Origin of the sequence: Wukongibacter baidiensis, assembly GCF_050888315.1 — a bacterium.
Classification (GTDB): Bacteria; Bacillota; Clostridia; order Peptostreptococcales; family Caminicellaceae; genus Wukongibacter; species Wukongibacter baidiensis.
Map to the genome: position 1 here is coordinate 634,386 of NZ_CP138202.1, position 115,343 is coordinate 749,728.

General features: G+C 33.8%; 122 protein-coding genes, 2 pseudogenes and 1 other annotated feature (2 of these 125 cut by a window edge). Of the genes and pseudogenes, 28 read left to right on the plus strand and 96 right to left on the minus strand.

What is annotated here, in order from left to right; genetic code table 11:
• The 3 genes from R9X47_RS03130 to R9X47_RS03140 form a co-directional block, all read left to right on the plus strand.
• Positions 1 to 122, plus strand: partial view of a hypothetical protein gene (locus R9X47_RS03130; protein ID WP_432665243.1) — the 3' portion only. 37 nt of this gene lie to the left of the window's left edge; 122 of the gene's 159 nt are visible here — the last part of the coding sequence; the start codon falls outside the window, past its left edge; the stop codon is at positions 120 to 122.
• Positions 123 to 444: 322 nt separating this feature from the next.
• The gene (locus R9X47_RS03135; protein ID WP_432665244.1) at positions 445 to 2,121 is read left to right on the plus strand and encodes a multicopper oxidase domain-containing protein; all 1,677 of its coding nucleotides are present in this window, start codon (positions 445 to 447) and stop codon (positions 2,119 to 2,121) included.
• A 291-nt stretch (positions 2,122 to 2,412) separates the two neighbouring features.
• Positions 2,413 to 2,583: a hypothetical protein gene (locus tag R9X47_RS03140; protein WP_432665245.1), complete on the plus strand. Its 171-nt coding sequence runs from the start codon at positions 2,413 to 2,415 to the stop codon at positions 2,581 to 2,583.
• Between the two features lie 271 nt (positions 2,584 to 2,854).
• On the opposite strand, the gene R9X47_RS03145 is transcribed toward R9X47_RS03140, so the two are convergent.
• The 5 genes and pseudogenes from R9X47_RS03145 to R9X47_RS03165 form a co-directional block, all read right to left on the minus strand.
• Positions 2,855 to 3,943, minus strand: a complete 1,089-nt coding sequence (locus R9X47_RS03145) for a GerAB/ArcD/ProY family transporter (RefSeq protein ID WP_432665246.1) — start codon at positions 3,941 to 3,943, stop codon at positions 2,855 to 2,857.
• A gap of 21 nt (positions 3,944 to 3,964) precedes the next feature.
• Complete coding sequence (locus R9X47_RS03150; RefSeq protein ID WP_432665247.1) at positions 3,965 to 4,654, minus strand: YetF domain-containing protein; 690 nt, start codon at positions 4,652 to 4,654, stop codon at positions 3,965 to 3,967.
• Positions 4,655 to 4,972: 318 nt separating this feature from the next.
• Positions 4,973 to 5,269, minus strand: a pseudogene (locus R9X47_RS03155) (sigma-70 family RNA polymerase sigma factor); the annotation flags it as partial.
• A 31-nt stretch (positions 5,270 to 5,300) separates the two neighbouring features.
• Positions 5,301 to 6,128, minus strand: coding sequence for a GNAT family N-acetyltransferase (locus R9X47_RS03160; RefSeq protein ID WP_432665248.1), 828 nt, complete (start codon positions 6,126 to 6,128; stop codon positions 5,301 to 5,303).
• A gap of 1,178 nt (positions 6,129 to 7,306) precedes the next feature.
• The gene (locus R9X47_RS03165; RefSeq protein WP_432665249.1) at positions 7,307 to 7,471 is read right to left on the minus strand and encodes a hypothetical protein; all 165 of its coding nucleotides are present in this window, start codon (positions 7,469 to 7,471) and stop codon (positions 7,307 to 7,309) included.
• Positions 7,472 to 8,064: 593 nt separating this feature from the next.
• Between R9X47_RS03165 and R9X47_RS03170 the strand changes: the two genes are divergently transcribed.
• Positions 8,065 to 8,562, plus strand: a complete 498-nt coding sequence (locus R9X47_RS03170) for a DUF2569 family protein (RefSeq protein ID WP_432665250.1) — start codon at positions 8,065 to 8,067, stop codon at positions 8,560 to 8,562.
• Positions 8,563 to 8,949: 387 nt separating this feature from the next.
• On the opposite strand, the gene R9X47_RS03175 is transcribed toward R9X47_RS03170, so the two are convergent.
• From R9X47_RS03175 to R9X47_RS03195, 5 genes are all read right to left on the minus strand, one after another.
• Positions 8,950 to 9,213, minus strand: a complete 264-nt coding sequence (locus R9X47_RS03175) for a hypothetical protein (RefSeq protein WP_432665252.1) — start codon at positions 9,211 to 9,213, stop codon at positions 8,950 to 8,952.
• 292 nt (positions 9,214 to 9,505) lie between these two features.
• On the minus strand, positions 9,506 to 9,691 hold the full coding sequence (locus R9X47_RS03180; RefSeq protein ID WP_432665253.1) for a hypothetical protein: 186 nt from the start codon (positions 9,689 to 9,691) through the stop codon (positions 9,506 to 9,508).
• 161 nt (positions 9,692 to 9,852) lie between these two features.
• Positions 9,853 to 12,936: an efflux RND transporter permease subunit gene (locus tag R9X47_RS03185; protein ID WP_432665254.1), complete on the minus strand. Its 3,084-nt coding sequence runs from the start codon at positions 12,934 to 12,936 to the stop codon at positions 9,853 to 9,855.
• A gap of 17 nt (positions 12,937 to 12,953) precedes the next feature.
• Complete coding sequence (locus tag R9X47_RS03190; protein ID WP_432665255.1) at positions 12,954 to 14,039, minus strand: efflux RND transporter periplasmic adaptor subunit; 1,086 nt, start codon at positions 14,037 to 14,039, stop codon at positions 12,954 to 12,956.
• 191 nt (positions 14,040 to 14,230) lie between these two features.
• Complete coding sequence (locus tag R9X47_RS03195) at positions 14,231 to 14,659, minus strand: MarR family winged helix-turn-helix transcriptional regulator (protein WP_432665256.1); 429 nt, start codon at positions 14,657 to 14,659, stop codon at positions 14,231 to 14,233.
• A 198-nt stretch (positions 14,660 to 14,857) separates the two neighbouring features.
• Between R9X47_RS03195 and R9X47_RS03200 the strand changes: the two genes are divergently transcribed.
• Positions 14,858 to 15,517 carry an HAD family hydrolase gene (locus R9X47_RS03200; RefSeq protein WP_432665257.1) on the plus strand — a complete coding sequence of 220 codons (660 nt, stop codon included), beginning with the start codon at positions 14,858 to 14,860 and terminating at the stop codon, positions 15,515 to 15,517.
• A 121-nt stretch (positions 15,518 to 15,638) separates the two neighbouring features.
• Here the strand turns inward: R9X47_RS03200 and R9X47_RS03205 are convergent, their stop codons facing one another.
• Positions 15,639 to 16,583 carry a stalk domain-containing protein gene (locus R9X47_RS03205; protein ID WP_432665258.1) on the minus strand — a complete coding sequence of 315 codons (945 nt, stop codon included), beginning with the start codon at positions 16,581 to 16,583 and terminating at the stop codon, positions 15,639 to 15,641.
• 157 nt (positions 16,584 to 16,740) lie between these two features.
• Positions 16,741 to 18,078, minus strand: coding sequence for a PLP-dependent aminotransferase family protein (locus R9X47_RS03210; RefSeq protein WP_432665259.1), 1,338 nt, complete (start codon positions 18,076 to 18,078; stop codon positions 16,741 to 16,743).
• 270 nt (positions 18,079 to 18,348) lie between these two features.
• Here R9X47_RS03210 and R9X47_RS03215 point away from each other — a divergent pair, with 270 nt between their 5' ends.
• Positions 18,349 to 18,720: a pyridoxamine 5'-phosphate oxidase family protein gene (locus tag R9X47_RS03215; protein WP_432665260.1), complete on the plus strand. Its 372-nt coding sequence runs from the start codon at positions 18,349 to 18,351 to the stop codon at positions 18,718 to 18,720.
• Between the two features lie 99 nt (positions 18,721 to 18,819).
• Here the strand turns inward: R9X47_RS03215 and R9X47_RS03220 are convergent, their stop codons facing one another.
• Both R9X47_RS03220 and R9X47_RS03225 read right to left on the minus strand, forming a co-directional pair.
• Positions 18,820 to 20,058 (minus strand): glycoside hydrolase family 10 protein, encoded by a 1,239-nt coding sequence (locus R9X47_RS03220; RefSeq protein WP_432667581.1) that lies wholly within the window; start codon positions 20,056 to 20,058, stop codon positions 18,820 to 18,822.
• A gap of 85 nt (positions 20,059 to 20,143) precedes the next feature.
• Complete coding sequence (locus R9X47_RS03225; RefSeq protein ID WP_432665261.1) at positions 20,144 to 21,016, minus strand: LysR family transcriptional regulator; 873 nt, start codon at positions 21,014 to 21,016, stop codon at positions 20,144 to 20,146.
• 102 nt (positions 21,017 to 21,118) lie between these two features.
• Here R9X47_RS03225 and R9X47_RS03230 point away from each other — a divergent pair, with 102 nt between their 5' ends.
• Positions 21,119 to 22,357, plus strand: coding sequence for an APC family permease (locus R9X47_RS03230; protein ID WP_432665262.1), 1,239 nt, complete (start codon positions 21,119 to 21,121; stop codon positions 22,355 to 22,357).
• Between the two features lie 71 nt (positions 22,358 to 22,428).
• Here R9X47_RS03230 and R9X47_RS03235 read toward each other — a convergent pair whose 3' ends face one another.
• Positions 22,429 to 23,607, minus strand: a complete 1,179-nt coding sequence (locus R9X47_RS03235; protein WP_432665263.1) for an MFS transporter — start codon at positions 23,605 to 23,607, stop codon at positions 22,429 to 22,431.
• Between the two features lie 372 nt (positions 23,608 to 23,979).
• On the opposite strand from R9X47_RS03235, the gene R9X47_RS03240 reads away from it, so the two are divergent.
• The 3 genes from R9X47_RS03240 to R9X47_RS03250 all read left to right on the plus strand — a co-directional run bounded on the left by R9X47_RS03240 (position 23,980) and on the right by R9X47_RS03250 (position 26,969).
• Positions 23,980 to 25,578 (plus strand): peptide chain release factor 3, encoded by a 1,599-nt coding sequence (locus tag R9X47_RS03240; protein ID WP_432665264.1) that lies wholly within the window; start codon positions 23,980 to 23,982, stop codon positions 25,576 to 25,578.
• A 253-nt stretch (positions 25,579 to 25,831) separates the two neighbouring features.
• The gene (locus R9X47_RS03245; RefSeq protein WP_432665265.1) at positions 25,832 to 26,440 is read left to right on the plus strand and encodes a hypothetical protein; all 609 of its coding nucleotides are present in this window, start codon (positions 25,832 to 25,834) and stop codon (positions 26,438 to 26,440) included.
• Positions 26,441 to 26,705: 265 nt separating this feature from the next.
• A complete protein-coding gene (locus R9X47_RS03250; protein ID WP_432665266.1) occupies positions 26,706 to 26,969 on the plus strand; it encodes an AbrB/MazE/SpoVT family DNA-binding domain-containing protein in 264 nt (87 codons plus the stop codon).
• Here the strand turns inward: R9X47_RS03250 and R9X47_RS03255 are convergent.
• Positions 26,966 to 27,535: a hypothetical protein gene (locus R9X47_RS03255; RefSeq protein ID WP_432665267.1), complete on the minus strand. Its 570-nt coding sequence runs from the start codon at positions 27,533 to 27,535 to the stop codon at positions 26,966 to 26,968. The genes R9X47_RS03250 and R9X47_RS03255 overlap by 4 nt on opposite strands.
• 222 nt (positions 27,536 to 27,757) lie before the next feature.
• Here R9X47_RS03255 and R9X47_RS03260 point away from each other — a divergent pair, with 222 nt between their 5' ends.
• The gene (locus tag R9X47_RS03260) at positions 27,758 to 29,311 is read left to right on the plus strand and encodes a recombinase family protein (RefSeq protein ID WP_432665268.1); all 1,554 of its coding nucleotides are present in this window, start codon (positions 27,758 to 27,760) and stop codon (positions 29,309 to 29,311) included.
• Here R9X47_RS03260 and R9X47_RS03265 read toward each other — a convergent pair.
• Positions 29,283 to 29,417, minus strand: a pseudogene (locus tag R9X47_RS03265) (sigma-70 family RNA polymerase sigma factor); the annotation flags it as partial. The gene R9X47_RS03260 and the pseudogene R9X47_RS03265 overlap by 29 nt on opposite strands.
• A 152-nt stretch (positions 29,418 to 29,569) precedes the next feature.
• Between R9X47_RS03265 and R9X47_RS03270 the strand changes: the two are divergent.
• Entirely contained in the window at positions 29,570 to 29,920 is a 351-nt protein-coding gene (locus tag R9X47_RS03270; protein WP_432665269.1) for a hypothetical protein, read from the plus strand.
• A 146-nt stretch (positions 29,921 to 30,066) separates the two neighbouring features.
• Here R9X47_RS03270 and R9X47_RS03275 read toward each other — a convergent pair whose 3' ends face one another.
• On the minus strand, positions 30,067 to 30,267 hold the full coding sequence (locus R9X47_RS03275; protein WP_432665270.1) for a hypothetical protein: 201 nt from the start codon (positions 30,265 to 30,267) through the stop codon (positions 30,067 to 30,069).
• A 188-nt stretch (positions 30,268 to 30,455) separates the two neighbouring features.
• Here R9X47_RS03275 and R9X47_RS03280 point away from each other — a divergent pair, with 188 nt between their 5' ends.
• Positions 30,456 to 32,105: a recombinase family protein gene (locus tag R9X47_RS03280; protein ID WP_432665273.1), complete on the plus strand. Its 1,650-nt coding sequence runs from the start codon at positions 30,456 to 30,458 to the stop codon at positions 32,103 to 32,105.
• Here R9X47_RS03280 and R9X47_RS03285 read toward each other — a convergent pair.
• The 3 genes from R9X47_RS03285 to R9X47_RS03295 form a co-directional block, all read right to left on the minus strand.
• Positions 32,080 to 32,436: a sigma factor gene (locus tag R9X47_RS03285; protein ID WP_432665274.1), complete on the minus strand. Its 357-nt coding sequence runs from the start codon at positions 32,434 to 32,436 to the stop codon at positions 32,080 to 32,082. The genes R9X47_RS03280 and R9X47_RS03285 overlap by 26 nt on opposite strands.
• Before the next feature lie 147 nt (positions 32,437 to 32,583).
• Complete coding sequence (locus R9X47_RS03290; protein WP_432665275.1) at positions 32,584 to 32,835, minus strand: hypothetical protein; 252 nt, start codon at positions 32,833 to 32,835, stop codon at positions 32,584 to 32,586.
• Positions 32,836 to 32,848: 13 nt separating this feature from the next.
• Positions 32,849 to 33,109 (minus strand): hypothetical protein, encoded by a 261-nt coding sequence (locus tag R9X47_RS03295; protein ID WP_432665276.1) that lies wholly within the window; start codon positions 33,107 to 33,109, stop codon positions 32,849 to 32,851.
• A gap of 135 nt (positions 33,110 to 33,244) precedes the next feature.
• On the opposite strand from R9X47_RS03295, the gene R9X47_RS03300 reads away from it, so the two are divergent.
• A complete protein-coding gene (locus tag R9X47_RS03300) occupies positions 33,245 to 33,478 on the plus strand; it encodes an AbrB/MazE/SpoVT family DNA-binding domain-containing protein (protein ID WP_432665277.1) in 234 nt (77 codons plus the stop codon).
• Between the two features lie 76 nt (positions 33,479 to 33,554).
• On the opposite strand, the gene R9X47_RS03305 is transcribed toward R9X47_RS03300, so the two are convergent.
• Positions 33,555 to 33,713 (minus strand): DUF1737 domain-containing protein, encoded by a 159-nt coding sequence (locus R9X47_RS03305; protein WP_432665278.1) that lies wholly within the window; start codon positions 33,711 to 33,713, stop codon positions 33,555 to 33,557.
• Between the two features lie 189 nt (positions 33,714 to 33,902).
• Between R9X47_RS03305 and R9X47_RS03310 the strand changes: the two genes are divergently transcribed.
• Positions 33,903 to 34,232: a hypothetical protein gene (locus R9X47_RS03310; RefSeq protein WP_432665279.1), complete on the plus strand. Its 330-nt coding sequence runs from the start codon at positions 33,903 to 33,905 to the stop codon at positions 34,230 to 34,232.
• Between the two features lie 69 nt (positions 34,233 to 34,301).
• On the opposite strand, the gene R9X47_RS03315 is transcribed toward R9X47_RS03310, so the two are convergent.
• Together R9X47_RS03315 and R9X47_RS03320 are read right to left on the minus strand one after the other, a co-directional pair.
• On the minus strand, positions 34,302 to 34,802 hold the full coding sequence (locus tag R9X47_RS03315; protein ID WP_432665281.1) for a hypothetical protein: 501 nt from the start codon (positions 34,800 to 34,802) through the stop codon (positions 34,302 to 34,304).
• A gap of 70 nt (positions 34,803 to 34,872) precedes the next feature.
• On the minus strand, positions 34,873 to 35,316 hold the full coding sequence (locus R9X47_RS03320) for a GNAT family N-acetyltransferase (protein ID WP_432665282.1): 444 nt from the start codon (positions 35,314 to 35,316) through the stop codon (positions 34,873 to 34,875).
• Between the two features lie 251 nt (positions 35,317 to 35,567).
• Here R9X47_RS03320 and R9X47_RS03325 point away from each other — a divergent pair, with 251 nt between their 5' ends.
• Both R9X47_RS03325 and R9X47_RS03330 read left to right on the plus strand, forming a co-directional pair.
• Positions 35,568 to 35,885 carry a hypothetical protein gene (locus R9X47_RS03325; RefSeq protein WP_432665283.1) on the plus strand — a complete coding sequence of 106 codons (318 nt, stop codon included), beginning with the start codon at positions 35,568 to 35,570 and terminating at the stop codon, positions 35,883 to 35,885.
• A 155-nt stretch (positions 35,886 to 36,040) separates the two neighbouring features.
• Positions 36,041 to 36,286, plus strand: a complete 246-nt coding sequence (locus R9X47_RS03330) for an AbrB/MazE/SpoVT family DNA-binding domain-containing protein (RefSeq protein WP_432665284.1) — start codon at positions 36,041 to 36,043, stop codon at positions 36,284 to 36,286.
• Between the two features lie 66 nt (positions 36,287 to 36,352).
• Here the strand turns inward: R9X47_RS03330 and R9X47_RS03335 are convergent, their stop codons facing one another.
• The 29 genes from R9X47_RS03335 to R9X47_RS03475 form a co-directional block, all read right to left on the minus strand.
• The gene (locus R9X47_RS03335; protein ID WP_432665285.1) at positions 36,353 to 36,712 is read right to left on the minus strand and encodes a hypothetical protein; all 360 of its coding nucleotides are present in this window, start codon (positions 36,710 to 36,712) and stop codon (positions 36,353 to 36,355) included.
• Between the two features lie 45 nt (positions 36,713 to 36,757).
• Positions 36,758 to 37,006 carry a TIGR04076 family protein gene (locus R9X47_RS03340; protein ID WP_432665286.1) on the minus strand — a complete coding sequence of 83 codons (249 nt, stop codon included), beginning with the start codon at positions 37,004 to 37,006 and terminating at the stop codon, positions 36,758 to 36,760.
• Between the two features lie 33 nt (positions 37,007 to 37,039).
• A complete protein-coding gene (locus R9X47_RS03345; RefSeq protein WP_432665287.1) occupies positions 37,040 to 37,957 on the minus strand; it encodes a CPBP family intramembrane glutamic endopeptidase in 918 nt (305 codons plus the stop codon).
• Between the two features lie 15 nt (positions 37,958 to 37,972).
• Positions 37,973 to 38,506, minus strand: coding sequence for a GrpB family protein (locus R9X47_RS03350; RefSeq protein WP_432665288.1), 534 nt, complete (start codon positions 38,504 to 38,506; stop codon positions 37,973 to 37,975).
• 78 nt (positions 38,507 to 38,584) lie between these two features.
• Entirely contained in the window at positions 38,585 to 40,285 is a 1,701-nt protein-coding gene (locus tag R9X47_RS03355) for a peptidoglycan D,D-transpeptidase FtsI family protein (RefSeq protein WP_432665289.1), read from the minus strand.
• 159 nt (positions 40,286 to 40,444) lie between these two features.
• The gene (gene udk / locus R9X47_RS03360; protein WP_432665290.1) at positions 40,445 to 41,095 is read right to left on the minus strand and encodes a uridine kinase; all 651 of its coding nucleotides are present in this window, start codon (positions 41,093 to 41,095) and stop codon (positions 40,445 to 40,447) included.
• Position 41,096: 1 nt separating this feature from the next.
• Positions 41,097 to 42,332: a peptidase U32 family protein gene (locus R9X47_RS03365; protein WP_432665291.1), complete on the minus strand. Its 1,236-nt coding sequence runs from the start codon at positions 42,330 to 42,332 to the stop codon at positions 41,097 to 41,099.
• The gene (locus R9X47_RS03370; RefSeq protein WP_432665292.1) at positions 42,325 to 42,990 is read right to left on the minus strand and encodes an O-methyltransferase; all 666 of its coding nucleotides are present in this window, start codon (positions 42,988 to 42,990) and stop codon (positions 42,325 to 42,327) included. The genes R9X47_RS03365 and R9X47_RS03370 overlap by 8 nt, the downstream gene beginning before the upstream one ends.
• Positions 42,991 to 43,170: 180 nt before the next feature.
• Complete coding sequence (gene mltG / locus R9X47_RS03375) at positions 43,171 to 44,211, minus strand: endolytic transglycosylase MltG (protein WP_432665293.1); 1,041 nt, start codon at positions 44,209 to 44,211, stop codon at positions 43,171 to 43,173.
• A gap of 302 nt (positions 44,212 to 44,513) precedes the next feature.
• Entirely contained in the window at positions 44,514 to 45,110 is a 597-nt protein-coding gene (locus R9X47_RS03380; RefSeq protein WP_432665294.1) for a lysine exporter LysO family protein, read from the minus strand.
• 2 nt (positions 45,111 to 45,112) lie between these two features.
• Positions 45,113 to 45,400, minus strand: a complete 288-nt coding sequence (locus tag R9X47_RS03385) for a LysO family transporter (RefSeq protein ID WP_432665295.1) — start codon at positions 45,398 to 45,400, stop codon at positions 45,113 to 45,115.
• A 340-nt stretch (positions 45,401 to 45,740) separates the two neighbouring features.
• Positions 45,741 to 47,408 carry a ribonuclease J gene (locus R9X47_RS03390; RefSeq protein ID WP_432665296.1) on the minus strand — a complete coding sequence of 556 codons (1,668 nt, stop codon included), beginning with the start codon at positions 47,406 to 47,408 and terminating at the stop codon, positions 45,741 to 45,743.
• 684 nt (positions 47,409 to 48,092) lie between these two features.
• Positions 48,093 to 48,527 carry a Fur family transcriptional regulator gene (locus R9X47_RS03395; protein ID WP_432665297.1) on the minus strand — a complete coding sequence of 145 codons (435 nt, stop codon included), beginning with the start codon at positions 48,525 to 48,527 and terminating at the stop codon, positions 48,093 to 48,095.
• A gap of 108 nt (positions 48,528 to 48,635) precedes the next feature.
• Entirely contained in the window at positions 48,636 to 48,800 is a 165-nt protein-coding gene (locus R9X47_RS03400) for a hypothetical protein (RefSeq protein ID WP_432665298.1), read from the minus strand.
• A gap of 92 nt (positions 48,801 to 48,892) precedes the next feature.
• A complete protein-coding gene (gene sfsA, locus R9X47_RS03405) occupies positions 48,893 to 49,594 on the minus strand; it encodes a DNA/RNA nuclease SfsA (RefSeq protein WP_432665299.1) in 702 nt (233 codons plus the stop codon).
• Between the two features lie 148 nt (positions 49,595 to 49,742).
• Positions 49,743 to 49,991, minus strand: a complete 249-nt coding sequence (locus R9X47_RS03410) for a DUF1292 domain-containing protein (RefSeq protein ID WP_432665300.1) — start codon at positions 49,989 to 49,991, stop codon at positions 49,743 to 49,745.
• Between the two features lie 33 nt (positions 49,992 to 50,024).
• A complete protein-coding gene (gene ruvX / locus R9X47_RS03415) occupies positions 50,025 to 50,435 on the minus strand; it encodes a Holliday junction resolvase RuvX (RefSeq protein WP_432665301.1) in 411 nt (136 codons plus the stop codon).
• A gap of 21 nt (positions 50,436 to 50,456) precedes the next feature.
• Positions 50,457 to 51,407: an aldo/keto reductase gene (locus R9X47_RS03420; protein WP_432665302.1), complete on the minus strand. Its 951-nt coding sequence runs from the start codon at positions 51,405 to 51,407 to the stop codon at positions 50,457 to 50,459.
• 110 nt (positions 51,408 to 51,517) lie between these two features.
• A complete protein-coding gene (locus R9X47_RS03425) occupies positions 51,518 to 53,671 on the minus strand; it encodes a hypothetical protein (RefSeq protein WP_432665303.1) in 2,154 nt (717 codons plus the stop codon).
• 250 nt (positions 53,672 to 53,921) lie between these two features.
• On the minus strand, positions 53,922 to 54,194 hold the full coding sequence (locus R9X47_RS03430; RefSeq protein ID WP_432665304.1) for an IreB family regulatory phosphoprotein: 273 nt from the start codon (positions 54,192 to 54,194) through the stop codon (positions 53,922 to 53,924).
• A gap of 169 nt (positions 54,195 to 54,363) precedes the next feature.
• Positions 54,364 to 57,000, minus strand: a complete 2,637-nt coding sequence (gene alaS, locus R9X47_RS03435) for an alanine--tRNA ligase (RefSeq protein WP_432665305.1) — start codon at positions 56,998 to 57,000, stop codon at positions 54,364 to 54,366.
• Positions 57,001 to 57,084: 84 nt separating this feature from the next.
• Positions 57,085 to 57,368: a binding site (T-box leader), on the minus strand.
• A gap of 260 nt (positions 57,369 to 57,628) precedes the next feature.
• A complete protein-coding gene (locus R9X47_RS03440; protein WP_432665306.1) occupies positions 57,629 to 58,855 on the minus strand; it encodes an AI-2E family transporter in 1,227 nt (408 codons plus the stop codon).
• Between the two features lie 139 nt (positions 58,856 to 58,994).
• On the minus strand, positions 58,995 to 59,171 hold the full coding sequence (locus R9X47_RS03445) for a YtxH domain-containing protein (RefSeq protein WP_432665307.1): 177 nt from the start codon (positions 59,169 to 59,171) through the stop codon (positions 58,995 to 58,997).
• 185 nt (positions 59,172 to 59,356) lie between these two features.
• Complete coding sequence (locus tag R9X47_RS03450; RefSeq protein ID WP_432665309.1) at positions 59,357 to 59,896, minus strand: PRC-barrel domain-containing protein; 540 nt, start codon at positions 59,894 to 59,896, stop codon at positions 59,357 to 59,359.
• Positions 59,897 to 60,166: 270 nt separating this feature from the next.
• Positions 60,167 to 61,264, minus strand: coding sequence for a tRNA 2-thiouridine(34) synthase MnmA (gene mnmA / locus R9X47_RS03455; protein ID WP_432665310.1), 1,098 nt, complete (start codon positions 61,262 to 61,264; stop codon positions 60,167 to 60,169).
• A gap of 298 nt (positions 61,265 to 61,562) precedes the next feature.
• Positions 61,563 to 62,015: a Fe-S cluster assembly scaffold protein NifU gene (gene nifU / locus R9X47_RS03460; RefSeq protein WP_432665311.1), complete on the minus strand. Its 453-nt coding sequence runs from the start codon at positions 62,013 to 62,015 to the stop codon at positions 61,563 to 61,565.
• A 2-nt stretch (positions 62,016 to 62,017) separates the two neighbouring features.
• The gene (gene nifS, locus R9X47_RS03465) at positions 62,018 to 63,196 is read right to left on the minus strand and encodes a cysteine desulfurase NifS (RefSeq protein WP_432665312.1); all 1,179 of its coding nucleotides are present in this window, start codon (positions 63,194 to 63,196) and stop codon (positions 62,018 to 62,020) included.
• A gap of 23 nt (positions 63,197 to 63,219) precedes the next feature.
• Positions 63,220 to 63,669 carry an RrF2 family transcriptional regulator gene (locus tag R9X47_RS03470; RefSeq protein ID WP_432665313.1) on the minus strand — a complete coding sequence of 150 codons (450 nt, stop codon included), beginning with the start codon at positions 63,667 to 63,669 and terminating at the stop codon, positions 63,220 to 63,222.
• 357 nt (positions 63,670 to 64,026) lie between these two features.
• The gene (locus R9X47_RS03475; RefSeq protein WP_432665314.1) at positions 64,027 to 64,350 is read right to left on the minus strand and encodes a hypothetical protein; all 324 of its coding nucleotides are present in this window, start codon (positions 64,348 to 64,350) and stop codon (positions 64,027 to 64,029) included.
• Between the two features lie 371 nt (positions 64,351 to 64,721).
• Here R9X47_RS03475 and R9X47_RS03480 point away from each other — a divergent pair, with 371 nt between their 5' ends.
• Complete coding sequence (locus tag R9X47_RS03480) at positions 64,722 to 66,863, plus strand: SBBP repeat-containing protein (RefSeq protein ID WP_432665315.1); 2,142 nt, start codon at positions 64,722 to 64,724, stop codon at positions 66,861 to 66,863.
• A gap of 86 nt (positions 66,864 to 66,949) precedes the next feature.
• On the opposite strand, the gene R9X47_RS03485 is transcribed toward R9X47_RS03480, so the two are convergent.
• The 9 genes from R9X47_RS03485 to rfbG all read right to left on the minus strand — a co-directional run bounded on the left by R9X47_RS03485 (position 66,950) and on the right by rfbG (position 79,329).
• Positions 66,950 to 67,651: a DUF4489 domain-containing protein gene (locus tag R9X47_RS03485; protein ID WP_432665316.1), complete on the minus strand. Its 702-nt coding sequence runs from the start codon at positions 67,649 to 67,651 to the stop codon at positions 66,950 to 66,952.
• 66 nt (positions 67,652 to 67,717) lie between these two features.
• Positions 67,718 to 68,284, minus strand: a complete 567-nt coding sequence (locus R9X47_RS03490; RefSeq protein WP_432665317.1) for a DUF4489 domain-containing protein — start codon at positions 68,282 to 68,284, stop codon at positions 67,718 to 67,720.
• Between the two features lie 115 nt (positions 68,285 to 68,399).
• The gene (locus R9X47_RS03495) at positions 68,400 to 68,975 is read right to left on the minus strand and encodes a DUF4489 domain-containing protein (RefSeq protein ID WP_432665319.1); all 576 of its coding nucleotides are present in this window, start codon (positions 68,973 to 68,975) and stop codon (positions 68,400 to 68,402) included.
• Between the two features lie 195 nt (positions 68,976 to 69,170).
• On the minus strand, positions 69,171 to 73,967 hold the full coding sequence (locus R9X47_RS03500) for a beta strand repeat-containing protein (protein WP_432665320.1): 4,797 nt from the start codon (positions 73,965 to 73,967) through the stop codon (positions 69,171 to 69,173).
• A 293-nt stretch (positions 73,968 to 74,260) separates the two neighbouring features.
• Positions 74,261 to 75,037: a glucose-1-phosphate cytidylyltransferase gene (gene rfbF / locus R9X47_RS03505; RefSeq protein ID WP_432665321.1), complete on the minus strand. Its 777-nt coding sequence runs from the start codon at positions 75,035 to 75,037 to the stop codon at positions 74,261 to 74,263.
• 225 nt (positions 75,038 to 75,262) lie between these two features.
• A complete protein-coding gene (locus R9X47_RS03510; RefSeq protein ID WP_432665323.1) occupies positions 75,263 to 76,015 on the minus strand; it encodes a glycosyltransferase in 753 nt (250 codons plus the stop codon).
• A 5-nt stretch (positions 76,016 to 76,020) separates the two neighbouring features.
• Positions 76,021 to 77,379: a lipopolysaccharide biosynthesis protein RfbH gene (rfbH, locus tag R9X47_RS03515; RefSeq protein ID WP_432665324.1), complete on the minus strand. Its 1,359-nt coding sequence runs from the start codon at positions 77,377 to 77,379 to the stop codon at positions 76,021 to 76,023.
• Entirely contained in the window at positions 77,372 to 78,256 is an 885-nt protein-coding gene (locus tag R9X47_RS03520; protein WP_432665326.1) for an NAD-dependent epimerase/dehydratase family protein, read from the minus strand. Before R9X47_RS03520 ends, rfbH begins: the two co-directional genes overlap by 8 nt.
• Entirely contained in the window at positions 78,253 to 79,329 is a 1,077-nt protein-coding gene (gene rfbG / locus R9X47_RS03525; protein WP_432665327.1) for a CDP-glucose 4,6-dehydratase, read from the minus strand. The genes R9X47_RS03520 and rfbG overlap by 4 nt, the downstream gene beginning before the upstream one ends.
• 404 nt (positions 79,330 to 79,733) lie before the next feature.
• On the opposite strand from rfbG, the gene R9X47_RS03530 reads away from it, so the two are divergent.
• The 6 genes from R9X47_RS03530 to R9X47_RS03555 are packed head-to-tail and all read left to right on the plus strand — an operon-like array spanning position 79,734 to position 86,106.
• Positions 79,734 to 80,489, plus strand: coding sequence for a sugar phosphate nucleotidyltransferase (locus R9X47_RS03530; RefSeq protein ID WP_432665328.1), 756 nt, complete (start codon positions 79,734 to 79,736; stop codon positions 80,487 to 80,489).
• A gap of 29 nt (positions 80,490 to 80,518) precedes the next feature.
• On the plus strand, positions 80,519 to 81,400 hold the full coding sequence (gene rfbD, locus R9X47_RS03535; protein WP_432665329.1) for a dTDP-4-dehydrorhamnose reductase: 882 nt from the start codon (positions 80,519 to 80,521) through the stop codon (positions 81,398 to 81,400).
• Between the two features lie 9 nt (positions 81,401 to 81,409).
• Complete coding sequence (gene rfbB / locus R9X47_RS03540) at positions 81,410 to 82,465, plus strand: dTDP-glucose 4,6-dehydratase (protein WP_432665330.1); 1,056 nt, start codon at positions 81,410 to 81,412, stop codon at positions 82,463 to 82,465.
• A gap of 9 nt (positions 82,466 to 82,474) precedes the next feature.
• Positions 82,475 to 83,029 carry a dTDP-4-dehydrorhamnose 3,5-epimerase gene (gene rfbC, locus R9X47_RS03545; RefSeq protein WP_432665331.1) on the plus strand — a complete coding sequence of 185 codons (555 nt, stop codon included), beginning with the start codon at positions 82,475 to 82,477 and terminating at the stop codon, positions 83,027 to 83,029.
• A 10-nt stretch (positions 83,030 to 83,039) separates the two neighbouring features.
• A complete protein-coding gene (locus tag R9X47_RS03550; RefSeq protein ID WP_432665332.1) occupies positions 83,040 to 85,349 on the plus strand; it encodes a glycosyltransferase in 2,310 nt (769 codons plus the stop codon).
• 43 nt (positions 85,350 to 85,392) lie between these two features.
• A complete protein-coding gene (locus tag R9X47_RS03555; protein ID WP_432665333.1) occupies positions 85,393 to 86,106 on the plus strand; it encodes a GT-D fold domain-containing glycosyltransferase in 714 nt (237 codons plus the stop codon).
• A gap of 99 nt (positions 86,107 to 86,205) precedes the next feature.
• On the opposite strand, the gene R9X47_RS03560 is transcribed toward R9X47_RS03555, so the two are convergent.
• The 4 genes from R9X47_RS03560 to R9X47_RS03575 all read right to left on the minus strand — a co-directional run bounded on the left by R9X47_RS03560 (position 86,206) and on the right by R9X47_RS03575 (position 91,551).
• Complete coding sequence (locus tag R9X47_RS03560; RefSeq protein WP_432665334.1) at positions 86,206 to 88,446, minus strand: glycosyltransferase; 2,241 nt, start codon at positions 88,444 to 88,446, stop codon at positions 86,206 to 86,208.
• A gap of 31 nt (positions 88,447 to 88,477) precedes the next feature.
• Positions 88,478 to 89,968, minus strand: a complete 1,491-nt coding sequence (locus tag R9X47_RS03565; protein ID WP_432665335.1) for a glycosyltransferase — start codon at positions 89,966 to 89,968, stop codon at positions 88,478 to 88,480.
• A 4-nt stretch (positions 89,969 to 89,972) separates the two neighbouring features.
• Positions 89,973 to 91,052, minus strand: coding sequence for a glycosyltransferase (locus tag R9X47_RS03570; protein ID WP_432665336.1), 1,080 nt, complete (start codon positions 91,050 to 91,052; stop codon positions 89,973 to 89,975).
• 283 nt (positions 91,053 to 91,335) lie between these two features.
• A complete protein-coding gene (locus tag R9X47_RS03575) occupies positions 91,336 to 91,551 on the minus strand; it encodes a helix-turn-helix domain-containing protein (RefSeq protein ID WP_432665337.1) in 216 nt (71 codons plus the stop codon).
• Positions 91,552 to 91,716: 165 nt separating this feature from the next.
• On the opposite strand from R9X47_RS03575, the gene R9X47_RS03580 reads away from it, so the two are divergent.
• Positions 91,717 to 91,998 carry a hypothetical protein gene (locus R9X47_RS03580; protein ID WP_432665338.1) on the plus strand — a complete coding sequence of 94 codons (282 nt, stop codon included), beginning with the start codon at positions 91,717 to 91,719 and terminating at the stop codon, positions 91,996 to 91,998.
• A 426-nt stretch (positions 91,999 to 92,424) separates the two neighbouring features.
• On the opposite strand, the gene R9X47_RS03585 is transcribed toward R9X47_RS03580, so the two are convergent.
• From R9X47_RS03585 to R9X47_RS03655, 15 genes are all read right to left on the minus strand, one after another.
• Positions 92,425 to 93,045: a DUF4489 domain-containing protein gene (locus tag R9X47_RS03585; protein ID WP_432665339.1), complete on the minus strand. Its 621-nt coding sequence runs from the start codon at positions 93,043 to 93,045 to the stop codon at positions 92,425 to 92,427.
• Positions 93,046 to 93,143: 98 nt separating this feature from the next.
• The gene (locus R9X47_RS03590) at positions 93,144 to 93,764 is read right to left on the minus strand and encodes a DUF4489 domain-containing protein (RefSeq protein WP_432665340.1); all 621 of its coding nucleotides are present in this window, start codon (positions 93,762 to 93,764) and stop codon (positions 93,144 to 93,146) included.
• A 146-nt stretch (positions 93,765 to 93,910) separates the two neighbouring features.
• On the minus strand, positions 93,911 to 94,528 hold the full coding sequence (locus tag R9X47_RS03595) for a DUF4489 domain-containing protein (RefSeq protein WP_432665341.1): 618 nt from the start codon (positions 94,526 to 94,528) through the stop codon (positions 93,911 to 93,913).
• A 357-nt stretch (positions 94,529 to 94,885) separates the two neighbouring features.
• Complete coding sequence (locus tag R9X47_RS03600) at positions 94,886 to 95,047, minus strand: hypothetical protein (RefSeq protein ID WP_432665343.1); 162 nt, start codon at positions 95,045 to 95,047, stop codon at positions 94,886 to 94,888.
• Between the two features lie 281 nt (positions 95,048 to 95,328).
• Positions 95,329 to 95,874: a DUF4489 domain-containing protein gene (locus R9X47_RS03605; protein WP_432665344.1), complete on the minus strand. Its 546-nt coding sequence runs from the start codon at positions 95,872 to 95,874 to the stop codon at positions 95,329 to 95,331.
• A 45-nt stretch (positions 95,875 to 95,919) separates the two neighbouring features.
• On the minus strand, positions 95,920 to 96,480 hold the full coding sequence (locus tag R9X47_RS03610) for a DUF4489 domain-containing protein (protein ID WP_432665345.1): 561 nt from the start codon (positions 96,478 to 96,480) through the stop codon (positions 95,920 to 95,922).
• Between the two features lie 155 nt (positions 96,481 to 96,635).
• The gene (locus tag R9X47_RS03615) at positions 96,636 to 97,172 is read right to left on the minus strand and encodes a DUF4489 domain-containing protein (RefSeq protein ID WP_432665346.1); all 537 of its coding nucleotides are present in this window, start codon (positions 97,170 to 97,172) and stop codon (positions 96,636 to 96,638) included.
• Positions 97,173 to 97,395: 223 nt separating this feature from the next.
• Positions 97,396 to 98,451 carry a DUF4489 domain-containing protein gene (locus tag R9X47_RS03620; RefSeq protein ID WP_432665347.1) on the minus strand — a complete coding sequence of 352 codons (1,056 nt, stop codon included), beginning with the start codon at positions 98,449 to 98,451 and terminating at the stop codon, positions 97,396 to 97,398.
• A 97-nt stretch (positions 98,452 to 98,548) separates the two neighbouring features.
• A complete protein-coding gene (locus R9X47_RS03625) occupies positions 98,549 to 99,052 on the minus strand; it encodes a DUF4489 domain-containing protein (protein WP_432665348.1) in 504 nt (167 codons plus the stop codon).
• Between the two features lie 57 nt (positions 99,053 to 99,109).
• The gene (locus R9X47_RS03630) at positions 99,110 to 99,616 is read right to left on the minus strand and encodes a DUF4489 domain-containing protein (protein WP_432665350.1); all 507 of its coding nucleotides are present in this window, start codon (positions 99,614 to 99,616) and stop codon (positions 99,110 to 99,112) included.
• A gap of 116 nt (positions 99,617 to 99,732) precedes the next feature.
• Positions 99,733 to 100,251: a DUF4489 domain-containing protein gene (locus R9X47_RS03635; RefSeq protein ID WP_432665351.1), complete on the minus strand. Its 519-nt coding sequence runs from the start codon at positions 100,249 to 100,251 to the stop codon at positions 99,733 to 99,735.
• A gap of 69 nt (positions 100,252 to 100,320) precedes the next feature.
• Entirely contained in the window at positions 100,321 to 100,854 is a 534-nt protein-coding gene (locus R9X47_RS03640) for a DUF4489 domain-containing protein (RefSeq protein WP_432665352.1), read from the minus strand.
• 297 nt (positions 100,855 to 101,151) lie between these two features.
• On the minus strand, positions 101,152 to 101,730 hold the full coding sequence (locus R9X47_RS03645; RefSeq protein WP_432665353.1) for a DUF4489 domain-containing protein: 579 nt from the start codon (positions 101,728 to 101,730) through the stop codon (positions 101,152 to 101,154).
• Between the two features lie 110 nt (positions 101,731 to 101,840).
• Complete coding sequence (locus R9X47_RS03650) at positions 101,841 to 102,431, minus strand: DUF4489 domain-containing protein (RefSeq protein WP_432665354.1); 591 nt, start codon at positions 102,429 to 102,431, stop codon at positions 101,841 to 101,843.
• Between the two features lie 232 nt (positions 102,432 to 102,663).
• A complete protein-coding gene (locus tag R9X47_RS03655) occupies positions 102,664 to 103,365 on the minus strand; it encodes a DUF4489 domain-containing protein (RefSeq protein WP_432665355.1) in 702 nt (233 codons plus the stop codon).
• Positions 103,366 to 103,612: 247 nt separating this feature from the next.
• Here R9X47_RS03655 and R9X47_RS03660 point away from each other — a divergent pair, with 247 nt between their 5' ends.
• Both R9X47_RS03660 and R9X47_RS03665 read left to right on the plus strand, forming a co-directional pair.
• On the plus strand, positions 103,613 to 105,034 hold the full coding sequence (locus R9X47_RS03660; RefSeq protein WP_432665356.1) for a hypothetical protein: 1,422 nt from the start codon (positions 103,613 to 103,615) through the stop codon (positions 105,032 to 105,034).
• A 115-nt stretch (positions 105,035 to 105,149) separates the two neighbouring features.
• Complete coding sequence (locus R9X47_RS03665; protein WP_432665357.1) at positions 105,150 to 106,709, plus strand: hypothetical protein; 1,560 nt, start codon at positions 105,150 to 105,152, stop codon at positions 106,707 to 106,709.
• Between the two features lie 241 nt (positions 106,710 to 106,950).
• Here R9X47_RS03665 and R9X47_RS03670 read toward each other — a convergent pair whose 3' ends face one another.
• Positions 106,951 to 107,898, minus strand: a complete 948-nt coding sequence (locus R9X47_RS03670; protein WP_432665358.1) for a hypothetical protein — start codon at positions 107,896 to 107,898, stop codon at positions 106,951 to 106,953.
• A gap of 338 nt (positions 107,899 to 108,236) precedes the next feature.
• Between R9X47_RS03670 and R9X47_RS03675 the strand changes: the two genes are divergently transcribed.
• Positions 108,237 to 109,265, plus strand: coding sequence for a hypothetical protein (locus R9X47_RS03675; RefSeq protein WP_432665359.1), 1,029 nt, complete (start codon positions 108,237 to 108,239; stop codon positions 109,263 to 109,265).
• A 138-nt stretch (positions 109,266 to 109,403) separates the two neighbouring features.
• On the opposite strand, the gene R9X47_RS03680 is transcribed toward R9X47_RS03675, so the two are convergent.
• The 14 genes from R9X47_RS03680 to R9X47_RS03745 form a co-directional block, all read right to left on the minus strand.
• On the minus strand, positions 109,404 to 109,913 hold the full coding sequence (locus R9X47_RS03680) for a hypothetical protein (protein ID WP_432665360.1): 510 nt from the start codon (positions 109,911 to 109,913) through the stop codon (positions 109,404 to 109,406).
• A 158-nt stretch (positions 109,914 to 110,071) separates the two neighbouring features.
• Complete coding sequence (locus R9X47_RS03685) at positions 110,072 to 110,347, minus strand: DUF3343 domain-containing protein (protein WP_432665361.1); 276 nt, start codon at positions 110,345 to 110,347, stop codon at positions 110,072 to 110,074.
• Positions 110,348 to 110,403: 56 nt separating this feature from the next.
• Positions 110,404 to 111,003, minus strand: a complete 600-nt coding sequence (locus R9X47_RS03690; protein ID WP_432665363.1) for a DUF3343 domain-containing protein — start codon at positions 111,001 to 111,003, stop codon at positions 110,404 to 110,406.
• 137 nt (positions 111,004 to 111,140) lie between these two features.
• Positions 111,141 to 111,491, minus strand: a complete 351-nt coding sequence (locus R9X47_RS03695; RefSeq protein WP_432665364.1) for a hypothetical protein — start codon at positions 111,489 to 111,491, stop codon at positions 111,141 to 111,143.
• 14 nt (positions 111,492 to 111,505) lie between these two features.
• On the minus strand, positions 111,506 to 111,790 hold the full coding sequence (locus R9X47_RS03700; RefSeq protein ID WP_432665365.1) for a hypothetical protein: 285 nt from the start codon (positions 111,788 to 111,790) through the stop codon (positions 111,506 to 111,508).
• Between the two features lie 24 nt (positions 111,791 to 111,814).
• The gene (locus R9X47_RS03705) at positions 111,815 to 112,090 is read right to left on the minus strand and encodes a hypothetical protein (RefSeq protein ID WP_432665366.1); all 276 of its coding nucleotides are present in this window, start codon (positions 112,088 to 112,090) and stop codon (positions 111,815 to 111,817) included.
• A gap of 5 nt (positions 112,091 to 112,095) precedes the next feature.
• Complete coding sequence (locus tag R9X47_RS03710) at positions 112,096 to 112,311, minus strand: hypothetical protein (RefSeq protein WP_432665367.1); 216 nt, start codon at positions 112,309 to 112,311, stop codon at positions 112,096 to 112,098.
• An 87-nt stretch (positions 112,312 to 112,398) separates the two neighbouring features.
• Positions 112,399 to 112,689: a hypothetical protein gene (locus R9X47_RS03715; RefSeq protein ID WP_432665368.1), complete on the minus strand. Its 291-nt coding sequence runs from the start codon at positions 112,687 to 112,689 to the stop codon at positions 112,399 to 112,401.
• A complete protein-coding gene (locus R9X47_RS03720; protein WP_432665369.1) occupies positions 112,682 to 112,885 on the minus strand; it encodes a hypothetical protein in 204 nt (67 codons plus the stop codon). The genes R9X47_RS03715 and R9X47_RS03720 overlap by 8 nt, the downstream gene beginning before the upstream one ends.
• A 337-nt stretch (positions 112,886 to 113,222) precedes the next feature.
• Complete coding sequence (locus R9X47_RS03725; protein WP_432665370.1) at positions 113,223 to 113,378, minus strand: hypothetical protein; 156 nt, start codon at positions 113,376 to 113,378, stop codon at positions 113,223 to 113,225.
• Between the two features lie 24 nt (positions 113,379 to 113,402).
• On the minus strand, positions 113,403 to 113,627 hold the full coding sequence (locus R9X47_RS03730; RefSeq protein WP_432665371.1) for a hypothetical protein: 225 nt from the start codon (positions 113,625 to 113,627) through the stop codon (positions 113,403 to 113,405).
• A 21-nt stretch (positions 113,628 to 113,648) separates the two neighbouring features.
• Entirely contained in the window at positions 113,649 to 113,828 is a 180-nt protein-coding gene (locus tag R9X47_RS03735; RefSeq protein ID WP_432665372.1) for a hypothetical protein, read from the minus strand.
• Positions 113,829 to 113,982: 154 nt separating this feature from the next.
• Positions 113,983 to 115,050: an ornithine racemase Orr gene (orr, locus tag R9X47_RS03740; protein ID WP_432665373.1), complete on the minus strand. Its 1,068-nt coding sequence runs from the start codon at positions 115,048 to 115,050 to the stop codon at positions 113,983 to 113,985.
• Positions 115,051 to 115,257: 207 nt separating this feature from the next.
• Positions 115,258 to 115,343, minus strand: partial view of a GlmL-related ornithine degradation protein gene (locus tag R9X47_RS03745; RefSeq protein WP_432665374.1) — the 3' end only. The gene runs 1,288 nt beyond the window's last position; only the last 86 of its 1,374 coding nucleotides appear in the window; its start codon lies beyond the right edge, outside the window — the gene reads right to left on this strand; it ends in the stop codon at positions 115,258 to 115,260.

Below are 115,343 nucleotides of genomic sequence, written 5' to 3' on the forward strand. Positions count from 1 at the left end.
TGGGTAAAGACAATAATTTGTTACTTTTACTAGTAATACTCTTTCTATTCGGTGGCGGTGGCAATCTATTTGGAGATCTTGGAAATCTTGGAAACTTTGGTGGACCAACGGGTGGTGGTTGAGCTTAAAGCCATTTAAACTTGGTAAGTTTAAAAAATTGATATATATATATCTTTAAGTCAGGAGTCAAATACTTAATTCTAACGAGGCTAATCTATTCATGTTAATATAAATTAAGAAATAAAGATAGAGACCTGAGGCTTTTCTCAGTTCTCTATCTTTATATTCTTGTCGAAAATTTATTTTTTCTAGTAATTAAACTTAAAAATCGTCACACATTCTGCAATTGTCCATATATATGTATTGAAATAGGATAGGTAGTATAAGTATCCAATTTTATGCCTATGCCGATTTACAATTATATATAAAGGAGGATTTTTTTCAATGGCTGTTCGACATTATGTCTTATTAGCTACTGATGGTTTCATTGATGTTCCAAAGGATGCCGAAGTATGTACTACTAATAGAGAATCGATCTACGCTTGGGGATTTATTGGTGGTCTTTTAGAAGTAGATGGTAACATAGTAAAGGAGAATGAATACCTCGACTGGAGAAAACCTAAAAACTGGAAAAAACTTATGGATTTGAGGGGTACTGCAACAATTCCTTCTCCAATAATTTGGGCTGATGTTGGAGATAGACTTTATATTACCCTTATAAATCTAGGTATGAAGTACCGTCCTGATCTTCCAGACTTCCATACCGTTCATTTACACGGTGCCCATGTTGCTACTCAACTAGATGGATTTCCTGAAACTTCTTGGGGCGTTCCTATGTGGATGGGAGCTGACGATGGAGGCAAACTTGAAAAGCCGCCTGCAGCGACATATTATTTTAATCCAGAGCATCCTGGAACTCTAATGTATCACTGCCATATAGAAGCTTCAGAGCATGTTCAGATGGGTATGTATGGTGCACTCATTATATATCCATCCGTTAAAAGTTTGAAAAAAGCTGGTATTACTCAACACTGGGATGGTCGCTGGTTCTTAGGTGATAGATACTTGCGTAATATCCCGAAAACTGCTACCCATAGAAATTTTGCCTACAACAACATACACACATACTTTGATGAAGAAAACATTATGCTTTTATCAGATATCGATTCAGTATGGCATAGCAGTGTTCTAAAAAACCAAGACTTTAATGCGGTAAACTTTAAACCTGATTACTGGCTTGTTAACGGAAGGGCTTTCCCAGATACATTGTTACCTCATCCTTTGACACCTAGTATGGATAGTGATCCTAATCTTACACAGATTAATTATGAATCCTATGTTCATGTAAAAACTAACGATAAATTTCTTTTAAGGATGATTAACTTGGGTTACCAAGTTGTTCCATGGCATATCCATGGATGGCATTTTACTCAAATAGGAAAAGATCAACATTTAAGTCCATTCATAGCTCAAGCTGCAAAGAGAATTCGATTAAATAATAAATTTGTAACTAGAGGCTTTACTGCTACTATAGGCTCGGGAGAGACTTATGATTTACTTTTGACAGCAGATAGCAAACTACCTCAATATAGAAACTATATAGTTAATGGTCAAGATGGTTTTCAGTCTCTATGTAAGCAGATGAGAGAATTACAAAAAATCGACAGTGAGGCTATATTCAATATACCTACTGACCCAGTGAAGTGTCCTGACCCTGACACTGTAAACTATGTTGATATCTGTATGCAGTGTCAAAGCTGTGGAGATAATGATAAGTTCTTCCCACAATTTTATCCAATGCATAACCACGATGATTACAAAGTAACAAACAATGGAGTGTATCCAGGAGGCCAATTAACCTATATTCAAACAGACGCCCCTTCGTCATGTGATCATCATGAAGATTTTGATGTAGATGAATATGATGAGGAAATTTATCAAGACGAATACGATGAAAATACTCAAGACTATAATGTTCAAATTCAGCAAACTCAGAATGAACTATCACAGATTTCTCAGAAAAAAATTGATATAGATATAGATGAACTAGATACTCTTTTAGAAGATTCAATTGAATCTGTAATATCCGATTCTTTTCTAAAGGATTTAGAAAATCTTTAAGCAACTCAAAACTTTTTCTTAAAAATTTAACCTCTAGAAAATAGTTTTATCTCATAAAAGTTTTTTATAGTTCCAGTCTCAAGGTGTTTCAAAATGAACGAAATTCCAATTTTTAAAATTCGTCATTGTGGAGCACCTTATTCCTATTTAGATGTTTTTTATGTTGCTATTGTTCTTTATTATTTTTTATATTATTTTAATTTTTTTAGCGTTATACTTTAACAAATTACTATGCTCCGGAATATTATACTAATGAGCCAAAATGATTTTTTAATTCTTGGAGGTGAACATATGTCTGATAATTTTTTGAATGGATTACTTGGTGGTTTAGGAGGAAAAGATGGTAATAATCTTTTGCTACTAGTCCTCCTCCTTTTCTTGTTTAGTAATGGTAACATATTAGGTGACCTCTTTGGTGGTCAAACTGAACCCGAACCTCCAGGCCGACGCCGACCATATTAGTTGAATGCGGAGTGAGATATTAGATATCTCTTTTACTATTTCCATAGTATACTCAAAAAAGGACAGTCTTTGATGTAAGTACATTACGTAAGCTGTCCATTTTTTGCATTAAAATCATCTCATTCATTGAAAGTTCAAAAATAATTCCGGATTATACATGAAAAGTTTGAAAGGGTACAAGTAATTTAGAATTTCTCATGAATAATCCGGAATAATTATATGTTTTTAGTTTTCTTATGAGCAATCTTACTTTGAACCTTTACATGCAATATTATAACAATAACTTAATTTTCTTTTTCCTCAATATAGATGTTATCCATATTAAAATCGGAAAGACTATTTGAAATACAAATGAAAAGTATAGTAATGATGTGTCACCATATTCATATAATTCCATAACACTTCCAAATTCAAAATAGGTTAGATTAATTGCCAATAAAGTAATCACAGTTACAGCAAACTTATAATCATTACACTCAAATATTTTTGCAATCCCCTTACATGCTGCCATTAAGAAAATACTTATTTTGATAAATGCTCCCAGTGTTAGTATTATTCCAGCCACTATTTCTATTCTTTGTATTACTTTTCCTACACTTATCCTTGAAATGGTTATATATGTTGGATAGTATGCACTTGCACTTGCTCCTACCCCTAATACTAGGAGATTAGTTAATGAGATAACAAATAATATTACACTACCTATCAAGAAACCTTTTATATAAACTATAGAATTTTTTTTCTTTAGTACATTTGGAAAAATCATCATAAAAACTATTAGCTGACCGAAAGGAAATCCAATAGACTTAAATATTCCCTCTATAACTGGTTTTATTCCCTTCTCTAATACAGGAAGAATATTTACTATACTCATATTTGGAAGTTCGAGACAAATCGATATTGTCATTAATATTATAAACATAACTGTCCAAAGTCGAGCACACCTCCCCGTGACTTCAATTCCCTTTTTTACTATCCATCCACATAAAATCAAAATTCCTATCTCAATTACTATCACCTTTGTCTCAGCTAATGACACTGTCACAACGAAACTACTATAGTTTCTTGTTACTAAGGCTACTTCATCAAAAAAGTACCATGTATACAAAATCATTATTATTTTTCCCAGAAATTTACCAAAGCACATCATTATTATGTCGTACAAGTCCTTGTTTGGAAAATTCCGATGAAAATATTCGTACATCAACATAATAGGAATCATCAAAATTACTGCTGTTATTATGGCTATCCACGTATCCTTCCCCGCAGCCATTCCTGTTATTTCAATTGAAGATGTGCCTATTATAAACATGATAAGAAGTGCTATCCCTTGTTTCTCCGAAACAACTTCTTTGTTCACTATTACTTCCTCCTAGGGTTTTCAAGATTGCATCATTTCATTTACATAAAGGCTACCATCACTTTGGAGCTCTGCATAGATAACATTCTCTACGGAGTCTATCCCAAGTACCCGCAACTGACATTGTAACCATTCTTCGCTAAGCTCAAATTCCTTCATGTTCTTTTCTACTATTTTGCCATCGAGAATAACAGAAAGAGGCACAAACTTACGTATGTTTACTGGTATTTTCATATCTCTTTTATTTACTAGCTCTTCTTCGGGCTTTTTTAAAACACTTAGTTGTCCATTGGGCTCTAAGATTGCATAGTCTACTTCTCTGATAGAGAAAACATTCTTATTTCGTAGAAGCATCTTTAAATCACCTATATTTAGTTTTAAAGAATCTAGGGACTCCTCTATAATTCTCCCTTTCTTTATAACAATAGTAGGTTCCCCATCAACTATTGCTCTAACCTTTGATGATTTCAGACTTATATATTCAAATATAAATACAAAAAGCGACCAAGACACTAGACCAACAACTGCATCCATAACTTTAACATTTCGATAAACAACCATATCTCCTGCCATGTTCCCAATGGAGATTCCTGTAATATATGTAAGATAGGTCAGCTGGCCTAATTGTTTCTTTCCCACAAATCTCGTTATAAGTAGCAGTATTGAAAAACCTAGCAGTGCTTTTAGGGGCACTAATATAGTCGAGTTCATATGTCCCTCCAATAATTAGTATTACAACTATTAAAAGTCATAAAAAAACCTTGTTACACAGATTTTTTCATTTAAAACTAGTATTTGATTTAGGAGAAAAAATATTACAGTTCTATTGATACTAAACATAATGGAGTTTTTTTTTACTATTAATATGTCAATATAAGTAAATATGTTTTGCTTTTTGTACATTATTCCCCTTAAATAATTCTTAATTTTCTGATATAATAATATAGATTAAACTTTCTCTATATTGCTGACCTTCTTAGAGTGCCATCTAAGAGGGTCCTTTTTTTATGAAAATTAATAAGACCCTAATTACTTAGGATCTTCCTTTAAATTGTTGAATGCTTTTTTAAGCTTACTTAAAGCTTTTTTTTCTATTCTTGAAACGTAAGAACGAGATATGCCTAACAGCTTTGCAATCTCTCTTTGAGTTTTACAGCCTCCATTGGCCAAGCCATATCTTAACTCAATAACTGTTTTCTCACGATTTTTCAAGACATTTGTCATTTTTCTGTATAAGTTTTTAACCTGCATTTTTAATTCTACTTCATCAATTACAGAATCACAATCGGTACCTAAAATATCTATAAGTGATATTTCATTCCCATCAACAGTTTATCGACAATATATCTGTATCTTCCTATTTAAAGGGAAATGAGTATAATGAATAAATGTGAGTCCTAGTAAAGCCTAATTTTTCTGCTAGAGATCTAGATGCCAGATTACTTTCCATACACTCCCAATATGGTTTCAAATTGTTCCTTATACAATTCTCTACAAAGGCTTCAGTAGTAGCTTGAGATAAACCTTTCCTTCGAAAATCTTTTTGAGTCTCAATTCCCATGGTATGGGTATCTTCATGTACGAAATTGCATAAACAATAGTTAACAACCTTATCCTCAGCAATAATGCAATATCCAAATGACTTCTCTAAATAATCTTCATATGAATCCCACCATCGTTCAATCTCGGAAGAAAGAAACTCCAAGTTCTTTATATTTGGATCATTAAACATTTCTTCATTAAATTCTCTGAGAATAAAGCCCTCATCTAGCTTCCTTCTATCATCAAAATCCCACACTGCAGATTCAAGCTTATATATATACTGCCTCGACTTACTTAATTCTCTGTTTTTAAACATCTCTTCAAGGACAGGATCCCACTTCCCAGTTTCTCCACTAAATTCAAATCTATTTAGACCTTCCTTAATAGCCCTTGGTTCAATTTCTTTATCTATAAAGTCATTAATATAATTGTTAAATTGTGTATTATTACTTTCTCCAACAAAATAAAAACCCTGAATTCCCCTGGACCAAATCATAGCATTCCGTGGTGATTCTACCCGATCTACAAAAATCCATCCTGGGTTTATCCCATCGATGACTGCTTTTATTTCAATATTGTCCATGGTATTGTCTAACAAACTATGTATAGAATAATACCTATCTTTACTTAACTCATATATCATATTCTCCATCCCCCATCAGTCTAAAACTCTACCTTGTCAAAAGTCACATATCCAACCTCCATATACTATTATATAACATAATACTATTTCTTCATCATTAATTTTTTAGCACTAAAAAGCACTTTTTTCAAATGCCTCAAATGAATTGAACTTAATACATTTACTTTTTTTACAGTTATTTTTAATTGTCATCTCACGCACAGGTAACTTTGATACAAGCAGCCCTCATAGTCCAACGTTATAAATAACGTTACTCGTAATATATATATATAAAGCACATTTTTTTCAATTTCAGTATTAAACCCAAATTATTCATGATTAATTTGGGTTTAAGAAGTAAATGTACTCAATTCCTTAAATTAATTTGTTTGTATCTATTAGTTTAATTAGGAAAAAGGGAGTGATTCATATTAAAAAGCATTTAACCTTCATAATAATTTTATTAACCTTTCCACTTTGGTATATACTACTTGAGTATTTTCATTTAGACAATTTTCAGCGTACAACTGTTTCTATTTCTCTTATCATTATTATTGCACTAAGACGAATTAGAGAAAAGGTCTTTGGATTATTTGATATAGTAATTATTTCCTTAGTAGTCATTACTCAGGTCTGCATTATTATCTGGCCATACATTGTAAATAATTTTTTCTAAATGTTTTCAACCTATAAGTTTAAACATTACTTCCTTATGCAACTACAAAGTTCTTCATTGCTTTGTAATATAGAAAGTGTGATAGAGGGACTAAGACATACTATGGGAAACCTAGCTTCAAGCATGTCTGTCCCCCGTATTATTTTTGTCAAGTCATATATAGAGAGTTCTAAGTAAATCTTAATTTATACATATTAAAATAGCCGATGGTTCTAGGGATTTTTGATGTGTATAAATTAAAGCCTTGACTGTAATCTCTATAGATAGATTTACATTCTAATAGTTTAGGAGATTAGTCCTTTTTACAAATATCTATTTATTAATACTTTTCAAGACAAATTTCACGGCAAAGCCGTTGAAAATTCCCGATTTCCTGGGCAATACATTCAAATATTTCCGCTTTGAAAAATCTGCCCATTAATAGGTTCTTGAATAGCTAATGAGTCAAAAATTTCTCAGTGACTATTTGAGTAAGCTAAGCTTCTCAATCATACATCTATATATCATAACCTTAACGATATCTCTAGTTGTCATGATTTATCATGCCTAAATATATACTTTCTAGTTTATTTGCAAACTTATTTTCCATATCAGGTATTTCCATATTCTTTTCTTTACATAAGTCTTCTATCTTCCTACTCCAGTATCTTCTCGTATCATACTCAGCTTCCCAAATATTGTCGCTCACCTTTAAAGATCCTCCTTTCTTATATGGTTTATCACTTTAAGCCATTTAACGTTCCTTATTAATTCACTAATAGTATGTCCATTGAAAATTCTTTTAACAAAGTCTTTAATAAAGATTCTCACGGAAATTATAAAGTTATCCTAGGCTTCAAAAGTTTATAATTTCCTATGTGTTAAAAATCAAATTTAGTTTCCTAACCCCTATCTACCTCGGTTTTCTCAATATGTCATATATGTTTAAAAAATTATAATAAAATCTGAATACTTTTCCTTATATCTGTTAATACTCTTAATGAAACATCAAAGAGAATAAAAAAGATGTAATTTTAGTCCCCCTTTAATGCATCTTGATTATTCTCTTTTTTCATTTCAAATTTTTCTTTACTTTTTTCAGCTATTTGTTAAACATCTTGTTACGTCCTATCTTCCCATTTCTATAAATCGCATCAAATCCTAGGTTATTATCGGTAAATACTTTTTACACCTATACTGGATTTTTATTCCATATACATATATAATATAATAAAACTTACAGTATTTAATCTCGATAAATATATTTTTCATTTTTCCTATCAATATCTAGGAGGATTTTTCATGACTAATAGTAATATTGAATATAGAAGCGATGAATTATACAATTCTATCGGCGGCTGGTTAATACCTTTTGGTATAATCCTTACACTATCTGTTTTTCTTAATATATTCTCACTTGTTACCTACTTTAAAAACTGGTATGTTCCTGAGTTTTGGAATATGTTATCTGAAATACTACCGAATGATTCTTCATATTTTAGAAATTCTTTTTTCATTGTATTCTCACTAAAATCCTTAATTTTTCTGTTTCAAGTATCTGCTTTGATAGCTTTTTTTATAAAGTCAAAAAAAACACCTATGTTAATTATCAGTTTACAAATCGTCTCTATAGCTGCAGTAGCTATATTCTATTTTCATAATTTCCTAAGTGATGTAGATTTACCATACCAAGGAACCATCTTAGTTTGGCTATACCCTCTACTCAAGATTATTGTTATCTCTTCAGTCATAGCATATTTTTCTATGTCAAAACGTGTTAAAGGGACCTTTGTTCGTTAACATTCTAAAATAATGTAAAGGTATTATCTTCTTAAGATGCCTCTAAAAAGCTCTTATTAAAGATAATACCTTTTCTATTTAACACGTATTCTATATAAAGTTGCTCTAGAATTTAAATTGATTTTTTTTATAAACGACAACAACTTTTTACATAATTCTCAATAATTGTTTAGTATACTTATAGCATTATCTTAAAATTTCTATTTCTTATACATTCAGAGAATCAAAGGAGGGAAAAAACATGAGAAAAAATACTTTATACAAAGAAAACATCGCTCGATACAGTCCTTTGATTGGTATTTTAAGTTTTCTTATCATTTATATACTCAAAATCGTGTCCAGATAATACATGGCACGATTTTTGTTTTTCTATCCTTTCACTAGGTCCTATTTTAAATCTAGCTCAAATTCGTAGTCTAGTTTCCTAAGTATAGATTTAATATTATTCAATTGTTTTTCTAAATCTTCCTTGATTTTTCGTCTTGTACAGCTTATTTCCCTATCATCTGATTCAATCTTTTCATCCAGTTCATCTTCAGAATAATCCATATAATATTTTAAACGTTTTTCTTTCCTTATAAGTTCCTTCTTTAAACTAACAATCAAAGTCTTCTTTTCATTATTAGATATTTCTATTGTTAGTTTGATCATACCCTTAGTCCTCCATTCTGCTAAATATCATAACTTAAAAAGCTACTTTCTTTTACGTTTAATTAATATTTTATTAATACCCAGTTAACATTTGTTCGTTACAATATAATTAACCTCAAACTGCTCATGAATAATCTGGGTTAACGTTGCCCCTCGATAAAATTTATATATATGGCTTCTGCTTTTTAGCAGGAGCCAGTTGTGATTTTTGCCAGGTTTCAAAGTCTTACTGCGCTACTTACGTTTTAGCTTGTCCTATGCCAAAGGACTGCTTCGTCCTTCATCCCTTGCCCTATTGATTTCCTTCTTTCTTCATTATATCCTTCCATATCTCCCAACCGACTCTGTGGTGCTCCTCAAGTATCTTATCAATTTCTTCCGGGGTCTTTGGCCCAGGAGCAACTACATGAACTATAGTATTCTCAAAATAGTATGTAGCATCATAGACCTCATTTCTATTAGTTAACTTAGTTTTCATATTGTCTACCCCCTTTGTGTAATCCTATGAAACATCTAGTTTGTACTATTCATAGGTATATAACAATTTTAAAACCGGCATAAAATAGTTGCCACTTCAAACAACTATTTTTAGTGCCGGTTTTCTAGAGTAAACTTTAACAACTAGAAACTCAAATCTACCTAAATATTTTTACCTTCTGTTTCTACAGATTTGTACTCTTTTCTTTCTGATCTTCCCTCAACCATATTGTAGATTGTCGGAACAACAACTAAGGTTAATATAGTCGATATGGATAATCCACCAATCAGTGCAGTTGCCATTGGTCTAAACATATCACCACCAGATATCAATAGTGGTATAAGTCCAATTACCGTAGTGACTGTACTAAGCATTATAGGATTGAATCTTCTATCAACTGCCTTTTTACAAGCCTCTATGACACTGCTTCCCATCTCCCTTGAGTTGTTTATATAGTCAATCAATACGATAGCATTATTTATAACTATACCAACTAAGCTGACTATTCCAAGCATTGCTGTAAAGGACAATGGTTGCTTTAATATAAATAGACCACCTATAGATCCTATTAAAGCTAATGGGATAGTAGACAATATAACAAATGGCTGCATATATGAATTAAATTGATATACTAAAACTCCTACTATTAACACTAGAGAGAAAGCAGCAAGAATTCCTAAATCAGAGAAACTGTCTTGTATATCTCCCATTTCACCATCAAAATCAACCTTTACATCTTCAAGATCTAATAATCCCAAGTCTCTTACCTGATTCTTAATTTGCTTTTCAACATCTTGGGCAGTATATTCATTTAATATCTCAGATGTAACGACAGCACTTCTTTCTTTATTGTATCTAGCTATAATTGGATACTGAGACTCCATATCAATACTTGCAATTTCCTTTAGCAATACTTTATTCCCTGTAATCGCCGATTTTATAGCTATATTTTCCAATTTTTCTTTACTCTCTATATCACTTTTAACAATAATATTATATTCATTTCCATTTTTTCTAAAGGAAGAGGAGTTTTTACCTCTTAGTGCTATACTTACTTCCTTCTGAACATCATACTTAGATATTCCATAGGCACTTGCCTTATTTTCATCTACATTTACACTAAATTGATAGTTTTTAGCTATAAAATCATTATCTACATTCATCGTTCCTTCTACGGCTCGCAATTCATTAGTGATTAAATCTGTAACTTCTTCTAGTCTTTCCATCTTTTCCGCGCTGACTCTTATTTGAATTGGACTCCCTCCACCAGTACCAGCATCTAGTAAGTTTACAACGGCACTTCCTCCTACTATTGCCTTATCAAGTTCTTTTTGCATATGGTTTAAAAGTTCGTCCTTTGATTCAAATCTCCCATCTTTTTTTAGACGTATTTTCAAGAGAACTTGAGCAAAATCCTTTGATGGTGAACCAGTCTTAACGGTCATATAAAATTTAGGCAGCCCATCTCCTATTGCTTCTGAGTAACTTATAACTTCAGGATATTCCTTTACTACCTTTACAACATCGCTAGAAAGCTTTTCAGTCACACCTAGATCAGACACGTTCTCAGCTTGAATATTTATATACATAAGCTCCTTATCTGCCTTAGGAAACATACTGACTTCCAGCTGCGTTGCGAGTAGTCCCGTTGCCAGGAATGCTATTATAGCTACACTAATCATAGCAAGCTTTCTCTTCATGGCTAATTTAAGTAGTTTATCAAAAATGTTTCGTATTATCGAAGGCTTATCCTTCTTTTTAGAATCTCTTTTTCTAAAAAATATATATGCTAGGGTTGGCGTTGTAATTATGGCACAGATGTATGAACATATCAGCGCAATTATTACGACTGAAGGAACACCAAAGATAAACTGTCCTACTGCTGACCCTATAAGAAGTAATGGCACAAATGCGAGAACAGTTGTAAGGGTGGAAGTTAGCATTGACATGGCAACATCTTTAGTTCCCTTTACGCAGGCCTCAAACTGCTCCATTCCTTCGTTGATATAACTTTGTATTGAATCACTCACAACAATGGCATTGTCAACTAACATACCCAAGGCAATAATCAGAGCCGAAATCGACATCTGCTCTAATTTAATCCCAAATCCATACATGATTATAAATGTCATGCATATTGACAAGGGGATGGCTGTAGATACAATAATTGCATTTCTAGCCCCCATCCCAAAGAACACAACGGCAATAACGAAGAATACCGCCTCTAAAAGATTTATTACAAAATCATTTATTGATTTTGCCACATCCTTTGGCTGGAATATTACTTGATTAAAATCAATATCCTTCGGAAGATTGCTGCTTAGCTCCTCAACCTTCTTCTCAACCTCTTTTCCAGTAAGTACCACATTCTGACCATCTGCAAAATACCCTGTAAGAAGTACTGCTTTTGTATCCATTTCTTTATATCTTGGTGATGAGCTATCTACTTCATAGTATATATTCGCAATATCCTTAAGGCGTAAAACCGTGCCGTTTTCTGATGAAACCATAATAATAGTATTCTCTATTTCCTTCATAGATGCATAAGTTCCATTTGATTTTACAGCTATTTTAGTTTTACCATCATCAACATCACCCGATGGTATATTTATATTTTGACTTTGTATTATACTCGATATATCGTCTAAAGATAGAGCATAATAGTTAAGCTTATCAATATCTACTTCAACGGTAATCTGCTTTTCTAAATCTCCATCTATTTCAAATTTCGTTACACCATCGATTTTGCTAAGCTCTTTTTTAAATACTTGTGCATAATCAGCAAGCTCTTCATATGTATAGTTGTCTCCCGACATACTTATAATCATTCCTGCTGTGTCCGTCAAGCTTGTATTGATATCTATAGGTAGGATCTCACTAGGAAGTTCTCCTTCTAGGGCCTGAAGTTTTTCCCTTAGATCGTCCCAGCCCTCATCGGTATCGGCGCCATCCTTTAAATACAGAAGAACAATTGATACCCCATTTTTTGATGTTGAGTTGCTATAATCGTATCCCTTAACCTCTGAAATCTCATCCTCAATTTTTTTTGTTACAAGCTCTTCTACATCCTCCGGTGAAGCTCCTGGATAAACCGTAGTTATCAATGCAATTGGAGCACTAACATCAGGAGATTCTTGCCTTGGCAAAATGTAATAGCTATAAAGTCCAATAACCATGGACAGTACTATCAAAAGTATTGTCAATTTCCTATTCTTTATAGCTGAATAGGTTATTCCCTTCTTCACTAAATCACCTTCTTCCTTTAATCAATAATACTTACTAAGGAGCCATTTCTAATTGATTTCATTCCATTAATAACTAGCTTAGTTCCCGGTTCGAGCCCTTTAACCTTTACAAGACTTCCCTTTGTATCTTCAATCGTTATAGTTTTCTTAACAACCCTATTGTCCTCAACAACATAAACGTAGTCTATCGTTGAAGATAAAATTGAATTAATAGGAATCCAGATTCCACTTTCCTCACCAATTTCAAATTTAACCCCTACAATAGTTTCCAAATAGTAATCCCCTTCATCTAGTGAAATCTCTACATTATACGTTCTCGTTGATTTATCAGCAAGTTGAGATATATTAGTTATACTTCCCTTAGTTTCTTCCCCATTGTATTCTATTTTAGCTTCCTGACCTATGCTGATTTTCCCTAAATCCTTCTGTGTAATACCTGTTTCTACTATCTTCATATCATTTCTTAAAACCACGATGGGGCTTCCTGATGAAATCATTTCACCTACCTCATACTTGATATCTAGTACATAACCTTCAATATCTGCAACAAGGGTAGTATCATTTACCATACTTAGCTTGTAATCATAATCTGTTTTAGCTGCCTCATAGTTTGACTTAGCTTGATCATATGCATCCTCTGATGAGTCAATCTTCAATTTTGCTTGGTCATATTCATACTGTGATATGCTTTTACTTTCATGCAGCTCTTCAACTTTTACAAATAATTCTTTTGCATAATCGTATGAATCCTTTGCTTTATTAATATCAATCTGAACAGCATCTAGCTTCGACTTTGATGCATTTACTTGAAACATTAAATCTTCTTTATCAAGTTCCGCAAGCTTCGTACCCTTTTTTATATAATCTCCTTTTTCTACATATATCTTAGATATCTTTCCTGATGATTTAAATCCAATTTCCTTTGTCTCATCGGACTTAACTACACCAATATATTCAAGCTCTACTGGCATAGTCTCTTCATTTAAAGTCATCACCTCAACTGGTTTCGCTACTTCTTCAACAGATGCTACCTCTGTCTCTCCACAAGCAGTTATCATCATTAACATGCTCAGGCTCAATAGTATCAAACTTATCTTTTTCATTAATTATCCTCCTTTTATTGTTCCTTTCTTCTCTTTATAATTTTTCTATGTATTTATAAGGTTTTTATATAATGCACTCATGAATAATCTTTCTATACTCACTTTAAAATATATGCGTGCACACGCATATATTTTGTCGTAGTTTTATTGTTCCATTGTACTAAGCTATTTCATTTTTCCATGAGCTGACACTATAGTAAACCATCTTTTATATTTTCATAGATTTTTTTAGTTATAGCCTTAATCATTTCTTGTTCTTTCTCACTAACTCCTTTAAGGCCTATTCTTCCAAACTCATCTTTTGTTTCTTTAATTTTTTCATAAACCGGTAATCCTTTTTCCGTTTTATGCAATCTGAATGCTCTTCTATCCTTGTCATCCCTTACCTTTTTGATGTATCCCAAGGTTTCAAGCCTTTTTATTCTTCTGCTAATTGTTGTTCTGTCGATAATCATCATAGACGATAGCTTTTCCTGTGAAATCCCATCTTCATTGTACACGTGTTCAATTATGTAGATATCAGCACCATTAATATCATAACTATAAAGCTTTTTATCCATATTATTTTGGAAGCTTCTAATTATACTTCTCGTGTAATATCCTATATCATCCTTGTTCATGATTTTCCCTCCCAATTTGCAAATTATATCACAGATTTATGTGCGTGTACACGCATTTTTTCCAGCCTATATATTACGTTTTGTTAATTTTTTTCCTTAGCCCGAATTATTCATAAATAATTCGGGCTAAGTACATAACCTTGTCTTATTATGTTACAATACAAATATAGTTATAATTACCTTTAAGGAGTGAATTACATGGGAGTACTTATTTTTTTTGATATAAACGGTACTATAATCAAAAGAGATCACAGAACCGATATCCCCTATCAGAAAGCAATCGACCTTTTCCTCAATACTCAAAATGGCATGAATGGTGTAGATACTTCCGCCCGTTCTGATAAGGATGTTTTTATGGAAGTTTTAGAGAAACACAATACTTGCTTTGATGAAGAAAAATGGTCTGCGTTTCTAAAATTGTATGAAGAGCAGCTAGAAGCTTTTAAAGTTACCGATGTTTGGAGAGCTAATGTTGATGCAGTAGATATTATACAAAAACTATCTAAAACTGATCATAAGCTTTCTTTAATTACTGGAGAACTTAGTATTGGCGCACGCTATAAGCTTGAAAAATTAGGAGTTTGGAAACATTTTGCTACAGGTGGCTTTGGTGAAGACGGCCTTAGAAGGTTTGACATTGCAGAGTCGGCCCTTGAGAAGGCAAAAGCTCTCTATGGCGATAACTACGAAGGTATATATGTTATAGGTGATACTCTTTTAGATATTAAAACTGCTAGGCATCTTGGTGCCAAGATTATCTCAATCACCACAGGATCTAATACTAGAGATGAGTTAGAAAGGGAAAATCCAGATTATATTATAGATTGTTTTGAGGAAATTGAATATCTTTTCCTTTAATTGCTTTCTTCTTTAAATTAAATTTTACTTTACTACAGGGCTGAATTCATAAGAACTTCTTATGAATTCAGCCCCAATGTGTTTTAGAGTAAATTTCTACATATTGCAAGATACCCACAGCCTATTTTAAGATTTCGATTACCATACAGTCTTTTTTAGAATCAAAATATATTTTATATTTATATTCAAGATATTCTAATATCTCACCTATATCTATAAATTTTCTTGTATCGTCTTCAAATTTTACTATACTTTTAGGAAACTTATCTAAGCTATATTCTTTATTTCTAGTCGGATCATGTGAATAGTTTAGGTTTCTATATTTATCTGTAATCTCACCGTTTAAAAATGTAAGATTGTAAGATTTACTTTTATCTTCATTGAGGAAAATATAATGTTTTAAAGGAATGGTCTTTACACTTTGAAATTCATAACCACCTCGTGTTGCAGGTATATCGCTCCATTGTTCTTTATCTTCTTCCCCATATCCACTATATTGCCAAGGTGATGTATTTTTATTTAAAAGTATTATATTCCCATCGACATTAGGGTTACGCGGCTCATTTATATTATAGTCGTTATTATAAATACGTATAAGTGCAGTTAAAGCCAAAACACTATTTTGATTAAGAGAGTAGAGACCACCATCTTTGTCAGTATATAGTTGTTCTATAGCATACTCGAATGTTGGTTGAGTGTATCCAAGATTATAATATTTATTATCCATTTTTATTGCAGTTATCCCTAGTTTTTCAATATTTTTATTTTCAGTATTAATATCTGAATCATTTTTAATATTTTCCTTGTCATTAATCATTGCAGTTCTAGTATCATTATCCCAACCGACTTCCTTATCTAAAATCGTAGCTACTTCTCTTACAGGCGCATAGGTAACACCCTTGTAGAGTAACGTATCAGTTTCAACTTCATCTCCATTTACCTTAAGATTAACGTAGTCAAACCGAACTTCCACATTTTCCTTCATCCCCTGTGCCCCAACAATAGGACTCATAATTAATGTAGCAATTACGGTCCCCATAATTAAACCCTTTATCTTGTCTTTCATATCTTTCTCCTCCTATTATATTAAGTATAAGTTTATCAAATAGGAAGTTAAAGATGTAAATATTAGCAATATAGTCTTCAATCTTGTCATTGTCTAGCTGTTTCAATTCGATTTTTCTTCTTACTACTCCCCTAAAAGGAGGAAAAACCATCCCATTTCATATAGAATATCTATTAATTTCATTAATAATTATTTGTACGCCCTTCTTAATTTCTTCCTTTGTAACCCTAGATATACTTAAAACAATGGATTTGTGAGTTATGAAACCATTGAAAAAAGATTCCCTACCTGGCATAACTAGTACTCCCATATCTTTAAGTCTTTCAATTAATCTCATATCATTTATATGATTCGGTAATATTAAGTACATATAAAAGCCTGCGCTTTCTTTAGAATATTGTATATTCTTTGTATCGTACTTTTGCAGCTCTTTTTTCAGACACTCCATTCTATCAATATAAATGCTTTTTATTTGATCTTTATGATGATCAAACATGCCGTTTTTTAAATATATTTCTAAAGTAGCTTGAGTAATAGGTGATGTATCAAAATCAGTGTAGTGCTTATACAATCTAAATTTTTCAATTAGGTTATCTGGAAGAACTGCCACACCAACCCGAAGACCAGGAATTAATATTTTTGAGAATGTTTTTAAATATACTACATGTGAGTAGTTTCCTAGCGTAAATATAGGATCGTACCTATTATCTATTTCCATATCCGCCATATAGTCATCTTCAACTACATACACGTCATATTTCAACGCTAAGCTTGCAATAGCCTTTCGCTCATCTAAGGAGAATGAAGTCCCTAATGGAAAATGGAACCTTGGCATAGTATAAAAGAATTTTATATCTTGAGTTCTAAATATGCGTTCCAATTCTTCTAAGTCAATACCATTAAAATTTCTTTCAATAGTAATAACCTCAAAATTTTCTAATTCTAAAAGTCTAAGGTATATACAATAGCTTGGCTGCTCAATAAGTATTTTTTTCTTACCATTTGGAAAGGCCATTCTTGATAGGAGACTTAAAGCTTGTTGACTTCCCGAGGTTATAACCATATTATCGGCCTTTGTAAAAATTTGATAGTTCATAAAATGCTTTACTAGTATTTCTTTTAATGGTTGAAATCCATATGGACCTTGATAAGTAAATAGTTGTTTTTTATATAAATCTATAGATTTGTCAACACAATGCTTAAAATCTAAATAAGGTAAACCATCCAGATCAGGTGAAGGCGAAGAAAAATCTAAATATTTACTTTCTAAGTCCAAATCACTTTTCTTACTATCCACAACATAGTATCCACTTTGACCTACTGAATATACTAAATGCTTTTTCTTTAATTCTTCATATGCTTTTACTATAGTGTTTATACTGCACTCATATTTGTTTGCCAAATTTCTGACCGATGGTAATTTCGTACCAGACTGTATCTTCCCTTTTTCTATGTTATTCTCTATGTCCTTTGCTATGTCTATATACTTTCTCATGTCATCTCCAACTCCTATTAAACTTTGTTAACTAGATGAACTGTATTAATACAGTTGCGATTTCTATCATTGTATGTAATTTATTTATTATTTATAATTAACATTAGATATAGCGCTATATTAACATTATACACAACATAAGAAGAGTAGAGGGTAATATTCAATAAGTTAGAAAAGTCAGACGTCCATATTCTAGAAAAAATAATCCTATAATAAAAAAACTTTATTATTACAATGAAACAATAAATAACTAATTAAGGAGTGTTTACTATGACAATAGAAAAATTGTTAGATGTTTTAAAATATAAAGGTATTGTAGCCATTGCAACCCAGGGTAAAGAGAGCCCACATATAGCTAACACTTGGAATAGCTATGTGACTGTAACAACTAACAAAGAATTACTTATCCCTGCTGGAGGAATGAATAAAACTGAGTCTAATATTAATGCAAATAACAAGGTAAAGGTTACAATAGGAAGTCATGAGGTAGAAGGGCTTCGTGGTCTTGGAACTGGCTTCCTAATAGACGGCATAGCTGAATTTATAAAAGCTGGTTCAGAGTTCGATATGGTAAAAGAAAATTTTCCATGGATAAGAGCAGTATTAAAAATAAAAATTAATTCTGTTACTCAAACACAATAAGTTTCATTAATTTTTTCGATGATAAATTGCAATTAATAAAAGTTGGAGGATAGTATTATACTATCCTCCAACTTTTATTAATACTATGTATTTTTAAATCTAGCGATTAATCTCTTTCATAAATCCAACCAATTCAGGTTTTCTTACTAAGGTTGCATATCTAAACATCGCATATCCACCTACATTATCAGTTGTACGGTTGAGGTTCACTTGAGCACGGAGCTGGTCAACGCCATACCATGGGCTATTTGGATCGGTATTACCTGCACGATAGGCAGCTTGTCCAATATATAAGTCTACTTCCGTATCAGCTACAACATCAGACCACCAGTTTAATATCTTCTCATAATCGGCTACTTCATAACCAATATTCCAATAAATCTGTGGCATGATATAGTCTAAGTACCCAGCTTTAACCCATCCCCTTGTATCTGCATACATAGAGTAGTAGGATTGTTTTCCCCTTGTGTCTGAACCTAAAGGATTAGAGCTACTATTAGCCCAAATGGCAAATGGGCTCACTCCAAATTGTAAATTTTCATCCTTTGCCTTTACTAATTTGTACATTTTCTCAATAAGGCTATTTATATTGCTACGTCTCCAATCACCTATATCAGCATATTCTCCTCCATATTGAGCATATGTATCGGCATCGTTAAAGGCTTGTCCAGGATAAAAATAATCATCTAAATGGATACCATCAACATCATAGTTTTCAAGAATCTCAGAAACACCATCCAAAATCATTTTTTCAACTTCAGGAATACCAGGATTAAAATAATGTCTAATCTTCTCACCCTTACCATGTGCTACTACCCATTCTGGATGAACACGGGCAGGATGGTCATATGCTAACTCATCTAAATCACTGGTCTTCATCGTAATTCTATAGGGATTTATCCATGGATGAATTTCAATATCTCTTTTATGAGCTTCAGTAATAATAAACTCTAATGGATCAAAACCATCTTCTGGAGGAGTCATCTGGTCTCCAGTTAAATACTTTGACCAAGGAAAAATTTTAGAAGGATATAGTGCATCCGCTGCTGGCCTAACTTGGAAGAAAACTGTGTTAAAGCCCATTCCTTGGATATTATCAAGCATCTCAATAATTTCTTTTTTAAGAGTCTCACTTTCTGTTGTTACTCCAGCTAAGGGATAATCTAATCCATAAACCGTAGCCACCCAGATAGCTCTAAGTTCCCTTTTCTGATTGCTATCATCATTTTCAACTTCAAAGCCATTTTGGTTACCTAAATTTCTAAAGGCATATACTGGAACTGTGAGTATCAATAGAACTAATAACATTGCAAAAGACTTTGTTAAAACATTTTTCACCAAATAAATGACCCCCTTTGTCGTATAATGACAGTATAACACGATATTTGATAATTATAAACAGGAAGAGGGTAGGATTTTCTAGTTAGTACCATTCCTTAGAATATTCTTCTAACATTTCTAGAAACTTTGTCATAGCATTGAATACATGTTTATCCTTATGATAAGCAATTTGAGTGTATAGCCGCTCACTCCCATTGTATTCAACTATTTCAAATCTTTCCTTCGATAGATCATCTCTGACAGTAACTGTTGGAACGAAGGAGTAGCCTAGTCCACATGCTACATACTGCTTAATAACCTCTACCGAACCGGTTTCCATGGTGTGTTGTTTTATAATCCCTTGATTATTTAAGTAATTATCAAACAGTTTTCTATAGGAACACTCTTTTTCTGTTAAGTAGACTGTTTGATTCTTTTTCTTCATAGTTTCCATGCCATGTCCCTTTGGCAGTATGAAGCTAAACCTTTCTTCTGTGAGGATTATTGAATTTAAATATGAAAACTCCGTTTCGTATTCTACTTGAAAGGTTAAATCTAGCTCCCCTTCCCTAACCATTCTTCTAAGCTCAGAGCATACACCATGCTTGATAATGATATCCACATTTGGATAGGTCATCTTATATTCTTGAATGAGATCGTAAATTCTGTAATGCAATAATGATTCATAGACCCCTAGTCGTAATACTTCATTGGCTCCGTCTTCGCCTGCACTCATATTAACAACAGACTCATAATCTTCTACTAATATCTTTGTTCTATCATATAATGTTCTTCCAAATTGAGTTAAGTAAATTTTTTTCCCTATCCTATCAAATAATAGTTCATTGTAATGTCTTTCCAACTCTTTTATATGAAGTGTCACTGTTGATTGAGCATAGTTCATATAGCTTGCAGCCTTGGTAAATCCTCCGGTTTCAACAACCCTATTAAAGGTTATATAATTTTTAATATCCATACTTCCCTCCCATCATGAACACTGATGATAATCATTATAATTTTCAATTTTACTAATGTATAATTATAAATTAATATTAGTATATCAAAAGGAGGTTAGAAGATGAAGAAAAAAATAGGTCCACTTTTACTGAGTGGCTTGATGATCGGACCAATACTGGGCAGCGGTATAATATTATTACCTCCCCTAGCATATGGTAAGCTTGGAAATTCTGCAATCTGGTCGTGGATTGTTATTATGACACTAGGTGCAATATTCGCTATGATCTTCTCTAAGCTTTCTACTATGTATCCGGGAGATGGAGGTATGACAATTGCCATCGAAAAGAGCCTGGGTAAAAAATACAAACTGTATTCATCATTTCTTATGATATCAGCCGTTTCATTTGGCCCAACTGCAGTGATGCTTACTGCCTCAGATTATCTTAATAACTTAAAAAGCCTAAGTGGTGTTAATGTAAACTACATAGCCATGGGGTTAGTTCTTGTTTCTCTATTTATATTGTTGAAGGACATCAAATTTATCAGCACCCTTAGCTTTATATTTTCATCTATTATTACTGTAATCATATTAATAAGTTCAATAGTTGTCCTCAGTCAAAATAGTATATCAATCACTCCAATTACTGACGTACAATTAATGCCCCTAGGGAAAACTGTATTACTTTTGTTTTGGGCAATCATAGGCTGGGAAATCGTAGGCAATTATTCGGAGCAAGTTAGAGACTTGAAGAAAACAATTCCTCTAGCTACAACCTTCAGTTTAGTCATTATTACAATCACGTATATAAGCTTATCCCTGGCCATTCAATCCTTTAAGTACACAAGTGAATTGTCCCTTGTTAATGTGCTTTCACCACTTTTCGGTAATTTTTCAGTTACCTTTTTAGCCCTATTAGTTTCTGGCTTATGCATATTTACTTACTTATTAATAGTAGGAGCCTTAGCAAGATTAGTCAATTCTCTTTCAGTTGAAGGCTATTTACCAAGGATATTTACTAAAAAGAATAAGGATGATATTCCTGTAAACTCAGTTTTGTACTTTATAACGGTACACCTTGTAGTTCTTCTACTAGTCAACTTAAAAATTCTAAGCTTAGAACTAATCCTATCAATTGCTAACGGTTTTTTCTTAGCTAATGCACTAATAGGGTTGATCGCATCGCTAAAGGTCATAGATGGGCTAGTCTATAAGGCTGGAGGTATCATTCTATCTATAAGTCTGTTTATTCTATTGTCATTTTCTAGTAAGAGCATTTTTATAGCCATGATTTTCGTATACTTCATGGCAGGTTATTTAGAAAAGAAAAACTTCATAGCTATTGAAAGCTGTGAAGTATAAAACCTTTAATATTAGTAAAGCACTAAGGCCTCTTTTCCTTAGTGCTTTATATTTTTCATAACTATGTTTTTTCAAGCAGCACGATTTAATCTCTTACTATATATGATTATTAAATATGACAGTATAAATACCACTGCTGCTGCAACAAATGTTACTTTCGGATATATATCTAGTAAGGCTCCAGCAAATAAGGACCCTCCGACCATTCCCACAGAGTTAGCTGAACTTTGCAGCCCCATGATTTTTCCATGCTCATTCTTGCTGAGGTTTGATACCATTGTCTGCAGTAAAGGCTTGAACATAGATATAACAAATATGAAAATAAAAAATACGATTATTGAAATCGGTGAAAGTAAGTTCTTCATCATTGAAAGAATTGTAAGTGTTATACCTGTAGCCAATAAAACATATTTGAGCGATTTTTTATCTCCATATTTTCTTGACACCCTTGGAGTCAAATAAACATTTGCTATCATACCCACAATACCAGTCAAGGCCATATAATACCCTATTTGCAATGGATTCAGGTTTAAATATTTCTTTAGGAAGTAGTTTATTCCTGTAGTATAGGCTATATATGAGAATGATGTCAACAGCACCAACAAAAGTAAAGTTCCCAATGCTGTAGGCATATATTTTTTAAAGTCATCTTTAATCTCAAAAATAAAATGTGTAGATTTCTTTTCTATATTATCAAATTTCACATCACTTTCTGGTAAGAAGAAATAAACTATTATAGCGTGCAGAATAAGTCCTATGGATTGAAAAATAAAGGCATTATGGTAATCATTTGCCCCAATGTAGCCCCCAACTAGATATCCTAAGGATCCTCCAAATCCTGACAGAGCCGTATAATAGGCAATAGCTTTACTTCTACTCTTATTATCGGTTTCATCTACTATATAGGCTATAGCGTTAGTAAACACTGATGAAGCAAATCCCCCTCCAATAACTCTAAACATAATTATCATTACTGGAGATGTAGAAAATCCAAATCCTATTTGTGCAAGCCCATAACCTATCATAGGAAAGTATAAAAACCGCTTTCTGGTCCTATGTCTATCCGATAGACTTCCCCATATTGGTGACATAGTAAAGCTTGCTATAGACATTGCAGCGAACATTATTCCATACATAAGCGAAGACATATTAAGGCTTACCACCAGCTCCGGTGTAACAGGATGGGCCATATTTGCTAAGACACTCATAAAGAACATTACAACTATTAAGTAGGATATTTTCTTGCTCAAAATCAACACCTCATAAATTTAGATTTTATTATAGTAACTTATTATTAAAAATACTGCCTTTGTATGATTCTTATTACATCAATTATGCCTTTAAACTCTATATACCTGTTCCATTATATCTATTTAAATCTATAACATCAATAGATTTACTTACCTAATATTTCATATACCCACTAATTGATAAAAAACTACATATTATATGAAAAGTTATTAGCCATTATCCCAAATAGAATTGACAGATAAACAATAAAAGTATAACATATAAAAGGTTATACTTTTTTTATGAAGTCATAGCCTAAACAAAGGGGCTTGATCCCCTAGGTTTTTATTGAATAATTATTAATAATAATTTTAGATAAAGGAAGATAAAAAATGTCAAAAGAAAATTTTAGCTTTGTTGAAGAGGTTAGAAGAAGAAGGACCTTTGCGATCATTTCCCATCCCGATGCCGGTAAAACTACCTTAACAGAAAAATTTCTTTTATACGGTGGTGCTATCCGTGAAGCTGGTTCAGTAAAATCAAGAAGATCAAATAAGCATGCTGTATCAGACTGGATGGAAATCGAAAAAAAGAGAGGAATCTCCGTAACCTCAAGTGTACTTCAGTTTGATTATAATAATTTCTGTATCAACATTCTTGATACACCAGGTCACCAGGATTTCAGTGAGGACACCTATAGAACTCTAATGGCTGCTGATAGTGCCGTTATGGTTATTGACTGTGCAAAAGGTGTTGAACCTCAAACGAAGAAACTGTTTCATGTTTGTAAGATGAGAGGCATTCCTATATTCACCTTTATTAATAAACTAGATCGTGCCGGAAAAGATCCATTTGATTTAATGGATGAAATTGAAAATGTGTTAGGTATTCGCTCTTACCCAATGAATTGGCCAATTGGCACCGATGGTAATTTTAAAGGAGTTTTTAATCGTCAAAAGAAGCAAATTGAAGTTTTTGATGGCGGTAACCATGGACAATCAGTTGCTAAGGCTATAACAGGAGATATCACCGATGAGAAGTTTACTGAGTTATTAGGTGAAGATCTCCATGAAGAAATACAAGGCCAAATTGAACTACTAGACATCGCAGGCGATGAATTTGAACTAGATCAAATATTAAGTGGTGAATTAACACCTGTATTCTTTGGAAGCGCCCTTACTAACTTTGGAGTTGAGCCATTTCTAGAATCTTTCTTAGATATAACTACACCTCCAAAGTCTCGTAAAAGTAATTTAGGTGATGTTGACCCAGAATCAGATAATTTTTCTGGTTTTATTTTCAAAATACAGGCAAACATGGACCCTGCCCATAGAGATAGGATAGCCTTCTTAAGAATCTGCTCTGGTAAGTTTGAAAAGGGTATGACAGTAAACCATGTACAGAAAAAGAAAAAGGTAAGATTAGCACAGCCTCAGCAATTTTTAGCTCAAGATCGTGTAATAGTAGATTCCGCTTATCCCGGTGATATTATTGGAATCCATGATCCAGGTATATTTAAAATCGGTGACACCCTATGCCAGGATCAATCAAAACTTCAATACGAAGGTATACCACAATTTGCTCCAGAGCATTTTGCAAAGATAACTACAAAGAATTCCCTCAAACGAAAGCAGTTTTTAAAGGGTATTACTCAGTTGTCTGAAGAAGGTGCTATACAGGTATACAAGCGTCCTAATATTGGAATGGAAGAATTAATCATTGGCGTGGTTGGCGCCCTTCAATTTGAAGTACTAGAATACCGTCTCAAAAATGAGTATGGTGTTGACATTATCATTGAAAAGCTACCCTTCCGTTATATTCGTTGGGTTGATATGGATAATTTTGATCCAAACACTTTCTCACTCACAATGGACACAATGATTGTTGAAAATGAAAATAAGGATCCTGTAATATTATTCCAGAATGAATGGTCAATTAGACACGTGGCTGAGAGAAATAAAGATGCAGTGTTAAAAGAAGTTTCAATATAATGTGATTTTTCTACAAAATAAATATGTCAGTTTTCATATATAACGTCTATGTTCGATAGCAATTGATCATAGACGTTATTTTTTGTTAGCTTTTTCTGAGGACACCCTGTTAAATTTACAAGATCTACCAATTATATAGATTAAGATACCTTGTTCTACTTGGAATATATTGGAGGTTGATTGAAACTACCTACATGTTACAATTTAAGTAACATTAAACCTAGATTATTTATAACTAGAAAGGATAATAGTCGTGAAGAAAGAATGGAGAATGCTAACGGTAGCTGCAATAGTATCCTTGAGTGCTATAACAGTTTCAGCCTATAGCCCAAAAATTGGAGATATAATTGGTCAAGTTTTTTACACAGATATTGTTACAGTTATCGATGGTAAAACAATACCTTCCGTGAATATTGGAGGAAGAACCGCAATAATAGTTGAAGATTTAAGTGATTACGGTTACGATGTAACTTGGAGTAACGAAACAAGAACATTAGATGTAAAGACCCAGGAAGAAACAAAGTCTAATTCAAGAAAGATGATAACTGGTATGGTAATGCTACCTGAAGGAAAAGTAGCCCCACAGGGTGGACTAGAAGTAGAACTTCTTTTAAGACTTCACCTTCTAAATCTTCCAGATGGAGAAAATGGAGTTCCTCCTTTTAGCTCAACTACTACTAAAATAACTATTTATGAAGGAAACAACTTTGCAACATATTCCATTCCTTATCCAGATAATTTTGAAGCTGTGCAGTTAGAAATGAAATCAGAACATAAGCAAAAGAAAATTTCTGATTCTATTAATGTTTCCGACAATAGTAAAAATGCCGATTTCTTACTAGATATTGATTCACATAAATAATCTTAAAAAAGTTTGACTAATATATCAATTTAATGAAAGTTGATGTGCTTGGTCAAGCTTTTTCTATTCCCCTCTCTTTAAATTTTTATTGAAATAACTACGACTCTCTTTTCCTCTCATCAATATTTCAAAAAATCATTTTAGCATTCTATGCCTTAAATTTCCATAATATTTCTAATATCTTAATAATTGCTTAAAAGTGATAGAAATATAACAATACTTTTAAAATTGATGTTATAATAGTTCGCAAAGGGAGGAGATATATATGAGACCTTTCGGAGTTAGAAAGATTGAATTATCTGGACGCTTTCCAATACCTAAGGAAGTCAGAGAAGAAATATCTATAAAATATGACGATGCAGTAGAATTTTTTACCGACGATGGATGTATTGGAATTATAAAGTATAAAGACCGCTGTTCTGTATGCGAAGTTAATGATAATGTAAAACCTTTTAAGGATAAGTTTATATGTGAAGATTGTATAGAAGAAATTATAGCTATTGTAAGTCGAAAAAAGGAAGCTTGTTAAAAGCTTCCTTTTTCTTTATTTATGACATTTATTAAATACTTTTCAACTTTTGCTTTATCACTCGAAGCTATTTCTAAAATAACATCCTTATTTTCTTCATCTAAGATCCACCTGTCAAGTTTTCCTCTCTTTACGATAAGTGTTAAATCATAGTACTCAATAGTCTTTTTCCTAACCTTTTTATGTTCTTTACTTCCCCACTTATAGCTAACAACTCTATGCCATTTATACTTTCCTCCTACAGTATAAATACCATGTTCGTCGATAAAATCCTTGCTCACTCCCCTTAAGAGCCAAGAAGTTCCAACTAGAGCATATAATATTGCTGTATAGAGTTTATAAAAATCTTGAGTTTCATTTATATAATCAATATCGTAGTGCATATACATCATTAAGTAAGAAAAAGCCATAAAAAACCACATTATAGAAAGAAGAATTTCAATCAAATGTAGACTTCTTAATGATTTGGCAATGGCCTTATTTTCTCTTTTATAGGCACTCACCCGCTGGCCAACTATAATTATAATAAAGCAGGATGATATCATAATAAATAAAAGTTTGTCCATTTCTATTCCCCTTCTTTAAAATTCATTATATAGATCAATTGTTTTTTATTTTTATATAATTCTTCATTTGGATGAAATTCATGATAATAGTTTTCATCATATTCTATATACCATTCAATAACATTTCTTCCACTATATAGTTTCCCTATCGGTTATTATATCATGTTTTTGACTTTCTAAAATAAACATATAATATCTATTAAGTTTTGGGAGGTCGAGTATATGAATAGAGTTTGCATATATCTAAGAAAATCTAGAGCTGATGAAGAAGCTGAAAAATATAATGAAGGTGAAACCCTTTCAAAACATAGAAAAATATTACTAAAAGTCGCAAATGACATGGACTTAAATATATTGAAAATCCGTCAAGAAGTAGTTTCTGGAGAAAGTTTAATTCATAGGCCCGAAATGCTTGAGCTTTTAAAGGAGGTTGAGGAACAAATCTATGAAGCAGTTCTTTGTATGGATATAGATCGCCTTGGCCGTGGTAACATGCAGGAGCAAGGACTTATACTCGAAACCTTTAAAAAATCCAATACTAAAATAATCACTCCTCGCAAAATATATAACCTTCAAGATGAGTTTGATGAAGAGTATTCTGAGTTTGAAGCCTTTATGGCCCGTAAAGAATTAAAAATTATCAATCGTAGATTACAACGCGGCAGGCTTCGCTCTATTGAAGATGGAAACTATATTGCTACCTTACCTCCCTATGGCTATGAAATACACTACGAGGGCAAATTTAGAACCCTTAAACCACACCCTGAACAATCCTATGTTGTTAAACTAATATTTGAGTTATACACTAAAGAACATCTTGGATGTAAAAAAATTGCCAATAAGCTTAATCAATTAGGTTATAGGTCATATACCGGCAGGGATTGGTCTAATGCTTCTGTTAACAATATAATAAAGAATGAAGTATATACGGGAAAAGTTCAATGGAAAAAAAATAGAATTACAAAATCAAGTAAGCCAAATCAAAACAAAGAAGTTAAGATGCGACCAAAGAGCCAATGGATCACTGTGGATGGAAAACACGAAGCTATTATCTCCGATGATATATATGGATTAGCTCAAAAAATCTTGAGGAGTCGTTCCCATGTACCTCACAACACTAAGATAACCAATCCCCTTGCTGGCATTGTTAGGTGTAAATTCTGTGGTTCTTCCATGGTTTATAGACCCTACGGAAAAAGAGACCCTCATATTGTATGCTACAATAATTGTGGCAATAAAAGCTCAAAATTCATATATATTGAGGAGAGACTTTTAAAGGCCTTAAAGGAGTGGCTTATACACTACAAAGCAGAGTGGAAGGAAATCAAGTATCCTAAAACTTCTCATATAGATGAGTTAGTTCTTATACATAAAAAGGCTTTAAAGAATCTCAAAACTGAGCTCGCTAAGTTAGAGAAGCAAAAAAATAATCTTCACGACCTTTTGGAACGTGGAATTTATAATATAGATACTTTTATAGAAAGGTCCGAAAACATTACCCAGCGAATTGAAGAAATTAAAATAAATATCGATAAAACAGAAAAAGATTTAGATATTTCAGGCGATCATATCGATAATCTAAATGAAATAGCTCCCTTAGTTGAAAATGTTCTAGATTTATATACTAGGTCAGATGATGCTGCGAAAAAGAATATATTATTAAAAACTGTTTTAAATCACGCTGAATATAGTAAAATGAAAAATCAAAGAAACGATCAGTTTACACTTATCATATACCCTAAGTTACCTAGGCTATTAAAAAGCGATAAGCTATAAAGGGGAATTCATTCCCCTCTTTATCGATTCCTATAGGTTCTTGGATAGAAACTTCATTCTTTGTTTTTTTACCAGCTCTTATGGTCATTAAAATCTCATTTGCTATAGTCACATTACGGAAACATTTTATCAGAAAGAATCTATTCAATTATTAAAAGGCATATCTAACTTCTCTACTGGTATGTTTTGTCTAAAAACAACTCTTATATTTATGCTATAATTATTATCGAATAAAATCTAATTAGAAGGTCGTATCTTATGATTGATTTAATATTACTTATTACTCTTGTACTTTTTCTAATAGCTTATAATCTTAAAATTCTTAGTTTAGCAAAGGCAGATAACTTTGATGATGTAGTATATCTTGTATCGGACAATAAATTCATTAACTTTTTCATAGGAATCGTAGTTCTTACTTTTCTCCTGACAATCTCTTACAGAGCCTCCTCTTACAGTCACACTGCTAAAGCAGTTGTATGGATTCTATTATTTCCTATGCATTTTTATATTAGATTTAAAAATTATCTTTCTACTAAGGAAGATTGGCATCTAGTTACTTTTACTGTATTTACAATAGTTCAGACCGTATTACTTTATAAATACCTTTAACTGGGGCTGTCTCATAAGAAAATCTTCTGAGTACAGCCCCAGGATGTTTCAGAATGAATGAAGTTCAAGGTTTTGAAATTTCAGCGGTTTGGCTAGTACTAATGTACGTGCCAAGTCTCTGAAATTTTAAATAACGCAGAAATTCGTCATTCTGAGACATCCCCTGCTTTTTCCGCTTCTATTCTAATATCCTCTTTAATTTGATTGAAAAGTCTTATTTTCTCTTCTGGGGAACACTGAAGTTTTTCAATGTAATTTTTTATCATTCTTGCATGAGCTTCTGCCACTCTTTCCTGTAGCGCCTGCTTACCTTCTTTAGTTTTAGGAAAATGCATCTTAATCTTCATATCGCTTCCCCCTTCTACTGATATAAGTATATGAAAGCTGGTAGATGTCCTATGTAGATTGATATTTAGTATAATAACTGTTTCATAAAATTTATGTAAATCTTCTTCATTGCTTTTACACTAGTTCTTATTTTCTATCAGAAATTATATATATATAGTGGCAACAAAAATTTCTAAAAGGTGATAGTATGAAAGCTGCTATATATTCAAGAAAATCTAAGTTTACGGGTAAGGGAGAATCAATTCAAAATCAAATAGAGATTTGTAAAGACTATGCTAATACCCATTTTGATATTGAGGAGTTTATTATATACGAAGATGAGGGTTTTTCCGGAGGGAATATAGATAGGCCGGAATATCAAAGAATGATAAATGCTGCTAAGAAGAAAGAGTTTGATATCTTGATATGTTATAGGCTTGATAGGATCAGTAGAAATATCTCAAATTTCTCAGATATAATCGAGATACTTCAGGACAAAGGAATTGCTTTCGTCTCTGTTAGGGAAAAGTTTGATACCTCTACTCCTATGGGGCGTGCTATGATGTATATCGCTTCTGTATTTGCTCAACTCGAAAGGGAAACTACAGCCGAAAGAATTAGAGATAATATGCTAGAGCTTGCTAAGACCGGTAGATGGCTTGGTGGTATAACTCCTACTGGCTTTAGCTCTGAGGCTGTTCATGATGAATTAAAGGGTAAGCAAGTTAAGCACTTTAGGCTCTCCCCTATTGAGGAAGAGCTAGAAATAATAGCTCTTCTTTTCAATAAGTTTTTGGAATTGAAATCTTTATCAAGGTTAGAGACCTATTGCATCCAGAATGATATTAAAAGTAAGAATGGAATCGATTATTCAAGGTTTGTCTTAAAAAAATTACTTTCTAATCCTGTATATGCTATTGCTGATAAGAATCTATATGAATATTTTATAAGTAATGACTATGAGGTATTTGCAACCGAAAATGCTTTTAATGGTATTAATGGGATCATGGCATATAATAAGACATCTCAAAAGAAAAACAAGTCCCATAAGCTTAAAGATATTTCTGAATGGATTATTTCAATTGGTGCCCATAAGGGAATTATCAGTGGTCATAAATGGATTGCTGTTCAGGATTTGCTAATGAAGAATAGATCAAAGAGTTATAGAATGGTAAGGAATAATGATACTCTATTATCGGGTTTATTAAGGTGTGAAAACTGTGGAAGTTATATGAGACCAAAATATGGACGAATTAAGAAAAATGGTGAAAAGGCCTTTTATTATATGTGTGAATTAAAGGAACGAAGTAAAAGACAAAAATGCAACATGAAAAATGCAAATGGCAATCAGCTCGATAAGCTTTTAGTTGATGAGATTAAAAGGCTATCATCTAATAAATCGGATTTACTTGATAAAATCAGTAATGATAGAATAATCCTTCAATACTCACAAAATAGTATTCTTTCTGAGATTGAAATAATTAAGGCCACTATTAAGAATACTGAGAGTTCTATTGCTAACTTAGTAAGTACTTTATCTCAAGGATATGATACCAGAGCTGCTAAGCATATTATTAATCAGATTGATGATTTGGATAGACAAAATGTAAAGTCAAAGGAAAGGTTACATACTTTAAAAGAAAAGGCTGAAGATAATAAGTTAAGCAAGCAGAATCTTGATGTTATAAGAAACATGCTTGAGACGTTTTCTGAGATCATTGATTCTTTAGATAGTATTGAGAAAAGAAACCTTATCAGGAGTATTGTTGAGAAGCTAACTTGGGATGGGGCTTATATAGATGTTGTTATGTTTGGCTATAACACTAAAAAAATTAGTAAAAATGTTTCCACAATGTAACCATAGAATTTTCTATACATCTCGCAGCATAAGTAGCAAGTCTAGTACCTTTTCCGGCATCAAATGTAGTTATTGCCTTTATTAGACCTATAGTTCCTATCGATATAAGATCGTCAGGATTGTATCCCGTATTATGGTATTTTTTTACCACATGAGCAACTAGTCTAAGATTTTTTTCTATTAGTATATTCTTAGCATCTTCATCTCCCACAGAGTACAATCTCAAATACTTTTCTTCTTCATCTGATGATAAAGGCTTAGGAAACGAGGTATTGTTTGAAACAAAAGCAGATAAAAGAAGTAAAGGAAGTGATACAATAGTTAACCACATGTGGCTGCCACCTCCATAGTTTTAGTCATTATAAATTATATGTAGATATCCATTATTTTGTGCATGTCTTGATAGTATTTAATAAAAATTTATCTGAGTCTACCTCTGTCATTTAAAATTTGATAAATATAATTTCCGTTATTTGCTTCAAGAAAGTCCACTTTGAGAATCTTTATAAAAGGCTTTGTTCTTGTAAATTGATCCAAGCATTGTTGCCGCTAAAATATTTTCTTTTTTAAATTTTCTGATAGCATTTTTTGTATAGCAATGGGCAATAATGGAGTCCTCTTCTATTCTTTTTACTTGAATTTCTCTCTGAGTAATTTTTATGCCCTTTATATACATAATCGTTATCCTTTCCCTGTTATCTAATGAATATCTTAATATATAATCATTCATATACTTCACCCCATTATATTTTAAATAGCATCCATTTGCAGCTAGCAAGTGAATATTTTAATTGATACCTCTTTATCTCATTATCAATTTCACTTTGACAGTCAAATACATACATATGATTACCTGCAAACTTTTCCTTCTCTTTATGTATGACTTGATTTATTTTTATAGTTGTATTTCCATTTTCATCAGCGATTCTAAACTTTAAAGGTGTTGGGCTTCCATCTTCGTTAAACCAAGCTATACATTCAATCGGTAGTGCTACAACCTTCATAAAATTACCTCCTAAAGCATAATTTATCTTTATTATATACGAACACACGTTCGTTGTAAATAGTTTTGATCTATTCTCTTAATTTATACAAAATTTCGACAAATTGTGATATAATACTTCTCAGGAGGGGATATCATGAAAGCAACTGGAATTGTAAGACGTTTAGACCATATGGGACGTATTGTTGTCCCCATAGAATTAAGAAGAATAAGAAAAATTAACCCAAGAGATCCTGTAGAAATATCCATAGATTCAGGATGTATTATTATAGAAAAATATATAGAACGTTGCTATATTTGTGATAATACAGAGAATCTAAAATCCTTTAAGGGAAAACATATTTGTACAGACTGTATAAAAGGGTTTTAAATTCTAAGCCAGAAACATCTCGAGGCTGGACTCATAATATAACTTTATGAGCCAGCCTCTTTTTTATTTTCTATATTTATTTTTTCTCATTGTCATCTTTAATAATTACAGCCTGTACCACAATTACATCTTTCCCATTAAATGTACATGATGGAGATCCATATAATTCATAACCCTCATCAAGCAATCCAGAAATTCGCTTACAAAAATTCGCATCGTCTTTTCCAGTAATCAATCGGTATTTTAATTTATCTTCTATAATAAATTCCTCCCATCAATAACAACTATGTATCAAGCTTAGATAAACTTATTAAGCTCATATTATAACATACATCCCCCTAAATACGAATCTCCTAAATTAACAATAATGGATTCTGCTGCATATAATAAATTTATCTATAGTAATTTCTAGGAGGAAAGTGTTTTGAATAGACGAGCCTCAATTCCCCAAAGCATTTTATCTAAAGCCAAAAGACTTAACCCCTTTGCAACAATTCCAAATAAACCGGGTAAAGGTGTTATAATATCAAGTTATTTTATGCGTAATGTAAACTTAGATGATTTATTTTATTTCGGTATCGCTAAGGCCTATGATGGTAGATTATATCTAGTATATCATCCTATTGCTAAGCCCTTTCCAGATCCCTTAGGCAACATTGTTTTGCGGTCCCCATTTTTGTCTGTTACATGGGATCAAACCGGTGCTATCCGCGAGTGGGCTGCGGGGCAACAAAAATTGGGCGTCTCAGAATGACGAATTTCTGAAACACCCAGGGCTGTACTCATAAGATTGCTTTATGAAACAGCCTCTTTTTTCAGTCCTCTATTTTGGATTAATCTCTCTCCAGACTTCCCAACTGATTTCTCTACCAGGATATGCTATAGATTTGAATGGCCATTTTACTTCCAACCAATCTCGTACCGTTTGGTATAGCAACTCATCTAATCCATTCTCTAATTCACTTTGTCTCGTCCACAAATCTACATCTGCATCATACTCTACAGTCTTGCTTGGATATATGTATACGCAGCCAAGACACATGCTTTCATCAAGAGTAACAACGGTATAAGCAAATGCCTCTCTTCTTAAAAACTCATCTTGATGTCTTTTTAAATCTTCATAATTTTCATCAATGGTCATACTTTCCTCAGGCCATATATTATCATCTTCTGGGTCAGATAAACTCCTCAGATGTTCTACACTTGACATAACCGCTTCATAATCCTTTTCCACATCTTCAACGCTTAACATTCTCAAGCAAAACCTATCAGTTTCGAGCTTTTCTGGTACTATAAAATTATCAGGTACAAATTTTTCTTTCAAACTAACAGCTCCCTTGTCAAAGGTTTTAAAAGTATATAGTTGGGATACTCTCCAATCATATTTGATTCTTCTATTTCAGTTGCATATACAAGGTATTAGGATAGAGTCCAAGCTTCTTATAAAAAGATATTGTAGATTCATTTTCCTGCGATACTGTTACTCCGATTACTTTGCAGCTCTTTTCTTTCATCCAATCTATGTGCTTAACTACAAGCTTCTTGCCAATTCCCTTACCTCTATTACTTTCATCAACATGTAGTGATTCAAGCTCTCCCTTTCCATCAGCAATCGTGGATATACAATACCCAACATATTTGCCATTGCTCTTTGCTACAGTTATTTTCATTGTTTCCTCACTAAACACACTGAAAGCTTTGATCCTCTGATCAAAGTTAATGAAACGATATGCTTCCTTAAAATATTCTGAAGTATTCTCATGGTACTGTCTGTTTTTTTCCCAAAGATTCTTAATGATTTCAACCTCATCATAGGATATATCGAAGAATTCATTCATCACTATCCCCCCTTTCATATTATATCATGTTTTGGTAGTATTTTACTCAAGATATCTTAGCTCAGCCTGCACTTCAAGTTGGTATCACAACCCATTTTATAATTACTCATATGTAAAAACCAAATTAATATTTGCTATTCCTTCTAAAATTCCAGTATAAACATAAAATAATTTCCTATTATTATTATCAATTATAGACTCTATAGCATATTATAAATAAAATAGGAAAAATTCACCGGGAGGTCGTTTTTATGTATAGAAGGATGACTCAAATACCATCTGACCTTTTAGCTAAAGCTAAAAGACTTAATCCCTCTGCAATAATTCCCAATAAATCTGGTCAAGGTGTTGTAGTATCAAGCTATTTCATGCGTGATGTAAATTTAGATGATTTATTCTACTTTGCTATTGCTAGAGGTTATGATGGCAAATTATATCTGATACATCATATTGTTCCTAGACCACTTAGCGATACCTTACCTAATATTATTTTGCAGTCACCATTTCTATTTATGGAGTGGAATGAAAAGGGTGCTATAACTGAGTGGACCGCTGGTCAACCGAAATAGCAATCAAAAGAAAAGGCCGCATTTGCGGTCTTTTAGCATAATCTATCTTTATTTATACAAGTATATGTACATAATAAAAAACATCGGTTTATTTATGTGAATTTATACAATATTCGAACAATTCATGGTATAATACTCTTCGGGGGGGTTATATCATGAAAGCTACTGGAATCGTAAGACGTTTAGACCATATGGGGCGTATTGTTATTCCCATAGAGTTAAGGAGGACAAAGGGGATTGAGGTTAAAGACCCGGTAGAAATATCTATAGACTCGGGTTGTATTGTCATAGAGAAGTACGTAGAACGCTGCTATATCTGTGAGAATACTAATAATGTAAGAAATTTCGGAGGAAAGTATATTTGTGAAGATTGCATAGAAGGAATTGCTGATCTACAATAACTTCAATAGTGTCTTTTCAGTCTTGACGAAAATAGGAAGTCTACTTAAGACTTCCTATTTCTGCTTTTACCTTAATGATATTTTATAACCATTTCTTAATATAATCCCTATTGATATGAAAACAAATGTTTCAATAAAGTTTAAGCCAGATGATTGTGCTGCTAACATAACTAATAATGCACCTATTATTATGTGAGTAAGCTTTATCTTTTTTTCTTCATTAACATATTTTGTTTTGATTATATACCAATACATCAAAATAATTACTACTTTCAACCCAAAACCTATTATCGCTCCAATTAAAAAGACTATTTTCTTGATTAATGTTAACTCTGGTATACGTAATACTAATAGTAATGTACAAACTCCAAAATATGAAAACAACACCAAATCACCAAACTTTTTTAGATTCTTATTGTCTCTCATTTGCTCTCCGATCTATCCTAAAATTAAATACTAATATTATTAATTCTACTCAACAACTACTTCTCCCTTTATTAAAACTCTGCCATTATCTGGACATCTCATTTGAAATTTCTTTGCCTTAGTGCTTCCATAATCTAGGTCCCCATTATTTAATAGTGTATATACACTGGGATATACACTTTGCCATAATTCATGACAAATTGGTGGACAAATATCCTCTACTATATAAATATCTCCTGGCTTGTGATAGTTTCCACGGCACTTACTTTCTAAAATTGTTAATTTGACCTTCACTATATCCCCCACCTCATTACTTTCTGTTAGATCTTAAACTATTGTTTCTCTAGAATCATGCTTCTTTATCTTAAACCCACATATCATAATTCCTACAATTAAAATTAATGTTGCTAATAACCCTCCTTCTGGTCCAAATGAACCTCCTGTTAATATCTTGCTTCCAATCGCCTTTATTTTAAACACTGTAAAGCCAATTGATGAAAATCCACTAACATTAAATGCATATATATTGCCTAAAGCTAAATTCCAGCCAAAATGACAGCCCCAAACTCCCCAAAGACCGTCTTCATTTATAGCATATAAGGCAAAGAAAATACCTGATAAAATTAAATTTACAAATGATAATACAGTTGCACTTTGAACAAATAAATGCAAGATTCCAAATACAACTGAAGTAATAAATATAGCTGTAAAAACACTATATTTAGCTCCTAAGAGTGGTATTAACCATCCCCTTATAGCTATCTCTTCTGATGCGCTTTGAACTAGCCAGCCTAGCACTATTAATACTATGCTCATATATCTATTCATACCCATATCGATATTTTTACTAATTTCGATTTCTATTGCTCCTAGAAGGGATAAAATAATAGTTATGATAGTAATGGTCATAATCCCTATAAAAACACCTCTAAGGAATTTATGGGCTCTTTTACTAGATCTAAAACCCATAGTATATACTTTTCTTTTTTCTATAAATCTTACCCATATAAAAAATATGATAATTTGAAGACCGCATGTTATAATTCTGCGTAAGAGTAAATTCAAATTCTCATCAACAATAGCTCTTAATATATATTTAGATATAAATCTTCCTAACATAAAACTTCCTGCCCATAATGCAAAGAAAATAAGTAACGTCAAAAATACATTAGGTAGGAATCTGCTATGCTCTAAAGTTTTAAAGATTTCTTTTCCGTTTAGTTTGTTAATATTATCTTTAAGCAAATCTTCTCTCCTTATTTACCTTCTTTTTGCCCATTCTTCCGCTTTTTTGTCTATATCTTTAACAAAGGCATCTTTGCCATTGCAATATCCTACATTATCATATCTAAATTGTGCAGCCAAATCTTTTTTTAATTCTTCATAGTTCTTTGCCTTGTCTGGATGTGCTATCATATAGTCTCTAAAGTTTAAGTGCCTCTCTATTTCTGGGTTTCCTGCTTGAAAGATATGTACATGGTGAGTTCTATTGTATAATCCCTTTAAGAAGAATCTACGGCCAAGTATTCCAAGTTCCCCTTTTGGTATATATCCTAACTCCTCCATCCCCTTATTGTACTTATCAACCTTTTCAATATCCTTTACTCCTATTAAAATATCTATTACTGGTTTTGCATGTATATTGGGAATAGATGTGCTACCAATATGATGTATTTCAACTATCTCATTAGGCATTGTACTACATATTTTCTCTGCTTCCCTTTGATATTCATCTCTCCACTGGGAATTATATGGAACAACCTCTATTATTCTAATCTGCTTTTGCTCACTCATAAAAATACCTCCTATATATGATAAAGTATGAAATATCATTTTCATATTATACCATAACATAGAAGGTATTCCTTTCAATTATAATCCCTTTTCCATCATTCTTTGTGCTACCTTAGCAAATATCGGAGTAGCTATTCTTCCTCCACTTCTTTTATCCTCGACAATAACTGTAATTACATATTCTGATTTTTTTCCTAGGAAGAAGCCCGTAAACCAAGCGTGAACTGTTTCACCATCAAGTCCAACGGCTTGAGCAGAACCAGTCTTGCCATAGCTTTCTACTCTGCCAAGCCTAGCTCTCTGACCAGTTCCTTCGTCAACCACCTTCTTCATCATTTTTTTTATCTTATTAGAAGTGTCACTTGATATAACTCTGTTTATCTCCCTATCATCAAACTCATTTATAATTTTTCCATTATCATCTGCTATTGATTTTACAAGTCTTACACCAACATCTATACCATCATTTGCGATTATATTAGTAAACCTCGCAACTTGCAGTGGTGTTACTTCAACCGTCCCCTGACCAATGGCAACATTTCCAATGCCAGGACCTTTAACATAATCCATGGTAGGTGAATTCCCACTTGTCTCTTCATTAATCCTAATTCCAGTTTTTTGACCAATTCCAAATTTTTCAAAGGTTTCCATAAGCTTTTCTCCCCCAAGGCTTATTGCTCCTTGAATAAAGGCTGAGTTACATGACCGTGCAAAGGCCTCTTCAAAGGTTAACTCACCGTGTCCACCTCTTTCATAGGCATTACATTTTATCATATTCACTCCTAACATTTCAAAGCCTTCACATACTAGATTATCCTGGAGCTTTATTGTATCGTTTTCAAGTAGTGCTGCTGCAACAACGATCTTAAAAACCGAGCCCGGTGGATATGAGATTTGTATAGCCTTATTGTAAAGTTCCTTTTTATTGCTTTCTAAGTGTTCACCAACATTATCTTGATTAAAGTTCGGCCTACTTGTCATAGCTAAAACATCTCCTGTTTTAGCATCTAGAACTACAATACTGCCTATATAATTATTTTTGTCTAGTTCTTCCTCACATATTTTTTCAACTTCACTATCTAAAGTAGTAATGAGATTTCTCTTAATTACATCTTTTTTCTCCATAACAATATATCCAAAGCCAGGTATGATTCTATTTTGAGCATCAAGTATAGCTCCAACCTTTTTCCCTCTATTTTCCCCTAGTTCATCATCAAAAGCCTTTTCAAGTCCCGAAACACCTATATTTTTAGACTTATTAATATATCCTATAACATGGGAGGCCAAGCCCCCCTCATCATATCTCCTCGTCCGCCTAATAGTTGCTGCTCCTCTGTTCTTTAGAATATCCATAATTAAAGCTTTATCATAATTTTTTATTAGTAATTCTACTTTCTTTTCCTTTGGTACTATCTTAAGTATCCTATCCTTTTCTATGTCAGTCAATTTGCTTATTACATCAATATTCTTGTCATTTAAGTAAAACCCTGATTCCAGAGTCAAGTAATCTTCTTGAATTTTGTCTGTAAGCGGATTTCCATTCCTATCATATATTGTCCCTCTATCAGGAATATTTCCAATTACATGAAACCATTGCTCGAAGGCTCTTTTATTGTATTCTTCACCCTTTATAAGTTGAATGTAAAATAGTCTTGAAGCAAGAATGCACAATATAAAGGCTATTAACCCAAAAACCTTCATTAACCTTCTTTCTCTTATGCTTCTAGACTCTTTTGCCTTAGATCTACGACTTTCATTACTCTTCGTACTTTTTTCCATAAAAAACACCTTCCCCTATGATACTATGGATTATTACCATATAGGGGAAGGTGTATACTCTAAACAATATTGAGTTCTACTTGAGTCTCTATAGAACTTTAGAGTTAAATTATTGAATGAATATAGAATTTAGTGCATTATTTATAGAGTTCAGACTCTTTAGAGTACAAGTATACTACTACCATTTTCTTTCTCATAAATTATTGATTGTACCTTAGCCACGACAATATCGATTGCAACTTTATTGTATCCACCCTCAGGTATGATGATATTTGCATACTTTTTTGTAGGTTCAATGAACTGTTGATGTGCCGGCTTTACCGTTCCAAGATATTGATTTATAACGGATTCTAAAGTTCTACCTCTGTCAGCAATATCTCTTTCAATCCTTCTAATAACTCTAACATCTGCATCAGTGTCAACGAAAATCTTTATATCCATCAAATCTCTTAATCTTTCATCTTCAAGAATCATTATTCCTTCTAACATAATTATGTCCTTTGGTTCTACTGTGATTGTTTCATGCTTTCTTATGTGATTCGAAAAATCATATATTGGTTTCTCTATACTTTCACCATTCAATAATGTATTTAAATGCTCCAATAAAAGATCCGTATCAAATGCCAAAGGATGGTCATAATTTGTTTGCGTTCTCTCATCAAAAGATAAGTGTTTCTGATCTTTATAGTATGAGTCCTGTTCAATAACGCATATGTTTTTCTCTGGTAGGCTTTCGTAGATCGCCTTAGCAACAGTAGTCTTTCCGGAACCAGTTCCACCTGTAATTCCAATCAATATTGGTCTTGTCAAATTAATCGTCCTCCCTTTTTCTCCTTAATATATAATATTTCTCTACAGGATTGTCCATGTATATTTTTATTTTTTGTTGAGCATGTGGGGCCACATCTATTTCTTCATCCTTATCATTTAACATCTTCTTTATTTCTTGTTTAAACCCTTTATAATCAGGTCCAATAATTTCTACTTCATCGCCTTTAAACATTCTATTTCTTTGCTCAACTAATGCCATACCACTTTCTTTATCATAATCTAAGACAACTCCAAGAAAATCATATTCTCTTATATATGAACTTGTAGAGTATAATTGATCATCCTCACTAGGTTTGTTTAAATAGAAACCAGAAGTAAACTTTCTATGACTTACTTTACTTAGTTCCTCGATCCATTCAGGGTTAAATTCATAGTTTTCTGGATCCTTCATATATTCATCTATTGCCTTTCTGTACACTCGTACAGTATTAGCAACATAGTATATACTCTTCATTCTACCTTCAATTTTCAAACTATATAAGCCACAGTTTAAAAGCTCAGGAATATATTCTATCATACATAAGTCCTTAGAGTTAAAGAAGTATGTCCCCTTTTCATCCTCGGTAACCTTTATATATTCCCCTGGCCTCTTCTCCTCAACAAGGTAATAATTCCATCTACATGGATGTGCACATTCACCTCTATTTGCATCTCTGTTGGCCATATAATTGCTTAGTAGGCATCTTCCTGAATAGGAAATACACATAGCACCATGTATGAATCCTTCCAGTTCTAAATCCTCTGGTATGTTCTTTTTCACTTGTCCTATCTCTTCAAAGGACAACTCCCTTGCTACTACAATTCTACTAATACCTTGCTTGTGCCAGAATTTAGCACTCATGTAGTTTGTATTGTTTGCCTGGGTACTTAGATGTACCTCTAGATCTGGAGCATACTCCTGAACATACATTAGGGTTCCTGGGTCTGAAAGAATAACTGCGTCTACATTTATTTTATTCAGTTTTTCTAAATAACCTGGAAGTTCTTCTAAATCATCATTGTGAGGTATTATATTTAATGTTACATATACTTTTTTTCCTCTTTCATGGGCAAATTTTATTCCTTCCTCCATCTCTTCAATGGAGAAATTCCTTGCGCTGGCACGAAGACCAAATATCTGTCCACCTATATATACTGCATCGGCTCCATAAATCAAAGCATATTTTAATTTTTCTAAATCTCCCGCTGGAGCTAACAATTCAACCTTTTTATTCACTAAAATCCCTCCCGGACTTATAAGTTAATGCCACACCATCACCTATCGGAATAATACTTGTAGTTAACTGTGGATGATTTGATATGTATTCTAGATATTTTCTCATTCTTTTTACTATTGTTATTTTTCTTCTTACTAAATATTCATTTGACGCAACCATTCCTTTATATAATACATTATCTGAAATTATAATGCCATTCTCATTCAGTCTTTCTATACATGATAAAAGGAATTTTTGATAATGTCCCTTAGCTGCATCTAAAAAAATCATATCAAACTTTCCATCGATCTCTGGCAGCAGCTCAGCAGCATCTCCAAGCATAGGAGTAATATTAGATTCAAGACCCGCTTCTTTAATATTCTTACATGCTAATTCATGCATGTCCGCTCTCTTTTCTATTGTTATTATCTTACCTGAATTATCCATAGCATTTGAAAAGATTAATGAGGAATATCCTATTGCCGTTCCAACCTCTAATATACTACGTACTTTACTCATTTTTATTATTACTTCTAAAAACTTAGCTACCTCTGGATGAATAATAGGAACATTATTTTCCTCTGCAAACTCCTCAAGCTTCTTTATTAATCCATCGTTTTTAGGAAGTATATCTCTTATATACTCTTCAACCAATTTATCAACAATATTACTGCTCAAAATAACCCTCCTTTATGGGCAAAGGCGCCTTGTAACGCACTATATATATTTCAACAATAAGCATAAAAACTCAGGTACAGTAGATCCCTTCGCTTTAGTCAAATTTCTCTTTAAAAATGACCTCGACAAAAATTAATACGTGGTTCCTACCACGTATTAGTTTTTCCAAAATGTCAAAAATTAATTATTTCCGTTCTTTGCCTTTAAATGTTCCTTATAGGTCTTAGTAAACACATGGCTTCCATCTCCCTTAGCCACAAAATACAGATACTTTGTATCATCTGGATATAGAGCTGCCTTTATAGAGCTTTCTCCTGGCGAAGCAATCGGAGCAGGAGGAAGTCCTACATTTTTATATGTGTTATAGGATGACTCTATTTCTAAGTCCTTATAGGTCAGCTTTTCCTTTCTCTCACCTAAAACATATTGAATAGTTGCACAGGATTGAAGAAGCATTTCTTTCTCTAACCTATTATAAAACACGCCTGAAATAATAGGTCTTTCATTCTCTACTCTGGCTTCTCTTTCAATTATCGATGCCAGAGTAATTATATCTTGAATACTCATATTCAGTTCATTTGCTCTTTCATAATACTCTTCTTTAAAGACTTTATCAAAACGATTAAGCATAATTAAGATAACATCCTTCTCGCTACTGTCTTTAGTCACTTCATAGGTGTCTGGGAACAAATATCCTTCCAATCTATTCTTACCCTTTGGGATTCCCTTTAGAAACTTAAAATCAAAATCTTCGTTTTCAAGAATATTCAATAGCTTCTCTTTATTTATATTTAGTTCACTATGATTAGAAAGTCTTTCTACAATTTGATTTAGTTCGAAACCTTCAGGTATTGTAAACTTGGCTGTTTCAACGTATACTTCACCATTTATTAATTTTTCAATTATTTGATCAGTATCCATTGATTTATGTAGTTTATAGTCTCCAGCCTGATATTTAGCACCAATTTTCCTTTGCTTTGAAATGTATCTAAAGTATAGCTCATTTCTTATGAGGTCGTTTTTCTTCAAAATATTAGCTATTTTAGAAGTCGACGCTCCACTAGGAATATTAATAATAATATCCTTTGAATCGTTTACATCTACAGGTAATTTTAAAGAACTATAGTAATTGTATCCACTAAATATACAAATCAGAGTAATTAACAGCAACCCTAGGATGGCATTTCTGATAATTTTTCTTCTTTTAGTTGAGGTTTTCATTATAATTCCTCCAAACTTTGGTAATACCTACCTACTCAATGTCAAATTCCTCATTATATTATACATTTGCCGTCAAAGTTTTACAAGTTTTTCATCATAAAAAATTAGCGTAAGAATAACACAAGATTAAAGACCCTGTTAATTATTAATAATTAACAGGGTCTTTATAAATATTCTCGATTGAGGAAATTTCATGATTCTAACTTGGCACAATTGCATAATAAATGTGGTATAGCTCTAGGGAATTCAAAACTATATATAGTAGTAAGTTTTTTACGATGGTAATTATGCAATTTGCTCAATTAATTAAAACTCATCATAAGGGGAACCAATATTGGTACTAGTATAGATAATATTACACCTGAAAAGAAAGCCAATATCGATATACTACCGCTTGTAGCCTTTGTTATTACAGGCAATGACGTATCCATCGATGTTGCACCGGCTGGAGCAATAGCTTCGATGTGTCCTATTTTTGTTGCTATAATGGGGATTACTATCAGTGCAATAACTTCTCTTGATACATTTGCCAAGAAAGCTATTGTACCGAGTTCTGCACTGTGCTTTGAAAGCTCTATTGCTGATAGGGAATACCAACCTAAACCTGCGCCAACGGCTGCAGTCTCAAATATTGATAAATTTAAAAAGAAGCTTGATGCTACGCTTCCAAGCAATGTTCCAATTACCACTGAAAGCGGAATCAGAAATATTTTGAAACCATAACTCTTAATATCACTAATAATACTTTTATTTTTACCAATGTCTATTCCCACAAAGAATAGAAGTAGACATAACCCAAAATCAATCAAAATATCTATGTTTTGAACTATAATTTCTGGAGTCCAAAAATAACCAAATACAATACCTAGTCCTACCGAAAGCAATATATGAATAGTCATATTTAGTTCACCTTCTTTTCTGCCTTTATATATTTCGATATAAGTTTAACTCCTAAAATACTAAATCCTATTGAAAATATCGATATTACTATTGCTGTAAATCCTAATTTGTGAACAGACATAAGTACATTTTTATTTACACCTATCTTAACTCCCATAACAAAAAGTAGAAAAAGTAAGCAGAAATATTGAAGCGAACTCATCTTGCTAGACAATTTTTCTGATACCAGTTCTTTGTAACCTACTAAAGCACCTATTGAAATAATTACTATATAGAGCAGTATTCTCATGTTTTATTCTCCTCTAGCCTATAAAATTGTACATCTAAAATTAAAACTAGTATTCACCCCACCAAAAATAACAAAGTTCGTACCCCCACACAAATTAAATTATACTAAATAATCTGAAGTTTATAAAGATTATTTTTTTTATTTATGTCATTTTTCGAAGAAAAATGGCAGCAAAAAAGGCTGAACTCATAAGATATCTTATGAGTTCAGCCCCGAGATGTTTCAGAATGAATGAAGTTCAAGGTTTTGAAATTTCAGCGGATTGGCTAGTACTAGCGTACGTGCCAAATCGCTGAAATTTCAAATAACGCAGAAATTCGTCATTCCGGGACATCACACTCTAAACTTCCATGATTATTGGCAGTATCATTGGACGTCTCTTTGTCTTTTCGTATAAGTAACCTCTTAAAGCATCCTTTATAGTGGCCTTTAATACGGCCCATTCTCTTACATTATTTTCTTCACATTTCTTTAGACCTTCTCTTACTACTACTCTTGCACCATCTATTAAGTCTTCAGACTCTCTAACATATACAAAGCCACGTGAAACAATATCTGGGCCTGACATAACCTTTCCGTCTTCCTTAGAAATTGTAACTACAACAACCATCAGACCATCTTCTGAAAGATGTTTTCTATCCCTAAGAACTATGTTCCCTACATCTCCTACACCAAGTCCATCAACTAGAATGTTTCCTGAGTCAACTGAACCTGCAATCTTTGCAGAGTCCTCAGATATCTCAATGATCTTTCCAGTATTCGTAACAAAAATATTTTCTCTAGACATCCCAAGAGACTCAGCAAGTGCAGCATGATGTCTAAGGTGTCTAAACTCCCCATGAACAGGAATAAAGTATTTTGGTTTAACTAAAGTGTGTATTAATTTTAACTCTTCTTGACATGCATGACCTGATACATGTACATCGGCTAGTGATTCATAAATAACCTCTGCACCCTTTTCAAATAACAGGTTAATTACATTTGATACCTTTATTTCATTTCCTGGTATAGGTGTAGCCGATAATATAACTATGTCACCAGGGCGTATATCCATTTTTCTATGTTCAGAAGCAGCCATTCTAGATAAGGCTGCCATAGGCTCACCTTGACTTCCAGTTGTTATTACAGTTATTTCATTGTCGGGATACTTGTTTAAATCGTTTATATCAATTACCATACCTTCTGGAACATTCAAATATCCTAAATCCATTGCTGCATTAGCTACATTAACCATACTTCTACCAGAGAAAGCAACCTTTCTACCAAAACTATAGGCAGCATTTATTATTTGCTGAACTCTGTGAACATTTGAAGCGAAAGTCGCCACAATGATCCTCCTATCAACATTTCTAAAAATGTTTTCAAAGGTTTCCCCAACGGTTCTTTCTGACATAGTATAGCCAGCTCTTTCAACATTTGTACTATCAGCTAACAGGGCTAAAACCCCTTCATTGCCAAGCTCAGCAAATCTATGAAGATCCATTATATCGCCATCAATAGGCGTATAATCTATTTTAAAATCTCCAGTATGAATTACTGTTCCAAGTGGTGTTTTAATAGCTAAACTCACCGCATCGGGAATACTATGACTTGTTTTAATAAATTCAACACCAAATTTACCGAGATCTATCTTGTCCTTTGGCTTCACTATATTCAAACTGACATCACCCAGTATTCTGTGTTCCTTCAGCTTGTTTTCAACCAACCCCAAGGTTAACTTAGTTCCGTATAGAGGAACATTAATTTTCTTTAGAACATATGGTAGCGCACCTATATGATCCTCATGCCCATGGGTTAGGACAATAGCTCTAACCTTTTCCCTATTCTTTAGTAAATAGGTTATGTCTGGTATTACAACGTCTATACCAAGCATTTCATCTTCCGGGAAGCTTAGGCCACAATCAACCACAATGATCTCATCTTTATACTCAAATGCGGTCATATTTTTCCCGATTTCATTTAATCCCCCTAAAGGAATTATCTTAAGTTTGGAACCTTTTTTTGACACAATATCACTCTCCTGATCTATCTGAATTGAAACTTAATTACTGTATTTAGTAAAATAATCAAACTTAATTATACTTTAAGTGGTATTATTTAGCAAGAAATCATAATTATAAAATCCCGTACCGATTAAAAAGTCCTTTATAAAGACTGTCAATGAGCAAAATCTTATTTGAAATCAAAATGAAAGATTTTACTTATACCCATAGCGGAAATTTGCTTATCGTCATATTAATATATTTATGATTTCCTATGTATTAGAAAATAGTTTATAACCACATGTATAGGGTTTACATAGTAAAACTTAAATTTGTACATGCATAAATTAAAGTCTTTACTTGAATCCCTATATATAAGTATAACCAGTTTTTTGGATTTAAAATTTAAATTTAGTTATATTTGCAACATTTTAGTTATGTATCCACAGAAAAGGAAGATTAAATGATTTTATTATTATATATTCACTTTTCAAATTACAATATACTATATATATATGATTCGTTTTTGAAAATGACATTATTCTTTTATTTTTTATAATACAATAGGAAATTATAAACTTTTTAAATTATAGATAAATATAATTTCCGTTATGTATTTCAAAAAAGTCAACTTTGAAGATCTTTATCAAAGACTTTTTTATTTATTTTCCTAATGCTAAAATAAAATCCTGTAACCAAAGCTACAGGATTTATCTACACTTGGAACATAAACCAAAGAACTTTACTTTATGGTCCCTTATTTCAAAACCATAATTTTTTTCTATTTCGTCTTCTAAGTGTTCTAATAAGTCTACCTCAACTTCTAAAACTTCACCACATTTTGTACATATTACATGATGGTGTTGATGATCATCTCCATGAACATTAAGTTCGTATCTTGCACATCCATCATCAAAGCTTATTTTCGAAATAATTTCTAAGTCATCCAATAACTGCAAAGTCCTGTATACTGTAGCTAGCCCAATCTCCGGACAATCCTTTTTAACAAAATCATAAACCTCTTCACTTGATAAATGATGCCCTTGATAATTTATTATAGTGTTTAAGATCGCCCTTCTTTGAGGTGTAAGCTTATATCCCTTTTCTTTTAAAACATCTCTTAACTTATCAACTGAATCTATCATCTTAAAACCTCACTTATCAATTAATAATCTCCTGTAAATATAAGTGTACTTATTTTGATCTTGATTGTCAATATCATTGTTAATTTTAGCTAATTTAGCAATAATATTCTACACCTTATTTGTGCAAGTGGTAGCATCCTTTTTACTATCATTAAACAGGCTACACCCATTACATTCAGAGCATTTCTGGGGTAAGTTAATTATCGTATTACATCTTGGACATCTTAAAAAAGAATCGTCTTTGATTTCCATACCACAACTTTTACATTTCACAACTAACATCCCCTTTTATCATTTGATAATGATTATTGGTGCTAATTGTATTATAACATTTTTTCTTTTCAAAGACAATGTATAATTGAAAATCAATTGATAATCACAGGTATTTTATCCTTTATTCTTATTTCTTTTAGTGAAACGCTACATATATATGCATAAATTTCTACCCCGGCTTCATGGGCTAGTTTTATTGCATCTGCAAACTCGGGGTCCATATCTCTGTTTGGAGTAAAGGCCTTTGCATCATCTCTCTGTATAATAAAAAACACTGCAGATCTATACCCCTGACTCTTAGCTTCAATCAGTTCATGAACATGCTTACGTCCTCTTTCCGTAGGAGCGTCAGGGAATGATGCCAGATTATTTTCTTTTACAAGGGTTACACATTTACATTCAATCAAAACATTCTCACTTTTATTACTAAGAGCTATATCAAACCTACTCTTGCCATAATTAACTTCCCTTTTTATGTGGTCATAATCACCGAAATCTTCTAGATGTCCCTCCCTAAGGGCCTTTTCAAGAATCACATTAGGCATTTTGGAATCTATTAGAACTAAAGTTCCATTTTTGTAAACCATAACCAGATCATAATTTGTTTTTCTATTCGGATTATCAACCTTTCTTACAATTACCTTTGCTCCTTCAAATAACAACTCTCTCATCCTACCAGTATTGGCAACGTGCACTACCTCTATTTGATCTTCTATCAAAATATGTGCTATAAATCTGTTTACCCTCTTAACAAAAATTCCTTCTAGTAAATTCCCTTTTATTTCAATGTTCAAGACAATGCCTCCTATAACAAAGCGCCAGAAGTGGCTTTGTTAGTTCAAAGTTGCAAGTTCAAAGTTCTAAGTATTTAGGCTAATCTTCTGCTGTCCTTACACCTCAGAAACATGATCCTAACCTTAGAACTTATCACTTAGGACTTCTCTATTCGTTCTCTAATAATTCCTCATATGCCTGTGCAACTCTATCAATCTCTTCATCACTTTCAACATATTGAAGTATTTCTGCTCCATTTTCCGTAACTACTTTGAAAACTAGGCCCTGATCAGTTTCTTCATCAAGTGGAAGAAGTATCGCATACTCCGTATCGTTTATCTTCAAAGTAACCACTACTTCGAATTCTGTTTCCTTGTTATTCTCGTCCATCAAAGTTATAATATTATTGTTTTCCATAACTAAATCACCTCATAAATTTTATTTTTATAGTTATCTATTACTATCTAAATATCCTTGAAGGATATAAACTGCCGCAACTTTATCAATTACCTTTTTTCTTTTCTTTCTGCTAACATCTGCTGAAATAAGCATTTTTTCAGCAGCAACAGTTGTTAATCTTTCATCTTGAAATACAATCTCAACATCTATTTTTGCTTCAAGCTTTTTTACAAAGCTAAGTACCTTCTCTCCTTGAGGGCCTAAGCTTCCATTCATATTTTTAGGAAGACCAACAACGATCTTTTTTATATCCTTCTCAGATACAAGTTCTCTTATTCTGTTAATTGCAACTTTATTACTGGTTCTAATAATTGTTTCGACTCCCTGCGCAGTTAATCCTAATAGATCGCTAACTGCAACTCCTACAGTTTTATCTCCTACATCTAGACCCATTATTCTCATATTTGACCTCTTCCTTTTCTTCTATACTACTTTTATACAAAATTCAGGGCAATAGCTACTGCAGTATCCACAAAGCACGCATTTCTCTCTATCAACTACTAATTTATCATCTTTTATCTTAAGAGCCTTTGACCCACATGCCTCAACACAGTTTCCACATTTCTTGCACCAAAAATCAATATGTAGCTTTCTATTTTCTCTGGATAACTGATTTAAGATTTCTTCTGGGATTTTTTCTCCATTAAATCTTAAAACATTTGCAACAACCTCTTCTGTCCTTTGCATACCAACAGCAATGGAATCGAGAAATGGTAAATTCAATACAAAGTCAAAGCACTCATCTATAGAGCTAAGAAGATTACCTCCTCCAAGTGGTTTCATACCATATATTCCTTTGTTTATTGCCTTGGCTTCCTTTAATGCTTCTATCATATCCTCAGCAGTTCCATCCATTATACCTAGACCATTTTTATTTATAAGGGGATGGATAACATCTATTTCATCAAACTTTAATGCCGCTTTAACCGCTGCCACTGTATGAGTAGAGATCCCTACTGCTCTAATAAAGCCTTTTTCCTTCATTTTTATAAAGTACTTTAGTGCTTCATAGTGCCCCTTAAGTGTATATTCATTTTCCTGTTCATGCAATAGAAAAATATCAATATAATCTCTATTTAGTTCATCCATAGCCTCCTTAAGGCTTTCTTCAGCCGTATCACTTGAATAGGCATAGGATTTTGTAGCAACCACTATATCCTTTGCATTATCCGAGCGCAGTGCCCTTTTTATGTATGGATAGGTTTTATACAACTGGGCAGTATCTATAAAGTTAACACCTCTATCTATAGCTTCATTTATCACCCTTGACCCTTCATCTACAGATAGATTTGCTTGTAACGGGCCAATTGTCAAAGCCCCAAAGCAAAGCTTTGAGACTCTTATATCAGATTTTCCTAATATATTGTACTCCATTGCCTATACCTTTCTATAAAGGTCACCAACATTAGAATGAAACAGAATTAAAAGAAAATAATGAACGCTTTTACATTTTTTCTTTCAATTTTATTAACCTTTAAAGTTGATTACCTATAACTATTTATTTCTCTAAAAACTAAATACATTAGAGACATCGCTAGAAAAATAATCGAAGTCGCCGATGCAACTACTCCAGAATCATTAACTACAAATGATACAATACATGAAATTAAAATTCCTAGCAGACCTACGGAAAGATTACTATATGTATTAAAAATCCTCTTAGCTATACCAAATGGTCTATAAAATAGAATGCTTAAAAGTATTAGCGAAGTAACTAAAACCTTGCTCCATATGGTAATGCCAAATAATTTTAGATTCATAGATACTTTTCTTTTTATAATAGAATATATTACATCCATGCCACCATTGTTTATTTGTCTTATAGCATTAGCTAAGTGCGAACTACTTTCTATAAGATAGAGATCTACTAGTGCTACTAAAAGAACAAACAAGAAAACAGATGAAAGCATATACATATAATGCTTAAATTTAAGCTTGGAATTATAAAGTCTTAATGTTACAAACATAAAGGCAAAGACTGCCGTAATAGTACCACCAACATTTGCTCCAAACTTTGGAAATCCAATTACTATAGTTATCACCATGAAAATAAGAAATATAAAGACTTTATGAATTCTATATCTGTCTAATAGGGCCGTAGTAAAAACTAGTGAAGTTCCGACCATCATACCCATATATTCATTACCTATTCCATAGTACCTAGCACCTATAATTGGATCATATCCTAAGAATGACGTTTTAATTAAACCAAAGCCTAATATAATGTCTATACTTAATAAAATGCACATTAATCCTGATAGAAAAATAATGCTATCTAGGGTTTCCCTTCTTATATAAATAGAAATAAAGGTTATAAGTGCAGTTAGAACAACAATCTTTATAATAGCTTCATAAATACTAATTGCTTTAAATAATGGTAAGACAAGAATCGCTATCGGTATTGCCATATTAGAGAGCAAAAAGTACTCTATACACCTGTGAAATTTCATCTTATATTTCCAAGAAGCTTGAATTACCACAAAGGTAAACAGAGATACTATTATCTCATATATTGCAAATGAACCTAGAATGTCTAGTCTATTTTTATAGATAAATGCAGTATCATTATATACTTCATTTATAAATGTCAATTTATCTTCCCTATGTAATACCTCCATAGGTTTTCCAGTAAAAAAATTTATATTACTGTTAAAATATGCGGCTATATAGGGTGCAATATCTATATTTGCAATTATCCCTTCTCTTCTTGTTGTATCCGATGAAATTACTCCATCATCTATATCTCTTCCAGCTAATATAACCGGTGCTAATTTCTTTCCAGAGGATACAGCTAAAGAAGATGTTGTTGGGCTTAGAATTATAACCCTGGTATTTTTTTCATCTACCAAATTATACACATTTTTTATAGTCAAGTCTATATCCGATATAATCATTTCCTTAAGCTTTATATACATTTCTGAGCTGAGATTTGATTTGTACCTTTCCAGTCTATGTAAATCTCCCAGTTCAAGGATTATAACGCCTGATTTTGGTGATAATTCTTTATAGCTTTCTATCATTAAATCATAATTAGTCTTTATACCATATGGATAATTAGCATCTTCTATATTAATACCCTCATCTACTAATCCATAATCAACTAACCCCTTCTCATCCATTCCTATTAATACACCTAATCTAGTCGGCTTATCAGGTATATCTGAATTTCCTATGACAGAGACTTTAATATTATTCATACCTAGGCTATTCCCCAAAGCCCCTGTATTAGGATTATAGTTATTCTTTCTATTTGTTTCCTCTAATCTGGCCATATCCAAGTTGGCAATTTCCTGAGATTCTGTAGCATAGCCAGTTCTTCTTTGATAGATTAAAGAATTTACCTTATTAAGCTTTTCTGATCTAGACGTGCTGAAACTAGCCTGCGACCTTGTTCCACAGCCTATAGTAAGAGATGCACTATAATCATTGCTAGTTCCATAGGTTCTAGTATTCATAAGTCCAATAGCACCATTATCTGCTAGTTTATATGTAAATGGCATACTCTCGATGTCTTCAAGATCCATTTTATTTACTAAAAATACTACAACCTTTTTTTCTAAGGGCTCAGAATATGAGCGTAAAGTAGTAAGTAAAATCAGTATAATTGCTATTAATAAAATGTATAGAACTTTCTTCATTAGATTTCTCTCCTAATTATCAAATTATGATTCAACTCAATATATATAATTGACTTCATAATATTAAGTGTTGACCATTATTAGTATTTAATACTATTAAATAATCGGGAGGTTAATCCAACAAACCTTTAACTGTATATAAAACCTATTGCATATAGAGATCTAAGTAAAGACTTTAACTTATAGATGTCCAAAACACAGAGTATTTGTACATATATAAATTAAGTTTTACTATATAAACTCCATATAATTAATCTATCTCAATTTCATCTTCTAGATACTTCTTTAAAAGCTCTTCAATCAGTTCATCTCTTTCAAGCTTTCTAATTACATTTCTTGCATTATTATGACTAGTAATGTAGGTAGGATCTCCAGATAAAAGATATCCAACAATTTGGTTAACTGGGTTATACCCTTTTTCCTTGAGTGAACTATAGACACTAGTTAAAATATTTTTAACTTCACTATCTATATCTGTTTCAACATTGTATCTCATGGTAAAATTATCAAACTTATCGCTCATATATCTCCCTCCAAATATTTATTTACTCTTTATTATTTTATTATACCTCATAGCTACATTTTTCTACCAATTTTTTTGTTAAATAAGGGGCTATCTCATAAAGAAATCTTATGAGTACAGCCCCGGGGTGTTTCAGAATGAAAATTCCCTCATTCTGAGACACGTCCTTCTATTCAACAAGCTCATATACTCTTGAAAGAGCTTTATCAATTTGTGATGGGTCCTTTCCGCCGGCTTGAGCCATATTTGGCCTTCCACCGCCACCGCCACCGGTGATTTTTGCAACCTCTTTAATTATTTTACCAGCATGAACGCCCTTCTTGATAGCATCCTCCGATGCCATTGAAACTAGGTTTACCTTTCCGTCCTTGTCACTAGCTAATACGACTAGGCAGGACTCTAACTTATCCTTAAGCTTATCACCAAGGTTTCTTAGGCTATCCATATCTAAATTAGATATTTTATGAGCTATTACGTTTATTCCATTAATCTCTTTGCTAGACTGTAATATTTCATCCATTGATCCACTTGCTAATTTGTTCTTAAGCATTTCATTTTCTTTTTGAAGTTTTTTCACTTCGTCGTTTATTGTATCGATCTTTATTTCAATATCATTAATATTTGACTTTAGAGACTTAGATATTCCCTTTAATCTATTATCCATTTCACTAATATACTTATATACCTCTTTACCAGTTATAGCTTCTATTCTTCTTACACCAGCTGCTACACCTGATTCACTTAGTATTTTGAACATTCCTATTTCACTTGAGTTAAGTACATGAGTACCACCGCATAGCTCCATACTATACTCTCCTACTTTTACTACCCTTACTGTTTCACCATATTTTTCTCCAAACAATGCAGTTGCACCAGCTTTTTTTGCTTCATCAATGGTCATGTTATTAATATCTACGTCTAGAGCTTCAAATATTTGCTCATTTACTAATTTTTCAATCTTAGAAAGTTCTTCCTTAGATATAGCTTCAAAGTGTGTAAAGTCAAATCTTAATTTTTCAGGAGTTACTAAGGAACCTGCCTGTTCAACATGGTTACCTACTATCTCCTTTAATGCTTTGTGTAGTATATGGGTAGCAGTATGGTTTCTTGTAGTATTCATACGTCTTTCTATATCTACTACAACTTTTACATTCTCGTCCTTCTTGAAGCTTCCTTCAACAACTTTTCCTGTATGAACTATATGCTCATCAGGTCCCATCTGAACCTTATTGGAGTCTAATACTTCAATCTTTGCATTTTCTTTGTGTATAACCCCAACGTCACCTACTTGACCACCGCCCTCTGGGTAGAGTGGAGTTGCCTCAAGTACTATCTTAACCTTATCTCCTTCATTTACTTCAGATACTAACTCTCCGTCCTTTATAAGGGCTAACACTTCAGTATATATACTAAAATCATTATATCCAACGAAATCAGATTTTGCCTCTTCTCCAATCACAATTTGATGGCCCTTTTCCCATCCTAGTTCTTCCATATCCTTTCTAGCAGCCCTAGCTCTTTCCCTCTGCTTCTCCATCTCAATGTTGAAGCCTTCTATATCTACTTTCAGATTTTCTTCTTCTAAGATTTCCATTGTTAGATCTAGTGGGAAACCATAAGTATCATAGAGCTTAAATGCTTCTTGACCAAGTAAAACCTTATCATCCGATAAGACTAATTGGCGAACATATTCCTTTAATCTCTCTATACCTTGATCTATTGTCTTTTGGAACTTTTCTTCCTCAAGGGAAATTATTTTCTTGATATAGTCTTCTCTTTCTACAAGCTCTGTATATGAGCCACCGTATGCTTCAATAACCTTATCTACTAAATCAGTTAAAAAGCTCTTTTCAATTCCTAGGATTTTTCCATGTCTAGCAGCTCTTCTTAAAAGTCTTCTAAGTACATAACCTCTTCCCTCGTTACTTGGAAGTATACCGTCACTAACCATAAAAGTTACCGCTTTTATATGGTCAGTTACAATTCTAATCGAAACATCTTCCTTCTCGTCCTTACCATATTCCTTCTTAGAAATATCTAAAACTCCATTTAATATATGTCTTATAGTATCTACTTCAAATATAGTGTCTACATCCTGCATTATACAAGCTACTCTTTCAAGTCCCATACCAGTATCTATGTTTGGATTTGGCAGTTTGTGATAAACACCTTCTGCATCCTTCTCAAATTGCGTAAATACATGGTTCCAAAATTCTACATATCTATCACACTCACATCCAGGTTTACAATCAGGTGAGTCACAACCATGCTCTGGGCCTCTATCAAAATATATCTCCGAACATGGTCCACATGGGCCTGTTCCAATTTCCCAGAAGTTATCTGCCTTACCTAGTCTCACTATTCTTTCCTTTGGAAAACCGATCTCATCGTGCCAAATGTCAAATGCTTCATCATCTTCTTCATAGATAGATACCCAAAGCTTTTCAACAGGCATGTTTAAATGCTCAGTACAAAATTCCCATCCCCATGCAATAGACTCTTTCTTAAAGTAGTCACCAAAAGAGAAGTTTCCAAGCATTTCGAAGAAGGTAGCATGTCTTGCTGTTTTACCTACATTCTCAATATCTCCTGTACGGATACACTTCTGGCATGTAGCCATTCTTTTGCTTGGCGGAACCTCTGCTCCCATAAAATAAGGCTTAAGTGGAGCCATACCTGCATTTATTAATAGCAAACTCTTATCTTTTTGCGGTACTAAAGGATAACTAGCTCTAACATAGTGGTCTTTGCTTTCAAAAAAATCTAGAAACTTCTTTCTTATTTCGTTTAAACCCATTTTTTCCATACTAATTCCTCCTGCTTTATTATTTATAATTTAAAAATTATATACAAACAAAAAACCCTCGTCTCTATATATACATAACATACATATAGGGACGAGGGATTACCCGCGGTACCACCCTAATTATTATCTGTAGGTGTCAAAACACCTGTACAAATAATCACTTAGTAAGCACTTTAACGTATGCCAACCGTTAACTTCTAATTACACCGATATCCTAGATACAGTATATTTTTCAAAGTTAAAGCTCAGGAGCTGCTTCAGATATCCTTGACCAAGGGTCTTACAGCCTAAGAGTTATTATATACAACTCTACGAACCCTCTCTCTATGGATTAGGTATACCCTACTACTCTCCATCATAGCGAAATTTATCAACTTTTTCAGTTGATTATACAAAATATATTGGAATTTGTCAATAATATAGAGCTCATATAGTAGAACTTAATTTATGCATATCAAAATACTCAATGTTTCTAAGAGTTTTTGATATGTATAAATTAATAGCTCTACTTGAATCTCTATATAGAGTTCATATAGTAGAACTTAATTTATACATATCAAAATCCTCAGTGTCTTTAAGAGGTTTTGATGGGTATAAATTAAAGTCTCTACTTGAACCTCTATAATGATTATATCTTAACCAAAATTTTTACTAAATATTTCAAAACTATCTTTATACTTGCGGCAATAGGTACAGCAAATATTAATCCTGCAATCCCAAATAGTTCACCACCAATTAGTAAAGACACTATAACAAACACAGGATGTAGTCCAACGCTATCTCCAACTATCTTAGGCTGCAATACAGCACTTTCAATTTGTTGTATTATAAAGAAGGCGATTATTACCCATACTGCCTTGATTGGCTTATCCAAAAATGCTATAACTACAGCAGGTATTGCTCCAATAATCGGTCCAAAATAGGGTATTATATTACCTATTCCTGCAATGGCTCCTATAAGAAGAGCAAACTCTACCTTTAGAAAAAACAATGCAATGATACTGATTATACCTACTAATGCAGCAACTATAAATTGTCCTCTAATAAAGTTATTCAGAAGTTTATTGATCTCCTTAAAGATACAGACTACCTCACTTCTAACCTTTTTAGGAACGGCCAATAATACTTTTCTTTTGAAAAAAGTCTTATCCTTCAGAAAGTAAAATGTGTAAATTGGCACTAGAACTATGCCGATTATATTTGAAAAAATGTTTAAACCTTTTTCAGTGATTTTTCTAGTATAATCTATAATAAGTATCTGAAGATCATCTAGATACTCCCTGAAGGCCACATCTATTCCTATAAGTTCCCTAGGAAGGTGACTCATACTATTTAAATATTTTATGTATATTGTATTAGAAAATTCAATAACTTCATTGGTATAACTTGGTAGAGTCTCGGCAAATTCCTTTATCTCATTTGTTATCCTTGGAATAACAGTGATTGATAGCGAGAGTAACACTACGAAAACCATTATGTATATTATTACTACACTCCATAATCTCGAGAGTTTAAGCTCATTTAGCTTATTAACTATTGGATTTAAAAGATATGATATCACTATTGCCCAAAGTATAGGTATTAATATAGATATAAGTAAACCTCTAAAAGCTGCTAATAGAGCAATTAAGCCTATTGCTACGGCAAACAAGGTTATTATTAGATTATTTCTTCTGCTAAGAGTAATCTTCTTTTTATGTACAATATATTTGTTACCTATGTTAACTAAGTAATATATACTGAACATTAATAAAAAAAACAGTAATATATTCACTGCCATTTTAGTAACTACATAAAAATAATCTATGGATCTTGCCTCAGCAAATAATGTCAGCAGAAATAGATTTTCATTCATTTAATCACCACATATACAAATTGTTATTTCAAAATTAAAAATTTAAAAATAGCGTGTTTCAGAAGGACAAATCTCTATGACTTTCGAAATTTATTCTGAAACACACCAGAACAAGCTCAAAAATGCTTTATACTCTTTGTTATCTAAACATATCCATAGCATCTATAACTCTTGTAGCATTTCTAGCCATTTTGGCTCCTCTTCTCATCATTCTACGCCTTTGCCTAGGTGTACTCCTATTTAATGCGTACATACCTGCTGTAATACCTAAAACGCTTCCTGTTATCACGCCTGTCATAAATCTATTGTTATTCACTTTCTTACACTCCTTTCAATATTATGATTTTATCTGATATAGAATTTTAAACAATTTACTCATATAGATATTCAAACAAAACTAGTAATTTATACATAAGCAAAACTCCTCAAAATATCGAATATTTGCATATGTATAAATCAAGTTTTTCCATATGAACTCTATACACTTATTTTGTGGAAAAATTAATGTTCTAATTCAAGTAATTTTTTCAAGCCACCTACATTTCTTAAAATATTTTTCTTGGTTTTTTTTGAAATAGCAATCCTATTTTTATCAAATCTGACTGGTCCGTTTATCGGTAGGATTTCAACACCATTAAAAACATCATCATATATGCCATTTGTTAATATAAGTCCTAATATATTGCCACTTTTTTCTTCAAATATTACATCTTGAATAAAACCCAATAAATTTTCCTCTTCTCCAACTACTTCTACTCCCAATATCTTTTCATTCTTTTTTACATAGTTATTATTAAAATCAATAGTTTTCATCTGTTGAATATTTTTTTTAAACCTAACTACTACTTTATTTCTGTCTATTTCATAAATACTATTAAAATTGATTACTCTACTATGATGAAGTATACTACCATAATCAATAATAATGCCCGCAAGCTTGCAGTCACTAAAATCTAAAACAACATCTTTTACTTCTCCTTTAAATTTCATATTATCTGCACACATGATTTGGTATCCTATTATATCGCTTACTTTTAGCATTGTATCACCACACATTGTTTTATTAGTCGATTCTTTTGAGTCGGTGCAAAGTACATGGTGCCAGGTGCGTTGTTTATAGATCGTTCAGAAAATCAACTTCATTATCTATATATTCGATAATTATATTTTTTCTAACCAAACAAAAAAAAATGCACTAAAAAGTGCATTTTAAAGCCAATAAATTTTGAATCTTTTTCCAATATTTTATCAAATTTTTCCCATACCTAAAGCTACGACCTTAGCTTTGCACTACGCACAAAATCTGGCGAATTACTCGCCAGATTTAACAATAGTTCCTCCACCGATCATCTCATTATCAATATAAAAAACTACAGCTTGTCCAGGGGTTATGGCTCTTTGATGATTATCAAATACAACCTTCACTCTATTCTCCTCTAAAGGATATATAGTTGCCTCAGCTGGTTTTGCAGAGTATCTTATCTTGGCCGCTATTCTAATAGGGCTTTCGAGTTTTTCAAAGGGTAAAAAGTTCACCTGATCTGCAATCAAAGTATCATTAAAAACGTCCTTATTTTCCCCTATGACAACTTGATTTTTTTCAGGACGTATTTCTACAACGTATCCTGGCTTGCCAAGGGAAAGACCTAATCCTTTTCTTTGACCTATAGTATAGTGAATAATCCCTTTATGCTTCCCAAGTACATTGCCCTCTGTATCTACAAAGTCCCCAGGCTTAATTTTTTTCCCAGTATTCTCTTCAATAAAGTTCCCATAGTTATTATCAGGAACAAAGCAAATTTCCTGACTGTCAGGCTTATTTGCCACATCAAGCTCTAATTCCTTTGCGATCTCCCTTATCTCTTCCTTCGATGAGTAATCTCCAAGTGGCATTAAAATATATTTAAGCTGATCCTGAGTAAGATTATATAGTGCATAGGTCTGATCCTTCGCCTCAGCAGAGGATTTCTTAATCATAAACCTATCAGATTCTTCATCCTTAACTATTCTAGCATAATGACCTGTAGCTACATAGTATGCTCCAAGTGAGTGGGCCTTCTTAATTAGCTCTTCAAATTTTATATACTTATTACATGCTATACATGGATTTGGTGTTCTCCCCATCATATATTCATCAATAAAATAGTCAATAACCTTTTCCTTAAAGACTGACTTAAAGTTCATCACATAAAAAGGCATTTCTAACTTATTAGAAACTCTTCTTGCATCATCTACAGCCGATAGTCCACAGCATCCATCTTCTCTTTCATAGTCGTTGTCATCCTGCCACACCTTCATGGTAACTCCAATTACCTCATAACCCTGTTTTTTAAGAAGATATGCGGCAACCGAGCTATCTACACCTCCGCTCATTCCCACAACGACTTTTTTCTTATCTAATACAGTCATATTCTTCACCTACATCAAAATTTTTTCAAAATATTCAAGACTTTATAATTTTACCGTAATACCACCGAGAATTCAACTTCTCTTAAAAAAAATAACCCAGGCTAAAAACCTAGGTAAGATTGTCAACAAAGTTGCAGGATGATAGGCTTTGACAAAAGTTCAAGTTCAAGGCACGCTGAAATCGAGTAGCGGAGCTTGCTATATCTGCAAGTGAGCAACGGAAATTTCAGCAGTAACGCAGAAATTGGGCTTTTGTCAAAGCCTAAGACCCAGGTTAAAAACCTGGGTCCTCTATATTTTACTCATCATCTTCGTCATCATGGTCATGATGATGGTCATCATCCTCGCTAGGTGGTTGGTAGTTTTCCATACCTTTAATCACAAGATCGTTCTTCTGAGCATAATCATATATTGCAGCCTTCACTGCTTGCTCTGCAAGTACAGAACAGTGAACCTTCTGAGCTGGTAGACCATCTAAGGCTTCAACTACTGCTCTATTTGTTAGGCTAACAGCTTCTTCCACAGTTTTTCCGATTATCATTTCAGTTGCGATACTTGAAGTAGCTATTGCTGATCCACATCCAAATGTTTTGAACTTGCAATCAGTAATAACTCCATCTTCAATTTTAAGATACATTTTCATTATATCTCCGCATTTTGCGTTTCCAACCTGTCCAACGCCATCTGCGTTATCAATTTCCCCAACATTTCTTGGGTTCATAAAATGTTCCATTACCTTATCTGAATACATTATTATTGTCCTCCCTTTACCTTCTCATATAATGGAGACATCTGTCTCAATCTTTCAACAATTACTTTTAAGTTTTCTATAACATATTCAATATCTTCTTCAACAGTAAAATCACCAATTGTAAGTCTTAAAGAACCATGCGCTATTTCATGGGTAAGACCTATTGCCATAAGAACATGGGAAGGATCTAATGAACCTGATGTACAGGCTGACCCACTTGATCCAGCAATCCCTACCATATCTAAGCTAAGAAGTAGAGATTCCCCTTCTATAAATTCAAAGCAGAAGTTAACGTTCCCTGGATGTCTTTCAGTTGGATGACCATTTAATCTTACATACTTAATATTTTCCTCAATCCCCTTAATTAATCTGTCCCTAAGGTTCTTAGTATGAGCAACATGCTTTTCAAGATTTTCTACAGCAAGCTCAGCAGCCTTTCCAAACCCAACTATACCAGGTACATTTTCAGTTCCAGCTCTTTTCTTTCTCTCTTGTCCTCCACCATGGATTAGCGGATGAAGCTTTACACCCTTTCTAATATAGATGGCACCGACACCCTTTGGACCGTAAATCTTGTGGGCTGAGAAATTCATAAGATCAGCACCAAGATCTTTTACATCAATCGGTAAATTTCCAAGGGCCTGTACTGCATCTGTATGGAAATATACTCCTCTTTCTTTAGCGATTTTTGCGATTTCCTTAACAGGTTGTATAGTTCCAATCTCATTATTTACAAACATAATTGTAATTAAGATTGTCTTATCAGTAATAGCTTCCTTTAACTTTTCAAGATCAATCATTCCGTATTCGTCAACATCAAGATACGTTACTTCAAATCCATCTTTTTCAAGATACTTACAGACATCTAGTACTGCATGGTGTTCGATTTTTGTAGTAATAATATGATTCCCTTTATCTTTGTTACCATAGGCTATTCCCTTTATTGCCCAGTTATCTGCCTCAGAACCACCTCCAGTGAAAAATATTTCTCTAGGAGTAGCTCCTATAGCCTTAGCAATTCTATCTCTTGCAAGGTCCAAAGCTTGCTTTGATTCTCGACCGATAGTATATACACTTGACGGGTTCCCAAATTTCTCACCAAAGTAAGGTAACATTTCATCTAAAACTTCTTTTTTTACTGGTGTCGTTGCCGAATAATCTAAATAAATATTTTTTTTCATATTTTCACCACCCATATATTAATTTATATATAATACATAATCGAATCGTCGTTATGTAGTTTTTTATGATCATCTACCATGTCCTGAAGTGATATTGAGTCAATAACCGAATCAATACTCTCCTTTATCTTTTCCCAAATGCCTCTAGTGATGCAATATTCAACTCTTGAGCAATCACTTTCTTCATCTTCGATAACACAATCAGATGGAGCAATTGGACCTTCTAAAGTCCTTAAAACATCTCCAACAGTAATGTTTTCTGGTTTATCGGCAAGAATGTAGCCTCCTTGAGCACCACGTATACTCTTTACTAGACCTGCCTTTCTCAATGTTGCAAAAAGTTGTTCTAAATAATGAACTGAAATATTCCTTTTTTGAGCTATTGTATTTAAAGGGGTAGGGCCATCTCCATATGATAATGCTAGCTCAAACATTGCTTTTAATCCATATCTACCCTTTGTTGAAAGTCTCATAACTTCACTCCCTCCATAATCCCAAGTGTTTTACTTGGAATTCTTTCTAAGTATATTATACCCAAGTAAATTTGTCAACATTCACTTAAAATAATTTTTATTGATAAAAATTTCAAAATATTTTATGAAATTTCAAGACAAGCAAGGACAATACCTTGTAGATTTCACATGCGTTTAAAATTTAACAACTTTTTAGTTCTTCTATGTAATAATAATTGATAAATTCTACAAAAAAATAACCTGTACAACCTTCAATAAGATATTCTTATTGAAGATATGCACAGATATTATTATACATCATTTATAGACTTTTACTCTAAAAAATAAAACTAGTCTTCATATTTCAATATTTTATTTCTATTCCTCATCATCAACTAATTCATTCATATTCTTAGATAACTCTTCTCTTCTTCTATCTATATCATTTATTCTTTCTTCCATTACTCTAATCATTTCTTCTTTTCTTCTATCATTTTCCTTCATTCTCTCATCCAAAATGTTTCTAATCTCTTCTTCACTATGGCCTCTGAACTTCAATCTGTCTTCAAACCTTTTTAACATATCCTCGTTCATTTCTTCCATATGTTTTATTCTCTCTTCTAGCCTTTTGCTCATATGCTCTTTTCTCTTATCCATTTCATCAATTCTGTATCTCATCATCTCTTTATAATCATGCCTCATATTCTCTCTCCTTCCCATTAAACTTTAATAATTTAGATTTGGAGTCAATTCTAAGATCTAATGAAATAGTATTGAACTAATTTTAACTTTTCCTTAGGTTTAAGCATTATCAAACTCCTAGTCCCGAAGCTATATCCTACCTTTTACCACAGATAAGAATTATTCCTTCTTCATTACAGATTATGCATTAGTGATGTTACTTGTGCAATAAACTTAAAATTCTTGCATTTCTCCTTTGGATAAGTCCTTCCATCGTCAATAGTCTAAAATAATTCGGGTTTAACAGTCATAGTTAACTGTCAAAACAAATATATCTGAATATTATATTTATAGAAGTACATGCAAAAATAAATTACGGAGGTGAATAAATAGTGCCGGTTAGAATGATGAGAGAAATCTCTAAGGACACTATTGATAAAAATTTTATTAATTCCCCCCTAACCTTTATACCTAATAAAGGTCAAGTGGATTCAAAAGCCAAGTATTATTTCAGAGGAACTAGTTATGGATTCTATTTTACTCAAGAAGATGTGGTAATGACATTTCTTACAAATGATTCTACTGATAATAATGAAGAAAAAAAAGGAGTGGCTCTAGCCTTACATTTTATCGATTCTAATCCAGATGTAAAAATTGAAGGTGAGTGTAAAGCTTCTGGAAAGGTAAATTACTTTAACGGAAAGGATCAATCAAAATGGATTACTGACCTTCCTGTTTACGAGAAAATTATCTATAAGGATTTGTGGTCAGGTATAGATCTAGTATTCTATAGTAAAGATAATACTCTCAAATATGACTTCATCCTAAAACCAGGTGCATCAGTGGAGAATATTAAACTAGCCTATAAAGGCTCAGACGGTATATCTCTAGACCATGACGGTAATCTTCTAATTCATAATACCCTAGGAGTATTGATCGATGAAAGGCCCATAAGCTATCAAGAGATTGAAGGCGAACGGATAATAGTAGAAAGCCGCTTTAAGGTAAAGAACCAAGAAAGTGACGAAGTCTTTTACGGTTTTGAAGTTTCTAACAATTACAGTCCTGAGCATTCCCTAGTTATCGACCCTGGACTTGTCTTTTCCACATTCTTGGGAGCTTTGTTAAACAATGTTGTTTCTAATGAGACAGATAAAATTAGTATAGCTATTGATAATATCGGGGACGTCTATATAGCAGGCAAAAATATATCTCCAGATTTTCCTGTAACTCTGGGAGCTTTTGAAGAAAGTCCCCCATTGACCTTTTCAACTGGATACGTAACAAAACTGAATTCAGATGCTTCTGGTCTTATTTATTCTACTTTCTTAGGTGGCAGTGGAAATGATGACACCTGTAGAGGAATTGCTGTTGATTGTATGGGTAACGCTTATGTAACAGGAGAGACTGATTCCCCTGATTTCCCTATTACTTTAGGAGCTTTTCAAGAGGATTTCCCTAGTGCAAATCTTGAATCATCTGCTTTTGTAACAAAGTTGAATCCCGATGGTTCAAAGCTTCTATACTCCACTTTTATAGGTGGTAGTGAAGATGACGAAGGCAATGATATTGCTATAGATGATGAGGGTAATGCCTACATTACAGGAGAAACTCAATCCTCTGATTTCCCTGTTACTCTAGGTGCCTTTCAACAAGCTTTCATTGAGAATTCAGATATGGGTTTTGTAACGAAATTAAATCCCGAAGGCTCTGGACTCGTATACTCCACTTTCCTCGGTGGTTTGAGAGATGATGAATGTAATTCTATTGCAGTAGACGATAAAGGCAACGCATATGTAACTGGAGAAACTAATTCTGATGATTTTCCTATTACATTAGGAGCTTTTCAAATAGACTTTCGAGGTGCTAGCGACACTGCATTTGTAACAAAGTTAAGCTTTGATGGTTCTGCTCTGGTATACTCTACATTCCTTGGTGGTACTGAAAGTGACGAAGTCCATAACATTGCTGTCGATAACATGGGTAATGCTTATGTGGTTGGAGAAACTTCATCTCCTGATTTTCCTGTTACATTCGGGGCTTTTCAACAGGATTTTGGGAACGGCAATGACGATGTATTTGTATCAAAATTAAATCCTGACGGTTCCGCCCTTATCTACTCTACTTTTTTAGGTGGTAGTAGCACTGATGAAGGCCATGGTATTGCTATAGATGACATGGGCAACGCCTATGTTACAGGGTTTACTAACTCCCCGGATTTTCCTATGACTGTTGGGGCATTTCAAGAGGATTTTCAAGGAAGTGGAAACTCAAACTTTGGGGATGCTTTCGTTTCAAAGCTAAACTTTGATGGTTCTAGTCTCCTATATTCAACCTTCCTTGGGGGAAGTGAGGATGATTTTGGTAGGGACATTGCTGTAGATAAAGAAGGTAACGCATATATTATCGGATTTACTACTTCATCAAATTTTCCTGTTACTCTTGGAGCTTTTGAAGAGAACTTTAGTGGAAATGCTAATAATATTTTATTCGACACTTTTGTAGCGAAGATAACCCCTACTCCTATACTATAAAAATATGTTAAAGGATTAGATTAGTACTAAAGAAATACCCCTTCCAGGCTAAAATTAGATGGAAAGGGGTATTTCTTTTTAGGGTTTCAACATTCTTTAGCAGTACAGCAATCAGTACATTCTTGCACCGCAAATCCACTCATGCTAGTTTTAGTTACCCTTGCTTCATCAATGTTTATAAAATCTGAAGTAGTAAAGACTTCAAATACATTTGCGCTTTCCTGTACAAAAATTGGCTCAGAGGTAGATGTAGCCGTAACTGTTACTGCATATTCGCAGCAATTACAATCACAGTTTATTAAGGATTCACAGTGAACAACAGAAAATGGCACAGAGATAGTTCTATCTTCTATTATATTTGATATACCATCTAGTAATGATACACTCTTTTCATAATTCCAATTTTGTACCACCTCTTCAGGCCCATTGTCACACTTCCTAGTTAATACAAATTTCAACCTAATTCTAAACAATCTTGCTGGTTGAGGTAGTCCAGTTGAAGGAGTTGTTTGCACATCGAAAAAAATCTGACTTGAAAATTCAATAAAAACTATAGGCCTAACTAATCGTCTAGCATCAATTAAAACACTCGTAAGTGGAAAATTTTCGACTATTCTTTGGCTATCTGGGGGATTAGTAGGATCAGTAAAAAATACTTCTACTGGCTCCAATATTTCAAATATTGCTTCCCCAGGATTTTTATCACATTCGAATATTATCTTTTTAGGATTTGGATGCTTTGTATCAGTGCGACAATCACATCCCTTATTATGAAACTTATCTGCCATAAAATTCTTTTCCTCCTTATTTTAAATTTTGCAACTCTTCAAATTAAGTCTCTATCCAATCTCTAACTAATCACAGTCAACTCCTTGAGCAAAGGCTCCTAAGCTCAGATCATCTACCACGGCAGTTCCAATATTTGCAAAGTTAGCTGGATTCCCAGATACCTCCATTATATATTCACAACATCCTGGAAAATCTAGGCACTCACAAAAAGAAATAGTAAAAGGCTCGCTACTAATTATTTCTTCAACAATATTGTCACTTATTTGAGTCACTTTTCTATATACCCTTGTAAGAACTGTTACTATTTCTTCATTATTACAGCTTCTTCTTAGTCTAAAAGTCAGTTCAATTGCTGGGCCTATTGAATTTCCGGGACTAGATTGATAAAATACAATGCTAGAAAACTCAATCTTCACTTCTGGCTTTCGTAAGCAACTCGTATCAATTATTACACGACCTAATGTAAATGTCTGTTCAGACGTACTCGACAAGTCAAACCTAGCAGACTCAAGATTTTGACCACACTCTAGTAGTATTTTTCTAGGTTCTGGGTCTGTCATCTTGATGCAGCAATCATGACAATTATCTTCATAATCTTTATCACAGTCACATCTTTTCATATAACCACTCATAATTATTAAACTTCTCCTTTCAATGTTTTTTAAACTTATATATCATAGAATCAAATTCCATAAACTCAACCTAAAAATTTAATCATAACATACGCCTTACACCTTAGTCCCCACATCAACAGTCTGAGCATATGCCTTTTGCAAATGCGCTCATGCTTGCATCATTATCTGGATTGACTGCTGCTGACATAATGTTCGTAAAATCAGTTGCAGGAGTTGCCGTTACCTCAACAAAATATTCACAGCAATCAGGACATTGTAGAGGTTCACAGAATGAAATTGTGAATGGTTCACTAACAGATCTTGCTGCAAAGGTAAAGTTGTCTATATCAAAACTATTGATATATTCCCATTCACGTATAGTCATCTCAGGACCATCGCCACACTGTCTTTTTAGTGTAAATGTCATTCTAATATTAACTGGATCAGTAACTGGGGTAGCTGCAAATACAACTTGAGTAGAAAACTCAATCTTGACTTGGGGTCTACATAGCTTGCTTGAATCAACGAAAACTCGTGCTAGAGTAAAGGTCTCTTGACTTGATGAGTCTATTGTAAAGTTTGCCGCCTCTACTGATTCACCACATTCAAATATTATTCTTTTAGGTTCAGTTTTCTTTTTACACTCTCTATCACAGTCTTTTTTCTTGCGGTCACAGCCGCAACCAAATTTTTTTATATGGCCAGTCATAATAATTAACTTTCTCCCTTCCTTATTTTTTAAGTCCTATACTATATATCATAGGATCATATTGACATAGAAAAAATAGAATAAAACTTGGACTCACTTATCTTTTTTATCAATACATAATATTCTATTTGTCAAGAGAATGTTAAAAGATAGTATAAAACCCACAATTAATATAATCATGGGTTTTATTTATTACTAATCTATTCTCTTAATAACAATCGAAGCATTTACCGCTGGAGGTGATCCAGGAGGTCCTGGCACAGGATTTAATGTTAGAACTGATGCTGCTGGAGATACTAATACTAAAGTAACAACATCTCCTCCTGTTAATCCCACAATAACATGACCATAGACAATATCAACACTAAACTCAGTTCCATAGCGCCCTGAAGTGGCTGGCAAAGGTACTCCGTTTACATGTAACTCAACCTGATTACTAAGATTGAAGTTAGCATAAAACTGTATATCATATATTCCTGTTGCAGATACAGTAATTGTTGCTGTTCCTGGTACGTGGGTAATTCCACTACTTACTGTTAGATTGTTATTAAATGCAACTGGGAAACCGGTAGTAACGCCTTGCGCTCCCGTGTTATAAACATACGCATAATCCGTTGAAAGGGCACCAGTTGGCCCTGTAATTCCAGTTGCTCCTGTAGGTCCTGTGATTCCTGTTGCTCCGGTCATACCAGTCGGTCCTGTCATTCCCGTTGGACCCGTCATACCTGTCATTCCTGTTGATCCAGGGTCTCCGTCATCGCCATCTTCTCCTGTTGGACCTGTCACTCCCGTTGCACCAGTTGGTCCTGTTGGTCCTGTCACTCCAGTCGCTCCTGTCACTCCTGTTACTCCAGTTGGCCCTGTCACTCCAGTAGTTCCAGTCGGTCCTGTTATTCCTGTCGCACCAGTTGGCCCTGTAACTCCTGTTGCTCCTGTTGGTCCTGTGATCCCGGTTGCCCCAGTTGGTCCTGTAACTCCAGTGGTTCCAGTTGCTCCCGTCACTCCTGTTGCACCTGTAGGTCCTGTAATCCCGGTTACCCCAGTTGGTCCTGTAACTCCTGTAGTTCCAGTAGGTCCTGTAACACCTGTTGCACCAGTTGGTCCTGTGACTCCCGTTACACCAGTCGGCCCTGTGATTCCTGTCGCACCAGTTGGCCCTGTAACTCCCGTTGCTCCAGTTGGTCCCGTAATTCCTGTTACGCCAGTCGGCCCTGTAGCTCCTGTGGCACCAGTTGGTCCTGTAATTCCGGTTGCTCCTGTTGGCCCTGTAACACCTGTTGCACCTGTTGGTCCTGTGATCCCGGTTGCTCCAGTCGGCCCTGTAACTCCTGTTACACCTGTAGGCCCTGTGATTCCTGTCGCACCAGTTGGCCCTGTAACTCCTGTAGTTCCAGTAGGTCCTGTGATTCCTGTTGCTCCAGTCGGCCCTGTAACTCCTGTTACACCTGTTGGTCCTGTGACTCCCGTTACACCAGTCGGTCCTGTTATTCCAGTAGCACCTGTTGGTCCTGTAACTCCCGTTGCTCCCGTTGGACCTGTAATTCCTGTTGCTCCCGTTGGTCCTGTGACTCCTGTTGCACCAGTTGGCCCTGTAGCTCCTGTTACACCAGTAGCACCTGTGATTCCAGTTGCACCTGTCGGTCCCGTCACTCCTGTTACTCCCGTTGCTCCAGTTGGTCCCGTAATTCCTGTTACGCCAGTCGGCCCTGTAGCTCCTGTGGCACCAGTTGGTCCTGTAATTCCGGTTGCTCCTGTTGGCCCTGTAACACCTGTTGCACCTGTTGGTCCTGTGATCCCGGTTGCCCCAGTCGGCCCTGTAGCTCCTGTTACACCAGTAGCACCTGTGATTCCAGTTGCACCTGTCGGTCCCGTCACTCCTGTTGCACCGGTTGGTCCTGTGATTCCTGTTGCTCCAGTCGGCCCTGTAACTCCTGTTACACCTGTAGGTCCTGTGACTCCCGTTACACCAGTCGGCCCTGTGATTCCTGTCGCACCAGTTGGCCCTGTAACTCCCGTTGCTCCAGTTGGTCCCGTAATTCCTGTTACGCCAGTCGGCCCTGTAGCTCCTGTGGCACCAGTTGGTCCTGTAATTCCGGTTGCTCCTGTTGGCCCTGTAACACCTGTTGCACCTGTTGGTCCTGTGATCCCGGTTGCCCCAGTCGGCCCTGTAACTCCTGTTACACCTGTAGGCCCTGTGATTCCTGTCGCACCAGTTGGCCCTGTAACTCCTGTAGTTCCAGTAGGTCCTGTGATTCCTGTTGCTCCAGTCGGCCCTGTCACTCCTGTTACACCTGTTGGTCCTGTGACTCCCGTTACACCAGTCGGTCCTGTTATTCCAGTAGCACCTGTTGGTCCTGTAACTCCCGTTGCTCCAGTAGGTCCCGTAATTCCTGTTGCTCCCGTTGGTCCTGTAACTCCTGTTGCACCAGTTGATCCTGTAGCTCCTGTTACACCAGTAGCACCTGTGATTCCAGTTTCACCTGTCGGTCCCGTCACTCCTGTTACACCAGTTGATCCCGTAATTCCAGTTGCACCTGTCGGTCCCGTCACTCCAGTTGCTCCAGTAGCTCCTGTTGGCCCTGTAATTCCTGTTGCTCCAGTCGGTCCTGTAACACCAGTTGCTCCAGTTGGTCCTGTAATTCCTGTAGTTCCAGTCGGTCCCGTAACTCCTGTTGCACCGGTTGGTCCTGTAATTCCTGTTGCTCCAGTCGGTCCCGTAACTCCTGTTGCACCGGTTGGTCCTGTAATTCCTGTTGCTCCCGTTGGTCCTGTGACACCTGTGCTACCTGTTGGCCCTGTGACTCCTGTTGCTCCAGTAGGTCCCGTTATTCCAGTTGCACCTGTCGGTCCCGTCATTCCTGTTGCTCCAGTAGGTCCTGTGACTCCCGTTACACCAGTCGGTCCTGTTATTCCAGTAGCACCTGTTGGTCCTGTCACTCCTGTCGCACCAGTTGGCCCTGTAACTCCTGTAGTTCCAGTAGATCCTGTGATTCCTGTTGCTCCAGTCGGTCCTGTAACTCCTGTAGTTCCAGTAGATCCTGTTATTCCAGTAGCACCTGTTGGTCCTGTAACTCCCGTTGCTCCCGTTGGACCTGTAATTCCTGTTGCTCCCGTTGGTCCTGTGACTCCTGTTGCACCAGTTGGCCCTGTAGCTCCTGTTACACCAGTAGCACCTGTGATTCCAGTTGCACCTGTCGGTCCCGTCACTCCTGTTACTCCCGTTGCTCCTGTAGCTCCCGTAACTCCTGTTGCTCCAGTCGGTCCTGTAACACCAGTTGCTCCAGTAGGTCCTGTGACTCCCGTTACACCAGTCGGTCCTGTTATTCCAGTAGCACCTGTTGGTCCTGTAACTCCAGTTGCTCCAGTTGGTCCTGTAATTCCTGTTGCTCCCGTTGGTCCTGTGACACCAGTGGTTCCAGTTGGTCCCGTCATCCCTGTCGGTCCAGTAACTCCTGTTACACCAGTTGGTCCCGTTATTCCAGTTGCACCTGTCGGTCCTGTGACTCCCGTTTCTCCAGTAGCTCCTGTTGCTCCTGTTGGCCCTGTAATTCCAGTTGCTCCAGTCGGTCCTGTAATTCCTGTTGCTCCAGTCGGTCCTGTAATTCCTGTTGCTCCAGTCGGTCCTGTAATTCCTGTTGCTCCAGTCGGTCCTGTAATTCCAGTTGCTCCAGTCGGTCCTGTAATTCCAGTTGCTCCAGTCGGTCCTGTAATTCCTGTAGTTCCAGTCGGTCCTGTAATTCCTGTTGCTCCGGTTGGTCCTGTAACTCCAGTTACACCCGTTGGTCCTGTAATTCCTGTAGCGCCTGTTGGTCCCGTTGCTCCCGTGGCACCAGTTGGCCCTGTAATTCCAGTTGCTCCAGTCGGTCCTGTAACTCCTGTAGTTCCAGTCGGTCCTGTTATTCCTGTTGCTCCGGTTGGTCCTGTAACTCCAGTTGCCCCGGTAGGTCCTGTGATTCCTGTAGCGCCTGTTGGTCCCGTTGCTCCTGTTGCACCAGTTGGCCCTGTAATTCCAGTGGCTCCAGTCGGTCCTGTAATACCAGTAGCCCCTGTAGGTCCTGTAACTCCTGTTGCTCCAGTCGGTCCTGTAGCTCCAGTACTACCTGTTGGCCCTGTAATTCCAGTTGCTCCTGTAGGTCCCGTAACACCTGTTGCTCCAGTAGCTCCTGTAATTCCTGTTACACCAGTAGGTCCTGTAACTCCTGTAGTTCCAGTAGGTCCTGTAACACCTGTTGCACCAGTTGGTCCTGTGACTCCTGTTACACCAGTCGGTCCCGTAATTCCAGTCGCTCCTGTCGGTCCTGTTATCCCTGTCGCACCTGTCACTCCTGTAGCCCCTGTTGCCCCTGTTGCACCTGTAGCTCCAGTTGCTCCAGTTGCTCCAGTAGGTCCTGTGATTCCCGTTGGCCCTGTGACTCCTGTGGCACCAGTTGATCCTGTCACTCCGGTTGCCCCAATCGGTCCTGTGACTCCTGTTGTCCCTGTAGGTCCTGTCACTCCAGTTGTACCTGTCGGCCCTGTAACTCCTGTAGTTCCAGTTGGTCCTGTGATTCCGGTTACTCCAGTCGGTCCTGTAATTCCTGTAGCACCAGTTGGACCTGTGACTCCTGTGGCACCAGTTGATCCTGTCACTCCGGTTGCACCAGTCGGTCCTGTGACTCCTGTTGCGCCGGTTGATCCCGTGATTCCTGTTGTACCTGTAGGCCCTGTAACTCCTGTAGTTCCAGTTGACCCTGTCACCCCTGTGGCACCAGTTGATCCTGTGACTCCTGTTGCTCCAGTCGGTCCTGTGATTCCAGTTGTACCTGTTGCTCCAGTAGTTCCTGTAGCACCGGTTGGCCCTGTTGGTCCTGCACCTGTTGGGCCAGTCGGCCCTGTCGGTCCTGTCGGACATCTCCTTTTTGGTGGGCAACGCTTTTTACAAGGCTTAAAGTCAGAGCAATGTTCGCAGTTGACTTTATCGCCTCCCATTTTAGTTATTATGATTTTTGACATTCTACCCTCACTCCATATTACAAACAAAATTCTTTTTCCATCTCAGAGTTCCAAAACTTTTAATAGATATTTTACTAGCATTATTATTGAAAATGAATAAGTCTGAAGACTAATAAAACCCATGTCCTAGGCTTTTTTCAATGTATAATATGTTGTATTTACAATGCGTGTGCAAAAAAAACTATTAAAAATAGCCATTATTAAAAGGAGTATCTCAATTTGTCAAACAAGATAACCCCTTTATAAAAATATCTTTTCTCACATAATGTAGCTTTTTATAATTAGCAATAAAATCAATCCCACAATTTCCATGGCGGTCTTTCACTATCCCACAAGCTTTGTAAATACTTTTTATCTTTTAAAGTATCCATAGCATGCCAAAAGCCCCTATGCTTAAATGCTATAAGTTCATTTTCTTGTGTAAGAATCTCCATTGGAGCTTTTTCAAACATACTTTCATCGTCTTTGATGTAATCAAAAATTTTAGGCTCCAAAACAAAAAATCCGCCATTTATCCAGCTATTATCTTGTCTAGTTTTCTCTTTAAATTCCTCTACTATATTATCCTCAGATAGTTTTATCGTACCAAATCGACCCATTGGATTTACAGCTGTTACCGTAGCAATTTTGCCATTTTCCTTGTGGCATCTTAATAGTTTTCTTATATTGACATTAGAAACACCATCGCCATAGGTCAACATAAAAGAGTTATCTCCAATATATTTTTTTACTCTTTTGATTCGACCGCCAGTCCCCGTATATAATCCCGTATCTACTAATGTGACCTTCCAAGGTTCTACTACATTTTCATGGACTATCATTGAGTCAGTACTAGTAAAATCAAAAGTTACATTTGAGTTATATAAATAGAATTTTGAAAAATAGTCTTTTATTACATTGCCTTTATATCCTAAGCATATAATAAATTCATTGAAACCATAATGAGAATAAATTTTCATTATATGCCACAAAATAGGCTTATTTCCTATTTCAATCATAGGCTTCGGTTTAAGATGAGTGTCCTCACTTATTCTAGTTCCAAATCCTCCAGCTAAAATTACAACTTTCATAAAATCCTCTTCTTTCATGATAGTTTAAATTAACCCCCAAGCTAGTAAAATGAAATTATGATATTATAGGTGCTTAAGGGATATTGATATTTCCTTTTAGTGATCTCAATGAATCTGTTTTCACCTTTAAAATATATCAAAAAACAAGTTCATTGCATGAACGAAAAGGAAATATTAATATCCCTCGACATTGTAACTAGCCAGGTGTGTTAAATTATATACCCTTTAAAAAAAGTCACTTGTTATCCTACCAATCTCAACTTTATCGAGAATTTCTCTTTCCACTTTGCAATTTCCCCAATCGTATATTCCAAATATGCTATCCGTATTATGAGTATGAATATTAAATATAAAATTTCTTTCAGGTATAGATTCATACTTATAATCTATAATTTTCTGATGAGAAAAATTAACTAAAACATCCCAAGGTGTAATATTTAAACTTGAAAACTTTTTGCCTTCCTTATTCAACTTATATATAAAGGTATAGAATGTAAACTGATAATGATAATATTCGCCTAGCCTTTTATTAATACAATCGTATATATAACCATATTGACATAGTAATGCTTCTGTTTCTTCTTTGGGCTTATAATCGTGTAACTTTTGTATAAATGTATTGGCATACATATCATCACTATCTAGCCTTGTTAAATATAATTCATCATATCCAGTTGTTAATGAGTCAATCGCCGAATTATATTCTGTTTTTTTTATAAATCTAATATTTTCAGGGAGATGAGAATATTTAGGTAAGGCATGGTTTATAAGTTCTTCAGTACTATCTTCATATACGTATAGTGCTGTAAAGTCTTGATTTGTTTGCTTCTCTAAGCTTTTGCGTGTAAAGTTCATAAATATCCTCATTCTATTTTCGATCCAACCCTCTGTAAATCTTAGATTTTCATTTCTTCCGTAGGTTTTATTTCTTATACCGGTCATGATATTAAATTTTGAGCTTACAATAATTTTTTTCAAACTATCTACTCCTTTACTCTAACACTAGAAATGAAATTCTTTATTTCATCGCTAATATATATTATCATCTCTTCAGTTATTTTCGGATACACTCCTATCCAGAAACTTTTCTCAGTAATAATATTTGTATTTGGTAAGTCACCTACAACTCGATAAGTAGTGTCATCATCTCTTAACTCATCAAAACAAGGTTGTTTAACTATGTTACCAGCAAATAAAAGCCTTGTTTGAATGCCTTTTGACTCTAGATATTCAAGTAGTTCTTTTCTACTAAATTTGCAGCGCTCTCTCATTGTCAGAATAAATCCAAACCAACTAGGCAATGAGTTTTCAGTTTTTTGAGGTAAAATGAAAAACTTATCTAAATCCAATAGCTTACCTTTTAACAAATCCCAATTAGCTCTTCTTTTTTTAGTAAAGGTTGGAAGTTTTTTTAGCTGAGCACAGCCAACAGAAGCCTGCATATCAGTAATTTTTAGATTATATCCAAAGTGCGAGTAGATATATTTATGGTCGTAGCCATGGGGTAATTCACCGAATTGTCCATCAAAACGATTTTTACAAGTATTATCACATCCAGGTTTGCACCAGCAGTCTCTTCCCCAATCCCTAAGAGAATCTACAATGCGTTTTAGTTCAGGATTATTAGTGTAGACTGCTCCTCCTTCACCCGTGGTTATATGATGCGGAGGATAAAAACTAGAAGTACCAATATCACCAATTGTGCCGGTATATTTCCACTCGCCATCTATATAATATCTAGAACCCAGTGCATCACAATTGTCTTCAATTAGCCATAGATTATGTTTAGTACAAAAGTCTTTTACTTCTTTTAAATCGAATGGATTACCTAGAGTATGGGCAATCATAATTGCTTTTGTTTTCAAAGATAGGGCTTCTTCTAATTTTGACACATCTATGTTATAGGTTGGAAGTGTGACATCAATAAATACAGGTGTTGCTCCATATTGAATTATCGGACTTACTGTTGTAGGAAATCCTGCCGCCACGGTAATTACTTCATCACCCTTTTCTATTCTTCTATGGCCTAGCTTCGGAGATGTTAGAGCCATAAATGCTAATAGATTTGCAGAAGAACCTGAGTTGGTTAGAGAACAGTATTTTACACCTAAGAACTCAGATAGTTTCGCTTCAAATTCATCGGCATATCTTCCAGCCGTTAACCAAAAATCAAGTGAGGAATTTACTAGGTTGACCATTTCATCCTCGTCAAATACCCTGCCAGCATAGTTTATTTTTTCTCCCTTTTCCCAAGGAGAATTGTTCCCATAAACTTCTTTATAATATGCTTTAACTTCTTTAATAATATTACCTCTAAGTTTCACTTCTAGATTATCACTCAAACCTCTTTAATCCCTCCTCCAATGACAGAGTAGTCTCCCAATTTGGAACAAGACTATAGTCGCTCCATAGCTGGAAAACCTCTCTCTTTCTTGGTGGTTTAGCTCCCCACCTAATATTTAATTTCTTCTCAGCCACCTTTTCGTATATTTCTATTAATTCCTTCAATGTAATTACTCTTCGTGACGACACTGCAAATTTTTCATGGGTGTAATCAATTTTTTTATTCAAATACTCATATGCCTTAAAATAGGCCTCTGTTACATCGTCTACATGAACTAGATCCATAACCTGATTGCTACTAGACATCTCTAAAATTTTCTTATCCTTTGAATATTTGCTTAGTAAGTTAATCAACTTGCCTCTAGTATCACTCTCACCATAGGTATCAAATAGCTTTAATGTTATTGCTTTAAAATTTTCTGCTTCAATATAGTATTCTAATAGTTTCTCAAAGGCTTCCTTTGTAGCAGCATATAAACATACAGGATTATATTTTTTGTTTTCATAATGCTGCCAGGATGTCCCTGTATTTATAATCTTTTTTGCTCCGGATTGAAGCATGGCTTCTAAAATATGGGTGCTAAATCTTAAATTGCTATTGATTAGGTTATCAATATCCTCTGGTTTATGTTCTACAATAACTGAGGATGCTAAATGGAATATACAATCTGGTTTAATTTCATTAAAATACCCTATTAGATTACTCAGATTGTTGTCATATCTATAGATATCTATCTTATTTAAGTAACTACTAATATTATGTAGCCTACTGGTTTTTCTACATATTATATAGACATCATAATGCTGATCCACTAACTTTCTTACTAAGTTTGAACCAATAAAACCTGTGGCACCCGTTACGATTACTTTAATCAATCTTCATCACCTTCAAGCATGTAATTATTAATCTGTTTTTTACACAAATCGTATAGGTCTGCCTTCTTATAGTTCTTATACCAATCTACTGTTAGATCAATGGTTTGTTCTATGTCTAGTTTAGGATACCATCCTAGCATTCTAGTGGCTTTGCTGATGTCTAGTGTTAATAAATTTGTCTCATGGAAGGTATTTCCCTTAGATTCAGATAGGACCTCTCCTTTTCCATAGGACCTAACTATTCTTTCAGCTAACTCTTTAACAGTTATGACCGAATCAAAGGTTGGTCCAAAATTCCAAGCCCCACAAAGCGCCTTTGGAAATGATTGCAGCTTTTCTGCTAAAAGTAAATACCCACATAGGGGTTCTAATACGTGCTGCCATGGGCGAATAGCATTAGGATTTCTAAGCTTTATATCCCTATTTTCTTCACTAGCCCTTATACAGTCGGGTACTATTCTATCCTTTGACCAATCTCCTCCCCCTATGACGTTTCCAGCCCGTACAGATGCTATGGATTTACCATGAACAGCATAGTTAGATGGATTCATAAAAGAGTTTCTCCAGGATTTAATCACTAATTCAGAGCATCCCTTTGAAGAGCTATATGGATCATAGCCTCCTAGTTCGTCATTTTCTCTGTAGCCCCAGACTTGTTCTTTGTTCTCGTAACATTTATCAGATGTTATCATGACACCTATTTGAGCAGACTTAGATGTTCTGATGCACTCTAGAGTATTAACTGTTCCCATAACATTAACTTGATAGGTTTCTAAAGGATTTTTATAGGATTCTCTAACTAAAGGCTGGGCTGCAAGATGAAATACTATTTCAGGATTACACTCATCAAATACTCCTTTGAGTTTAATATAGTCTCGTATATCTCCCCTAATATCAACTATTTTGCTGCCTAAATTAGAAAGAACAAAGTTATCTTTGGAGGTATATGGAGGTAGAGCATAGCCAATTACTTCTGCCCCCAGCTCCAAAAGCCAAATACTAAGCCATGAGCCTTTGAATCCAGTATGTCCTGTGATTAGAACCTTCTTCTTTTTCCAAAAATCTTTATTCATAATATAGTGCCTCTCCATCTTTATAAGACTTAATTACGTAGCAATAGCCCTTCTGAAAGGCCTTTGCAAACAAGGTTAATTCATATTATGGTAGCTTTGCCCTTAGTGTGATGGTATTTGAGCAATAAACCTCTATAAAATTTTTATTTAAATCCGGGTTAAACAATCTCAAACCTTAACAGGCATACATATAATAATTTAGGCCCAGATTATTCATGAAAAATTCAAAATTCTGCTGCGCCCTTTTGATTCTAAAACTTCCATCAAATTCTCGACGTACCGTTTAGGTAGGCCTTCGAACTTGATGAAAGCTTTAGAATTCAAAACTACTTGCACACTTTCAAACTTTTCACGAATAATCAGGGCTAGGGTATAACAATTCCTATTAAGAAGGTGAAAATTTTATGAAAGGGATTATTTTAGCGGGAGGTACTGGATCAAGACTTTTACCGTTAACTAAGGTGACTAATAAACATCTACTTCCAGTAGGCAAATATCCGATGATATTTTATTTGATTGCTAAACTTAAACAAGCTGATATTAGAGACATTATGATTATTTCCGGAAAGGAACATATGGGATCTGTAGTCAATTTATTGGGCAGTGGTTATGAATTCGGAGTCAATTTTACATTTAGAATACAAGATCGCCCCGGTGGAATAGCCGAGGCCCTAGGTCTTTGCAAAGAGTTTGTTGGAAATGATTGCTGCTTAGTTCTACTTGGTGACAACATATTTGAAGACAGTATCATTGAGTATGTAAAAAAATATGAGAAACAAGGCATAGGAGCAAAGGTATTATTAAAAGAAGTTCATGATCCTAAAAGATATGGTGTTCCTGAGCTTAGAGAAGATAAGGTTGTAAAAGTTGAAGAAAAACCTGAAAATCCGAAGAGTAATTACTGCGTCACTGGAATATATATGTATGACAACAGAGTATTTGATATTATAGATACCTTAAAGCCATCGGGTAGAGGTGAGCTTGAAATCACAGATGTTAACAACTGGTACATCAATGATAACTCACTTACCTATGATGTCTTAAAGGGTTGGTGGACAGATGCAGGGACCTTTGATTCTTGGTTTAAGGCCAATCTTCTATCCAAAGATATCTGTTTAGATGATGTCCTAAATAACTACTATAATGCTCAAATTGAATAGCGAGGTTTAGCTTAAGGAGTGGATTTTTTATGAACATTTTAGTTACTGGAGCCAATGGACAGCTAGGAAGTGGAATTCTTCATGTTCTTAACACTGGTTATTCGGAGATTGGTGAAATCAATAAAACATATCAATCGTCAAAAATACTAGGTGCAAATAAAGAAGTATTAGATATAGCTTCCCTAGATAAGGTTAGAAAAGTTTTCAATGAATGTACTCCTGACGTTGTTATTAACGCTGCTGCCTTTACCCACGTAGATAATTGTGAAACAAATCGAGACTTGGCTTTTAAGGTTAATGCTTTGGGAGCCAAGAATATTGCTATGACGTGTGAGGAGTTCAGGTCAAAACTAATACATTTATCAACCGATTACGTTTTTAATGGTTCCAGTAAAACTCCTTATAGTGAGTATGATCTCCCCTCTCCTATCAATGTATATGGGAAAACAAAATATTTAGGTGAGGTGTATGTAAGAGAATTCTGTACTAATTATTTTATACTAAGAACCTCTTGGTTATATGGGTACACTGGTAAAAACTTTGTTAAAACGATCTTGAAGGCTGCCACTGAAAAAGATCATATTAATGTAGTTGATGATCAGATAGGAAGTCCTACAAATGTACAGGATTTAGTTTATCACATTTTAAAGATTGCATTAACGGAGGATTATGGCATATATCATTGTACAGGTAATGGACATTGTAGCTGGTTTGAATTTGCATGCAAGATAATTGAATTTAGTAAATCTAATTGTACTGTTAACCCAATAAAAACAGAAAAACTTAAAAGAGCTGCTGTAAGGCCCTCTTTTTCATTACTAGATAATTTAATGCTACGCTGTACAGTTAAGGATGAAATGAGGCAGTGGGAGGATGCTCTAGAGATGTTTATTAATAATATAGATTTTTAGGAGGCTGTTATGAAAACTTACCTAATCACCGGTGGAGCTGGATTTATAGGGTCAAACTTTATAATATATATGCTGAAGAACTATGACAACATCAAAATAATAAACCTTGATAAACTCACCTATGCTGGAAATCTCGAAAACCTTCATGAAGTAGAGAAAAATCCTAATTATTTCTTCATTAAATCAGATATATGTGATAAAGACTCCATAGAAAAGGTTTTCACAGAATATGATATTGATTATGTTGTTAATTTTGCTGCCGAATCCCACGTAGATAGGAGTATTCAAGACCCTAATATTTTTTTCAAAACAAATATCTTAGGAACCACGAATCTATTGAATACAGCTAAAAATCTCTGGGAAACAGAAAATGGTTTTAAAGAAGGAAAGAAATTTATACAGATATCTACCGATGAGGTTTATGGTTCGTTAGGTAGTACAGGTTACTTTACAGAAGATACTCCTCTAGCTCCCCGCAGCCCTTACTCTGCAAGTAAGGCATCGGCTGATTTAATTGTTGAATCCTACTATCATACTTATCAAATGCCGGTTAATATAACTAGATGCTCAAATAACTACGGCCCACATCAGTTTCCAGAAAAGTTGATCCCACTTGTCATTAATAACTGCTTGCAGAAGAAGCCCATACCTATCTATGGTGATGGCTTAAATATTAGAGATTGGCTATATGTTGAAGATCATTGTAGGGCTATTGATATGGTTATCAGTAGTGGCTCTTTAGGTGAATTCTATAATATTGGCGGTCATAACGAAAAAACAAACCTTTATATAGTAAATACAATAATTGAGCACCTAGGGAGAAATGTTGATTCAACCATAACGAAAAATCTTATACGATTTGTGAAGGATAGAAAGGGTCATGACAGAAGATATGCCATCGATCCAAAAAAGATAAAAACCGAACTCAACTGGGAGACTAAAACGAATTTTGATGAACGTATAATCAAAACTATTGATTGGTATTTAAATAATAAAAGTTGGCTAGAAAATGTAACTTCAGGTGAATATCAAAATTATTATGAGCAAATGTACCGTGATTTTTAGGAGGTAGATATGGGTAGGTTTAATTTTATTAAAACACCAATTAGTGGATTATTTCTTATTGAACCAATGGTTTACCAAGACACCCGAGGCTATTTTATGGAGACCTATAACTATAGAGACTTTAAAGAAGCTGGACTTAATATGGTTTTTGTTCAAGATAATCAATCAAAATCTAGAAAAGGCGTATTGAGAGGACTTCATCTTCAAAAATATCATTGCCAAGGTAAATTAGTTAGGGTTACTAAAGGAGAAGTTTTCGATGTTGCTGTAGACCTTAGAAGAAATTCAGAAACATATGGAAAATGGTATGGATGCGTTCTCAGTGAAAAAAATAGAAGACAGCTTTACATACCAGAAGAATTTGCCCATGGTTTTCTAGTATTGTCAGAGGAAGCAGAGTTTGTATATAAATGTACTGACAATTATTATCCTGAAGAAGAGTCGGGTATAATTTGGAACGATCCAGATATAAACATTTTGTGGCCATTAAATAATATTGATGAAGTCATATTATCAGATAAGGATAAAAAGTTAAAATCCTTTAAAGAATATAATATTTTCTAGGGGTGTACCTATGATTGAAGAACTACGTTCAAAGGAGTTAATCAGAAGATTTTCTAACCTACAAAGGGCAAAACAGCAAGTACTAATAAAGACAGAAGATACTAAAGAAAAAATTCATATTGTCTATGTAATGACCAATGTCCATATATGTGGAGGAGTAAAAATAATCTTCGAACATACTAATCGGCTGAAAAGATTTGGTATGCAAGTTACGATTGTTTCTCACTTCCCTAAACCCTCTTGGTATCCTATCGAATCCGCTTATATTCAGGTTCCTTTTACAATAGAACTAGCTAAGGGAATACCAAATTGTGATGTGATTATCGCAACATATTGGGACCATATACAGTCTTGTATAGATACAGGTATAGCTCCAGTTGTATATTTTGAACAGGGTGACTTTCATTTATTTGAACCTGAGACATTAAACGAAGAATATAAAAACTTTATCTACAGACAATTTCAGCTGCCACAGTTCATTATAACAGTTTCTGAGAAAGCTGCAGAAGATATCAAAAGAGTTTATCATAGAGAATCTACTGTTATTCATAATGGACTACAGGATGCTTTTTTCCAGAAAAATAATGTCACAAAACAAGAGGAATCACCCTATATTTTAATGATGGGAAATGACTCTTTGGATTTCAAAGGAATCAATGATATTGTCACAGCCTATGAGATAGTTAAAAAGAATTATCCAGAATTAAAATTGTATTGGATCACTCCCTATGACACACAAAGTAATGTAAAAACAAAGGTAGATCAGACCTTTATTAATCCCTTACAGGATGAGATTAGTAAGCTGTATAGGAATGCCACGCTCTTTGTATCTGGTTCTCATTACGAATCCTTCTCGCTCCCCGTTCTAGAGGCAATGGCTTCGGGATGCCCCGTTGTTACTACAGAGAATACTGGGGTACTAGAGTATGCTGAGAACTTGTTTAATGCTTTAACGGCTAAAATCAAAGAGCCCAATGACATTGCTGAGAAAATCATAAGGCTTTTAAATGACTCTCTATTAAAAGAAAAACTTATAGAAAATGGTCTGAAAACCGCAGAAGTGTTTAAGTGGGATACTATTATTCCAAAGTTGTATTCATACTATAAAGATATAGCAATATACAGAGTCAAAGAAAATAACATGATGGTGGATTGGGAAAGCTTATTAAATATAAATAGCTTTATTAATGCCCAAGAATACTCTAAGTTTAAAAAGTATCTACTTTATACTGAATGTGATGAAGTTCAAGTGCCTCTTTCAAGTCTAAATCTGAAGAAATTTTCTCTAATACGTTGGGAAACAGTAGCAAAAAGAAAAAAAGAGCAAGGATTATACCCTCCTGAAAAATGCTATTGTAAAGTGAAAATTGATTGCAAGCAGGTGCAGAATCTCTACAATGACGAAGCTCTAGAAGACTTTCTAAACACGAACTATGAAGCAGCTTTACACAAGCTTTTAGAGAATTATCATTCTGAAAGGGATACTAAAGTTAAAATGGTCTATGCTAAGTGGGTTGTCCTAACATTGTTTAGATTAAAACGCATAGATGAAGCTTTTCTGCTCATAGAAACCTTCTTAAAACAGTGTAAAGATTATAGTGATTTATATTATTTGTATTTCAGGTTATTACTATTTGCTGGAAAAACAGATCTTGCAAGCTCTATTCTAAACACAATTAATGATTTAGGAGACGCTGTATCCTATCCGGAATATATACTAAACATTGTAAAAACAAGTAATAGGGTGTGGGATGATATATATAATAAAGACTTATCAGACTACGAAGTCAAAAGCCTTGAGACCTTAGATTTCACAACAGAGGAGCTATTTATCTTTGGTAATATTTTAAATACACAGGGCAGATATGAAGAAGCAATTGAATGCTATCTAGAATTTCTGGAAAGAAATGATAGTTGGAGCGAGCACAGCATCTCTGTCTGCTGCAACATATCTGACTGTTACTTTTATATACAAAAGCTAGAGGAGGCTAAGAAATATTGTTACAAATCCTTCGAATATGATTTACCTAGGGCTGAAGCCTGTTGTAAACTAGGATTCCTATTATTACAAGAAAATAGAATTAAGGATGCGATTTTCTGGTATGATTTATCAACGAGACTAGAAAAACACGAGAATGATTGGCCGTTTTGCTATGAACCATCATGGACCTGGCTTCCACATCTGCAACTATGTGTGTGCTACGATAATCTTGGTGACCATAAAAAAGCCTATGCGCATAATGAAATTGCAAGAAAGTATGATCCAAATAATAAGAGCATACTGCATAATCAAAAATACTTTAAAAGTTTAGGATTTTAATAGAGAAGGTCTTATTTTGAATAGTATAGTGAGGTAGAAAAAAATGAAACTACTAGAATTCCTTAGAGCAGAGTTAGTTGAAAGAATGCTTAATGAAAGAGACATTTATAATCAGATAGTTATTGCCTTGAATAAGAAGAGCGCCTTATCTATTGTGAGGATTGGTGATGGAGAAGCACTGACCCTTGCCCAGAATGGTTTATTCTCCATAGATGAAATTAAAAAGAGAGGCCCCTTTTTAAGTTACGCAGGAGTTAATGTTCCTGATTTAAAATCAAAGGATGATTTATGTAAGGCAATTTTAAATGCCGATATCGTAGGAATTCCAACTTCACCATTAGAAAATTTCATGCCCCTTACCCTGCATTCCTTTGATTCTAACAATATAAATCCCTTTAAGCTAAATTTGACCAGCTCTTTGATAAACTATACACTATTCATTGAGGGGTATATATCTAAAATCTTATATAGAAGTGGCTTGAGAGTTCTTTTAGTTGGTAACCGCATGTCGGAGCTAGAGAGAATACTTAGTCAAAAAAACATAAATATTGTTAAAAGCATTTACCCTGTGAAGGGTGTAACCGACCACGAAAGAATAGTAAAGGAAATGTATCTTTATGACTTTGATATAGCCTTAGTTTCCGCAGGGATTTCTGCCGTTATGATATGCTCTGCAATCACTAAACTCAAGAATGTTGTTGCCTTAGATTTTGGTCATTTAAGTGATGAAATTATCAAGGGTGCAAAGTGGATTTAAGGGTAGCATAAACCTATATAAAAATACTACAATGAAAAACACATGTCGACATACCGTCCATAGTGTTTTACACTGTAGTATTTTTTATATTTGAAGCTCCTATGATTGTTTTAGCAGCCGGTCAACCTTTGAGCAAATTCTCCCCCAATTAAATCTCTTGTAGGCATGACTCTGTACTTCCTTACATACTCTTTTTAACCTTTGTTCATCACTGCAGGCTTTTATCAAACATTCGCTTAGTTGTTCTACATTATCTATTTCAAATACATCTCCATACTTCTTATTATCTGTAATATCATTGATTGATAAAAAGTTTGCCCCAATGATATAGCAACCGTGTTGTATTGCCTCAGCTAAAACTATCCCAAAACTCTCCCATCTAGATGGCAAACAAAATATTTTTGCTTTTCTATATTCTCTAGATAGGGCTTCGCGATCACTTATCTCACCTGTAAAAACCACCCTGCCCTCAAGCTGTGGATGCTGTAAAAAGTATCGCTGAATATATCCTTTAAAATGTTCCTCTATAGGACCAATGAATTTTAAAGTCCAACCGTCTAGTTCATCACATACCCTTGCAAAGGCCTCAGTCAAAATTTCAGTAGCCTTCGCATAATTACCTATTCTTCCAACGGTACAAATGACATTTTCCTTTTCCTCATAACGGATGTTTAAAGTGTTTTTATAGTCCTCTGCGAAGAATCCATTTGGAATGTATTCAACCTTTATAGGCCATTGCTCATTCAAATATTTATATAGATCAATTGTCTCAACACTTATTAAGTCACACATATGGAATATATCTCTTTGTTTTTCGTTAAAAACAGAGGAATATATCCAGCCCTTTACACTGGCATTTGCATCAAGTTTTAGATATACCTTTCCATTAGGATTTAGGGTTTTATACATTTCTATCCATTCCAAGGTCGTATATTCGGGATGAAATACGTGCAATATATCTATATTTTTTGCATTTTCCAATAGATAATTAAGTACATCATTTTTCAAATTTCCTGTATCATTCATCCTATCAATTTTCAGCCCTTTAAAGCCCTTGTCTAAATAAGGAAATTCACCCGTAGCATATCCAGCAATTTTTGCATCATAACCAAAATATCTTTGCATCATATAGGGTATCATACCTACATCCTTTACCAAATGGCAATTCTCAACCGGTGGAAATAAAGTAGTAAATACTTGTTTTTTCTTTGACGATGAAATGATATAACCTCGCGACGGACTTATTTGAGGAGAAGAAGTATCTTTCTCTTTAAAGAAACTTACAATTTTACCCATAAATTCAGTCTGATTTTTACTATATAAATTAATAAAATTTGCAAATCGTCGTTGTATCTCATTATAGTTTTCTTCAATATACTTAACCTTTTCTAATAATTTCTCAGCATCTATATCATCAGTTAATAGAATTAAATCCTTTGAATCTATAGACTCAGCAAAATCATAACATTTTAATCCATAGGCTAAAGAAATAAAGGGCTTTTTCATCGACATCGATAATAGATTAGCGCTCATCTTAAAATTAATACTAAACTTACATTTTTGTATGATACCAGCTAAACTATATGCATCATAAACCTTTTCAATCAGATAAACATTAGGATTGTTTAAATTATTTACAAAGGATTTACATGGATTAATGTCTAAATTCCAAGTTGGATAAACAATTACTTTATAACCTCTATCTAGTAGTTCCTTGGCTGTTTTTTCTAAGTTTCTTTGGATATTTTCTTCATTCTTCCCAATAATATTGTTGTATGAGGTTCCCCAATTGATTAACATAATATTTTCATCACCGTTAATGAAATCATTTACACTCTTTGTCTCGGGATATTTATTATTCAACCAATTAAATATTATACTCGGATCACCTAAAACATCAACTTTTTTATCATTTAACAGATGTTTTTCTATATTACCCCTTACTCCAGCTAAAGCAGCTAAGTTTACAACTATTCTAGTCCTAGGATTACATAAATACTTTTCATTATTCTCGTACGCTTTGATTATAGTTTTTACTTTGTTTTTATCTCGATTGTCTAAACCCGTTCCCCATACAGTTATAGGGATATTGCAACTATTAGCTTTTAGACAAATTTCTTCTAATATTGAAGAAAAAATCGATCCTCCACCAAGTACAACTAAATCATATTGAGTTACATCTATCTCATAGTTCTGCATTGGAATATATTTATCTACTATTATAGTTAGGTTTTGTCGATCACTTTCCTTAGCCATCAATTTCTTAAAGACTTCAAACTCAAGTTCGTGGCCGACATTTGCATTGCCAAGCCATCCTAGATATAATACCTTTTTAAACACTGTAACTCCTCCTTCAGAGGTTTAAATATAGTTAGGTATTCTTCTTCACCTTAAACAAATATTGATAAGTGTAATACTCCCATTCATAGGAAGGGTCTGTAATGCCTACTAATTTTTTTACAAATTCCTTATCCCCCTCGGCTCTAACAGTGACACAATCAACAGTTTTTAACGAAGCCTGTTCAAACATTTTTATACTCTCTCTATAAGTAAAGAATCTTAAATGAGTACGATCAAGGATTCCTGCATCCTTATATGTCCAGTTTCCATATAGTAAGTCTTTGATTACACTGTTATGCATTACGTTAGGAATACTAATTAACATCTCCCCTTCTTTTCTTAAGTGTTTCTTTAGTTTAATTAGTACTTCATCAGGCTTTTCTAGGTGTTCTAATATATCACCTAGAATTATATAGTCAAAATAATCCCCAGGAAAATTCAGGTTTATTTTTTCAATATTGCCGATAATAACATCTGCGTGGGTCCCAGCAATTTCTCCAACAGCCTTATTTAACTCAATTCCATATATTTTAGCATTTCTATATCTATTTTTAAGTTCTAATAGTGTAGTACCAAGCCCACAACCAACATCTAGAACCTTTAATTGTTTTTCCATAGGATCTTTAATGAAGCCAAGTAAATGCAATCTAATATGTTGATAATACATAGGGGCAAATCCCCACTTATCTCTAAATTTTTCTCTATTGACTATAAGAACATCTGCAAACATACTAGGTGCCTCATTAAAGGAAACATTTCCAAAATGATGAATGAAAGTATCCTTACATATCTTTAAGGAGTATCCGGATTTCTTCATTCTAAAGCAATAATCGTTGTCTTCATAATTACCTGGGGTAAATCGCTCGTCTAATAAGCCTATCCTTTCTACCGCTTCACGCTTAATTAATAAGCAAAATCCTACTAGCATTATACTTTCATCCCATTTTACTGGGTTGGATATAATATTGTATTGCTCAGCAAAAATATGCATTTCATCTATAGTTCTATAGGGAATCTGAATCCTTTGATAGTGCCCGCAAACATTCGTCACAGGTCCAACAGCTCCAATTTTTTCATGACTAAATAAACACTTTCTTAAGTTTATTAACCAATTCCTCGTTACAATAGTATCATTATTCAGTAATAAAATACTGTCTCCATTGGCAATTTTAATACCTTGGTTACATCCCTTTGGGAAACCCAAGTTCTCATCATTTAAAATCACTTTGATATCTTCTTGTTCCTGCAGCCACTGGACAGTTCCATCGGTGGAATGGTTATCTACAACAATAATCTCATAGGTAGCCTCATCTGTATATTCTCTAATACTTTTTAAACACAACTTAGTATATTCAAGTTGATTATAGGTTAATATAACTATGCTTGTAAGTCCTATCTTATATTCTCCCTTATTGCTAGAAATCTCTTTCTTAGGATCATTTTTTCTATGAGACGGTTCTCTCCTAAATATCCTTTTAAACTTTTGTCTAAAAGTTTTTATAAGTTTTAACAGCGACTTCATCCACTTATCCCCTCTCCAGTCCTAATGTTTTAAAATATTCTCTATTGTAAAGTACACTTTTATTCTCTGGAACAAAGCTTGCAGCCATTTCATTACATTCAAAGGCCTTTTCATGGTTTTGAATTCTATCATAACAAAGACAAAGCTGTAAATAAGGAAGCCATGTCCAGCAAACCTCATTAATAAAACCTAAGCAATTCACTGGTCTCTCCAATTTTGTAGCTAATTCGTACCAGAAAATTGCGTCATGATACCTCTCCTCTTCTAGAAAGAAATAGCCTAACCTACAACAGAACTCAGCACGGGGCTTATCATATAAAAATGATTGTAGGCTGTACATTTTAGCATCCTTGTTATTGCCCTTTGAATAATAGTAGTCTGAAATTTTACCACAAATATTAATTTTGTCCTCAAACCATACTCCGTCCATCTGCAATAACTCATCATAAATCTCAACTGCTTCTTCTTGATAATTATTATCAAACAACTCGTTTCCGTAATATATCCTATCCCTTAGAGTAAATGGTACTCCTTCTTCTATTTTTTTACGGTATATTCTTAAATTTCGATCCGTTGACTCTTTCAATTTTCTATGTGAAATAGCAATATCACTATTTATAACATTTCCACCTACAACTAGGCACTCATGGACAAAGCCAATCCACCTGAAATTATTTGCTCTCTTTACAAGCCTATTTCGCCTTAAGCTAAATGTTGCATTCCCCTTTTCATCAAACGCAAGGTTATATAGCATAGTTACAGAGTCCACTGAGTTATCTAAGGTATTCTTTAGTTCCTTAAATTTCTCTATATCCTCCTTAAAAATTAAATCATCTGCATCCAACCAAAGTATATATTCCTTAGTAGCCTTACTAAAGGCAAAATTCCGCGCAGCAGAGAAATCATCAATCCATTCAAAGTCATATATTTTATCGGTAAACTTACCCGCAATCTCCTTAGTCTTATCCATAGAGCCTGTGTCCACAATAATAATTTCATCAACTATATCACTAGCAGCCTCAAGACACCTCTCTAAAACATCTTCTTCATCCTTAACTATCATACACAAACTAATAGTTACCAACTAAATTCCCCCATTCAGAATTTGTAGGCTCTTACATTGCTCCTAGAATCATTATATGATTTGTCTCTGAAATTGTTCTCTTATATAGATAACAACCTTAGTTGAAGGCAATAATAACACTTATTTTCTCCTATTAAATTTGGCAAAAAAAATAATCTGTGTATTCCTACAGATTGATTGCTCATAATCTTTCTGTAAGATGCACAGATTGTTTTTTTGTATAAGATCTAGGATATTGTTTTTTTATGTTTCGTATAAATAAGAATAACTCCTAAAGCGTACCCTAATCCCCCTTTTCCTCTGGTACATATTCAACAATATCTTCTATTTTACAATTAAAAAATTTACAAATTGAATCTAATATTCTCATTGAAACATATTCGTTTTTACCCATTTTAGCAATAGTAGACGGAGAAGTCTTTATTGCAATTCTCAAATCTTCCTTCGTCATGTTTTTATCTATTAATAATTTCCAAAGCGGATTAAATGAAAAGCCCATTAAAATACCTCCCAATCGTTTATATATATTATAGTATTTTTTCTACAAGAATCAAACTTTTTTCTATAGAAAGTTATAGAATAACCATTGACATTAACTACATTTAATTATATAATTTCTATAACAATATGTAGAATAGTTATAGTATCTAGGAGGTGAAAAAAGTTGAAAAATTTTAAAGACGTCTTGCAAGAATTCATAATTGATAGAGCTTGTACCACTAGTGATTCAATTCTTATTAGTAATCTCGACTATAGAAAATTGTCAGAGGAATGTATTAATTTACATAGTCTTATTGAAAAACACCTGCCAAAGGATTATAAGTATCTTATAGGCACCTATGAAGAAACAGAATCTATGATTTATAAGATTATTATTGAGAGTATTTATGAGCAAGGGCTTAAAGATGGTATAGCCCTCACAAATTACATTTTAAATGTAAGCTAATATTAATCCCGAATTATTCATGAAAAATTCAAAACTCTGCTATTTCAAATACTTAAGGGATATTGATATTTCCTTTTAGTGATTTTAATGAATCTGTTTTTACCTTTTAAATATAAAGAAAAAGCAGGTTCATTGCATGAACGAAAAGGAAATATCAATATCCCTCGCTATGGGAGTTAACTAAGCAAGTTAAATTTAATAGCACCGGTTGATTTTTTTAGTATAATACCTTAACACATTATTAAGTACAATTTTAGGAACGGTCATAAGCCGTCCCCTACATAATCCAAATATATATATATGGCTAATATATAAGCAACCTCTATCTATTTTTACGCGCCTATATTAATTTCCTTCTTTTTTTCTATAGGGTCCGCTTTTTAAGGCATTGTCTAAAAATATTAAAAAGGGTTATCTCTGTATCAACTACATCTCTTGAACAGATGCAATTATCTCCCCATTAAATACTGTAGCTCTAGCATTTGGTACAGCCTGCATTGCAGTAAAATCTTGTCTTTGTGTTACAACAAGTGCTTTTACTCTAACAAAATATGTTATACATCCTGGACATAGGGATTGGCATATGCATTTGTTAAAGCTAAAAGTATCTGTTGTAGTTATTGGAACTCCCATAAATGTAGAAATGGTCCCAGCTGGAATAAGTCTTTCATAAGTCCAATTACCAATATTCACTTCCGATCCGTTTTGGCTGGAAACCAAAGTATAATCTAGTACTATCTCTGAATTAGCACTTGGTAAAGTAAAAAGCAAATCTAGTGGGCCTTCAAATGTAATTTGGCTTGAAAACTCTATAATAATTTGAGGTTTCTTAAAGCACGAAAGATCAAGGTTAACCGCAGCAAGGGTCACAGATGGATTGTCTGGTGAAGTAAATATTGCCTCTCCGCCGGATATGCCACATTCATTCAATACTCTCTTAGGACAAGGACTTAATCTTTCATTGCATTTTGCAAATGCTATGCCCTTTTCACAGTCATGAGGTGCTTTTTTTTCGCGATCCTTTACACTCTTCATATAGCCTGACATGTAATGCATTCCTCCTTATATTTTTTAATATATTTGTTATCAGTAACTCTTTATTTCGCAATAGACTCTATTATATAAAATAATATGAATTTATCTGACTAGCACATCTCCTGAACAGATGCAATTATTTGTCCCTGAAACACAGTAGCCCTAGCATTTGGTACATCCTGCATCGAACTTGGATCCTCACCCTGACTTACAATACGTGCTTTTACTCTAACGAAATATGTTATACATTCTAAGCATGATGCTTGGCATATACATTTATTAAAACTAAATGTATCCGTTGTAGTTATAGGAGTCCCCATGAAATTAACAAGAGTACCGACTGGAAAAAGTCTTCTATAGACCCAATTCCCTATATTTGCTTCAGATCCGTTTTGGATGGCAACTAAAGTATAATCTAATAGCACCTCTGAATCAGTTGTAAAAGCCAGATTCACATCTAATGGCCCTTCAAATCTAACTTGACTTGTAAACTTTATCTTAACTTCAGGTCTTTTAAAACATGAAACATCAACATTAACCCTTGCTAGTACCACTGATGGATTATCTGGTGAAGTAAATGTTGCCCGACCGCCCGATATACCACATACATTCAATATTCCTTTTGGACAGGGACTTAGTCTTTCATCGCATTTTGCAAGTGCTGTATCCTTTTCACAGTCACAAGGTGCTTTTTTATCACGATCTTTTATGCCCTTCATATAGCCTGACATATAATCTATTCCTCCTTATACTTTTTATTATGGATAAACAACATTAAGATTCAAAATAAATCTCAGCGAAAATAATGAATGCTTTTACATTTTTTCTTTGAAATTTATTAAACCTTGAAATTGGTTATCTCTAACTCCCCTTATCATTACATCTCTTGAACTGATGCAGCTATTTCCCCTTGAAATACCGTAGCTCTGGCGTTTGGTATCACCTGCATTGAAACTGGATCTAGACCCGCACTAACAACACGTGCTTTTACTCTAACAAAGTATGTTATACATCCTGGGCATAATGGTTCACATATACACTTGTTAAAGCTAAAGGTATCTGTTGTAATTATTGGAACTCCAGCAATTGGTTGGAGTGTTCCAACTGGAAAGAGTCTACTGTAAGTCCAACTACCTATATCTATCTCAGAGCCATTTTGGCTGGAAACCAAAGTATAATCTAGTACTATCTCTGAATCAACTGTTGAACTTAGATTTAGATCCAATGGACCTTCAAAAGTAACTTGACTTGAAAACTCTAACTTAATTTGAGGTTTTTTAAAACATGAAATATCAACATCAACCGTAGCTAGTATCACCGCTGGACTATCCGTTGAAGTAAATGTTGTCTCTCCTACCGGTATACCACATTCATCTAATATTTTTTTTGGACAAGGACTTAATCTTTCATCACATTTTGCAAATCCTGTATCCTTTTCACAATCACAGAATGCTTTTTTATCACTACCGTTTATATCCTTAATATAGCTTGACATATAATCTATTCCTCCTTATATCTTTTATTTATATTTACTTGTCAGTAATCATTTGAGACAATTACATGATTCTAAATTCACAGAATTATATAAAAACACGGAATAATATCAAGACTCTACCTTATCTAACTTTGCACTTCATAATATGCAGTTATTTAGATTCTGTTCAAAGAAAAAGACAATCTCCTAAGAGATTGCCTAATCAATTCAATATATCACTTTTTAAATATTTATTAATTCCTTATTTACTTCTAAAGTATATAATGTAAGCTAATATTAACTTTTTATTTTTCGCCCTGTGCCATTAAAAAAATAAAAATCTGCTATTTCAAATATTTAAGGGATAGCGAGTACTACCTATCTATTTTTACGCTCCTCCATCAATTCCTTTCTTCTTTTTGCTATGGCCTTTCTTCTTTTTTCTATAGGGTCCATTGTTTCTTCATCTGTCTCTTCAATCTCTTCACGGGTTCTCTTTGTCCTTTCGATTATTCTTCTCATCTTTCTGGCATCTCTCATTCCAATCCCCCTAATCTTTAAGGACTTTATTAGTTAAACCATACTTATATCTATTTTAAGGGCCTTTGCCTCACTGAAAATTCATTCTGAACTTCTTTCTCCATATATAGTCATGACATCTTAAACCTTTAGTTAAATTTTACTGAAATAATGAACGCTTCTACATTCTTTCAATAAAATTTATTTATCTTTACTATGTCATTACTTTATAATATGCTTTTTAATGAGAGCTTGTGCCAAAGTGATAGAAATTTTATTTGTCCATTACAATAGTCTACAAGTTATTGTACTAAAGCAGTCATATAAACATTATCTACTAATACAGTAACTACAGATATACTAACAACCGATACCTGTACAAAATATTCACAACAGCCTGAGCAAGTTGGGAAATCACAGAAATTGAAATTAAAGGATTTTGTATATCTTAAGGCATCAAAGTCACCGGTATTTCCTTCTATTCCTGATATATCATAGGTCCAGCTTTTTAATCTTTGTGGAATTCCATTATCACAGGCTCTGAAAAGCTCAAAATCTAATCTAGCCTCCGCAGCAGTGAATAATGCTAGAAACTCAATAACACTGGAAAACTGTATTCCAACCGTTGGATTATCCATATCCCTTGTATCAACTACAACTCTTCCAACAATTGTTGCTGGATCATTTGCATTGGTAAATGCTGCTCTGCTGCCTTGACCACATACTAATTCTATTTTCTTTGAAAATGGGTGCATTGGTTCGCACACTGCACATCCTGTATCGGTTTTACAATCACAGGTTGTTTTTCTATCACATTTATTGGACACTTTTTTCATATATCCTGACATAAAACATATTCCTCCTTTTAATTTTTCTATTTTCAATTCCGCTAATCATTGGACAATAGCCGATATTTGAACATTATTTACGGACAGGGTTTCTATATTTATTAAGCCTCCAACAGATGCTTCCACAAAATAACTACAGCACCCAGCATTCTTTAAGCACTCACAGAAGGTAAAGCTATATGAATTAGACAATGTGATAACATTGACATCTTCGATTTCTAGTACCTCATAGGTCCAGGTATTTACTAACTCCGTCTCATCATTGCCGCAGGTTCTAAAGAGTCTAAATATCAAAGCTCCCCTTGCATCATCAAAAGAAGCCGTTAAATTGACTATACTCGAAAACTCAATCTCAATAGTTGATATACCTTTGTCACAAGCATCAATTGAAACTTGACCTACTATAGCTGAAGATGGACTAGGGATCACTACCTCATTATCACTCCCAACAGCATCGAATGTAACACTATTTCCTGTTCCACATGACAATGTTGTTGGCTTAGCCTTTCTATTTTTTTTCATTTTACACTTTTCATCACAGATTTCTTTGTCGCAGTCATCATAAATAATTCTTTTGCAATTACAATCCTTTACAGAAGTTGACATTAAATATATCCTCCTTTATATTTCTTCTATCATAGATAAATAACTCTAACACTTAAAATCAATTTCAAAGAAAATACTGAACGCTTCTACATTTTTTATTTGTAATTGATTAAATCTTAAAGTTGTTTATCTTTAATGATTTCTAACAGCTATAATTATTGTGTTATAGCTTGAACCTGAACAGCTGAGACTCCTACAGTAGCATTAGCTAAAGTGCTTACAGAGGCTTCTACATAATAATCACAACATCTTGGGCAACTTAATCGATCACAGAAATTAAAAGTAAATGACGTATTAAAGGTTAACGGGACAGCATTATCACTTATTAGGGATGCCTGATATACCCAAGTATTCAAAAGTAATGACTCACTATTTTCGCAAACTCTAAACAGCCTAAAGTTCAATATTGCATTTGGTAATGCAGCTAAGCCTGTTAAATTAACAATACTGGAAAATTTAATCTTAACTAAAGGTTTACATAGGCAAGTAGTATCAACAGTTACAAAGCCTACATTAACTGCTGGAGAATTTGCACTAGTGAACTCTGCATCAACACCATTTCCACAGAATAGCAGCATTGGTTTACCTGGCTTTTCTACCTTCCCACAATCTATGTCTTTCTTAGAATCACAGGACGTTTTTTTATTACACTTCTTATCAAAGTCATCCCTTATTTTCATATAGCTTGACATAAAATATCTTCCTCCTTCTATTTATTCAAGTAAATAATTATATTTACAGGGTCTCAAGCCTATTTAAAATACTTATTATTTTGGCAATACATATTATGCTATAGTGTTAAACATGTTACAAATATTGGAAACTATTTCTTCTTATCACAGCTTCTGAATAATAATTGCAAAATAAAAAAAGCGCCTTTCGACGCATTTCCAATTAGTAGCTATATCTTCTTTTCTAATAGCCCTCTCCTGCCAATGCAGTAATATGAACATTGTCAACATAAATAATGGCAGCAACCAATTCCTCAATAGACACTTCTACAAAATATTCACAGCATCCTAAGCAAGCTGAATCATCACAGAAATTGAAATTGAAAGAGTCAATAATTCTTGTATCGGTATCATCTTGCCCAAGCCTATATATTCCATATGTCCAGCTATTTAGTAATGTTGGTTTTCTATCATCGCAAGCTCTAAATAGGCTAAACTTCAAATTTGCTTCCGGGCCCTCAAACTCATTAATGGATATAGAGAGATCTGTTTGTAAATAGCTAATTATGCTAGAAAACTCTATGCTGACTGTTGGTTTAGATATATCATTTGTATCAATGATTACCCTACCTATAGTAATTGGACCCATATCTCGATTTGTAAAGATCCCATTTATACTTTGCCCACATGATAATAGGGATAAATCATCTACTGGAGGTTTTGCTATAGTTTTAGTACAGTCTTCATCTCTTACACAGTCCCCAGATTCCCCTATAAATGCGGCAATTTGAACGTTATCTACAGATATGGTTTCAATTGACTCTAAGCCACCCACAGATACTTCAACAAAATAGTCACAACATCCAATACAATCTAAGCATTCACAGAATGTAAAACTAAAGGAACTAGTTATTCTTAAAGAAGGATTAGCAGTCTCAAGTTTAAATATTTCGTATAACCAACTATCCACCAAAGCTGGCTCTTCATCATCACAGACTCTAAATAACTGAAAATTTAGTGAAGCCTTTTCAAATCCAAAATCCGTAGAAGTTATTAGAGTAACAATACTTGAGAACTCGATTTCAACTACGGGTTTACATATACCCTTTGTATTTATTGTAACCAGCCCTACCCTAGCCGAAGATGGACTAGGAATTACAGGATCTACTGTATTATTGCCTGGAAACACAGCACTCGTCCCCTGACCACAGGATAATAGCACTGGTTTAGCATCACAGTCTTTTCTTCCATCGTCATAACAGTTTCCCTTACAATTATCTTTCTTTTTATAAGTTAGCATAAATTAAATTCCCCCTTTGCAAAATTTTTTAAGTTATAAAAAATATTACGCTTAGCACTCTATCAATCTCTATTTAACATATAGTAGAGTCCTATAACTACTGGGCTCTTGCTTGTATCTGAACGTTATCAACTGATACTCCCGCGTTAGCAATATTCTCTACCGATACTTCCACAAAGTACTCACATAGCCTAGAACAGTTTAAATGATCGCAGTATATAAAGGTAAATGAGTTAATCAATCCTATAACTCGGAAAGCAGACTCTATTTGAAAAGCTTCATATATCCAACTATTTAACTCTATCGGCTGTTCATTGTCACAGGTTCTAGATAAAGTGAAGATTAGTTTAGCCTCTGGGTCAAATGCTGTACTTACTAGATTCACAATACTGGAGAACTTAATTTTAACTAATGGTTTACACATCTCTCTTGCATCAACTGTAACAAAGCCAATATTGGCTGGAGTAGTATTTGAAACTGAAAATTGAGCACTACTTCCTTGACCACAGAATATGCGAAGCGGTTTACGGATTGCATCCTTTGTTTTTACAGTATCACAACCTTTGTCAAGATCGTCTTTTCCTTTTATTTTACCTACCATCAAATATTCCCTCCCTTAAATTATCGTTATTTCATAGATAGATAAATCCTATAGTCACTATACCACTGCTGTAATGTGAACATTTTTTACTACTATATTAGCAGTAAGAAGGTTCTCTACAGATACTTCTACAAAGTATTCACAGCATTCAGGACAAGGTAAAGAATCACAGTAATTAAAGCTGAATGAATCAGTAAATCTCATCCCATCAAGAAAATCTTCAATCCTAAACACCTCATAAGTCCAATTATTTAGCAGTTCTCGAGATTTATTATTGCAAACTCTAATTAATGAAAATTTTAATCGTCCCTCTGCATCTTCATCGGTAGCTAAAAAACTAATTATGCTAGAGAACTCTATGCTGACCGTTGGTTTACATATATCCCTTGCATCTACCAAGACTCTCCCTACAATAGCCCTTGGGTTATCTGGTCCTACAAATATGCCCTTTCCGCCTTGACCACAGAATAATAGGGTTGGTTTAATTAATGAATCATTTGTTTTACGCTCATGACAGTCTATGTCTTTTGTACAGTCACAGGCTTTTTTAATATAACTTGACATAAAATAGATTCCTCCTTTACTAAAATTTTTATTATTTTTTAGCTTATTGACCTCAGTTCCTCTATAAATTAAAGTTTAAGATTTACAAATCCATATATAAGTCAAAACTTAAGGTTTTAGCAACATGACTCTCCAACCAATGCGGCAATTTCAACATTATTAATCCCTAAACTTCCATTTCTTATCCCACCTCCAGATACTTCTACAAAGTATGTAAAACACCCTGAAGTATCTAGGCATTCACAGAAGTTAAAAACAAAGGAAGTTGATAATCTTATATTGCTGACCTCTTCCATTTCAAAGACTTCATAGGGCCAGCTATTTACTAATACTGGTTCATTATCATCCTGGGCTCTAAACAACAAAAAGCTTAGTGATGCTGCATCATCGTCAAATCCGGGGAATGACAACAAATTAACGATGCTTGAGAACTCTATTTCAATCACAGGTCTATCCATACCTCTTGTGTCTGCTTCAACCTCTGCAATCCTGGATGAAGGAGGTATAGGAGGCCTAGTATCATTTTCAGTACCTAAAAATACAGTGCTCACCCCTTGACCACAGAATAAAAATAGCGATTTATTATCTTTATCCTTTTTATTATCACAATCAGACTTCTTTTTTAAAGCTGACATAAAGTGAATTCCTCCCTTACGATTTTTTTTAATTAACTATCTTTTCTCCAATCCCATATTAGCATCCAATTACTGAGCAAAGGATTGAATCTGGACATTATTAACAGCCACTTCAGCATTAACTAGATTATCTATAGATACCTCTACAAAATATTCACACAGTCTAGGGCATCTTGATCGCTCACAGAATATAAATGCAAAGGAAGTATTAAATCTTAACAGTGCGTTGACTTCATTTATCTGAAATGCTTCATATACCCAGTTGCTTAATGGAAACGGTACTCCTCCATCACAGACTCTAAATAGTCTGAAGGTTAATAGCGCTGCTGGATTTGCCGCTAGACCTGTAAAATTAACGATACTTGAAAATTTAATTTTGATTTTTGGTTTATCCAAAGTCCTTGTATCTACTACAACAGATCCTATATTTACTGGTGGATCGTCTGGACTTGTAAATTCAGTGTTACCTCCTTGACCGCAGAATAATAAGAGCGGCTTAGATATTGGCTTTACGTGCTTATCGCAGCTCTCATTTGTTTTACAATCACAGGACACTTTTTTGTCACAATCTCTATCATCTTTTCTTTTCAAATAACCTGGCATATTTTTATCCTCCTTTTGATTAATTTTTTAATACTTAAAAAAAGACTAGAATCTATCTGTATAATTCTTTTAATAGAATTGTCCAATATTCTTTGCACTACATATTATGCAGGAGTTCATGTTCTGTTAATAAAACGCAAGCATATCTAACCCTTTCCTTTTGGTTAGATTTTTCTCCAAAAAATAACTTCAAAAAAAGAATCCCCCACATAAGTGAAGGTTTAAAGAAACTTAGTAAATTTTTAACCTGGATTAATCATAAAAGTTTTGAATCTTTCATTAATAATTCGGGTTTAACTAGCAATCTTGAATTTTTGCTGTAAGCTGCCCCATAGAAATAGTCGCACTTGCAATATTGGGGACATTATCATCTACAGTAACTGTTGTTGCCGTCACTCTAACAAAGTAATCAATACATCCTTGACAAGCCGTTGAACATATACATTTGTTAAAACTGAAAGTATCATAAGTCTCCAAAGATTGATTTGCATCTATACTAGCGGGAGTAGATGTTAAAAATCTTCTAAACGTCCAACATCCTATTGTTACTTCACTTCCTCCATCACGTCTACAAATCAAATCATAACGAAGTACCACTTCTGCATCGATCGATGCTCCTACAGAAATTGTGGGATTTAATACTGCATTAACCTGACTGGAAAACTGAAGGTCAGTTATAGGTTTACAGAAACATGATGTGTCTACAGTAACACTAGCTGCATCAAATGTCTGATTAGCTGCTGTAAAGGTCCTTGTACCACCTGTTGTTCCACATTCTATTAATATTTTCTTAGGACATGGACTAAGAGGTACACATTTTGCGCAGTCTATTTCCTTTCCACAATCCTTTTTGCCTTTATTTCTATAGTCACCCATTAAAATATCTCCTTTCTACTTTTTCATTTTAATTTATAGGAATGTTACATACTCTTTATCATCTTTCATAGCAAATAAGATTCCACATCACAAACTTTGTTTAATTCCAATTAGCATTCTTGGATTTTGGCAACAAGCTGACCATTAGAAACTGTTGCTGTATTAGTAACTTCAGTACTTTCATTTAAACTTATAACAGTTACTCTAACAAAATAACTGGTGCAGCCTTGGCAAGGTTCAGGGCACACGCATTTACTAAAACTAAATGTGTCAGTGGTTTCTAAATCCTGAAATCCTTCTGATAAAAATCTTCTAAACATCCAAGACCCTATTGTTATGTCGCCTCCACCATTACGTCTACAAATCAATTCATATAGAAGTGTGATTTCTGCAATTAGACCACCATCGTCGCCTGCATTAGGCTCTAGCACAGCGCTAACTTGGCTAGAAAACTGAATCTCTGTTGTAGGCTTACAAAAGCATGAAGTATCCACAGTAACATTTGCCATATCAAAGGTTTGGCCTAAGGTAGTCAGCATCATTCTTCCACCGATAGTACCACATTCTACTAATATTTTCTTTGGGCATGGGCTTAGGGGCTCACATTTTGCACAGTCTATTTCTTTTCCACAATCACATGGTACTTTTATGTCACTATCTTTTTTGTCATAATAACTAGATTTTTTTATATAGCCACCCATTAAGATATCCCTCCTTTCTACTTTTTCACAGCAAATAAGATTTCAAATCTCAAAACTATAGAATTTGTCCCTATATTCTTGCACTACATATTATGCAAAAAATTAAATTGTGTTCATAAAAAATTCAGGGACATTGAACCCTTTCATTTTGGTCAGATTTCTCTTTGAGAAATGATCACAAAAAAGAAACCCCCACATAAGTGAAGGTTTAAAGAAATTTAACAAATTTTAATTAGCACTCTTGAATTTTTGCTGCAAGTTGACCCATAGAAACAGTTGCAGTAGCGTTATTAGTTCCATTTGTTCCAACAGTACTTATTGTAGTAGCAGTTACTCTAACCATATAGTCGACACATCCTTGACAAGGTGATGAGCATATACATTTGTCAAAACTGAATGTATCGGAAGTGGTTAAATCCTGTGCATCAACAGCAGTAACCTCAGCAGCAGCCGATGTAATTGAACCTCCTGTTAAAAATCTTCTAAATGTCCAGCTTCCTATTGTTATTTCACTTCCGCCATTACGTCTGCAAACTAATTCATAAAGAAGTACTACTTCTGCATCCGCTTGCGTTTGAACAACAGTAGTTCCATTAAACAATCCTGCTGTAGGGTCTAACATAGCATTAACCTGACTTGAAAACTGAAGCTTTATTTCAGGCTTACAGAAGCATGAGGTATCAACAGTTAGATTAGCTGCATTAAATGTTTGACCAGTAGCAGTGAACGTCATCATACCACCAGTTGTGCCACATTCTAGTAATATCTTCTTAGGGCATGGACTTAGTGTTTCGCATTTAGCGCAGTCTTTATCCTTAGCGCATCCATAGTCCTTCTTTCTATCGCAGCCACAATCTTTTTTATAATCTCTATCACATCTTCTATCGTAATCCCAATCTCTATCATGGTCCTTTTTCTTAATATAGCATGACATTAATTATACTCCTCCTTATTATAATCTTGATTTATTATCAAGTATTCAAGGGTATTTGTTAAATGTATCTCCCTTGTCTTCTTGCACTACATATTATGCAGTTTTTAAAATTTTGTTCCTAGCTCTAGAAATATAAGTTTTAATTTTTTTCTTCAAAATAAGTCACTACTATCAATTTTTTTTTGATATAGACCCTTATTTATGAATATATATAATACAAAGCCTAAATCATTAAGGTGGTGTTAGTATGTCAATTATGAGGAAAAATGAGTATCTTGTTAGGCATAACTCTATGTTTTATTACTTTTACTTAGTGAACAGCATACTCTATTTAGAAATCTTAGAACAGGGGAAAAAGAAAGTTAGAAAGAAGTTCTATGCTAATATTAGAGACTTTTCTATTTGTGTGGATAGTTCAGATATTATTCATATTATTTGCTTAGATACCTCCAACAAATTGATTCACTTTTTTTATAAAGACAGAAAGTGGAGAAAGAGGTTCATTACTAATTTAGTACTGCAACCATCTAAGTTAAGGGATTTAAAAGTGTATTTTAGTAAAAATAGTTTAAACATCATTTTCCTCAAGCTAGAAAACCCTAAGAGTGATACGTGGAAAATTCTTCATTTATCAATCAGTAAAAATTCATGGAAAAGTTACGAAATTGGAGATATGTATTTTGACAAATACCTATATCCCTACAAGGCGGATATGGATACCAATGGAAATATTCATCTGATTTATAGATCTCTCAGAGATGGTAAGTCTGTACTTTATTATAGGATGTTTAATACATATCATTCTAAGTGGAGTCTGGCAGCAAAGCTGAGCAGTAAGGCCTACGATACTATCAATATGAACATTTTGTGTGACACGAATGATTTTATACACGTTGTATGGTCATATCTATATAATAAAAATATAGAGGTAAATTATTTAAAGAAAAAGGTCACTTCTACACTGGCCTCGGGATGGAAAAAGTCAAAAACTTTTCCTGCAAAAATATCAAATTTCACAAATCCTGTATTGATGCAATGTAATAGTCACATTAAGTTATTATGGAAGCAAAATGATCAATTCTACTACACAGAAGCAAAATCCCATAAGGATTCATGGAGTAGTGTAAAAAACATTAGGAATGTTGTCCCTTGTCCCTTAAAGCCTATTTCCTACTTAGGTAGAAGCTATAAATCACTTGATCTCGTTAAAGCTCCTTTAACCTTTGGCATTTATGAAGAAGAAAGCTTTATTTTAGGACTTGATGATCCATATAACGAGGTTAGCATTTCAACATTGTTTAACGAGCATCCTCATAAAGAAACAGCTAGAACTGTTTTACCTAAGAGTAAAAAAGATACTAAGTCAAATTTAGAAAAATATTTAGATTCTATTAAGCCTCAAATAGCAGCTGTAGAAATGAAATCTAATCTTTTGTCTGCAGATACTAACACTGATATGTCTCAAGATGATGAACTAGATCTATGTACTCTCAATGATTTAAGCAAAGATGAATTTATACATAAATTGTATGATTTATATGATGAAATTGATAACCTAAAAGAGCAGAAAAAGGAAATAAAAGAATTATTAAAAACGCTAGAAGACAAACATAGGGATTTAAATTCTAAGGTTGAGAAAATTAGAAGCAGCTGTCAGTGGCTCAAATAGGCTATTTTAACCTTAGTTGTATATCAATAAAACTTTTGGAATACTTATTCTGGAAAATGGAAAACAGACATATATATAATATTAATCTTTATTTAGTTTTATGAGGGGGATAGCTATGAATTTTTACGATTTACATTCTCAGATTTTCGTTCATAAAAACAATGGACAAATATGGAACTTCTATATTTCAAATAACTCACTTTTTTATAGGATAATCGTTAATAATACTCCGATAAAGAAAGTAAAGTTGATAGACAATATTAAAACCTATGATGTCGCTATGGAAACAGGGGATGACATTGACCTAGTATGCGTGAAAAACAATAATGAACTTATTTATTTTAAACATTCTAACAATAGTTGGAAGAGAAAAACCTTTAAGAAAACAAATTCTAAATCCGATATAGATTTTGTTAACTTACTCAATGTAAAAAACTCCATCCATATATTCTATGCCTTTAGAAATCATGCTGAGAATAAGCCCTATAAGGTTTTCCATATATACTCACAGTCCAACCAATGGAAGTACAACTATCTAGCCCCTGTTATGATAACGAAAAATATTAAGCCTTACTTCGTTGACTATAATAGAAATGGAGAAATCCTATTTCTATACAAATTTAACGCCAATACTAAAAATAGAGGTAAAATATATGTTAAGATCTTTGATGGCAAAAGAAATCGATGGTCCTCTGCAGTGAACCTTAAGTTTCAAAATGAAAGTACTAATATACTAAACCTTTTGATTGACTCAAAAGATACAATCCATTTTGTTTTTAAAGAAAATAATTCTGTTAGATATCTTGATCAACGTATTAACGATTTTAATAATATGGTAGGATCACTAAAGCTCAATAATAAGATTAATTTAGGCGATATTGTAGACACTGATTATCATATATTTGAAGTCGATGATAACCTATGGATTTCCTGGAAATCAAACGACAAGCTATACCATCTTTGTCCTAAAAAACAAGCTAGCAACTTAACTGAAAGAGAATTGCTTGAATCTGATAATATATTTACTGCCAAGTTTTTAGGAACCCTTTATAAGGATAAAAGCTTTTCTAAGCATTTAATTACCTTTGGAACCAACATAAATAATGAGATTTTTCTTTTAGGCTTAGATAGTGATTTCTTGGTTCGAAAAGGAATGAAAGACAATGAGCCTAAGGATAATGTAGATAGAGCTTGGTATGGTGATGATGAAGGTGATGAAATACTCGATCTACTTGATGAAGAGCTAGATGAAAGTAAAGCAGGCAAAATTGAAAATGATGTTTTCTATAAAGATGAAGAGACTAATCCTCAATCTAAAATCCGCGAAGTATCATTATATTTAGATGATAAATTGACTACAGAAGCTGATGACTTAGTAGTCGAAGATGAAATCGAGAAAGATCTTACCTTCGAGAGTAAGAGAATCAATAATGTGGCTAAAATACCTGAACCAATATCTTATTTAGATGATGAATCACAAAATGAGAAAGAAGCAGATGATATGAACATATCTACTAGTGGCAATATGCAAGATCAGTGCATCATACCTGTGGAGATTGAAACTTCAGAAAATACAGATGATGAGATAATTGATGAAAACATACAGAAAGAAGTAAATAGTTCTACAAAAAAATCTATTTTCAAAAAAATGAAAGACTTTTTAATAAATAGTTAAAATATATAAGTTACAAAACTCTATTACATTTAGAAGATTCAGCACTCTTAAAACTTTGGCCGTTAAATCTCCAGAGTGTAAGATGCTTATCGTATTATATATAGAAGACTGCTAATCTCCAGTCTTCTATTTTTTTGGTCATTTTTCTATGTATTATAAAAAAGCAGAATAAAGGATATATTGATTCCTCTATTCTGCATTATTTGCACAACTTTAATTAGGTGTTTTTTGATTTCATCAACTATTCAAGCTCTATAAATTCTTCAAAGGACTCCTCGAAGGATTCCTCATAAGGCTCCTCAATAATTTCTACTTCTTCTTCATCTACAGATAGGTGTGGATGACCTTCTTCAGGGTATAGCACTGGGAATAGGTCTGGAAAATCATTTGGTCCACATCTTGTAAAGTCTACTTCTGGCTCACGGCAGAAACCAGTAGAAAGAACACAAAGTTCAACTGGGAATTTTATTTTCTTTTCACATTTTATACAGAAAATCAATTCTCCAAAGAGTTTGATTCTGTCTGACCCGCATGTATCGCAGTCGTCAACTAATTTTGCCATATCCAAATCAAATATGCAATTTGCAGCGCAAGCATCGCCTATAAGAACTGGGAATACTGCGTTATTGTTCGGCATACACATATCATTGAATCTTGCTCTTATATTTTCAAAGCCACATTCAATAGTGTCACAGCCGGTAAATTTAACTTTTACTGGGCATCCATGCTCATCATAGCAGATACCTTCACCTGTAACTGTTATCTTTACTTTACACTCTATACACAATTTTTGTCTAACACTTACCTTGACACCTTTACCTCTTTCGAGACAATCCTTAAAGTCTATGTCTAATTCTCTTAAGTTAATCTGCTCCATTCCACCTGGTCCTTGAACAATGTTGTCATGGTCACATGGATCTATTATCTGTCCATTTATTTTTAGCATCTCAATAACTGGATTAAATTTTACTACTCTACACTCAACCACAACTGAGTCTTCAATTATTTCTACTATATCTTTGTCTATAGTAATAGGGCATGGGCAGCAGTCAACAACTTCCTGAGTTTTAAAAATCCTTGAATCAAATACTTTTTCGACAAAGATACATTCAGTTTTTATGTCTCTTGGCCTTATAGGTCTTTTACATTTTACTTTTCCCTTGCAGCAATCATCATGATCATGATGCATAGAATACTTACCTCCCTTTTTATGAATACTAACATTTTTGAAAACTTTTCTATGTCTTCCTGTTAACAGTATATGTTTTAATCGTATTATGGTGATTTTTTTTGTGCTTATCCTATCCCCTACTCTAATATATGTTTTCTAGGCTCCGCTTGTGATAAATCTTGTTATATATTCTAAATTTGAGCATATATTTTTATAACAAATGGTAATTAATAATCTATAGTCATGATATCTTAAAGCTTTAGATAAATTTTACTGAACTAATGAACACTTCTACATTCTTTTGGTAAAATTTATTAATCTTTAAAATGTCATTACTTTATTGAGGTGAAGTCGTTATGGCTTTTATTAATGCTCTACACAGCATTATTAAAAAATCAAATAGAGATATATTAAACTTTTACTCATCTAATAATAATCTTTTTATAAGAGAGTTTAACATCAAAAGTGGTTGGAAGACTCCAAAAAAACTACTAAATGATGTTGATGAATACCTATTCAACATTAAAATAGATAATTCGAATAAAGTTTATGGTATTGCATCCCCTGAAGGCGGAGATGTACTATATTTCTATTCTGATAAGGATGATCTTATTAAAGAAAAAAAATTATTTTCTTACAATAGCGAAAAATATAGCTTAATGTATCCATATATAATGAAAATAGACTCCACTCTCTGTATAATATATTTTTTTCAGGATATGCTGAGTAGTGATTCCTGGACACTATTTAGTCACTATTTCGATGGTAAAGTGTGGTATGAGTTTGTTATAGATTCTATTTCTGCCCACCCCTTTGTCCCTCCATTTGTCGTTACTTTTTCAGCAAAAAAACCCACGGTCTTTTATTTGAAAAACGAAGAGATTTTTTCTAGTACTTTTAATGCTGATGACAAAACATGGGCTTTACCAATTCAGCTTACTAATACCTCAAACAAGAAAATGTATCTATCAGTACTCCAGGACAATACCAATACCTTTCATTTGTCATGGTCTGAGTTTATAGCTGATAGTTTAACTATTAGGTATTTTAGTGGATCCTTTAAAAAGGATAGTTTTTCAGGCTCCAAAATCACAAATCTATCTGAGCCTTCTAATACCTCATATCCATCAATTATAAAAACCAGTAATAAATTATGGATCATGTGGGTTCAATTAGATAAATTGTATAGTCGCTATTCTATTGATAACGGTAATTCATGGAGTGATGCTTTTATTGACCCCAAAAGCTGCAAACATGATTTTATTAGATACAAGTTTTTCTCAAATTGCGACCATGATTTAAAACATTTAAACGTTGATTGGGTTTTCGGAACCTTTAACCCTCGAATTTCATTTATTGGCTTTGATAAGAGTATAGAGAGTTAGTAGCTTCTAAGCTAACTCCCTATACTCTTGTAGAGATTCTAGTAAAACTATTAAACTATACACCTTTCAAACTCCTAAAGCACTGAGTGTTTGTATATGTATAAATTCATGTCTTACTAGAAACTCTATATATTTAATCTAGCAAGAACAATCAAAAAGTGGGTTTAAGTCTGTATAGTGAGCTATTACCTTCACTTCAACTTTTTTCCTATCACAAATACTCTCTTCTGGAAGTACAAAGCAGAAATTAGTAACTCTTATATTAGTACAACCTGTGCCTGGTTTACCAGGTACAACAATTTCTGTTCCTTTAAATCCTTTAGTCTTTCTACCTTCACATACAAGTACTCCTATTGAAACCTTTCTACCTTTACAAACTTTCTTAAGTAGAACATTTATTTTTAATAACCTAGCTTGACACTTTAATCTAACTGGACCAACTGTCTTTTCTTCATTATCCTGGCACTTGCCAAAGACAACATCTTGAGTTATATCGAAACAGCAGTCTGCACCTTCAAAAGAACAAGTTAAGTCTTCTTCTTCTACTGGGCTAATTTCAATATCATGTTCACCAACATCTGAATCCAAAATTATATTGTTCACTATTATATCTTCCATACTATTTGCATTATTATCTATATTACTCATGTAACTTCCCCCTTTGCACTACTATCATATTTTAAAATGTGAAAAATGTGATACAATTAATAAATAGCACTTAACAAATTTGAAAGGACTTCTTTGTAGCCGGTGAAACGCCTACCCTTTTCAAATAATTCATCGTATATTAAGTGTTTTTCTTTATTCTAGGCTTTTGTTTTTACAACTCTATAGATTAGTTTTCCATTCTCCTTAGAGCATTTATAAATTCTATAGATTTTTAAATTAAATGTGTTAATCATTTCGCAGGCAAACTTTAAAGCATACCTATCCATCTTTAAAGATGCGCTACAGCTAGCTGCCAAGTATTTAGGTGCCTGAATGTAATCTACATCAAAGTTTTTTCTTTTTAATAGACTTTCTAAAAAAAACGCTTGATTTTGAGAATCAAATACCATCAAGTAGTTTTTTTCATTTCCCATTGTATCATCCCTTTATAAGGTCTTTAGGTCACATTTTGTATATCTATTTCATTCCCTCAATTAATTCTATTTTTCTTTTGTCTTAATTTATATAATCCTTCAATTAACTCAATTGGATCTAGTTTTTTCCTTTTTCTTCTTTTATCTTTCTCATCATTGCTAGCTGAGTTTTTTACTACTTTTATTTCCATAGCACTCCCTTCATCCATAGGGATGATTTTTTCTTTTATGCTTTCTTTAGCAATAATAATATCTTTTTTTATTACTTCTTCTGCATCTATTCTATCTATTGCCTCTTTCAGTCTTTGTTTTCTCTCATTTACTTTGTATCCCTTATTTTCTTGGTCAAAAAGCATATTTAAAAAACCTTTATCAAGATCTTCATCGTCTTTCATTACGAGCTTATATGTTTTTTTACCATTTCTAATAAAGTGTTTATATATTCTAAATTTTTCAAGGTTAATCTCTATAATTTTCTCATATGCAGCTTCTAGAGCTTTTCTATTGACTTTCAATGCTAGATAATAATCATTGGTTAAGTATTCAGGTGTTTGCACGGTATCAACCCTATGACCATATTTTTTTAATTCACTTTCTAGATAGTTTGCATGATTTATTGACTCAAATGCTATTAAATAATGTTCATCCTTCATCATATCACCCTTTTAAATGTAGCAGAGCAAATTGCATAACTACTTTTCACAAGACTTTTCCGCTTTATATAGTCTTAAAATCCCTAGAGCTATCCCCGATTTATTATGCAATTCTGCCAAGTTTGAATTATGCAGTTGCCTTACCTATCTTTGTTTTTCTCAAAGCTAGAGATTTTTCTAAATAAATTTATCATTTCTTCTTCAGTAATATTGCAATTTTTCATAAATGACTTTGCCTTAGAAATAGGATCGGCTTCATTATAGAAGCTATTGTTTTTTTCAATATCTTCTAACAGCTTCCTATAAATCACTTTTTCACTAGGAAATAAAATATCCTCTAGCTGTACATCGTATGAATATGGTCTTCTATGAGGTCCTCCATTGTCTTTATAGTCCCCATACCAAATATGGCCTTTTTTGCACTGAAATTTTACTTTATCCTTCTTATGTATCTTTATAGTTTCTTCATCATTGCAAATAGGACATTTCATACAACTCTCTCCTGTCATCTCTTTATGACGCCAAAAATTTTGACTCCTGGTTTGATCTCTATTGCCTCATATTGTTTATTATTAATTGTGATAACGCCTTTTTCATCAATTTCTATCTCAATATCCAATCCTTCTTGATTAAACTTATTAAGGTAGTATGGTGATACCAATAAAAAAACTGAGTTCATCTGCTCGCTCGAAACATTGGTAGCACTAACTAGATTAGATTGATTATTTAGATTTGTAAGAAAGTTAAAGATACGGTTTTCAGTTTTTCCCCCCTTGTGATTAGATTCCATCTAGCAAGCTCCTTTCGAGTTCAATCATCTCTTGCTACGTGTAACCTTTTTGTCAGAGTATATATTTATGTTTCCATCATTATCTGTTATCCCTTCATTTAGTCCTATTATCTCTAACTCTCCATCTTTACTAATTCTTATGTATATAGGAATAGGTTCTGAATCTTGAAAGCCATCGTTTAGTTTTTCAAGTCCAATCAAAACCATGTGATTATATTGTGACAAAGTCGCCTTGCGGGACTTTACAACATTCCCCTGGCTACATAGATTTTGTATTGTGGATATTTTGACTGGCTTCATAAATATCACTCCATGTATTCCCTAACTATTGCCTTCAAGTCTCTATTTTTTTCACAGGGGCTACTTGTATTATCCCTACTTAATTCATATATTTTTTCAATCAATTTGTAGGGATTCTTTTTTTTATTTCCTCTATAAAATTGTATTGTATAGTCTCCCAGGGTTAAAACCGTCGTTGCTTTAGCCCCAGTCTCATCGTTTTTTTTACTACCTTTATACATGTTTAGTTCCTCCTCAAAAGAACAAAACGATTAACCGATTACAAGCTCGAGGTTCTAAATTATTTTTTGACTAAGTATAGTTTTACATTAATATTTAACTATTGTTGTTTCTGCTTTTTCTTTATCCTTAATGTCCTTAAGAACAACCGTATCACCTTTTTTACTTTCCCTTTGGCTCTCTATCATTCTCCGTGTCTCTTCTCCAGTATTCACCCTGCCATGTTTCTCTATGTCAATATGGTAGTTCCTGAATTTAGGATTGTTTTCATCAAATAATTCTCCATCAAAGAAGACTTTCCCACTTTTGTCTATTCGAATCTCTGATGGTATTTTTTTTCTCTTACTATTACATTTTATAGTTATCCAGTTATCACTCATGCCTTTCTTCCTCTCTATCATCTACACCAGTGTGAATAATTTTGACAGAAGAGTAGGATTGAGTTATTACCGAATATACAGAAAGTGCCATATTTGACTGACTAATTATGTTGCTTTGGTCAATTATATCGGATCTCATATAAAACTCGCTTTGCTTATCAATTTTTGATGAGTTCTTTTCAAGCTTTTCCGTCATATAATGACCTCCTTAAGTGGGCTTACTATATTATATATATGATTTTGGGCTCAAAATGGTTCTACTTTCTGGCTAAATAATTTTAAGTAACTTCACATAGACACTTTTTAGTTACAAGCTCAAAGTTCCTTTTTTCAAATATTCAGGCGTTTTTTAGGGTCTTAAAAACATTATTCTAACTCTTATTATCATTTTCATTATGCCTAACTGTCTAATATATCTTGGAACAAGAAAGGGGGTGTTTCAGAATGGTGAACTTCTGCGTTATTTGAAATTTCACTCCTTCTGAAACACCCCGGACTGAACTCATGAGAACCCTTTGTGAGACAGCTCCTTTCTAATCTTCTACCCCATCATCATCGATACTTTTTGCGATTGCAAATTGAGCCTCATATACTTCTAGTACCTGTGCTGCAAAGGCTGTAAGTGCTTGTTGTCCAAACAAGCCTACGATTTTTTGACATACAGCATGGGCTCTGAAATGATCTGACATTTTATAAAGTCCTCCCTTTTCCTTTTACTCCGTTTTTTCATTGTCAACCATAGATTTGAGAGTTTTAATCTTATCTTCGTCGGTATTTTTAGCATCTTTGATTGCTACAAGCTTCAGTAAGATTTCCATAGGATCTCTTCTATCATTTTCTATATTATTTTTTATTTCATATCCACTAATTTTAAAATTAAGTGGATCAATTTTTTTAGAATTTATTTTAAAACCGTCTTTTAAAAATTCTATTTTCAAGAAAAATCCCTCCTAGTTGTATTAGTCACATTCAAAATCTTCTTCATCCTCATCATTATCAGATATTGCGAACTGAGCTTCATAAATATCTAATACCTGTGCAGCAAAGGCTGTTAATGCTTGCTGTCCAAACAGGCCTACTATTTTTTGGCAAACTGCGCTGGCTTCGAATCTATCGCCTGAGCTTTTACTATCAGCCATATGTATCCCTCCTTTTTCCTCTATTTCATAATATGAATACAAGCTGATAATGTTCCAAAAAAAATAGGGGTGCCTCAGAATGATTAGTTCTGAAACACCCCGGGGCGAAGCTCATAAGATTGACTTTTGAGCTTCGCCCCTAATAATACTGTTGTTACTTTTCAATTTTTTTGTGTATATATTCTGATGTTGCGAGTCCTAGTAATGCCCCATATTCTAGATTAAATCTTACTTCGTCACCAACTTTATAATCTTTTTGACTATCTGTAACGTCGATCATTAAGTGGTCACTGCTGGAGCCAAAAATACTGATTTTCTCGTCTACTGGAATAATATTATCTGGATTTACATCCTGTCTTCCTACTGCTAGTATAGCTCTTTTTCTAATTCCTTTATCTTCAAACACAGGCTTATTTCCAAAGGCATCCATTCCTATCTCGCCTATAGGAATTGTCGGCTTCTCTTGAAGCTCTACTATTTCTGCTACAAGCTGGAATGCGTCTAGATGAGCTCCTTCTATAGGATTACCATAGGCTGTTTCTCTACCTAATACAATTGATTCACCTAATCTTAAGTTGTTAATTTTACTAGGCATTTTCTTCTTTTCAATTAGGTCTAAGCTGCTTGAATTACCACCAGATACAACTTCAAGCTTTATATCGAATTTATTCTCTAATTCTTCAGCTATTTCCACTAGCTTACCTAGGTTATCTTGATTCGGTATAACTCCACCATAGCATGTTAAATTAGTTCCTATACCAAATAGTTTTACACCTTTAAGCTTGATTATTTCTTCCGCTGTTTCCATAGCCTTGTCTTGCCATACACCTTCTCTTAGATCCCCTAAGTCAATCATAAGTATTATCTTATGAACTTTATTTGCCTTTACAGCTTCTTCTGAAAGCTTCTCAATAGTCTTAAGCTCTGAGTTAAGACTTATATCAGCATACTCTACAATCTCTTTAGCTTGGCTTTGCATAGGTAATCTTAAAAGCCACTTTGGTATATCTTTATCCTTAAGTCTAATAAGATTCTCAACCCTTGAGTCGGCCAAATATTTTACTCCGCCTTCTATCATAGCATCGGCAACCTCAGGCATTGCACAAAAAACCTTCGTAACTCCAGCTGCTTCAATATTGTTTTCTTTTAATGTATCTACTAATAATTTTGTATTATATTTAACTTTCTCAGTGTAAATTTCAAGTCTTGGACATATAGGCATAAATGTCACCTCACAAAATTCTTTTTTTATAACACATAGGAAATTATAAACCTTTTGAAATCGCGGATAACTTTATAATTTCCGTCATGTGTTTCAACAAAGTCCACTTTGAAAATCTTTATCAAAGACTTTGTTCTTGCTATAAGTTCTTACTTCATTTCAATTTAATGAAATTCAAGCCGGGTAAAATCCCGGCTGTATTATTTCTTAATCAATTTTTAAACTCTGCTTAAGCAGTGCTAAGGCTGCTTCTTTATACTTTTTAGATAATACTCCCAGAGATGCCATGATAT

Coding starts and splice junctions, on each gene's coding strand:
- R9X47_RS03590 (WP_432665340.1), bottom strand. CDS start 93,764: ATGTCAGGCTATATGAAGGGCATAAAAGATCGTGATAAAAAAGCACCT.
- R9X47_RS03470 (WP_432665313.1), bottom strand. CDS start 63,669: ATGAGACTTTCAACAAAGGGTAGATATGGATTAAAAGCAATGTTTGAG.
- rfbD (WP_432665329.1), top strand. CDS start 80,519: ATGAACATTTTAGTTACTGGAGCCAATGGACAGCTAGGAAGTGGAATT.
- R9X47_RS03190 (WP_432665255.1), bottom strand. CDS start 14,039: ATGAAAAAGATAAGTTTGATACTATTGAGCCTGAGCATGTTAATGATG.
- R9X47_RS03490 (WP_432665317.1), bottom strand. CDS start 68,284: ATGAGTGGTTATATGAAAAGATGTGACTGTGATAAAGATTATGAAGAT.
- R9X47_RS03735 (WP_432665372.1), bottom strand. CDS start 113,828: ATGGCTGATAGTAAAAGCTCAGGCGATAGATTCGAAGCCAGCGCAGTT.
- R9X47_RS03650 (WP_432665354.1), bottom strand. CDS start 102,431: ATGGGTGGCTATATAAAAAAATCTAGTTATTATGACAAAAAAGATAGT.
- rfbG (WP_432665327.1), bottom strand. CDS start 79,329: ATGAATAAAGATTTTTGGAAAAAGAAGAAGGTTCTAATCACAGGACAT.
- R9X47_RS03605 (WP_432665344.1), bottom strand. CDS start 95,874: ATGTCAGGATATATGAAAAAAGTGTCCAATAAATGTGATAGAAAAACA.
- R9X47_RS03225 (WP_432665261.1), bottom strand. CDS start 21,016: ATGGATATTAAAAATTATATAACCTTTAATAGGGTTGTTGAAACCGGA.
- R9X47_RS03350 (WP_432665288.1), bottom strand. CDS start 38,506: ATGAGTGAGCAAAAGCAGATTAGAATAATAGAGGTTGTTCCATATAAT.
- R9X47_RS03715 (WP_432665368.1), bottom strand. CDS start 112,689: ATGAGTGATAACTGGATAACTATAAAATGTAATAGTAAGAGAAAAAAA.
- R9X47_RS03620 (WP_432665347.1), bottom strand. CDS start 98,451: ATGCTAACTTATAAAAAGAAAGATAATTGTAAGGGAAACTGTTATGAC.
- R9X47_RS03660 (WP_432665356.1), top strand. CDS start 103,613: ATGTCAATTATGAGGAAAAATGAGTATCTTGTTAGGCATAACTCTATG.
- R9X47_RS03530 (WP_432665328.1), top strand. CDS start 79,734: ATGAAAGGGATTATTTTAGCGGGAGGTACTGGATCAAGACTTTTACCG.
- R9X47_RS03200 (WP_432665257.1), top strand. CDS start 14,858: ATGGGAGTACTTATTTTTTTTGATATAAACGGTACTATAATCAAAAGA.
- R9X47_RS03600 (WP_432665343.1), bottom strand. CDS start 95,047: ATGAGAGATGCCAGAAAGATGAGAAGAATAATCGAAAGGACAAAGAGA.
- R9X47_RS03380 (WP_432665294.1), bottom strand. CDS start 45,110: ATGACTATTCATATATTGCTTTCGGTAGGACTAGGTATTGTATTTGGT.
- R9X47_RS03685 (WP_432665361.1), bottom strand. CDS start 110,347: ATGGGAAATGAAAAAAACTACTTGATGGTATTTGATTCTCAAAATCAA.
- R9X47_RS03410 (WP_432665300.1), bottom strand. CDS start 49,991: ATGGAAAACAATAATATTATAACTTTGATGGACGAGAATAACAAGGAA.
- R9X47_RS03175 (WP_432665252.1), bottom strand. CDS start 9,213: ATGATCAAACTAACAATAGAAATATCTAATAATGAAAAGAAGACTTTG.
- R9X47_RS03195 (WP_432665256.1), bottom strand. CDS start 14,659: ATGAACAAGGATGATATAGGATATTACACGAGAAGTATAATTAGAAGC.
- R9X47_RS03395 (WP_432665297.1), bottom strand. CDS start 48,527: ATGATAGATTCAGTTGATAAGTTAAGAGATGTTTTAAAAGAAAAGGGA.
- R9X47_RS03485 (WP_432665316.1), bottom strand. CDS start 67,651: ATGGCAGATAAGTTTCATAATAAGGGATGTGATTGTCGCACTGATACA.
- R9X47_RS03430 (WP_432665304.1), bottom strand. CDS start 54,194: ATGAGCGATAAGTTTGATAATTTTACCATGAGATACAATGTTGAAACA.
- R9X47_RS03680 (WP_432665360.1), bottom strand. CDS start 109,913: ATGAGTAATATAGATAATAATGCAAATAGTATGGAAGATATAATAGTG.
- R9X47_RS03140 (WP_432665245.1), top strand. CDS start 2,413: ATGTCTGATAATTTTTTGAATGGATTACTTGGTGGTTTAGGAGGAAAA.
- alaS (WP_432665305.1), bottom strand. CDS start 57,000: ATGGAAAAAATGGGTTTAAACGAAATAAGAAAGAAGTTTCTAGATTTT.
- R9X47_RS03655 (WP_432665355.1), bottom strand. CDS start 103,365: ATGTCATGCTATATTAAGAAAAAGGACCATGATAGAGATTGGGATTAC.
- nifS (WP_432665312.1), bottom strand. CDS start 63,196: ATGAAAAAAAATATTTATTTAGATTATTCGGCAACGACACCAGTAAAA.
- R9X47_RS03170 (WP_432665250.1), top strand. CDS start 8,065: ATGACTAATAGTAATATTGAATATAGAAGCGATGAATTATACAATTCT.
- R9X47_RS03215 (WP_432665260.1), top strand. CDS start 18,349: ATGACAATAGAAAAATTGTTAGATGTTTTAAAATATAAAGGTATTGTA.
- R9X47_RS03555 (WP_432665333.1), top strand. CDS start 85,393: ATGAAACTACTAGAATTCCTTAGAGCAGAGTTAGTTGAAAGAATGCTT.
- R9X47_RS03300 (WP_432665277.1), top strand. CDS start 33,245: ATGAAAGCAACTGGAATTGTAAGACGTTTAGACCATATGGGACGTATT.
- R9X47_RS03335 (WP_432665285.1), bottom strand. CDS start 36,712: ATGAGAGACAATAAGAATCTAAAAAAGTTTGGTGATTTGGTGTTGTTT.
- orr (WP_432665373.1), bottom strand. CDS start 115,050: ATGCCTATATGTCCAAGACTTGAAATTTACACTGAGAAAGTTAAATAT.
- R9X47_RS03635 (WP_432665351.1), bottom strand. CDS start 100,251: ATGTCAGCTTTAAAAAAGAAGTCTGATTGTGATAATAAAAAGGATAAA.
- R9X47_RS03615 (WP_432665346.1), bottom strand. CDS start 97,172: ATGTCAAGCTATATGAAAATAAGGGATGACTTTGATAAGAAGTGTAAT.
- R9X47_RS03295 (WP_432665276.1), bottom strand. CDS start 33,109: ATGAAGGTTGTAGCACTACCGATTGAATGTATAGCTTGGTTTAACGAA.
- R9X47_RS03280 (WP_432665273.1), top strand. CDS start 30,456: ATGAAAGCTGCTATATATTCAAGAAAATCTAAGTTTACGGGTAAGGGA.
- R9X47_RS03260 (WP_432665268.1), top strand. CDS start 27,758: ATGAATAGAGTTTGCATATATCTAAGAAAATCTAGAGCTGATGAAGAA.
- R9X47_RS03255 (WP_432665267.1), bottom strand. CDS start 27,535: ATGGACAAACTTTTATTTATTATGATATCATCCTGCTTTATTATAATT.
- R9X47_RS03240 (WP_432665264.1), top strand. CDS start 23,980: ATGTCAAAAGAAAATTTTAGCTTTGTTGAAGAGGTTAGAAGAAGAAGG.
- R9X47_RS03630 (WP_432665350.1), bottom strand. CDS start 99,616: ATGTCAAGTTATATTAAAAAAGCCTGTGACTGTACAAAAGACATAGAC.
- R9X47_RS03690 (WP_432665363.1), bottom strand. CDS start 111,003: ATGATGAAGGATGAACATTATTTAATAGCATTTGAGTCAATAAATCAT.
- mltG (WP_432665293.1), bottom strand. CDS start 44,211: ATGAAAACCTCAACTAAAAGAAGAAAAATTATCAGAAATGCCATCCTA.
- R9X47_RS03575 (WP_432665337.1), bottom strand. CDS start 91,551: ATGGGCTTTTCATTTAATCCGCTTTGGAAATTATTAATAGATAAAAAC.
- R9X47_RS03720 (WP_432665369.1), bottom strand. CDS start 112,885: ATGACGGAAAAGCTTGAAAAGAACTCATCAAAAATTGATAAGCAAAGC.
- R9X47_RS03285 (WP_432665274.1), bottom strand. CDS start 32,436: ATGTGGTTAACTATTGTATCACTTCCTTTACTTCTTTTATCTGCTTTT.
- R9X47_RS03385 (WP_432665295.1), bottom strand. CDS start 45,400: ATGAGAATACTGCTCTATATAGTAATTATTTCAATAGGTGCTTTAGTA.
- R9X47_RS03440 (WP_432665306.1), bottom strand. CDS start 58,855: ATGAATGAAAATCTATTTCTGCTGACATTATTTGCTGAGGCAAGATCC.
- R9X47_RS03640 (WP_432665352.1), bottom strand. CDS start 100,854: ATGCCAGGTTATTTGAAAAGAAAAGATGATAGAGATTGTGACAAAAAA.
- rfbB (WP_432665330.1), top strand. CDS start 81,410: ATGAAAACTTACCTAATCACCGGTGGAGCTGGATTTATAGGGTCAAAC.
- R9X47_RS03160 (WP_432665248.1), bottom strand. CDS start 6,128: ATGATATATGAGTTAAGTAAAGATAGGTATTATTCTATACATAGTTTG.
- ruvX (WP_432665301.1), bottom strand. CDS start 50,435: ATGAGAATAATGGGTCTAGATGTAGGAGATAAAACTGTAGGAGTTGCA.
- R9X47_RS03150 (WP_432665247.1), bottom strand. CDS start 4,654: ATGAACTCGACTATATTAGTGCCCCTAAAAGCACTGCTAGGTTTTTCA.
- nifU (WP_432665311.1), bottom strand. CDS start 62,015: ATGTATTCAGATAAGGTAATGGAACATTTTATGAACCCAAGAAATGTT.
- R9X47_RS03205 (WP_432665258.1), bottom strand. CDS start 16,583: ATGAAAGACAAGATAAAGGGTTTAATTATGGGGACCGTAATTGCTACA.
- R9X47_RS03210 (WP_432665259.1), bottom strand. CDS start 18,078: ATGAGAAAGTATATAGACATAGCAAAGGACATAGAGAATAACATAGAA.
- R9X47_RS03135 (WP_432665244.1), top strand. CDS start 445: ATGGCTGTTCGACATTATGTCTTATTAGCTACTGATGGTTTCATTGAT.
- R9X47_RS03610 (WP_432665345.1), bottom strand. CDS start 96,480: ATGTCAACTTCTGTAAAGGATTGTAATTGCAAAAGAATTATTTATGAT.
- R9X47_RS03645 (WP_432665353.1), bottom strand. CDS start 101,730: ATGGGTGACTATAGAAATAAAGGCAAAAAGGATTGTGGAAAGGAAATA.
- mnmA (WP_432665310.1), bottom strand. CDS start 61,264: ATGACTGTATTAGATAAGAAAAAAGTCGTTGTGGGAATGAGCGGAGGT.
- R9X47_RS03475 (WP_432665314.1), bottom strand. CDS start 64,350: ATGAGGCATGATTATAAAGAGATGATGAGATACAGAATTGATGAAATG.
- rfbC (WP_432665331.1), top strand. CDS start 82,475: ATGGGTAGGTTTAATTTTATTAAAACACCAATTAGTGGATTATTTCTT.
- R9X47_RS03275 (WP_432665270.1), bottom strand. CDS start 30,267: ATGAAGATTAAGATGCATTTTCCTAAAACTAAAGAAGGTAAGCAGGCG.
- R9X47_RS03710 (WP_432665367.1), bottom strand. CDS start 112,311: ATGTATAAAGGTAGTAAAAAAAACGATGAGACTGGGGCTAAAGCAACG.
- R9X47_RS03425 (WP_432665303.1), bottom strand. CDS start 53,671: ATGAAGAAAGTTCTATACATTTTATTAATAGCAATTATACTGATTTTA.
- R9X47_RS03290 (WP_432665275.1), bottom strand. CDS start 32,835: ATGAATGATTATATATTAAGATATTCATTAGATAACAGGGAAAGGATA.
- R9X47_RS03230 (WP_432665262.1), top strand. CDS start 21,119: ATGAAGAAAAAAATAGGTCCACTTTTACTGAGTGGCTTGATGATCGGA.
- R9X47_RS03700 (WP_432665365.1), bottom strand. CDS start 111,790: ATGGAATCTAATCACAAGGGGGGAAAAACTGAAAACCGTATCTTTAAC.
- R9X47_RS03670 (WP_432665358.1), bottom strand. CDS start 107,898: ATGCATCATGATCATGATGATTGCTGCAAGGGAAAAGTAAAATGTAAA.
- R9X47_RS03550 (WP_432665332.1), top strand. CDS start 83,040: ATGATTGAAGAACTACGTTCAAAGGAGTTAATCAGAAGATTTTCTAAC.
- R9X47_RS03585 (WP_432665339.1), bottom strand. CDS start 93,045: ATGTCAGGCTATATGAAGAGTGTAAAGGATCGCGAAAAAAAAGCACCT.
- R9X47_RS03495 (WP_432665319.1), bottom strand. CDS start 68,975: ATGACTGGCCATATAAAAAAATTTGGTTGCGGCTGTGACCGCAAGAAA.
- R9X47_RS03595 (WP_432665341.1), bottom strand. CDS start 94,528: ATGTCAAGCTATATTAAGGATATAAACGGTAGTGATAAAAAAGCATTC.
- R9X47_RS03330 (WP_432665284.1), top strand. CDS start 36,041: ATGAAAGCTACTGGAATCGTAAGACGTTTAGACCATATGGGGCGTATT.
- R9X47_RS03665 (WP_432665357.1), top strand. CDS start 105,150: ATGAATTTTTACGATTTACATTCTCAGATTTTCGTTCATAAAAACAAT.
- R9X47_RS03725 (WP_432665370.1), bottom strand. CDS start 113,378: ATGTCAGATCATTTCAGAGCCCATGCTGTATGTCAAAAAATCGTAGGC.
- R9X47_RS03450 (WP_432665309.1), bottom strand. CDS start 59,896: ATGCTAAAAGTAAGCGATATAATAGGATACCAAATCATGTGTGCAGAT.
- R9X47_RS03180 (WP_432665253.1), bottom strand. CDS start 9,691: ATGAAAACTAAGTTAACTAATAGAAATGAGGTCTATGATGCTACATAC.
- R9X47_RS03705 (WP_432665366.1), bottom strand. CDS start 112,090: ATGAAGCCAGTCAAAATATCCACAATACAAAATCTATGTAGCCAGGGG.
- R9X47_RS03675 (WP_432665359.1), top strand. CDS start 108,237: ATGGCTTTTATTAATGCTCTACACAGCATTATTAAAAAATCAAATAGA.
- R9X47_RS03625 (WP_432665348.1), bottom strand. CDS start 99,052: ATGGTAGGTAAAATAAAAGGAAAAGACGATCTTGACAAAGGTTGTGAT.
- R9X47_RS03270 (WP_432665269.1), top strand. CDS start 29,570: ATGATTGATTTAATATTACTTATTACTCTTGTACTTTTTCTAATAGCT.
- R9X47_RS03565 (WP_432665335.1), bottom strand. CDS start 89,968: ATGAAGTCGCTGTTAAAACTTATAAAAACTTTTAGACAAAAGTTTAAA.
- R9X47_RS03355 (WP_432665289.1), bottom strand. CDS start 40,285: ATGGAAAAAAGTACGAAGAGTAATGAAAGTCGTAGATCTAAGGCAAAA.
- R9X47_RS03420 (WP_432665302.1), bottom strand. CDS start 51,407: ATGGAGTACAATATATTAGGAAAATCTGATATAAGAGTCTCAAAGCTT.
- R9X47_RS03325 (WP_432665283.1), top strand. CDS start 35,568: ATGTATAGAAGGATGACTCAAATACCATCTGACCTTTTAGCTAAAGCT.
- R9X47_RS03320 (WP_432665282.1), bottom strand. CDS start 35,316: ATGAATGAATTCTTCGATATATCCTATGATGAGGTTGAAATCATTAAG.
- R9X47_RS03250 (WP_432665266.1), top strand. CDS start 26,706: ATGAGACCTTTCGGAGTTAGAAAGATTGAATTATCTGGACGCTTTCCA.
- rfbF (WP_432665321.1), bottom strand. CDS start 75,037: ATGAAAGTTGTAATTTTAGCTGGAGGATTTGGAACTAGAATAAGTGAG.
- R9X47_RS03695 (WP_432665364.1), bottom strand. CDS start 111,491: ATGAAATGTCCTATTTGCAATGATGAAGAAACTATAAAGATACATAAG.
- R9X47_RS03500 (WP_432665320.1), bottom strand. CDS start 73,967: ATGTCAAAAATCATAATAACTAAAATGGGAGGCGATAAAGTCAACTGC.